The 106,852-nt window shown below is 47.0% G+C and carries 98 protein-coding genes, 1 tRNA gene and 1 pseudogene; 69 read left to right on the plus strand and 31 right to left on the minus strand.

Going from position 1 to position 106,852, the window contains the following annotated elements; all coding sequences use genetic code 11:
- The 7 genes from DFR44_RS00005 to DFR44_RS00035 form a co-directional block, all read left to right on the plus strand.
- The coding region (locus DFR44_RS00005; RefSeq protein WP_133618656.1) for a DUF2345 domain-containing protein at positions 1-539 on the plus strand (539 nt) is incomplete at its 5' end.
- The gene (locus DFR44_RS00010; RefSeq protein ID WP_133618657.1) at positions 539-1,339 is read left to right on the plus strand and encodes a hypothetical protein; all 801 of its coding nucleotides are present in this window, start codon (positions 539-541) and stop codon (positions 1,337-1,339) included. The genes DFR44_RS00005 and DFR44_RS00010, both read left to right, overlap by 1 nt.
- 49 nt (positions 1,340-1,388) lie before the next feature.
- Complete coding sequence (locus DFR44_RS00015; protein WP_133618658.1) at positions 1,389-1,844, plus strand: hypothetical protein; 456 nt, start codon at positions 1,389-1,391, stop codon at positions 1,842-1,844.
- On the plus strand, positions 1,828-2,331 hold the full coding sequence (locus DFR44_RS00020; protein WP_133618659.1) for a hypothetical protein: 504 nt from the start codon (positions 1,828-1,830) through the stop codon (positions 2,329-2,331). The genes DFR44_RS00015 and DFR44_RS00020 overlap by 17 nt, the downstream gene beginning before the upstream one ends.
- A 68-nt stretch (positions 2,332-2,399) precedes the next feature.
- Entirely contained in the window at positions 2,400-2,855 is a 456-nt protein-coding gene (locus DFR44_RS00025; RefSeq protein ID WP_133618660.1) for a hypothetical protein, read from the plus strand.
- Positions 2,856-2,988: 133 nt separating this feature from the next.
- Positions 2,989-5,076, plus strand: coding sequence for an ATP-dependent DNA helicase RecG (gene recG / locus DFR44_RS00030; protein ID WP_246011992.1), 2,088 nt, complete (start codon positions 2,989-2,991; stop codon positions 5,074-5,076).
- A 20-nt stretch (positions 5,077-5,096) separates the two neighbouring features.
- Positions 5,097-6,026 carry a hydrogen peroxide-inducible genes activator gene (locus DFR44_RS00035; protein ID WP_133618661.1) on the plus strand — a complete coding sequence of 310 codons (930 nt, stop codon included), beginning with the start codon at positions 5,097-5,099 and terminating at the stop codon, positions 6,024-6,026.
- Positions 6,027-6,188: 162 nt separating this feature from the next.
- On the opposite strand, the gene DFR44_RS00040 is transcribed toward DFR44_RS00035, so the two are convergent.
- Together DFR44_RS00040 and DFR44_RS00045 are read right to left on the minus strand one after the other, a co-directional pair.
- Positions 6,189-6,719: a YidB family protein gene (locus DFR44_RS00040; RefSeq protein WP_133618662.1), complete on the minus strand. Its 531-nt coding sequence runs from the start codon at positions 6,717-6,719 to the stop codon at positions 6,189-6,191.
- Between the two features lie 237 nt (positions 6,720-6,956).
- The gene (locus DFR44_RS00045) at positions 6,957-7,697 is read right to left on the minus strand and encodes a 16S rRNA (uracil(1498)-N(3))-methyltransferase (protein WP_133618663.1); all 741 of its coding nucleotides are present in this window, start codon (positions 7,695-7,697) and stop codon (positions 6,957-6,959) included.
- Positions 7,698-7,800: 103 nt separating this feature from the next.
- Between DFR44_RS00045 and yaaA the strand changes: the two genes are divergently transcribed.
- Positions 7,801-8,589, plus strand: a complete 789-nt coding sequence (yaaA, locus tag DFR44_RS00050) for a peroxide stress protein YaaA (protein WP_133618664.1) — start codon at positions 7,801-7,803, stop codon at positions 8,587-8,589.
- Between the two features lie 124 nt (positions 8,590-8,713).
- On the opposite strand, the gene DFR44_RS00055 is transcribed toward yaaA, so the two are convergent.
- From DFR44_RS00055 to DFR44_RS11355, 3 genes are all read right to left on the minus strand, one after another.
- Positions 8,714-10,522, minus strand: coding sequence for an autotransporter domain-containing protein (locus DFR44_RS00055; protein ID WP_133618665.1), 1,809 nt, complete (start codon positions 10,520-10,522; stop codon positions 8,714-8,716).
- A gap of 131 nt (positions 10,523-10,653) precedes the next feature.
- Entirely contained in the window at positions 10,654-11,625 is a 972-nt protein-coding gene (ylqF, locus tag DFR44_RS00060; RefSeq protein WP_133618666.1) for a ribosome biogenesis GTPase YlqF, read from the minus strand.
- Between the two features lie 228 nt (positions 11,626-11,853).
- Positions 11,854-11,994, minus strand: a complete 141-nt coding sequence (locus DFR44_RS11355; RefSeq protein WP_162845094.1) for a transposase — start codon at positions 11,992-11,994, stop codon at positions 11,854-11,856.
- A 227-nt stretch (positions 11,995-12,221) separates the two neighbouring features.
- Here DFR44_RS11355 and DFR44_RS00065 point away from each other — a divergent pair, with 227 nt between their 5' ends.
- The 12 genes from DFR44_RS00065 to DFR44_RS00120 all read left to right on the plus strand — a co-directional run bounded on the left by DFR44_RS00065 (position 12,222) and on the right by DFR44_RS00120 (position 24,290).
- The gene (locus DFR44_RS00065) at positions 12,222-12,998 is read left to right on the plus strand and encodes a hypothetical protein (protein WP_133618667.1); all 777 of its coding nucleotides are present in this window, start codon (positions 12,222-12,224) and stop codon (positions 12,996-12,998) included.
- A gap of 268 nt (positions 12,999-13,266) precedes the next feature.
- Complete coding sequence (locus DFR44_RS00070; RefSeq protein ID WP_133618668.1) at positions 13,267-13,743, plus strand: DUF421 domain-containing protein; 477 nt, start codon at positions 13,267-13,269, stop codon at positions 13,741-13,743.
- A gap of 62 nt (positions 13,744-13,805) precedes the next feature.
- The gene (gene ruvC, locus DFR44_RS00075; RefSeq protein WP_246011993.1) at positions 13,806-14,378 is read left to right on the plus strand and encodes a crossover junction endodeoxyribonuclease RuvC; all 573 of its coding nucleotides are present in this window, start codon (positions 13,806-13,808) and stop codon (positions 14,376-14,378) included.
- Between the two features lie 94 nt (positions 14,379-14,472).
- Positions 14,473-14,937, plus strand: a complete 465-nt coding sequence (locus DFR44_RS00080; protein WP_133618669.1) for a PIN domain-containing protein — start codon at positions 14,473-14,475, stop codon at positions 14,935-14,937.
- On the plus strand, positions 14,934-16,091 hold the full coding sequence (locus DFR44_RS00085) for a methionine aminotransferase (RefSeq protein ID WP_133618670.1): 1,158 nt from the start codon (positions 14,934-14,936) through the stop codon (positions 16,089-16,091). Before DFR44_RS00080 ends, DFR44_RS00085 begins: the two co-directional genes overlap by 4 nt.
- Entirely contained in the window at positions 16,088-17,845 is a 1,758-nt protein-coding gene (locus tag DFR44_RS00090) for a phospholipase D-like domain-containing protein (RefSeq protein ID WP_133618671.1), read from the plus strand. The genes DFR44_RS00085 and DFR44_RS00090 overlap by 4 nt, the downstream gene beginning before the upstream one ends.
- 248 nt (positions 17,846-18,093) lie before the next feature.
- Entirely contained in the window at positions 18,094-19,134 is a 1,041-nt protein-coding gene (locus tag DFR44_RS00095) for a rod shape-determining protein (RefSeq protein WP_133618672.1), read from the plus strand.
- 40 nt (positions 19,135-19,174) lie between these two features.
- Positions 19,175-20,122 (plus strand): rod shape-determining protein MreC, encoded by a 948-nt coding sequence (gene mreC / locus DFR44_RS00100; RefSeq protein ID WP_133618673.1) that lies wholly within the window; start codon positions 19,175-19,177, stop codon positions 20,120-20,122.
- Position 20,123: 1 nt separating this feature from the next.
- Entirely contained in the window at positions 20,124-20,624 is a 501-nt protein-coding gene (mreD, locus tag DFR44_RS00105; protein WP_162845095.1) for a rod shape-determining protein MreD, read from the plus strand.
- Between the two features lie 10 nt (positions 20,625-20,634).
- Positions 20,635-22,590, plus strand: a complete 1,956-nt coding sequence (mrdA, locus tag DFR44_RS00110; protein WP_133618675.1) for a penicillin-binding protein 2 — start codon at positions 20,635-20,637, stop codon at positions 22,588-22,590.
- A complete protein-coding gene (gene rodA / locus DFR44_RS00115) occupies positions 22,587-23,696 on the plus strand; it encodes a rod shape-determining protein RodA (protein WP_133618676.1) in 1,110 nt (369 codons plus the stop codon). Before mrdA ends, rodA begins: the two co-directional genes overlap by 4 nt.
- A 78-nt stretch (positions 23,697-23,774) precedes the next feature.
- Entirely contained in the window at positions 23,775-24,290 is a 516-nt protein-coding gene (locus DFR44_RS00120) for a septal ring lytic transglycosylase RlpA family protein (RefSeq protein WP_133618677.1), read from the plus strand.
- A 142-nt stretch (positions 24,291-24,432) separates the two neighbouring features.
- Here the strand turns inward: DFR44_RS00120 and ggt are convergent, their stop codons facing one another.
- Complete coding sequence (gene ggt / locus DFR44_RS00125) at positions 24,433-26,064, minus strand: gamma-glutamyltransferase (protein ID WP_246012007.1); 1,632 nt, start codon at positions 26,062-26,064, stop codon at positions 24,433-24,435.
- Positions 26,065-26,129: 65 nt separating this feature from the next.
- Positions 26,130-26,960, minus strand: a complete 831-nt coding sequence (locus DFR44_RS00130; protein WP_246011994.1) for a pseudouridine synthase — start codon at positions 26,958-26,960, stop codon at positions 26,130-26,132.
- A gap of 305 nt (positions 26,961-27,265) precedes the next feature.
- Here DFR44_RS00130 and DFR44_RS00135 point away from each other — a divergent pair, with 305 nt between their 5' ends.
- From DFR44_RS00135 to DFR44_RS00150, 4 genes are all read left to right on the plus strand, one after another.
- Entirely contained in the window at positions 27,266-27,682 is a 417-nt protein-coding gene (locus DFR44_RS00135) for a PTS sugar transporter subunit IIA (protein ID WP_133618680.1), read from the plus strand.
- 75 nt (positions 27,683-27,757) lie between these two features.
- Positions 27,758-28,027, plus strand: coding sequence for an HPr family phosphocarrier protein (locus tag DFR44_RS00140; RefSeq protein WP_133618681.1), 270 nt, complete (start codon positions 27,758-27,760; stop codon positions 28,025-28,027).
- A 4-nt stretch (positions 28,028-28,031) separates the two neighbouring features.
- Positions 28,032-29,780: a phosphoenolpyruvate--protein phosphotransferase gene (gene ptsP, locus DFR44_RS00145; RefSeq protein WP_133618682.1), complete on the plus strand. Its 1,749-nt coding sequence runs from the start codon at positions 28,032-28,034 to the stop codon at positions 29,778-29,780.
- Between the two features lie 5 nt (positions 29,781-29,785).
- A complete protein-coding gene (locus DFR44_RS00150; RefSeq protein WP_133618683.1) occupies positions 29,786-31,513 on the plus strand; it encodes a glutamine--tRNA ligase/YqeY domain fusion protein in 1,728 nt (575 codons plus the stop codon).
- A 672-nt stretch (positions 31,514-32,185) separates the two neighbouring features.
- Here the strand turns inward: DFR44_RS00150 and DFR44_RS00155 are convergent.
- Positions 32,186-32,830 (minus strand): LysE family translocator, encoded by a 645-nt coding sequence (locus DFR44_RS00155; RefSeq protein ID WP_211336864.1) that lies wholly within the window; start codon positions 32,828-32,830, stop codon positions 32,186-32,188.
- A 199-nt stretch (positions 32,831-33,029) separates the two neighbouring features.
- Between DFR44_RS00155 and tkt the strand changes: the two genes are divergently transcribed.
- From tkt to DFR44_RS11700, 12 genes are all read left to right on the plus strand, one after another.
- Positions 33,030-35,048: a transketolase gene (gene tkt, locus DFR44_RS00160; protein WP_133618684.1), complete on the plus strand. Its 2,019-nt coding sequence runs from the start codon at positions 33,030-33,032 to the stop codon at positions 35,046-35,048.
- A gap of 99 nt (positions 35,049-35,147) precedes the next feature.
- Positions 35,148-36,158 carry a type I glyceraldehyde-3-phosphate dehydrogenase gene (gene gap, locus DFR44_RS00165; protein ID WP_133618685.1) on the plus strand — a complete coding sequence of 337 codons (1,011 nt, stop codon included), beginning with the start codon at positions 35,148-35,150 and terminating at the stop codon, positions 36,156-36,158.
- A gap of 191 nt (positions 36,159-36,349) precedes the next feature.
- A complete protein-coding gene (glyS, locus tag DFR44_RS00170) occupies positions 36,350-38,458 on the plus strand; it encodes a glycine--tRNA ligase subunit beta (RefSeq protein WP_133618686.1) in 2,109 nt (702 codons plus the stop codon).
- 18 nt (positions 38,459-38,476) lie between these two features.
- Positions 38,477-39,025, plus strand: a complete 549-nt coding sequence (gmhB, locus tag DFR44_RS00175) for a D-glycero-beta-D-manno-heptose 1,7-bisphosphate 7-phosphatase (RefSeq protein ID WP_133618687.1) — start codon at positions 38,477-38,479, stop codon at positions 39,023-39,025.
- A gap of 182 nt (positions 39,026-39,207) precedes the next feature.
- A complete protein-coding gene (gene ybgC, locus DFR44_RS00180) occupies positions 39,208-39,627 on the plus strand; it encodes a tol-pal system-associated acyl-CoA thioesterase (protein WP_162845096.1) in 420 nt (139 codons plus the stop codon).
- Complete coding sequence (locus DFR44_RS00185) at positions 39,627-41,567, plus strand: RNB domain-containing ribonuclease (protein WP_133618689.1); 1,941 nt, start codon at positions 39,627-39,629, stop codon at positions 41,565-41,567. The genes ybgC and DFR44_RS00185 overlap by 1 nt, the downstream gene beginning before the upstream one ends.
- Positions 41,568-41,597: 30 nt before the next feature.
- Complete coding sequence (lpxK, locus tag DFR44_RS00190) at positions 41,598-42,764, plus strand: tetraacyldisaccharide 4'-kinase (RefSeq protein ID WP_133618690.1); 1,167 nt, start codon at positions 41,598-41,600, stop codon at positions 42,762-42,764.
- Between the two features lie 82 nt (positions 42,765-42,846).
- Positions 42,847-43,047 (plus strand): Trm112 family protein, encoded by a 201-nt coding sequence (locus DFR44_RS00195; protein ID WP_133618691.1) that lies wholly within the window; start codon positions 42,847-42,849, stop codon positions 43,045-43,047.
- Complete coding sequence (gene kdsB / locus DFR44_RS00200) at positions 43,044-43,841, plus strand: 3-deoxy-manno-octulosonate cytidylyltransferase (RefSeq protein WP_133618692.1); 798 nt, start codon at positions 43,044-43,046, stop codon at positions 43,839-43,841. Before DFR44_RS00195 ends, kdsB begins: the two co-directional genes overlap by 4 nt.
- Before the next feature lie 102 nt (positions 43,842-43,943).
- Positions 43,944-44,597 (plus strand): adenylate kinase, encoded by a 654-nt coding sequence (adk, locus tag DFR44_RS00205; protein WP_133618693.1) that lies wholly within the window; start codon positions 43,944-43,946, stop codon positions 44,595-44,597.
- A gap of 81 nt (positions 44,598-44,678) precedes the next feature.
- Positions 44,679-45,422 carry a tRNA (guanosine(46)-N7)-methyltransferase TrmB gene (gene trmB, locus DFR44_RS00210; protein ID WP_133618694.1) on the plus strand — a complete coding sequence of 248 codons (744 nt, stop codon included), beginning with the start codon at positions 44,679-44,681 and terminating at the stop codon, positions 45,420-45,422.
- A gap of 37 nt (positions 45,423-45,459) precedes the next feature.
- Positions 45,460-45,939, plus strand: a complete 480-nt coding sequence (locus DFR44_RS11700) for a pilin (protein WP_133618695.1) — start codon at positions 45,460-45,462, stop codon at positions 45,937-45,939.
- A 63-nt stretch (positions 45,940-46,002) separates the two neighbouring features.
- Here DFR44_RS11700 and DFR44_RS11360 read toward each other — a convergent pair whose 3' ends face one another.
- Genes DFR44_RS11360 through thiD form a run of 3 tightly spaced genes read right to left on the minus strand, consistent with a single transcriptional unit; the run spans position 46,003 to position 47,930 of the window.
- Positions 46,003-46,149: a hypothetical protein gene (locus DFR44_RS11360; protein ID WP_162845097.1), complete on the minus strand. Its 147-nt coding sequence runs from the start codon at positions 46,147-46,149 to the stop codon at positions 46,003-46,005.
- 25 nt (positions 46,150-46,174) lie between these two features.
- Positions 46,175-47,020 (minus strand): phosphoserine phosphatase SerB, encoded by an 846-nt coding sequence (gene serB / locus DFR44_RS00220; protein ID WP_133618696.1) that lies wholly within the window; start codon positions 47,018-47,020, stop codon positions 46,175-46,177.
- Positions 47,021-47,036: 16 nt separating this feature from the next.
- The gene (gene thiD, locus DFR44_RS00225) at positions 47,037-47,930 is read right to left on the minus strand and encodes a bifunctional hydroxymethylpyrimidine kinase/phosphomethylpyrimidine kinase (protein WP_133618697.1); all 894 of its coding nucleotides are present in this window, start codon (positions 47,928-47,930) and stop codon (positions 47,037-47,039) included.
- A gap of 140 nt (positions 47,931-48,070) precedes the next feature.
- Between thiD and DFR44_RS00230 the strand changes: the two genes are divergently transcribed.
- The 6 genes from DFR44_RS00230 to tadA all read left to right on the plus strand — a co-directional run bounded on the left by DFR44_RS00230 (position 48,071) and on the right by tadA (position 51,971).
- A complete protein-coding gene (locus tag DFR44_RS00230; RefSeq protein ID WP_133618698.1) occupies positions 48,071-48,235 on the plus strand; it encodes a rubredoxin in 165 nt (54 codons plus the stop codon).
- 142 nt (positions 48,236-48,377) lie between these two features.
- Entirely contained in the window at positions 48,378-48,689 is a 312-nt protein-coding gene (rplU, locus tag DFR44_RS00235; RefSeq protein ID WP_133618699.1) for a 50S ribosomal protein L21, read from the plus strand.
- A gap of 96 nt (positions 48,690-48,785) precedes the next feature.
- On the plus strand, positions 48,786-49,040 hold the full coding sequence (gene rpmA, locus DFR44_RS00240) for a 50S ribosomal protein L27 (RefSeq protein ID WP_133618700.1): 255 nt from the start codon (positions 48,786-48,788) through the stop codon (positions 49,038-49,040).
- A 110-nt stretch (positions 49,041-49,150) separates the two neighbouring features.
- The gene (gene cgtA / locus DFR44_RS00245; RefSeq protein ID WP_133618701.1) at positions 49,151-50,326 is read left to right on the plus strand and encodes an Obg family GTPase CgtA; all 1,176 of its coding nucleotides are present in this window, start codon (positions 49,151-49,153) and stop codon (positions 50,324-50,326) included.
- Between the two features lie 29 nt (positions 50,327-50,355).
- Positions 50,356-51,483 (plus strand): glutamate 5-kinase, encoded by a 1,128-nt coding sequence (gene proB, locus DFR44_RS00250; protein WP_211336871.1) that lies wholly within the window; start codon positions 50,356-50,358, stop codon positions 51,481-51,483.
- A complete protein-coding gene (gene tadA, locus DFR44_RS00255) occupies positions 51,483-51,971 on the plus strand; it encodes a tRNA adenosine(34) deaminase TadA (protein ID WP_133618702.1) in 489 nt (162 codons plus the stop codon). Before proB ends, tadA begins: the two co-directional genes overlap by 1 nt.
- 87 nt (positions 51,972-52,058) lie before the next feature.
- Here the strand turns inward: tadA and DFR44_RS00260 are convergent, their stop codons facing one another.
- Positions 52,059-54,533: a PBP1A family penicillin-binding protein gene (locus DFR44_RS00260; RefSeq protein WP_133618703.1), complete on the minus strand. Its 2,475-nt coding sequence runs from the start codon at positions 54,531-54,533 to the stop codon at positions 52,059-52,061.
- A gap of 157 nt (positions 54,534-54,690) precedes the next feature.
- Here DFR44_RS00260 and DFR44_RS00265 point away from each other — a divergent pair, with 157 nt between their 5' ends.
- From DFR44_RS00265 to DFR44_RS00325, 13 genes are all read left to right on the plus strand, one after another.
- Positions 54,691-55,638 carry a type IV pilus biogenesis protein PilM gene (locus DFR44_RS00265; protein ID WP_133618704.1) on the plus strand — a complete coding sequence of 316 codons (948 nt, stop codon included), beginning with the start codon at positions 54,691-54,693 and terminating at the stop codon, positions 55,636-55,638.
- Positions 55,635-56,195 (plus strand): hypothetical protein, encoded by a 561-nt coding sequence (locus DFR44_RS00270; RefSeq protein ID WP_133618705.1) that lies wholly within the window; start codon positions 55,635-55,637, stop codon positions 56,193-56,195. Before DFR44_RS00265 ends, DFR44_RS00270 begins: the two co-directional genes overlap by 4 nt.
- Complete coding sequence (locus DFR44_RS00275; protein ID WP_133618706.1) at positions 56,192-56,791, plus strand: hypothetical protein; 600 nt, start codon at positions 56,192-56,194, stop codon at positions 56,789-56,791. Before DFR44_RS00270 ends, DFR44_RS00275 begins: the two co-directional genes overlap by 4 nt.
- A complete protein-coding gene (locus DFR44_RS00280; RefSeq protein ID WP_246012008.1) occupies positions 56,791-57,420 on the plus strand; it encodes a pilus assembly protein PilP in 630 nt (209 codons plus the stop codon). The genes DFR44_RS00275 and DFR44_RS00280 overlap by 1 nt, the downstream gene beginning before the upstream one ends.
- The gene (locus tag DFR44_RS00285; RefSeq protein WP_162845098.1) at positions 57,407-58,939 is read left to right on the plus strand and encodes a type IV pilus secretin PilQ; all 1,533 of its coding nucleotides are present in this window, start codon (positions 57,407-57,409) and stop codon (positions 58,937-58,939) included. The genes DFR44_RS00280 and DFR44_RS00285 overlap by 14 nt, the downstream gene beginning before the upstream one ends.
- 9 nt (positions 58,940-58,948) lie before the next feature.
- Positions 58,949-59,557, plus strand: a complete 609-nt coding sequence (locus tag DFR44_RS00290; protein ID WP_133618709.1) for a shikimate kinase — start codon at positions 58,949-58,951, stop codon at positions 59,555-59,557.
- Positions 59,558-59,580: 23 nt separating this feature from the next.
- Complete coding sequence (gene aroB, locus DFR44_RS00295) at positions 59,581-60,657, plus strand: 3-dehydroquinate synthase (protein ID WP_133618710.1); 1,077 nt, start codon at positions 59,581-59,583, stop codon at positions 60,655-60,657.
- Between the two features lie 21 nt (positions 60,658-60,678).
- Positions 60,679-61,830 carry a deoxyguanosinetriphosphate triphosphohydrolase gene (locus tag DFR44_RS00300; RefSeq protein ID WP_246011995.1) on the plus strand — a complete coding sequence of 384 codons (1,152 nt, stop codon included), beginning with the start codon at positions 60,679-60,681 and terminating at the stop codon, positions 61,828-61,830.
- Between the two features lie 9 nt (positions 61,831-61,839).
- A complete protein-coding gene (locus DFR44_RS00305; protein ID WP_133618712.1) occupies positions 61,840-62,721 on the plus strand; it encodes an alpha/beta fold hydrolase in 882 nt (293 codons plus the stop codon).
- 160 nt (positions 62,722-62,881) lie between these two features.
- Entirely contained in the window at positions 62,882-66,406 is a 3,525-nt protein-coding gene (smc, locus tag DFR44_RS00310) for a chromosome segregation protein SMC (RefSeq protein ID WP_133618713.1), read from the plus strand.
- Between the two features lie 105 nt (positions 66,407-66,511).
- Complete coding sequence (locus tag DFR44_RS00315) at positions 66,512-68,116, plus strand: cell division protein ZipA C-terminal FtsZ-binding domain-containing protein (RefSeq protein WP_133618714.1); 1,605 nt, start codon at positions 66,512-66,514, stop codon at positions 68,114-68,116.
- A 16-nt stretch (positions 68,117-68,132) separates the two neighbouring features.
- Entirely contained in the window at positions 68,133-70,241 is a 2,109-nt protein-coding gene (gene ligA, locus DFR44_RS00320; protein ID WP_133618715.1) for an NAD-dependent DNA ligase LigA, read from the plus strand.
- A gap of 60 nt (positions 70,242-70,301) precedes the next feature.
- Entirely contained in the window at positions 70,302-71,054 is a 753-nt protein-coding gene (locus tag DFR44_RS00325; protein WP_133618716.1) for an S-methyl-5'-thioinosine phosphorylase, read from the plus strand.
- Positions 71,055-71,156: 102 nt separating this feature from the next.
- On the opposite strand, the gene DFR44_RS00330 is transcribed toward DFR44_RS00325, so the two are convergent.
- Entirely contained in the window at positions 71,157-72,014 is an 858-nt protein-coding gene (locus DFR44_RS00330) for a DsbC family protein (RefSeq protein WP_133618717.1), read from the minus strand.
- A gap of 13 nt (positions 72,015-72,027) precedes the next feature.
- A complete protein-coding gene (locus DFR44_RS00335; protein WP_133618718.1) occupies positions 72,028-73,233 on the minus strand; it encodes an FAD-dependent monooxygenase in 1,206 nt (401 codons plus the stop codon).
- Between the two features lie 151 nt (positions 73,234-73,384).
- On the opposite strand from DFR44_RS00335, the gene DFR44_RS00340 reads away from it, so the two are divergent.
- Both DFR44_RS00340 and DFR44_RS00345 read left to right on the plus strand, forming a co-directional pair.
- Positions 73,385-73,460 (plus strand) — tRNA-Arg (locus tag DFR44_RS00340).
- A gap of 311 nt (positions 73,461-73,771) precedes the next feature.
- Entirely contained in the window at positions 73,772-74,605 is an 834-nt protein-coding gene (locus DFR44_RS00345) for a hypothetical protein (protein WP_211336865.1), read from the plus strand.
- A 78-nt stretch (positions 74,606-74,683) separates the two neighbouring features.
- Here DFR44_RS00345 and ruvB read toward each other — a convergent pair whose 3' ends face one another.
- A complete protein-coding gene (gene ruvB, locus DFR44_RS00350) occupies positions 74,684-75,742 on the minus strand; it encodes a Holliday junction branch migration DNA helicase RuvB (RefSeq protein WP_133618719.1) in 1,059 nt (352 codons plus the stop codon).
- A gap of 159 nt (positions 75,743-75,901) precedes the next feature.
- Between ruvB and DFR44_RS00355 the strand changes: the two genes are divergently transcribed.
- The gene (locus tag DFR44_RS00355) at positions 75,902-76,675 is read left to right on the plus strand and encodes a YdcF family protein (protein WP_133618720.1); all 774 of its coding nucleotides are present in this window, start codon (positions 75,902-75,904) and stop codon (positions 76,673-76,675) included.
- Positions 76,676-76,712: 37 nt separating this feature from the next.
- On the opposite strand, the gene ruvA is transcribed toward DFR44_RS00355, so the two are convergent.
- The gene (gene ruvA, locus DFR44_RS00360; protein ID WP_133618721.1) at positions 76,713-77,297 is read right to left on the minus strand and encodes a Holliday junction branch migration protein RuvA; all 585 of its coding nucleotides are present in this window, start codon (positions 77,295-77,297) and stop codon (positions 76,713-76,715) included.
- A gap of 148 nt (positions 77,298-77,445) precedes the next feature.
- On the opposite strand from ruvA, the gene DFR44_RS00365 reads away from it, so the two are divergent.
- The 4 genes from DFR44_RS00365 to DFR44_RS00375 all read left to right on the plus strand — a co-directional run bounded on the left by DFR44_RS00365 (position 77,446) and on the right by DFR44_RS00375 (position 81,169).
- Positions 77,446-77,898, plus strand: a complete 453-nt coding sequence (locus tag DFR44_RS00365) for a hypothetical protein (RefSeq protein ID WP_133618722.1) — start codon at positions 77,446-77,448, stop codon at positions 77,896-77,898.
- A 10-nt stretch (positions 77,899-77,908) separates the two neighbouring features.
- Positions 77,909-78,085 (plus strand): NF038104 family lipoprotein, encoded by a 177-nt coding sequence (locus DFR44_RS11365; RefSeq protein ID WP_162845099.1) that lies wholly within the window; start codon positions 77,909-77,911, stop codon positions 78,083-78,085.
- Positions 78,086-78,219: 134 nt separating this feature from the next.
- Complete coding sequence (locus DFR44_RS00370; protein WP_133618723.1) at positions 78,220-79,830, plus strand: peptide chain release factor 3; 1,611 nt, start codon at positions 78,220-78,222, stop codon at positions 79,828-79,830.
- 151 nt (positions 79,831-79,981) lie between these two features.
- Positions 79,982-81,169, plus strand: coding sequence for an MFS transporter (locus tag DFR44_RS00375; RefSeq protein ID WP_133618724.1), 1,188 nt, complete (start codon positions 79,982-79,984; stop codon positions 81,167-81,169).
- Between the two features lie 52 nt (positions 81,170-81,221).
- Here DFR44_RS00375 and DFR44_RS00380 read toward each other — a convergent pair whose 3' ends face one another.
- On the minus strand, positions 81,222-81,539 hold the full coding sequence (locus DFR44_RS00380) for a c-type cytochrome (protein ID WP_133618725.1): 318 nt from the start codon (positions 81,537-81,539) through the stop codon (positions 81,222-81,224).
- Positions 81,540-81,892: 353 nt separating this feature from the next.
- On the opposite strand from DFR44_RS00380, the gene lgt reads away from it, so the two are divergent.
- The 4 genes from lgt (at position 81,893) to DFR44_RS00400 (ending at position 85,683) form a co-directional block, all read left to right on the plus strand.
- Positions 81,893-82,765, plus strand: coding sequence for a prolipoprotein diacylglyceryl transferase (gene lgt, locus DFR44_RS00385; protein WP_133618726.1), 873 nt, complete (start codon positions 81,893-81,895; stop codon positions 82,763-82,765).
- 136 nt (positions 82,766-82,901) lie between these two features.
- Entirely contained in the window at positions 82,902-83,693 is a 792-nt protein-coding gene (locus DFR44_RS00390) for an exodeoxyribonuclease III (RefSeq protein ID WP_133618727.1), read from the plus strand.
- A 14-nt stretch (positions 83,694-83,707) separates the two neighbouring features.
- Entirely contained in the window at positions 83,708-84,988 is a 1,281-nt protein-coding gene (locus DFR44_RS00395; RefSeq protein WP_133618728.1) for an AmpG family muropeptide MFS transporter, read from the plus strand.
- Between the two features lie 83 nt (positions 84,989-85,071).
- Positions 85,072-85,683, plus strand: coding sequence for a hypothetical protein (locus tag DFR44_RS00400; RefSeq protein WP_133618729.1), 612 nt, complete (start codon positions 85,072-85,074; stop codon positions 85,681-85,683).
- An 18-nt stretch (positions 85,684-85,701) separates the two neighbouring features.
- Here the strand turns inward: DFR44_RS00400 and DFR44_RS00405 are convergent, their stop codons facing one another.
- The 3 genes from DFR44_RS00405 to DFR44_RS00415 form a co-directional block, all read right to left on the minus strand.
- Positions 85,702-86,538: a hypothetical protein gene (locus DFR44_RS00405; RefSeq protein WP_133618730.1), complete on the minus strand. Its 837-nt coding sequence runs from the start codon at positions 86,536-86,538 to the stop codon at positions 85,702-85,704.
- 82 nt (positions 86,539-86,620) lie between these two features.
- Positions 86,621-87,496, minus strand: coding sequence for a cupin-like domain-containing protein (locus DFR44_RS00410; RefSeq protein WP_133618731.1), 876 nt, complete (start codon positions 87,494-87,496; stop codon positions 86,621-86,623).
- Between the two features lie 105 nt (positions 87,497-87,601).
- Entirely contained in the window at positions 87,602-88,291 is a 690-nt protein-coding gene (locus DFR44_RS00415) for a PhaM family polyhydroxyalkanoate granule multifunctional regulatory protein (RefSeq protein ID WP_133618732.1), read from the minus strand.
- Positions 88,292-88,481: 190 nt separating this feature from the next.
- On the opposite strand from DFR44_RS00415, the gene DFR44_RS00420 reads away from it, so the two are divergent.
- Positions 88,482-89,582, plus strand: coding sequence for a DUF3108 domain-containing protein (locus DFR44_RS00420; RefSeq protein WP_133618733.1), 1,101 nt, complete (start codon positions 88,482-88,484; stop codon positions 89,580-89,582).
- A gap of 105 nt (positions 89,583-89,687) precedes the next feature.
- Here the strand turns inward: DFR44_RS00420 and DFR44_RS00425 are convergent, their stop codons facing one another.
- The 5 genes from DFR44_RS00425 to petA form a co-directional block, all read right to left on the minus strand.
- On the minus strand, positions 89,688-90,119 hold the full coding sequence (locus DFR44_RS00425) for a ClpXP protease specificity-enhancing factor (RefSeq protein WP_133618734.1): 432 nt from the start codon (positions 90,117-90,119) through the stop codon (positions 89,688-89,690).
- Between the two features lie 34 nt (positions 90,120-90,153).
- Positions 90,154-90,756 (minus strand): glutathione S-transferase N-terminal domain-containing protein, encoded by a 603-nt coding sequence (locus DFR44_RS00430; protein ID WP_133618735.1) that lies wholly within the window; start codon positions 90,754-90,756, stop codon positions 90,154-90,156.
- Between the two features lie 184 nt (positions 90,757-90,940).
- Positions 90,941-91,825, minus strand: coding sequence for a cytochrome c1 (locus DFR44_RS00435; protein WP_211336866.1), 885 nt, complete (start codon positions 91,823-91,825; stop codon positions 90,941-90,943).
- 15 nt (positions 91,826-91,840) lie between these two features.
- Positions 91,841-93,247 carry a cytochrome b gene (locus DFR44_RS00440; RefSeq protein WP_133618736.1) on the minus strand — a complete coding sequence of 469 codons (1,407 nt, stop codon included), beginning with the start codon at positions 93,245-93,247 and terminating at the stop codon, positions 91,841-91,843.
- A gap of 1 nt (position 93,248) precedes the next feature.
- On the minus strand, positions 93,249-93,875 hold the full coding sequence (petA, locus tag DFR44_RS00445) for a ubiquinol-cytochrome c reductase iron-sulfur subunit (RefSeq protein WP_133618737.1): 627 nt from the start codon (positions 93,873-93,875) through the stop codon (positions 93,249-93,251).
- 646 nt (positions 93,876-94,521) lie between these two features.
- Here petA and acnB point away from each other — a divergent pair.
- Positions 94,522-97,107, plus strand: a complete 2,586-nt coding sequence (gene acnB, locus DFR44_RS00450) for a bifunctional aconitate hydratase 2/2-methylisocitrate dehydratase (protein WP_133618738.1) — start codon at positions 94,522-94,524, stop codon at positions 97,105-97,107.
- 140 nt (positions 97,108-97,247) lie between these two features.
- Here the strand turns inward: acnB and DFR44_RS00455 are convergent, their stop codons facing one another.
- The 6 genes from DFR44_RS00455 to trpE all read right to left on the minus strand — a co-directional run bounded on the left by DFR44_RS00455 (position 97,248) and on the right by trpE (position 103,619).
- Positions 97,248-98,843: a phosphoethanolamine transferase gene (locus DFR44_RS00455; protein ID WP_133618739.1), complete on the minus strand. Its 1,596-nt coding sequence runs from the start codon at positions 98,841-98,843 to the stop codon at positions 97,248-97,250.
- Between the two features lie 85 nt (positions 98,844-98,928).
- On the minus strand, positions 98,929-99,573 hold the full coding sequence (locus DFR44_RS00460) for a CYTH domain-containing protein (RefSeq protein ID WP_133618740.1): 645 nt from the start codon (positions 99,571-99,573) through the stop codon (positions 98,929-98,931).
- Between the two features lie 8 nt (positions 99,574-99,581).
- Positions 99,582-100,373, minus strand: coding sequence for an indole-3-glycerol phosphate synthase TrpC (gene trpC / locus DFR44_RS00465; RefSeq protein WP_133618741.1), 792 nt, complete (start codon positions 100,371-100,373; stop codon positions 99,582-99,584).
- A 7-nt stretch (positions 100,374-100,380) separates the two neighbouring features.
- Positions 100,381-101,427 (minus strand): anthranilate phosphoribosyltransferase, encoded by a 1,047-nt coding sequence (gene trpD, locus DFR44_RS00470; RefSeq protein ID WP_133618742.1) that lies wholly within the window; start codon positions 101,425-101,427, stop codon positions 100,381-100,383.
- Between the two features lie 103 nt (positions 101,428-101,530).
- Entirely contained in the window at positions 101,531-102,127 is a 597-nt protein-coding gene (locus DFR44_RS00475) for an anthranilate synthase component II (protein WP_246011996.1), read from the minus strand.
- Position 102,128: 1 nt separating this feature from the next.
- On the minus strand, positions 102,129-103,619 hold the full coding sequence (trpE, locus tag DFR44_RS00480) for an anthranilate synthase component I (RefSeq protein ID WP_211336873.1): 1,491 nt from the start codon (positions 103,617-103,619) through the stop codon (positions 102,129-102,131).
- Positions 103,620-104,268: 649 nt separating this feature from the next.
- Between trpE and DFR44_RS11755 the strand changes: the two are divergent.
- Positions 104,269-105,663: pseudogene (locus tag DFR44_RS11755) on the plus strand (ESPR-type extended signal peptide-containing protein); the annotation flags it as partial.
- Positions 105,664-106,852 lie beyond the last annotated feature (1,189 nt).

The raw sequence follows: 106,852 nt of genomic DNA on the forward strand, positions 1-106,852 counted from the left end.
TGGGTAAACGCTTAGCGGCTTCGGTGGCTAAAGGCATTAGTTTCTTTACACAAGGTGGGGGCATTAAATTGTTTGCTGCCAAAGGAGCGGTTGAGGTTCAGGCGCAGAGTGGCAACATTGAACTGATTGCCGAGAAGATTATTAAAATCATTTCTGAGAAGAAGCGCATTGAAATCGCGGCGAAGGATGAGATTTTAATGACGGCGGGTGGCTCGTATATCCGTATCAATAAGGCGGGGATTGAGGAAGGCACGCCTGGGAATTGGAAGGCTTGGGCGGCGGATCATGATACGCCGGGGCCGAAGAGTGTAGATTATGTATTACCATCTATTGGGAAAGAAATTTTTGATGAGCAAATTCAAATCCTTGATGTAAATGGCAAATTAACTTTTGCAAACTGTAAATATGAAATAGAAATGAAAAATGGAAACGTATTTACGGGCATCTTAACTGCAGAGAGTAAAACTGAACGGATTGTGACGATACGCCCTGAAGAAATCAGTAACATTAAAATTTATCCAAAAAATAAGGAGTCGTAATGACTGACAACTCACTAAAAACGATACCCAAAGACTGTTGCAGTTTTCGGAGGCAAGCCCCTGTCGTAATACCAATTTCAGGAGTGTCAACAAACAATAAATTGGTTGGCACTTCGGTGAGGACTGTTGAAGTAAAAGGAAAAGTACGGTTTTTAACAGAGGGAGAGAAAAAAATGGCGAAGCGCTTTTACTCCAATAATAGTGGTGGTTCGCTCATACCATATGACAAAGTAACAATTCGAGAGGGAATGTTTGCTGACTATGATGACCGTGCAGTCACAAAAAATGGCACTTCAATTCATTGGCCATCGCCTTCTTATGAAGAAGATTTCTCAAAGGCCAGCCTAGTGAAACAAAAAACATTTATTCATGAAATGGCACACATTTGGCAGTATCATTGTGGTGGTTGGGTTGCTTTAAATTCTTTATATCACCAAGGGGTCAGCGGCCAAGCAGCATATAACTATGATCTTGACCACTTGCTTGGCTATTACCCTGTAGAAGCTCAGGCTCATATGATTGAAGATTATTATGCATTGAGGTATTTCGGCGCGCCTAATTATAAAAAAACATCAGAAGATCAGTATTGGGATAAGAATCAGAAAAAATACATTTCGGGGCCGGTTTTTCTTTTCGGTGGATTTGCTGCGGATTTTATTGAGAAAAACAATTTAAATGATATATATTTGAATAAACGTTACCTTTACGAAGCCGCGTTAGAGCCTTACAAGAAAGCATTACGTTATTTTTTACAAGATCCAACCGATAAAAGAGGCTACACCGAAAAAGGAAAAGTGTAATTAAATCCCAATCTTAATAATAAGAGAAGCAATATTTTACGGAGGTTGTATGAAGAAGATGATTGTTTTATTGTTTACTTTGATTGCTACAGGATGTTGGGTAAGAGAATATGATGACCATGCTAACGTTAGGATTGATTCGGGCTTCATCTATCAAAAAGACGGGGATTATTGTTTTACAACCCAAAGCCTAATGGAGGGCAACCAATTGATTGATTTAATAACGTACTGGGCTGACATCAATGGAGGAAAGAACGATGATGACTCACCTTCTGTTTATGAGAGGCCACCAAAGCCTTATTTGTCTTCGTGCATTCCGCTGAGTCAATTGAATTCTACTTTTACCAGTGCGCTAAGCACAAAAGAAGGAAAAGTGAAATTTACGTTTCGCTTTTCTGAAAATAAGGATAGCGGTTACCGACCAGATTACTTTAACTTTACTGTCAATGTCTGTAAAAAAGGCTCCAATCTGGTTATGAGCGAAGAGAATGGGAAATGCACATAGAGGACTTTTATTTGAATTTTATAGAGCTTGTATGAGAGGGATGATAATTGTGTTGCCCGTTTTGATTGCTGCTGGATGTTGGGCAAGAGAATATAGGGATCCAGCATTAGATAGGCTTGATACAGGTTTTGTGTATCAAAGAGATGGTGACTACTGCTTTACGACCGAATACCTGTTGAAAGACGATAAACTTATTAGCTTATCAAGCTATACCGCTCGCGTTAACGGTCACGAAAGCAAATATGAACACTCCTACTTTGATGAAAATCCTCCAAAGCCTTTTTTATCGTCATGTATTCCACTGAGCAAACTAGATTACGGTTTCACAAATGCTTTGACAAAGAAGGAGGGACAGGTGAATTTTTATTTTAATCTCTCTGAAAATAAAGAAAGTAATTATCGACCATCGGCATTTAATTTTGTGGTTTATATCTGCAAGAAAAAATCGGCTTTAATTATGCGCGAAGAGAATGAGAAGTGCAAATAGAGGACTTGTATTTGATTAAGAAGTCTGGGTCAACCCATGCGCGAGAAGCAATATTTTTCAGAGGTTGTATGAAGAAGATGATTGTTTTATTGTTTGCTTTGATTGTTTCAGGATGTTGGGTAAGAGAAACCTATAACCCAGCGTACGAATGGATTGATTCAGGCTTTATCTATCAAAAAGACGGGGATTATTGTTTTACAACCCAAAGCCTAATGAAAGATAACAAATTGATAGATTTAGCATGGTATTCGGCTAGAATCAATAGCGGTGAGAGTAGTGGTGACCCTCCTTCTATTTATGAGCGGCCACCAAAGCCCTATTTGTCTTCGTGTATTCCACTGAGTCAATTGAATTCTACTTTAACTAGTGCGCTGAGCATTAAAAAAGGAAAAGTGAAATTTTCCTTTGGTCTTTCTGAAAATAAGGATAGCCATTACCGACCAGGAACTTTTAACTTTACTGTCAATGTCTGTAAAAAAGGCTCCAATCTGGTTATGAGCGAAGAGAGTGGGAAATGCACATAGAGGATGGAGTGCTACCACTTAGCCAGACAGTCAAGCCACTTTATCATTGAGGTCTTGGAAGTAAACGAATAAACTATAGCGATGATTTTGCAGTCACCTTGTTAAACCAATTTTAAATAAATAAGGACATCGTTTGATTCCACTTCCATGCTTTTCCAAAGACCTTAAAATCACGCCTGCGTTGGGTGAGAAACTCGCTAAACTGGGCTTGATGTCGGATCAGGATGTGTTGTTGCACATTCCGTTGCGTTATGAGGATGAAACCCGTATCACGCCCGTAGCCGATTTGCGGTTGGGTGTGTTTGCGCAAGTACAAGTGACGGTGGTTGAGCAATCGGTGCAGTATCGCGGCCGACGTTCTCTGCTTGTTACCACGCAGGATGTGGCTGGTGATGTATTGGTTGTGCGGTTTTTGAGTTTTTATCCCAATACATTGGCGGCTTTTCGTGAGGGGGCTTTGGTTCGCATACAGGGTGAGCCGAGGATGGGGCATTATGGTGTAGAAATGGTGCATCCGCGCTTTCAAAAGGTCAGTGACGCCACGCCGTTGTCTGAGCATTTGACGCCTGTGTATCCAACCACCGAGGGGCTGACGCAGGCCGCATGGCGTAAATTGATGGCAAGGGCCATGGATGTGGTTGATTTACCTGAAATTTTACCGACCCAAATTTTGGATGAAACGTGGCCGACGTTGAACCAAGCCGTGCGCTTGCTGCACGCGCCACCTCCAGATGTGAATCCTTCGGCGTTGACGGAGCGGGACCATCCTGCATGGGCTCGCATCAAATTTGAAGAGCTGTTGGCGCAACAAATTTCGCTGACGCAAGCCAAGCTCAAGCGGGCTTCGGAGCATGCCCCCTCTTTGCAAGCCAAGAGTGATGTGTTGAATCGATTTGTGGCTCAATTGCCATTTGCCCTGACTGGTGCGCAGCAGCGGGCATGGGCGTTGATTGCTGACGATATGCACCGCAGCCAGCCGATGCATCGTTTATTGCAAGGGGATGTGGGTTCGGGCAAAACTGTTTTGGCGGCATTGGCGTGTGCGCAATGCGTGGCAGCAGGTTGGCAAGCGGCGGTGATGGCGCCGACTGAAATTTTGGCGGAGCAGTTGTTTGAAAAATTGCGTGGTTGGTTTGAGCCTCTTGGCGTGCGAGTGGTTTGGCTGGCGTCCAGTGTGAAAAAAAAGGATAAGACTCAAGCCTATGCTGAAATCACTGCACATGAGGCTCATATTGTCGTTGGTACTCATGCGCTGATTCAAGAAGCGGTGCAATTCCATCAACTGGGCTTGGCGGTGATTGATGAACAGCATCGTTTTGGCGTGGCACAACGTTTGGCGTTGCGGCACAAGATGCAAAGTAGCGTTTTGATGGCTGGGCGCACCGATTTGGCAGATTACGCCCCGCATCAATTGATGATGAGTGCGACCCCCATTCCGCGGACGTTGGCGTTGTCTTATTTTGCTGATTTGGACGTGGCGATTATTGATGAATTGCCACCGAATCGCACCCCTGTGGTGACTAAGCTCATTGACCAACAACGACGTGGGGATGTGGTCGAAAAAGTCGCGCGTGACGTGGCGGCGGGGCGGCAGGTCTATTGGGTGTGTCCGCTCATTGAAGAGTCTGAAGCACTGGAGCTACAAACGGCGATTGACACGCATGCCACCTTAAGCGAGGCTCTGCCTGAGTTGCGCATTGGCTTGGTGCACGGGCGGCTGAATGCCGCTGATAAACGGGCGGTGATGCAAGCGTTTGTGGCGCATGAATTGGATGTGTTGGTGGCGACGACAGTGATTGAGGTCGGGGTCGATGTGGCGAATGCGTCGGTCATGGTGATTGAGCATGCGGAACGATTTGGATTGGCGCAATTACACCAACTGCGCGGGCGTGTTGGTCGTGGCGCGGCGCACAGTACTTGCATTTTATTGTACGATAAACCCTTGTCTGCCATTGCCAAGCAACGTTTAAAAACCATGTATGAAACCACAGATGGCTTTGAAGTCGCTCGGCAAGACCTTTTGTTAAGAGGTGCAGGCGAGTTTCTTGGCACTCGTCAATCAGGCTTGCCGCTGCTGCGCTTCGCTGATATTGAAATGGACGTTGAGTTGCTTGAACGCGCACGCGATGCCGCTGCATGGCTATGGCAACATAATCCGCAGGCTGCAACGGCTCACTTAAAACGTTGGTTGGCGCAACGTGAGCATTATCTGGCGGGTTAATCACGTATAGAGGAGGTGGCATGACCTTAACCGAATTGCGATACGTTGTCGCATTGGCACGAGAAAAACATTTTGGACATGCGGCTCAAGCCGCTTTTGTCAGTCAGCCCACTTTGTCCGTTGCGATTAAAAAATTAGAAGAGGAGTTGGGTGCGACTTTGTTTGAGCGCAGCATGCAAGAAGTTTATCCAACAGCCATTGGTGAGCAGGTCGTGGCGCAGGCGCAACTGATTTTAAACCAAGTCGAAGCACTTAAAGAGTTGGTCAAAAAAGGCCAAGACCCAAAGCAAGGCGCGTTGCAAGTCGGCATGATTTATAGCGTAGCCCCATATTTGTTGCCTCAGCTCATGCCGCACATGATGGCGCATCATTCGCAAATGCCCCTTATTGTCCAAGAAAACTACACCCATATTCTATTGGAGCGCGTCAAGCAAGGGACTTTAGATGCCGCATTTGTTGCCTTACCTGTGGATGACAGTGGATTATGCATCGCACCGCTGTATGACGAAGCCTTTTTTGTGGCCTTGTCCAAAAAGCATCCGCTGGCAAAAAGAAAGCACATCAGCGGTGAGGCCTTAACAGAAGAAGCCTTGTTGGTGTTGGGTGTTGGGCATTGTTTTCGTGAGCAGGTGTTGCAAGCGACCCCACGAGCCAAAAGTTTTCGAGTGGAGCAAGACGGCTTACAAAAGGCTTTTGAAGGCACTTCGTTGGAAACATTGCGACACATGGCGGCGAGCGGCTTGGGAGTGACCGTTTTGCCTGCGCTCGCCGTAGTCAAAGCCGCGCCCAACGACCCTTTGGTTTATGTTCCATTTGCTAAACCTGTGCCCACACGCCGCGTGGTGCTGGTGTGGCGTAAAAATTATTCACGCTCTGAGGCCTGCGAAACTTTGGCTCAAGCGGTGCGTGAGTGTGGTTTGATGGGCGTTAGCGTCAAACACAAGATTTAGGAATGAGGCCTTTGGCGGTTTTGGAGTATAAAAACGGGCTGCTTGTGATACCGATTTGATATCCATTGAGCAGCCCGTTTGACATGCACATGGTGCATTGTCACATTAAAATCAGTGCATATTTAAAGCGTCTTAATCCACCTGATTATCTGATTATTAAGCTTATTTACCCAAAAATTGTCCCAACACAGAACCAATGTCACTGGCATCTATTTTGCCGTTTGGGGTCAATTGGTTGATGAGGTTGGGTAGAAGCTGCGCTAAACCACCTGCGGCATCTTGTTCGGATAAGCCCGCTTGTTGCGCCAGTTGAGACAACATTCCGTTTTGACCTAATGTGTTGTGAATGTCGTCCGCTGAAATGGCTTGGTTTTCTCCTGTACCCACCCACGAGTCGACCTGTTGACCTAAGCCCAGCTGACTCAATAGCCCTGTTAGATTACCCAAACCACCTGCCACTTGGCTTTGGGCATCTTGGCCACCGCCCAATAAACCGCCCAGCATATCGCCTAAGCCGCCTTGTTGCTGATTGCCGCTTAACAGTCCGCCCAGTATGCCGCCCAAGCCACTTGATGAGCCATTGCCACCTTGTTGATTGGTCATCATGCCTATCACTGCTTGTAACAAAGCGCCTTGTACGCCGCCTTGTTGATTACCCAACGCAGCACCTAAAATTCCGTCCAACAAACCCATGATTGTATCCTTGTTAAAAATGCTTAAATAAAGGTGAAATAAATGTAAAACGTATTTTCACCAAGAGTGCAGCGGCAAATTCACGGCAAGTTTGCCGCCTACCACATCGCATTGGTAAATCTTAGCATGAAGTCGAGCGGGGTAAATGATGAACAAATGAAAATTTAAATAAAATTAACCTCAGTTCATTCATTTAATCATTTAAAGGAGGCCTTGATAACGCTCTAAGAGACCGCTCTAAAAATCTCCCCAGAGGGTTTGTAATGCGGCAATTGTTGCCAAGCCCGCTGACTCAGTACGTAAGATGCGTGGGCCGAGCAGGGTGGGTGTGAAGTGTGCGGATTGTGCGTTCATCAATTCAGACTCATCAAAACCTGCCTCAGGGCCAATCAGCACCGTGACCGACTGCTGCGGTTGGGGTTGAGGTAGGGTTTTAAAAGGTTGAGCGTTGCGAGGGTGAAGGATTAATTTGAGGTCTTCATTGTTTTTTTCAGCACCTAAAAAAGAGTTGAGGCTCATCGGCGCTGTTAATTCGGGTAGCACGTTACGCCCCGTTTGTGCACAAGCTGCGATGACGATGCGTTGCCAGTGTTCTAGTTTTTTTATGGCGCGTTCGCTAGACAATTTGATTTGGCTGCGTGCTGAAAATAGCGGAATAATGCGCGACACGCCCAATTCAACTGCTTTTTCAATGGTCCAATCCATTTTGTCGGCGGAGGACAAACATTGCGCGAGGGTGATGGTTAATGGGGACTCAACGCTGAGTGTTTGAATGTCATTCAGTTGCGCTTGAGCTGATTTTTTATCAATGCTGATTAAATGAGCCTGTGCCGTTTGCCCTGCGCCATCAAATATCACAAACGGTTCGCCCACGCGCAAGCGCAATACGGTGACCGCGTGACGAAAAATCTCATCAGGCAACTGAAAAGGGGTGTTCATCGTCGCCCACGGCTGAGGTAAATAAAAGCGAGAAATCATGGTGATGTATTCATAAATGGTAAAGATGTGATGCGAGCATTTTACGCGTGAATGTGTTTAAATGATGCCCTGTTTCTTTAAAAATAGCCGTTACGAGGTTCTCATGTTGATTGTGTTATCCCCTGCCAAAAGTTTAGATTTTGAAACGCCGCCCCATGTTCACACCGCCACGCAACCGCAGTTTGTTCGACAATCCAGTGAGTTGATGGACGTTTTGCGTACATACGATGTGCCTGCGCTGGCGCAACTCATGCATTTATCGGATAAGCTGGCGGCACTCAATGTTGCGCGCAATATTGAGTGGCAGCCTACATTTGATGAGGCCACGGCCAAACAAGCTATTTTGGCGTTTAATGGTGATGTGTATGAGGGGTTTGCTGCGGCGCACTTAAGCGAAGCTCAACTACTTGAGGCACAAAAGACCATTCGCATTTTGTCAGGTTTATACGGTCTTTTGCGGCCATTGGATTTAATGCGAGCCTATCGACTTGAAATGGGTACGGCTTTGGCAAATAAAAAAGGTGCGAATTTATATGCGTTTTGGGGCGAAACATTGGCGCAACATTTAAATGCCGAATTGTCAGAACAGCCTCTTGCGTCTCGTTATTTAATTAATCTGGCTTCGGATGAGTATTTCAAGGCTGTACCGCTCACATCATTGAATGCGCCTGTGATTCAACCCGTATTTCAAGACCGTAAAAACGGCCAATACAAAATCATCAGTTTTTTTGCCAAACGTGCGCGCGGTGTGATGGCGCGGTGGGCAGTGACGCATCAAGTGCAGTCACCTGATGACTTAAAATCTTTTAGCGAAGAAGGTTATCGTTTTGAAAGCGAAAAAACGGCTAAAAATGGCGTGACACAATTATTGTTTGTGCGGGATGAGCGTTAATTAAAAGTCGCTTTCAATACAAAAAATCAAAAAACACAAAAGCCAGTCGTTCGGACTGGCTTTTGTGTTCAACTCTTTAAATATTCATGTTAAATATTTAGGTCTCAAAATATTTGGTTGATTGTTAAAACTTTGCATCAATGCCAATATTAAACGAGGTTTCTTTGCCAGAGTCCTTAGCAAATGTGCTGCCTAACCCGATGTGTGCATTGATTGCAGGTGTGATGTCAACCGCAGTGCCCAGTTCAGCGCGGAAGCCGTCAGCTGTTTCTAAAGCAGGCGTACTAAAACTGCTGTAAGTGGATTTGACATGCGCATTCACATCCGAGCCGCGTGTGCCGTTAAGTTCATAAGCCACTTTAGCATAAGGCTTGAAGCGACCTAAATCGCCTTTGACTTGGTAGCCGAGTGACGCCAAAAAGCCGTGGCGCGATTGCGCACCGTAGCTCATCGCCGTGCTCAAATTGCTTTGTTCATCAAACGCATCCAACTTAATGTCTTCGTAGCTTAGGCTCACGGTTGGGCCATGTTTAAATGCGTTGTTGGCAAAAGACCCCACCGTCGCATCCGCCGCAATGCCAAGCGACCAGTGACTACCGCTAGTATCACCTGTTTCGGTGCGCGTATTTGAACCCAATGTGATGTTGCGTTTCAGATTAGACACGCTTAATTTACCGTAGTTTAATGAAGCCGTTATATTCGCATTGAGGCTGTTTGCTGCTAAGCCTAAGTTGTAGTAAAGACCGACTGAAGGTTCGTTAATGTCAAAGCCACCCGCACCTGAACCGAACGAGCCATCGTATTTTTGATAACCCACACTCAACCCGAGGCGACCTGAACCCAATTTGCGGTCAACGCCGACTAAGAAATTATTGGCGGTGCTTTTTGCTTCACCGAATTTCGTTGGCGTATGGTCGTAGTCCGCAAAGGTGTGCCATGTTTGATTGCCCGCATGAGGCGTATTCATCGCCAAGTTTCTTAAGCGGCTCATGCTGCCCGCCAGTGGGGCAGCGGATAACAAGCTGATTTGTGTGGGCGCATTGAGTACCGATAACATGTACTGACCTGTCAACTTATGCATGGCATCGGTTGGATGGACGCCATCGGCAAAAACGTAAGTGCTGGCGGCATTGGGCGAGACCAACGTTGAAGGCGTGCAGGCCAGAGAGCTCAATTGTCCGTTCAAGGTTGATGTGCACGCTGGACTGCTGGCGTTAGTAAAACCGTAGCTGGTCGGGTTGGAGGCCACTTCATTCACCAGTGAATACACATCAAGCACCGCCACGTTGGTGCCAAACGTTGTGAGGGCTGTTTTAACAACAGAGTTGAAACCCGAGGCTAAGGCCGAGCCTGTGCTCGACAACGCACCTGCAAAGGCAGGTGTCGCACCCAAGTTCGGTACATTAGGCACGACAATGTATTTCGCGCCTGCTAATTGTAACGCCGACACCTGTTGAGCAAAAGCCGTGCCTGCGGTGATGAGGTTTTGCTGCATGGTTGCTTGCGTGATGGCACCTGACTGGACTTGTTCAAGGTTTTGGAAGATGTCATTTGCACCCCCTTGAATCACATAAACCGTGTTGCCATTGGCCAAGTTGTTTGTTTTTGAGAAATACTCGGTTGATAATTGTGTCGCGACTGAGCGTTGTAAATTAGCAGGTTGCGTACTCGATGCCGATGCCACGCGCGCGCCCCCTTGAGCATAATTCGTGCCGCCAGTGGTTGATGGGGTGGTTGTAAAACCTAAGCCTTGGGCAAAATACTCGGCGGCTGTTAAGCCTGGATTGGTGGTGAAACGACTGCCGTAAATACCACCGTCAGACAAACTGTCACCAAAAATGACCACGTTATCATAAGCGTGGGCATTGAAGGCGATGCCCATGAGGGCACTGGATACAAAAAGGGGCAAAGTTGAGCGAATGAATGTGCGCATATTGTGGTCTCCTGAGGAACTGCTGTTTAAGTCTTTTTGTAGATTTTAGCAGGCGACAGAATAGCATTTTCACGCACGCACGTTCATTTTTTTGATGTTGCAATGCAACCTAAATAAAGCGAATGAACGGATTATTTTTCAAAAGTGGGTTGTTGGCTGTCTCGCTTACCACGATTGGCTTTTTCAGCACGTTCTTGCTCGATTTGAGCTTTATGAGCATCTTTTTCGGCTTGCTCTTTTGCAAATTGCTCAAGGCTGGTCGCACGGCTGTCAGGGGTCTCAAGGCTGATGCGACCAATGGCGCCGCTGCGATAGTCGAGCAGTAGGGCATGAGCGGCTTTATCAAAGTCCAGCGAGCCACCTTTAAGGCGATAACCACGTTTTTTAGCGATGTGTTCAATTAAGCCCACGCCATCGGCGGTCTCGATGTCTTCAGTTTTGAAACGTTTTTGAATCAAAGCAGGGTAGCGTGTGAGTAGCAAGTCCGCGAGGTAAATGGCCACTTCATCTTCAAATACCGCGTTTGTACCCACCGCATGACTGGCCGCGAGCATTAAACCGTCTGAAGGCATGGCGATTTTTGGCCACAGCATCCCTGGGGTGTCCACCAGCACCATGTCTTTGCCGAGCAACAGACGTTGTTGAGTTTTAGTCACGGCGGGTTCATCGCCGACGTTGGCCACCCGCCTTTTGAGGAGGGCGTTCATCAATGTGGATTTGCCGACATTGGGTACTCCCATAATCATCATGCGCAAAGGTTTGGTCGGATCGTTGCGATGAGGGGCGATGCCTCGGCAAATATTTGGAATTTTGTGCACTTCAGCAGGGTTTTTACAGCTCAAGGCAATTGCATGGGTGTTTTTTTGTGCGTTGAAGTGCGCCAGCCATGCTTTGGTTGCATTGGGGTCGGCAAGGTCTGATTTGTTTAAAATTTTCAAGCACGGGCGTTGACGATGAATGCGCAGCTCGTGAACAATGGGGTTGCTTGAGGCTTGCGGCAGGCGCGCATCCAGCACTTCGATAACGAGGTCGGTGGTCTCCATGGTCTCGGCCGCTTTGGTGCGTGCTGAGTTCATGTGACCTGGGAACCATTGAATGGACATAATTGCTTCTAACTAAAGGGTAATGAATGTAATGCGCCATTATACCCGTTGTGGTGTTTACCGCTGTTGTTCTGTCAGGCGTTTTATCTGCTTGTCGACGAATCTCGGGTGCAGGTGCGGAGCTTTGGATGCCGATGAGCATAGGTGCACCGTTATCCAAGGTGAAAATTGGAGAACCGCTATCGCCAGCCAATGTGCCGCATTGATGCTCGATGAGTTGTTGACGGTTTACACGCGTTCCTTTGCAGTCATGATGCAACCCACATAAAGTATGGCGTTGAGCACTTGCAGGTTACTGTGACTGACGTTAACGCGCTGCTTCGGTAACAGTGCTTCGATTCGCGTGTATTGGGATTCGCTTAGTTTCATACAAGGCTTATAACAAATCGGACGTAGTGTTAACACGCCCTAGATTGGCAAGACCGATGCCATCTTCTGCAAAAACAATGTGTGTGTTTCTATCCATTGGTTTAAAGTTTCTAATTTATCCGTAATGTTGTTTTAAAATACGCATACTGCGTTTTACATTTGGTTACTTGCTCAGGAATAGCCTCTATTAAAATAACGGCATTTTAATGCTTCAACTTGAGAGATTTATGAAAAGACACATCCTTTTTTTCAGTATAGTCACTTCTTTATGGTTCAACTCGGCTTTTGCACAAACCTTGCGCACTGAAGACCCTGTGATAACACCTGCAACGGTCTCAGCATCAGGTGGTGTGCGGCATACGCCTATGGTTCCATTCGAATCAAGTCAGCATGTTTATCAGCCTTCAAGCAAAAAAGCCAATAAAAAAAGCACACGTAAGGCCAAAAAACACGTTAAACAAAAGGTGAAGCACGGCAAAAAATCAACTCGCCAATCCCAAGCCCATCACAAAAAATCGGGTGCTAAGTCTTCACGCGCAGCGTCTAAAACATCGAAAAACAAAAAGGCATCGGCGCGCGCAGGTCAACAGCACAAACAAACGGCGCATAAAAAAGCAACGCGCTCGACCCAAAAGCATTCGAAGCCATCTCAGTCGAAACGGACATCGACGCGTAAACAAACCTCAAAACAGCAAAAGGTTGCACCTAAAAACAACTCAAAGCAGGTTAAGCGTTCAGCGCAGGTCAAACAACCCGTTAAGGCAAAATCCGTATCACCCAAAAAATCGACCAAACCTACGGTAAAATCTAAACCTAAAGCGGCGGACGTGTCGAAGCGCAAAACTCGAACAACAGCCAAAACGACAACTAAGGTCACTAAACCCACTCAAGCTAAAAATAAAAGCAGTCAAAAGGTCAAGCGCCCTGCTGACGCGAAGAAGCTTAAATCGCCTCCATCAAGTCGAGCACAAGCGCCCTCTAAACAATCGAAAAAAGTGCGTTGAGCTTGGGTTAATTAAGCTGAATGAATTAAGTTGTGTTCATTAAAAAGCCATGGTGACATGGCTTTTTTCTCTTGGTTGCACTTGGTTTGTGGTTTATTGTGAGGCGGGAAGTCAGGTTTGTTCCAATGATTCAAAGTGTTGATTCAAACTATTGATTTAGACTTTTGATTCAGACTGTTGATTGAGCTTACAGACTGAATCAGGGTTTACAATGACAGCTCATGTAATCGTTCCCTACGAATGCTTAAACAAAAAATGAAAGGTTGTTATGTGGACTCTATCGTTGCCTTATTGGGAGTTTATCGCTCGAGCAGTGTTGGTTTATGTTTTCGTTATGATGAGCTTGCGCTTGACGGGTAAACGACAAATCGGTGAACTGGCTCCTTTTGATTTTGTGTTGCTGTTATTGTTATCCAATGGTGTGCAAAATGCCATGAATGGTGGCGATAATACGGTAACGGCAGGCTTTATCATCACCATCAGTCTTTTAAGTATCAATGGTTTGGTCGCTTGGGCGACATACCGCAGTAAAACAGCGGAAAAAGTTATTGAAGGTCGCCCTGAAGTCTTGATTCACAATGGCTATCTGTATAGCGATGTCATGAAATGCAATCGAATCACTCACCATGAACTCAATAATGCGTTGCGCCAAAATGATTGTGTCAGTATTGATGTGGTTCGTTTGGCGGTTTTGGAGACCAATGGGCATATCAATGTCATTAAAAAAGACGCTGCACATGCTTAATGTCAGCCTTATTTTGCGAATGAAACCCATTGGTTTCATCATGCCATGCTAAAATTTTGCCCATGTCCAACCCCATTCAAATGACCCGTCTCCTTGGTATCGACCCAGGCCTGCGCTTTACAGGCTTCGGGGTGATTGACGTGCATAACCACACCATGCGGTATGTGTCCAGTGGCGTGATTAAAGTGACGGGAGAGGCTTTGCCTGAGCGGTTGCGCTCTTTGATTGACGGCATTCATGAGGTTATAGAGCGTTATACGCCACATGAGTCCGTGATAGAAAAGGTGTTTGTCAATGTCAACCCACAGTCGACCTTGTTGCTTGGTCAAGCCCGTGGTGCAGCGATTAGCGCGTTGGTTTTGAAAGACTTGATGGTGCATGAATACACCGCTTTGCAATTAAAAAAAGCAGTGGTCGGTCACGGTAAAGCGAATAAAGAGCAGGTGCAAGAGATGGTGGCGCGTCTCCTTGAGCTGCCGCGAAAACCGCAGGCGGATGCCGCGGATGCACTTGCAGCGGCGATTTGCCATGCGCAAAATCGTTCCCAGTTGGCGATGCTCGCCAAAAGTGATGTATTGGGTGGCTTGGGTAAAAAAGGCATGCGTATTAAAAATGGGCGATTGGTGGCGTTGTAGCGATGAGGTGCTCGTTGCTTTTTCTTTTTGTACGATGCTGAACCTATCTTTAAAATGAATTTTGATATGTTGAACATGATTGCGTGTCGGTAGAATGAGTGTGAACCGTGTTAAACCCCTGTATATTTTAGATACCAACATTTGGCTTGATTGGCTTGTGTTTAGTGATGAAGCGATTAAACCTTTGCAAGCCTTACACGCTGCGGGTCAGTTGGACATTGTTTATACGTCTGACATGCGCGTTGAGTTTTTGGATGTGATTTCGCGTGCGCACTTTAAGTTGAGTATCGAACAGCAAATCTTGGTAGACAAGAGGATGCAGCAGATTGCACGAGAAGTGCCCGCTCAGTCCGTCCAGCCGTCAATACGCTGCCAAGACCGAGATGACCAAATATTCATTGATGCCGCCTTGGCGTACGCTGTTGATTGGCTGCTGACCAAAGACCATCATTTATTGGATTTACGTAAACGAGCCGCGAAGCAGGGCGTTCGCGTTGGGACTTTGTTGGACTGGGCGCGCGCGTACCCAACCGCACACGAATTGATGGAGCGTGTATGAAACAGCTTTCAACCACTATTTTTACCACCATGAGCGCGTTGGCGCAGCAACATCAGGCGATTAACTTGGGGCAAGGTTTTCCTGATTTTGCCGCTGATTCTGCTTTGCTCGATGCCGCTTATGCGGCGATGCAAGCGGGCCATAATCAATACGCACCAATGATAGGTACTTTGCCGTTGCGCCAAACCATTTCTGCGCTGGTCAACAGGCATTATGGCTTTGTTGCGGATGTGGATAAGCACATTACCATCACAGCGGGCGCGTCTGAAGCCTTGTTCTGCGCAATTTTGGCGATAACGGAACCGCAAGATGAGTTGATTATTTTAGAACCTGCTTATGATTTATACCGTCCTGCCATCATCAATGCGGGCGGTCGACCTGTGGCGGTGAATTTACATTTAAATGATAAGCAAGAGTTTGTGGTCGATTGGGCTGCTGTAGAAGCGGCGGTGACTTCAAAAACCCGAGCCATTATCGTCAATACGCCGAACAATCCAACGGGAAACACGTTTACTGCGGATGACTTGGTGGAGTTGGAGCGGATAGCGGAGCACTATGATGTGTGGGTGATTAGCGACGAAGTGTATGAGCACATGGTGTTTGATGGCGCGCTACATCAATCCGCTTTGCGTCGTCCAGCCCTCGCGGCGCGCACCATTCACGTGGCCAGTTTTGGTAAAACATTACATGTCACAGGCTGGAAAATTGGCTACACCATTGCCCCTGAGCGTCTCACTCAAGCGATTCGGGCTGTGCATCAATTCAATACCTTTACGGTGGCAACGCCTTTGCAGTTGGGCATTGCGCAGTATTTAAATGCGCATCCGAATATCACGGATGAATTACCCGCATTTTATCAGACCAAACGAGATGCTTTTCGTCAGGGCTTGGCGATGACGGGTTTACGGCTGCTGCCGTGTCAAGGGACGTACTTTCAGTTGGTGGATTATGGTGATTTAAGCTCCTTTTCAAAGATGAGTGACGTTGAGTTTGCCGTGCATTTGACGCGAGAAGTCGGTGTGGCTGCCATTCCACTGTCGCCGTTTTATGGCGTACCTTTGCCTCAACAGACACTCGTGCGTTTTTGTTTTGCGAAAGAAGAACAAACCTTGGTGGCGGCTTTAGATAAACTGTGCAGCGGATTGAAACCATGATGTTGAAAGGGGTGGCGTTATGGGCTTGTGTGTGTGTGTTGAGCGGCTGTGCCAGTGTATTGCCTGAACCTTACACGCCTGTTTTTGAAGCCACACGAACGGTTGATGCCAATGCCCCTTTAGTGCAAATGGTTCGCCGTGTTCAGCCCAAAGCTGCGCATGTTCAGCTTGCACCTACTCAAAGTGAGTCGATGAAAAAAAAGCAACAGAGTTTGTCAATGAGGCTTGAACAAGCAGTGCCCCAAGTCGAAGCGAACGCATCGGGTATTTATCCGCTGGCGGATGGGGTGCAAGCGTTTGCGGTGCGCAATGCCTTGATTAAAAACGTCACTCATACGCTGGACTTGCAATATTACAGTTTACACACTGGTTTAAGTTCGCGCCTATTGATTCGGGAGCTGGTCAAGGCAGCTGATCGAGGGGTCAGGATTCGAATTTTGATTGACGATATGGATACGCTGGGGCGCGATAAAGAAATGACTGTTTTGGCGGCTCACGATAACATCGAAGTGCGTATTTTTAATCCAATTCGCCGCTTTCGCGGCACCGTGTTGTCGCGCAATCTGATGTTGGTCGCTAATTTGAGCACCCAACATCGACGCATGCACAATAAAGTTTGGTTGGCAGATGGTGTGCTGGGTATTACGGGGGGGCGGAATATCGGCGACCGATATTTTAATGCCAACGAAAGTGATAATTTTTCTGACTTAGATGTGTTGTTAAGCGGTGCAGTGGTGGGACAAATGCAACGAAGTTTTGATGAATTTTGGAACTCAAACAACGCCATTCCAGTCGAACTGTTTGAAAAAGCCCCGCAGGTCAGCACTAAAGAAGATATTCAGAAAATGATTTTCAAAACCAATGCGCTGACACGAAAGGAACGAGTGGCTCGTCACCCTTACTTAAGCGCATTGAACGAGGCAGAGAATCATGTGTTGCCCGATATTTTGCCTAAACTGCTGTGGGGGGGCATTGATTTTTACAGTGATGCGCCCACCAAAGTCACAACGCCTCCTGCCCAAAAAGATGTGCGCATACCGAATGAGGCCGACGTGCAGTCTTCGGGGTCGGCGATGTTTGACGCCCTTGTTTCAAAGATTCAACAAGCCAAGCGAGAAGTGATTATTGCCAGCCCCTATTTTTTACCAGGCGATGATTTTATTCAGCTCTTGCAAGGTTTGGTCAAAAAAGGGGTAGCGGTCACTCTCTTGAGTAATTCGTTAGAATCAAATGATGTTCCCTTGGTCAATGGCCCTTATTCTCGGTACCGTAAACCTCTACTCGAAGCGGGTGTAAAGATTTATGAGTTAAAGGGTTTTCCAAACGTAGGCGCAACCCCGCAATGGCGGCATCCAATATTCAGTTGGAAGGGGTCGCGCACCGCGCTCCACTCAAAAGCGGCGGTCATTGACGGAGAAGTCAGCTATGTGGGTTCAATGAATCTTGACCCGCGTTCCGTGGTCTGGAATACTGAAGCGGGCATCCTTTCACGTCAGCCTGATTTTGCTAAAAATGTGCGCAATGCTTTGCTCAATGCAATGTCTTTAGACTACAGTTATGCCGTGATTTTGAACCATAAAGGGCAACTGGAATGGCGCACGAATGAAAACAGTGGGGGGGCGCAATCGCCCGTTGAGATGATACAACCAGAACCTGCTATGAATGGGGGGAGAGTTATTTTACGAGAGCGAGGCAATTTTTGGCGACGTTTACAAAGAAATATCGGCGCTTGCTTGCCCGAAAATTTTTTGTAAAATCACCGTGATTTTTGGCAAAAATAACGTATGAAAATCAACGAGCTTGTTGAATTTGCGCTATGATTACGTGTTTTACACGGGTGTGCGAAAAGTCGCATGCGGCTGCCAAAGTACGCACCCACTGAATACTGAATTAATAAAATCGAGATGGGCGATTTTGTTGAAAATTAACTTAAATTAACGACTTTTATCTGAAGATGAGGCTTGCGAGTCGTAAAACGAAGTCAACACAAAAAAGGAAGAACATGTTTAACTTTATCCGAAAATACTTCTCAAATGATTTGGCAATTGACTTAGGTACAGCGAATACCTTAATTTTTGCTAAAAATCAGGGCATCGTTTTAGATGAACCATCAGTGGTGGCGATTCGTCATGATAGCAAGACTGGGCGTGCGCAAGTTCAGGCGGTCGGTTTGGAAGCTAAACAAATGTTGGGTAAAGTGCCTGGCAACATTGATGCGATTCGCCCAATGAAAGACGGTGTGATTGCTGATTTTAGTGTCACAGAAACCATGCTTAAACATTTTATCCGTTCAGTGCATGAGTCGAATTTATTTAAACCCAGTCCACGCATCGTGATTTGTGTTCCTTGTGGCTCGACCCAAGTTGAGCGTCGCGCCATTAGAGAGTCAGCGCAAAATGCAGGCGCATCTCAAGCATTATTGATTGAAGAGCCAATGGCGGCTGCTTTGGGCGCGGGCTTGCCCGTTTTTGAAGCCCGTGGCTCAATGGTGGTTGACATTGGTGGTGGCACAACCGAAGTCGGCGTGATTTCTTTGGGTGGAATGGTTTACAAAAACAGCGTGCGCGTCGGTGGTGATAAATTTGATGAGGCGATTGTTAACTATATTCGTCGCAACTATGGCATGTTGATTGGTGAGCCTACTGCTGAATTGATTAAAAAAGAAATTGGCACGGCTTTCCCAGGTGCCGATGTTAAAGAAATGGAAGTAAAAGGTCGCAACTTGGCTGAAGGTGTACCCCGTAGCTTTACTGTTAATTCGAACGAAATTTTGGAAGCGTTATCTGAACCTTTGAATGCCATTGTTTCAACAGTGAAAATTGCCTTGGAACAAACGCCTCCAGAGTTAAGTTCAGACATCGCTGAGCTCGGTATTGTGTTGACAGGTGGTGGCGCGTTACTGAAAGACCTCGATCGCTTGTTACAAGAAGAGACAGGATTGCCCGTGTATGTCGCTGAAGATGCGCTGACATGCGTGGTTCGCGGCTCGGGCATGTCGTTAGAGTACATTGAGAATTTCCCATCATTGTTTTCTTACGAATAATTATTGACGCATAGCGGTTAGGTTCGGAGTTCAACGCGTCATGAAAAATGATTATCAATTATTTCGTCGCACCACGCCAAAGTGGGCAAGGCTTGTTTTTGCAAGTGCGTTTGCGATTGTTCTCATGCTTGTTGATGGTAAAGCCCATCACTTGCAATGGGTGCGTGCGACCATCAGTTCAAGTTTGGGCTTGGTGCAAACGCCTTTGCATGCCGCTCGAACTTGGTTTTCTGACGCCTTTTTTCATGTTTATGATTTAGAGCGCTTGGCGTTGGACAACCAAAAATTGATAGCGATGAATCAAGAGCAAGCCGCGCGGCTTGCTCTCTTGAACCAAGTCGAGCAAGACAACAATGTGTTGCGTGAGCAACAAGGTCTAAAACTTGAGCAAAAAACCCCGTCATTAGCCGCTCAGGTTTTGTATCAAGTGGTCGACCCTTATGCCCGTAAGCTCGTGCTCAACAAAGGTAGTCAAGATGGTGTTGTGGCAGGTCAACCCGTCATCACCTCAAAAGGGTTGCTGGGGCAAATTACAGGCGTTACGCCCATCACATCTGAACTCACATTGATTTTAGATACCAAAATTAACGTGCCCGTTCAGTTGGAGCATGATCCTAAAGTGAGAGGTTTTATCTCGGGGCATACTTCAGAAGGTTTGTTGTCTTTACGGTTTTTTAGTACAGAAGTACACTTGAATGTTGATAACGTTTTTGTGACATCTGGTATAGACGGGCTGTATCCAGCGGGTTTGAAAGTTGGGCGAGTCAGTAAAATTGATACGGCGGCCGAAGGTTCGCAATCAACCATCACTGTTGTGCCCACGACCGAAGGCATGTCAACGCGCTACGTATTAATTTTGCAAGTGCCAGATGTTGCTCACATGGCAAAACGCAGCCAAGAGCAAGCCAGTCAAGTGGTTCAAGACGCAGAGCCTAATACACTGGGTGCAATTGCGCGTGCGCGAGCTAAAGAAAAGCAGGGGGATTGAAATGCGGGCAGAGCAATGGTTGGGTGCAGTTAAAGCACGTATTGTTTGGTTGACTCTTGTTGTGGCTTGGGCTTTATCTTTTTTGACGGTTCGCCAAACCGTATGGTTGGATTGGATGGGCTTTATCTTATTGTTTTGGACTTTGTACCAACCCAGCCGTATTTCGCTCGTCTTGGCGTTCATCATGGGAATTGTGATGGATGTGCAACAGGTGTCATTGCTCGGAGAGCACGCCTTAATGTATGTATGGCTGTTGTCAATTATGCGTTTTTTAACGCCACGTTTGCAATTTTCATCCGTATTTGCCCACGCGTTATATGGCACGGTTTTGATGCTTTGCGCCCAATTGTTGCGTGCTCTGGTGCATTTATTGGCTGGGCAGCCTGTTGACATATTGCAAATAGGTTGGGTGATTTTTGGCATGCTCGCTTGGATGATGCTCGCTTGGTTGTTAACGCGCAGCGCCCAATCACGAGCCATGGGGTCTTGGGTGGCCAACTGAGCTTGTTCATATGCACATTGATTATTCGAAAAGCACTTCTCAACAAGAATTATTTAAGCGCAGACTACTTGTCGCACAACTTTTAGTGCTCGTGTGTTTTGGCATATTGGTGGCTCGTTTTGTGTACTTGCAAGTAGTGCGTCACGAGGCCTTTGACCGTAAAGCCGAAAGTAACCGCACATCAATGGTGCCCGTTACCCCCGAACGCGGTTCTATTTTTGATCGTTATGGCGTGCCTTTGGCGAAAAATAGTATCGGGTTTTCTTTGGAAATCTCGCCCGATGACTTAGAGCGCGTGAGTCCAAAAGAAACCACGGATGAAGCCATTGCGCGGGTCATTGAGCGCATCAGAACGATTATAAATATCACTGACGCGGATATTAAAAAATTCAAAAAAATCAAAGAAGATGCGGCTTCGCATGATTCTATCCCCATTCGAGTCAAGCTGACCGAAGATGAGGTGGCTCGTTTTTCAGTGGAGCAATTTAGATTCAAGGGCGTAGAAATCAAAAAACAATCGTTCCGTGAGTACCCTAATGGTTCGATGGGTGTGCATGTTGTGGGCTATGTTGGGCGTTTGAACAAACAAGATAAGTTGCGTCTAGAAGAAGAACAATTGAGTGAAATTTATCGGGGTACTACGCATATTGGTCGCACAGGCATTGAGCAAAGTTACGAGTCTATTTTGCATGGCAAAACAGGTTATCAGATGCTTGAAGTGTATGCTGGCGGCCACAGTTTAAGGGAATTGGGTAGTCAGCCACCTGTCAATGGTCTGAACGTGAAATTGACGATTGACGCCTATGTTCAATCTTCAGCAGAAAAAGCGTTTGCAGGCCGTCGGGGTGCTTTGGTGGCTATTGAGCCTTCAACAGGTGAAGTGCTGGCTTTCGTGAGTTCCCCTACGTATGACCCCAATCTGTTTTTGGACGGTATTTCCATGGACGATTGGAAAGGTTTGAATGAATCAAAAAACAAACCCCTTTTAAATCGTGCCTTACGAGGAGGTTATCCTCCAGGCTCAACGTATAAGCCATTTATGGCGTTGGCGGCATTGCACTCGGGCGCACGAGACCGTGATTTGGTGATTCAAGATGGTGGTATTTATAATTTTGGCGGTCATAAATATCGTGACAGTACAGGCGGACGCGGTCACGGTGCTGTCAATATGTTCACCTCAATCGCAGTGTCATCCGATGTGTACTACTATGACTTGGCTTACAAAATGGGGGTTGATTTAATCCATCAAGAAATGACCCGTTTTGGTTTTGGGCAAAAAACTGGAATTGATTTAATTGGTGAGTCAGCTGGTTTGTTGCCCTCGAGTGAGTGGGCTTTGAAACGCGAAAATCGAGAGTGGGCACCAGGTCGTACCATTAACTTGGGCATTGGTCAGGGCGAAAACACCATGACTATTTTGCAATTGGCCACAGGTGTTGCCACCATTGCAAATGGTGGCGTGCGCATGAAACCATATTTGCTCAAAGCTAAAATTGACCCTGTGACGGGGCAGGAAACTGAAATAGCCCCAGAAGTTGCTTTAGATTTAAAAATTCCAGCCGCAGACATTGATTTGGTCCGTCGAGCTATGGTTCAGGTGAACATCTCAGGTACAGGGCGTGGGATATTTAATGGTTTACCTGGGCAAGTTGCAGGAAAAACGGGTACGGCTCAGGTGTTTACTGTTGCGCAAAATTCAACGTACAAACAAAGTGTGAGAGGTGAGTTCTCACGCGATCACTCACTGTACATCGCATTTTATCCAGCCGACCATCCTAAAATCGCTGTGGCGACCATTGTCGAGAATGCGGGCTTCGGTGCCAGTGCGGCCGCTCCCTTGGTGCGTGATGTGCTCAAAGCGTTCAATGAGTCACAGGCTGGTAAACGATTTGACACGCCCACGATTATGAATCCTCAAAGTGTTTCGTCGCAAACCAATGATACGACAAAGGCGGGTAAGCCATGAGATTAAGCCATCAATCCGAGTTAGCTGGATTGCGCAAAATTTTTGCCCCATTAGATGGAGCCATGATTTTAATTTTGGTGCTGATTGCAGCCTTAAGCATCGTGGCGATGTACAGCGCTTCGTCTGATATTCCAGAACGCTTCCCTGATCACATCCGCAACTTAGGCATAGGTTTTGTGGTCATGCTCGCCTTCGCTTATATTCCCCCACAATGGCTGATGAAGGCGGCTGTTCCTTTATATGTTATCGGTGTTGTATTGTTAATCGCTGTGGCATTGTTTGGGCAAACCAAATTGGGCGCAAAACGTTGGCTCAATGTGGGGATAGTGATTCAGCCATCTGAATTGCTTAAAATCGCTGTGCCTTTAATGTTGTCGTATTACTTTCATTTAACGGGCATCGTTTCTGGAAGACAGGCATGGTTTAGTTTTGGTTTGGCTGGCGTATTGTTGCTTATTCCCTTTTTATTGATTGCCAAGCAGCCCGACTTGGGAACAGCTCTCTTGGTGGTGTTTGCAGGCTCGTATGTGATTTTCTTTGCAGGCTTGAGTTGGAAAGTGATTTGGGGGCTTATTGGCACTGTCGTCTTTAGTTTCCCTATCATTTGGCAGTTTTTAAAACCCTACCAACGCACGCGGATTGAAGTGTTGCTCGACCCGACGTCAGATCCTCGCGGGGCTGGTTTTCATATCTTGCAGGCTGAGACGGCTATTGGTTCGGGCGGCTGGTTAGGTAAAGGTTTTGAGCAGGGTACTCAAACGCATTTGAAATTTTTGCCCGAACGCAGTACCGACTTTCTTGTGGCGGTGTTATCTGAAGAGTTTGGTCTGATTGGTGTCATTTTGCTTCTTGTGCTATACTTGATGCTGATTTTTCGTGGCTTGTCGATTGCGCATGGCGCGTCCACGAGATTCGAACGTCTGCTGGCGAGTGCCATTACTATGATTATTTTCACTTATGCGTTTGTGAACATGGGCATGGTGGCGGGTATGTTGCCAGTGGTTGGAGTGCCACTGCCGTTTATGAGTTATGGCGGAACCGCGTTGATTACCTTAGGCGTGGGTTGTGGCATGTTAATGGGTGTGCGCCACCATCGAATCAGATGATGCACACTTGTGGGTAAAAAGACCTCCTATAATAAATAATAACCAGTCTAACACCCCGTCTATAAGGAGTAGGACGGAATGATTCGTTTGAAAACACGTCGGCGTATTGTGCTGGCAATAGGGGCAACCGCTTTTGTTACTGTAGCATCAATGAGCGCGTTTACCTCTGCGAAAGAAATAGCAACTGCCAATGCGGTGGTTGCAGATTACCCTGTAAATGGGGCTACTGCGCTTGAGTCTAAAGTACCTAGTGTTAATGTGCAAAAAACCAGTTTTGCACCGACAGACACTAAATTACGTGCTTTGCAAACAGGTGTTGCCTCGTATTACGGTCCTGGGTTCCACGGCCGACGCACTGCAAATGGTGAAACATTTAATATGAATGCCATGACAGCTGCCCATCGTACCTTGCCGTTTGGGACTAAGTTAAAGGTCACGAACCTAAACAATGGTCAAAGTACTATTGTGCGAGTGAATGACCGCGGACCTTATGTGGGTGGTCGTATTATTGATTTGTCAGTTGCAGCCGCTAAACAAATTGGCTCGACAACTTCAGGCACTGCACAAGTGAAGTTGGAAGTGGTTGAGCAATAATATTTGTTTGTTGCACTCAAATCAAATACACCATCGCATTAAACGCCACCTAAAAGGTGGCGTTTTTATATACTCGTCATTCGCAATAGTGGTTGACCTTCAAGCTTGATTTTTAACCAAGACGATTTCGATTTATACGCGTTTATTTGTTGGGAACGATAAGCGATGTTCCCGTGCCGCGTGGGTCTGAGACAGGCATAGGTTGATCCTGACGTATTAAAATGGCTTGCACATCCCCCGTCCAACCTTGGTTCTCTAATTTGTAGCCACGGTCTTGCAATGCTTTGGCTAAATAGCCACGTATGGGTTTGTAAGGCTCAAAAAAGATGGTGTCTTTGGGTAACAGTTGATGATGAAAGCGCATCGCCGCAACAGCACCCCTCAAGGGCATCTTGTAATCATATATGTTGGTGATGGTTTGAAAAATAGAAGTAAAGATTCGAGAACCACCAGGTGTGCCTATGACCAAAACTGGGGTGTCTTTTTTAGTCAAAATGGTTGGACTCATCGATGAAAGGGGGCGTTTATGGGGTGCGATGGCATTGGCATCCCCGCCGACCACGCCGAATAGATTGGGTGCGCCAGGCTTGCTTGAAAAATCATCCATCTCATCATTGAGAAGAAATCCCGCACCTTCAACCACGACGCCGCTGCCGTAGTCGCCGTTTAGGGTGTAGGTGTTTGATACCGCATTCCCCCACTTGTCGACGATGGAAAAGTGTGTGGTTTGAGGTTTTTCAAGTCCAGCTTTGATGTTGGGCGTTGGAGAGATGGTTTTCGGATTGACTTCAGCGGCTCGTTGTTCGACGTACGTGTCATCCAACAAGCGAGTAACGGGCACATTGACAAAAGCGGGATCGCCCAAATATTTTGCACGATCGGCAAAGACCCGTTTTTCCATTTCCGATACCAAATGGATGTATTTAGGCGAATTGAGCGGCACTTGATTGAAATGAGGCGCCAGATTCGCTTTCATTTTGAGCAGTTGCAATAATGCAATGCCACCTGAACTTGGCGGAGGGGCTGTAATGACATTAAACCCATTCCATTCGACTTGAAGGGGCTCGCGCCAAACGGCTTGATATTGTTTCAAATCCTCTTTCGTGATGATGCCTTTTTGGTTTTTGCTCATTTGTGTCACGAGCAAGTCAGCCGTATGACCTTCATAAAATTCCGGTGCACCATTTTGAGCAATTCTGCGCAAGGTTTGTTCCAGTTCGGGCTGGACAAAACGTTGCCCTGTTTTCATGCCTTTAAAGTATTGGGCAAAATTGGTGGCACTAAAATCCTTAAGGGAGGCATTTCGGGTGTCATTTAAATACTTTGACACGGTGAAGCCTTTTTGGGCGTAACGAATCGCTGGTGCGAGCACCTGCGCCCATTTTAAACGACCAAAACGCTGATGAGCAGCCCACATTCCTTTAACCGTGCCAGGTACAGCGACCGCCAAATTGCCGATTAGGCTCAGGTTTTCAATGACATTTCCCTTGTCATCCAAATACATATTGGCGGTTGCCGCTTGAGGAGCGACCTCACGGTAATCTAAAAAATACGGCTTTCCATCCAAAAAAATAGTCATAAATCCACCTCCGCCTAAGTTGCCCGCATCTGGTTTGGTCACTGCTAATGTAAACGCCGTGGCAACTGAAGCATCAACGGCATTGCCCCCTTGGCGTAATATTTCCTTGGCGGCAATGGCCCCGTATGCGTCAGGGGCTGCGACAGCCGCTGATTTTAAATCTTTCGCATCGCAATATCGGGTCGTTACGCCCATGCTCAGAATCAAAGCTGTAAACAATAAACCTAAAAAATTCGATGTTTTCATTTTGTCTCCCACTGTTAAATTGCTGAACCATTTTGCTCAATCAAATCAAGTGTACTCTCGTATGCCAGTTGTTGTTGGGTGACTGGGTCAATAAATTCAATTTTTTTTGCCAATAGTTTCAAAGGCTTGTCGTAGTCGTCCAATTGCACCGCTTGAGCGATAGGGTAAAAGCGATCATTCAAGATGGGCATGCCCAGACTTGACATGTGAACGCGCAACTGATGTTTTTTACCCGTCAAAGGTTCCAATTGATACAGTGAATGTTCACCCAAGGTGTTGAGCAATGTGATGCGGGTTTCGGTATTGGGGAGGCCTTCAATTTCATGCATGACAAAAAATTGCGCAGCCTCCTCCAATCGAGATTGATACAGCATTGGATAAGTTAAATCCAAGCGCGTTGGCGCAATGGCGAGATACGTTTTATGCACGGCTCGCTCGGCAAATAGACGTTGATACATGCTTCGTGCAGCTTTAGTTTTGGCAAAAAGCATGATGCCCGCCGTTTCTCGATCCAGCCGATGCAGGGGCGATAGCTCGGGATTATTCAGTTGGCGGCGCAATCGGGTTAATAGTGTTTCTTGCAAATAGTGACCGCCAGGCGTAACAGGTAAAAAATGCGGCTTGTCAACGATGAGCAAATGTTCTGTTTCGTCTAACACATGGGCTTGCACGGGTATGTGGGATTCGAATGGTAACTCACGATAATAGTATAAACACATCCCAGCACGGTAGGGCGCATCAGGTTGGATGGTTAGACCATGCTCATTCACAACATCACCTTTTTTCATGCGTTCATGCCATATCTCTGCCGAAATGTGCGGAAATCGAGTAGATAAAAACGCCAAGGTTGTTGTCCATAAGCCCGTGGGCAAGTGGACAAAACTCGGGTTGACGCCATTTCGTGTTGGCAAAGGGGGTGGTGAAAAATGTCGTTTCATGGATGATAAATAAGTGGCATGCGCTCAATTTTACGCCTTAAGTATGGGTGTTTTCACAAAAATATGGCGAGCCGAATGGGCGCAAGTCTTGTTCTGTGCTCATATTGAATTGAAGCACACATTTTTGCGTCATCTCATGCACCAAATTCCGCTAAAATAGCGGCAGAACTAGGGAGTCAAAAAAAGTATTTGCTTTTTTTGTGAGAGCGAAAATGATTGGTATTTTGTTGGTGACACACACACCTTTGTCCGCCGCGTTTTTAGCGGCAGTCACTCATGTGTTTAAAGCTCCTCCTGTCAATGTGAGGGCGTTGGATGTTAAGGCGGATCAAGACCCGTATGAAGTCAATGAATTGGCGGCGCAGGCGCTCCAAGAAATTGATGATGGCGACGGTGTACTGATTCTAACGGATATTTGTGGAGCCACGCCAGCCAACTGCGCACAACGGCTGGTTACTTTGCGCGTCAATACGATGCTGCTGTATGGTGTGAATTTACCCATGCTCTTGCGTGCGCTTAACTACCGCCATCTCCCTTTGGCTCAAGTCACACAAAAAGCAATAGAAGGTGGGCGCAATGGTATTGAGGGCTACGCACAGCAGGATAATGTGCCTCACTCAGGGGCATGAGCACGATGCACTTTTAATGCGTCCTCGCCTCTCATCGATAACACACTTTAAATCATGTAAGGAAGTAAGGCATTTATGATTCAAACAGAAACCACCATTGTGAATAAACTCGGTTTGCATGCTCGCGCTTCAGGCGTACTGACGCAAGAAGCGACTAAATTTAAAAGTGAAATTTGGATTACCCGAAACGGTCGTCGTGTGAATGCCAAGTCAATCATGGGCGTCATGATGTTGGCTGCGGGCATCGGCTCAGTCATCACAGTAGAAGCGGACGGTGAAGATGAGACGGCCGCTATGGAAGCGGTTTTGGCGTTGATTGCCAATAAGTTCGGAGAAGGGGAATAAACGCGTGACATTTAGCATTCACGGCATTGGTGTTAGCGAAAAAATTGCGATAGGTAAAGCGCATTTGCTTGCGCACGTCAGCTTAGAAGCCCCGCATTACTTGGTTGCGCCAGAGCGAGTGGATGCTGAAATTGCTCGTTTTGAATTGGCGGTTCGAGATGTGCACGAAGAGTTTATGACCCTGCAAGCGGGGCTGGACGATGACGCACCGAACGAAATGAATGCCATGTTGCAAGTGCACGCCATGATTGCGCAGGACAGCATGCTGGTTGAGGTGCCTAAAGTGTTGATGCGCAATAAACGTTATAACGCGGAATGGGCTTTATCCACTCAAGTGAACGAACTGGTCGAACAGTTTGAAGCGTTTGAAGACCCTTATCTGCGTGAGCGCAAACAAGACGTGATGCAAGTGGGGACGCGTATCATGCGAGCCATTCGTGAACACAGCGGCTTATTGGCGGTGAGCAAGGAACAGCCGCAAGCATTTGACAGTGACATGATTTTGGTCGCGCACGACATCACGCCCGCAGACATGCTGCAATTTAAAGACCGAGATTTGGCAGGTTTTATCACCGATTTGGGCGGGACAACCAGTCACACCGCAATTGTTGCACGCGGTTTAGGTGTGCCTGCAGTCGTGGCGACAGGGCAGGCGCGAGATTTGATTCGTGAAAACGAATGGGTAATCGTGGATGGTGAAAGCGGCGTGGTATTGGTGAATCCAACCGAATTGTTGCTTGAACATTATCGCCAGTTGCAAGCTAAACAGCGTTTACATCAAGCCAGCTTGGGTAATTTGGTGCATCAACGCGCCAAGACCTTGGATGATTGGGAAATTAAACTGTTGGCCAATATTGAGTTGCCCAGTGATGTCGCCGCCTTGAAAGAAGTCGGTGCTGATGGTGTTGGTTTATTCCGCAGTGAGTTTCTATTTTTGAATCGCCGTCAATTGCCCGACGAAGAGGAGCAATTGACGGCGTATAAAACAGTAGCCGAGGGACTTTTAGGCAAGTCGGTCACCATTCGTACCCTTGATATTGGAGCGGATAAGGGGTTAGACACCGACGAATACGTCACTCCGCTTAATCCCGCTTTAGGGTTACGCGCGATTCGCTACAGCTTGGCGCATCCCGACATGTTTTTGACGCAGTTGCGAGCGATCTTAAGGGCATCTGCTTTTGGTTCAATTAAGCTGCTGTTGCCGATGATTAGTGGTCTCGATGAGTTACAGCAGGCATTAGAGCTTTTAGGGCAGGCACGGGCGCAACTGAAAGAGCGAAAGCAGGCTTACGACCCTGATTTACCCGTCGGGATTATGATTGAGATTCCATCGTCTGCGCTCATTCTCCCCGCGTTGTTGCCGCTGATTGATTTCGTGTCGATTGGAACGAACGACTTAACCCAATACACACTGGCGGTCGATCGGGGTGATGCCGAAGTTGGGCACTTGTACAACGAAACGCATCCCGCCGTTTTGCAATTGATTGCACACGTCATTGACACCACACATAAAGCCAAGAAAAAAGTCTCTGTGTGTGGCGAAATGGCGGGCAATGCCAAATTAACACGGTTGTTCTTGGGCATGGGCTTGCGAGAGTTTTCAATGCAAGCCTCCCAAGTGTTGTCTGTAAAGGAACGGGTCTTACTCGCCTCTATCAAAAAATCACGGAAAAAAGCGAATGAAATACTGAACCTATTCGAGCAAAGTAAAATCAACGCTAAAATTAAAGAACTAAATCAAAAAACACATTAAATCATATGACTGAACACACCATTCTCGCAGAAACGACAGAAGTTACTTCTAATTTTATTCGTCAAAAAATTGATGCCGATACCGCAGCTCACAAATACCAACGCGATGGCTTGCCCAGCGTCATCACACGCTTCCCGCCTGAACCCAACGGTTATTTGCACATTGGACATGCCAAAAGTATTTGTCTAAATTTTGGTGTGGCGCAAAGCTATGGCGGGCGTTGCCACCTGCGTTTTGACGACACCAATCCCGAAAAAGAGTCGGTCGAATACGTGAACTCGATTAAAGACACGCTCAAATGGCTCGGTTTTGATTGGGTGGATGCCGCGGGTGAAGAGCATTTGTATTACGCCTCTGACTATTTTGAGCAACTCTATGATTTTGCTGAAAAAATCATCGAAGCAGGATACGCTTACATCGACAGCCAAGATGCCGATACCATTCGCGCACAACGTGGACAACTGCATGAAGCCGGGCAAAACTCACCGTACCGCAATCGACCCGTCGCAGAAAGCCTCGACATTTTCCGCCGCATGAAAGCAGGCGAATTTAAAGAGGGCGAACACGTATTGCGCGCCAAAATAGACATGGCCTCATCGTTTATTGCCATGCGCGACCCCGTGATTTATCGTATTCGTCACGTACACCATCATCGAACAGGTGACGCATGGTGCATTTATCCGATGTACGACTTCACCCACTGCATCTCAGACGCGCTTGAAAAAATCACGCACTCACTGTGCACGCTTGAATTTGAAAACAACCGTCCGCTGTATAACTGGGTACTCGCGCGTTTGGTTGAAGTCGGTGCATTGACTCAACCTTTACCTGAACAAACCGAATTTGCACGGCTGAACCTAACCTATGCCATCACCAGCAAGCGTAAATTGTTACAACTGGTCGAAGAACGCCAAGTGGATGGCTGGGACGACCCGCGTATGATGACCTTGGTTGGCGTGCGTCGTCGAGGCTTTACACCCGAGTCCATTCGATTGTTTTGTGAACGGATAGGTGTTTCTAAAGCAGACTCGTGGATTGACATGAGCGTCCTTGAACAAGCCGTACGTGACGATTTGGATGAAAAAGCCCCTCGCGCCGTAGCCGTACTAAAGCCGCTTAAATTAATTATAGACAACTTCCCCGAAGGCCACGCCGAACCCTGTAAAGCCCCTGTGCATCCACACCATCCCGACATGGGCGAACGTCACTTTAAGTTGACCAAAGAATTGTGGATTGAACAAGACGACTTCATGGCTGAACCCGTCAAAGGTTTTTTCCGTCTGTTTGTCGGCAATAAAGTCCGCCTACGCTATGGCTTCGTGATTGAGTGCACAGGTTTTGATGTCGATGACCAAGGCAACGTCATCGCTGTTCATGCCAACTATTTTGCTGACAGCAAAAGCGGTACAGAAGGTTCAAACAACTACAAAGTCAAAGGCAATATCCATTGGTTGTCTGATGCCAGTGCCAGCCCCGCCGAAATTCGGGTTTACGACCGCTTGTTCACCGACCCACACCCTGATGCGGGCGGTAAAGATTTCATGCAGGCGCTTAATCCCGACTCCAAACACGTTTCGCAAGGCTACGTTGAAAATAGTATTGCAGATGCCGCACCTGAAACGCATTTTCAATTTGAACGTCACGGTTACTTTGTGACCGATAGGCTTGATTCAAAAACGGGTGCGTTGGTGTTTAATCGAATTGTGGGGTTGAAGGATACTTGGAAGAAGTAGTTTGGTTTTAGTGAGTGGTAAGTCTATTGTTAGTACTTTTATTTAAAGAAGAGTGATTACAGTGTGCAAATTTTTTTATGCAATGTTCACGGTATGTATCGTCGGTTGTTCGTCAATTTCGAAAAACATACTACAGGACAAGCCAATTCAAGGCTATGAGTTAATTATGGAAGTTCCTTACAATGGCTCTGGGGGAGGGGCGTTCAAATATTACATTGCTCCCGAAAGTAAGTACGAGCATAGAATCGATTCTGTTAACCCAGTTAATAGAGGCGTTGACACGGTGAAGGTAATGGTAGTTTCAATAGCAAAATCATTTCCGCATGGTGGCGTCGAGTATTTCACAAAAGCATATGCTTGTAGTCAACAACCTGGAACAACGTTTACTAAAATAAACAAGGCTAGTAATGATTGGGATCCTAGATTCCAAATTTCACCATATGGAACCGTAGATTGGCGCATATGGAATAATGTTTGCAAAATATGAGTTTTAAGTGCAACGGTTAGTTCTTAGTCACATTCATTTAGATTGGCTTTTAGCTGTTTTATCTTCATGTTTGTAAAAGAGAAATCCTTTTTTATCGCTCATAAAAAAGAATATTTGGATTGTTTGGAAATAGCGCACCGATATGTTCGAGCAAAAATAATGCCAAATTTTAATGGTGTTTAGTTTTATTTACTTTTCCCAAATAGACCCAACCCCAAGCCCGCCAAAATAAATGCCGAACCCGACACGCGGTTAAAGCAGCGCATGCGAGCGGGCGAGGCTAAAAATCTTGACAGTTGCGTGCCGCTTGTTGCGTAGATGCACATCCAAGCCGTTTCGATGATAGCAAAAGTTCCAAGTAAAATAATGGCTTGCGAGAGCAGGGGCGCATCGGTGTGGATGAATTGAGGAAAAAAGGCGAGGCCAAATAAAATCGCTTTGGGATTGGACAGGGCAACGCCCAAACCCGTGCGAAATTGGTTGGAAAATGAAGGCGCACAGCTACGGGTGTTGACCGTATCGTCAGTGAGTGGTGCGGCTTCATCGACCGTGCGCCACATTTGTATGCCCAAATAAATCAAATAAGCCGCGCCAATCCATTTCAAAATGGTAAATAAAGTCAGTGATGATTTTAAAATCGCCCCTAAGCCGCTCATGGATAAACATAAAATCAATAATACGCCGCACACCTCGCCGAGTAGCGTTGGCCAAATTGGGCGTAGGCCATAGCGTAGACCTTGCGTCATGGCAAATAACATATTGGGGCCGGGCGTGCCCGAAATGAAAAAAACTGCGGCAACGTAGGTCAGCCAAAGTGAAAGAGAAATCATGGGAATGTCTTTGTGAGTGAGGTGGGTGTTTTTTGTTTTTTATGCGGGTAAAATTTAAGAACGATTTAAGCATAGCCTAAGCATGACTTAAGTGTAACTTTTGCTGAATTTTGGCAATTCGGCGTTGCACATATTACCCCAAAGCCTACGGTGCATCTGTTAAAATGGCAAAGTTTTCTTTAATTTTATGAGAGTGCATATGTCAGCAAATGTCAAACAAATGGCGAATGCCATTCGCGCCTTGTCAATGGACGCGGTTCAAAAAGCCAATTCTGGTCACCCTGGTATGCCGATGGGCATGGCGGACATCGCGACGGCCTTGTGGAATCCTGCCAATGGTTTTCTCAAGCACAACCCGACCGATGCCAAATGGGTTGACCGTGACCGCTTTGTGTTGTCGAATGGACATGGCTCGATGTTGATTTATTCTTTGCTGCATTTGACGGGATATAACCTGTCGATGGATGATATTAAGAATTTCCGTCAACTGCACTCTAAAACAGCAGGCCATCCAGAATACGGTTACGCTGACGGCATTGAAACCACGACAGGCCCGCTCGGTCAGGGCATCACCAATGCCGTTGGCATGGCTTTATCCGAAAAGCTGCTTGCACAAGAGTTCAATAAAGATGGACACACCATTGTTGACCACAAAACTTGGGTATTCCTTGGTGATGGTTGTTTGATGGAGGGCATTAGTCACGAGGCCGCCTCATTGGCGGGTGTATGGCGTTTGTCTAAATTAATCGCCCTGTATGACGACAACAGCATTTCGATTGATGGACGCGTGACACCTTGGTTTGATGACAAGACGCCTGAGCGTATGGAAGCGTATGGCTGGAACGTGATTCGCTCGGTTGATGGCCATGACGCGGGCGCGGTGGCTAAAGCGATTGAGCAGGCGAACGCCAATGCGGCCGCTGACAAAGGCCCAACATTGATTTGTTGCAAAACTCGAATTGGTGAGGGTTCGCCGCATTTTGCCGATACAGATAAAGTCCATGGCGCACCGTTGGGGCATGATGAAATTGCCGCTACTCGCGCGCACATCGGTTGGGACTATGAGCCGTTTGTGGTGCCCCAAGACATTTACGATGCTTGGAATTCAACACAAACAGGCGCGCAGGCTCAAGCCAAATGGCAAAAAACATTCGATGCTTACTCGAAAAAATTCCCTAAAGAAGCGGCGGAGTTTACTCGTCGTATGAATGGCGAGTTGCCTGCGAATTTTGACCAAGCGGTTGAAGAGTATCTCAAAGTGTGCGCTGAAAAAGCCGAAACCATTGGCACGCGTAAAGCCAGCCAAAATGCCATTGGTGTGTATGCCAAAGTTTTGCCTGAGTTTTTAGGCGGCTCGGCCGACTTGACGGGTTCGAATTTAACCAATTGGCCCGAATGCAAGCCTGTTCGCGCCGACAGCTGGGGTAACCACATCAATTACGGTGTGCGCGAATTTGGGATGAGCGCGATGATGAACGGCATTGCTTTGCATGGCGGTTACTTGCCATTCGGCGCCACGTTCTTGACCTTTGCAGATTACAGCCGCAATGCCTTGCGCATGGCGGCTTTAATGAAAATTCGCAGCATCTTCGTCTTTACTCACGACTCGATTGGCCTGGGTGAAGATGGTCCGACTCATCAACCTGTTGAGCACGTGGCCTCATTGCGCCTGATTCCAAATTTGGACGTATGGCGTCCTTGCGACACGACAGAATCAGCTGCGGCGTGGGGTGCGGCGATTAAACGAGTGGACGGCCCAGCCGCTTTGATTTTTAGCCGTCAAAATTTACCATTCATGAAGCGCAATGCCACCCAAACCAAAAATATTTTCAAAGGTGGTTATGTATTGCGCGATGTTAAAGCTGATAATGAAAAAGCGAACATTGTGTTGATGGCGACGGGTTCTGAAGTTGACCTGATTGTTAAAGCGGCGGATGTGTTGGCGGCTAAGGGCGTTTCAACGCGAGTGGTCTCGATGCCATGTACGGATGTGTTTGCGCGTCAGTCTGATGCGTATAAAAAAAGCGTGTTGACAGAAGGCGTTGCTCGCGTGGCGGTTGAAGCGGGTGTCACCGATACATGGTGGCGTTACAACTGCAATGCAGTCATCGGCTTGGAGCGTTTTGGTGAGTCTGCGCCTGCGGGTGAGTTGTTTAAATTATTCGGCTTTACGGTCGATAATGTTGTGAACACTGCATTGTCTGTTTTGCAGAAATAAATTATGTTTAGGCGGTAGGCGGTAGGCGCGGGTGACGCTGCAAGACTCACCCAATTCATAACAAAGAGGGCTATCTTTTTTTAATTTAGGAGAAAAAGTATGACAATCAAAGTCGCAATTAACGGTTATGGTCGTATCGGTCGCAATATTTTACGTGCTCATTATGAAGGCGGCAAAAAACACGATATCGAAATCGTTGCCATCAATGACCTTGGTGATGCGGGTATTAACGCCTATTTGACACAATACGACACGGCGCACGGTAAATTTCCAGGTTCGGTTGCTGTAGATGGTGATTCGATTATCGTGAACGGCGACCGCATCAAAGTGCTCGCTGAGCGCGACCCCGCTAAATTGCCTTGGGCTGAATTGGGTGTTGATGTGGTGATGGAATGCACGGGCTTTTTCACTACCAAAGACGCGGCGAGTAAACACGTTGCAGCGGGTGCGAAAAAAGTTATCATTTCAGCCCCAGGTGGTAAAGACGTCGATGCCACGGTTGTGTATGGCGTCAACCACAACGTATTGAAATCAACAGATACCGTCATTTCAAATGCATCATGCACCACCAACTGCCTCGCGCCATTGGTTAAGCCATTGCACGATGCCATTGGTCTTGTCAGCGGTTTGATGACCACTGTTCACGCTTACACAAACGATCAACGCCTCACTGATGTTTATCATGAAGACATGCGCCGCGCACGTTCAGCGACCATGAGCATGATTCCAACGAAAACAGGTGCAGCGGCGGCGGTCGGCTTGGTGTTGCCTGAATTGAATGGCAAACTGGATGGCTATGCCGTGCGCGTACCAACGATTAACGTATCATTGGTTGACTTGTCGTTTATCGCGGCGCGTGATACCAGCGTTGAAGAAATCAATAGCATCATGAAAACCGCTTCAGAAGGCGCACTCAAAGGCATTTTGAATTATGTGACTGCACCCTTGGTATCGGTTGACTTCAACCACGACCCAGCGTCGTCGTCTTATGACGCAAGTTTGACTAAAGTATCGGGCCGCTTGGTGAAAGTGGGCAGCTGGTATGACAACGAGTGGGGCTTCTCTAACCGCATGTTGGACACCACTGTGGCATTGATGAGTGCCAAGTAATTTAAAGTAAACAGCCAAAGGGCGACACTCTTTGGCTGCTTTTTTTATGATACAAAACCAGTGGCAAGCAAGACGCAAAAAGTAAACATAATTTTTAATTCTAAAATGGCGATGTGTTCAGATACACATTCGGTCAACAACGATTCAAAAATATAACGACTTCTGTTTGACGATGAAAGAAAGCTTTAACAATGACCCAAGATTTATTGATTGAATTATTAACCGAAGAACTCCCCCCAAAAGCACTCACCAAACTATCAAGTGCTTTTGCTGACGGCGTACACACCACTTTGGTCAAGCTCGGGTTGGCAGCGTCAGACGCAGTCGTGCATCCGTATGCGACACCACGTCGATTGGCCGTATGTATCAGTGGCATCGCGACGCAAGCGCAAGATGAACAAAAACGCGAAAAAATCTTGCCTGTGAAAGTGGGCTTGGATGCAGAAGGCAAAGCGAGCGCATCGTTGATTAAAAAATTGGCGGCGATGGGCTTTGCGGATAAAACCGTATTGGATTTAGACATTGAAAGTGACGGTAAGCAAGACCTCTTTTATTTGACCTATACGGCTAAGGGTGCGGTGTTGCACGAAGTCTTGGAAAATGTATTGACCGAGGTGGCGGCGAAATTGCCGATTCCCAAGGTCATGACCTATCAAATTCACGCGGGCACAACAGCGGCTCAAGATGTGGCGTTTGTTCGACCCGTCAAGCGAGTACTGGTCTTGCATGGCGCCGATGTGTTGCCAGTGACGGTCTTTGGCGTGAAGGCGAGTAACGTCACGGACGGACATCGTTTTATGGGTGAAAAATCCATCAACATACCAAACGCCCGAGAATATGCGCATGTATTGCGCACTCAAGGCATGGTTGAGCCTGATTTGAATGTGCGCCGTGAAAGCATTTATGAACAGTTAAAAAATAAAGCGGGTGCGAATCAGGTAATTATGCCCGAGGCTTTGCTCGATGAAGTCACCGCGTTAACTGAATATCCTGTTGTTTATAAAGCATCTTTTGACGCGGGCTTTTTGTCAGTGCCCCAAGAGTGCTTGATTTTAACCATGCAAACCAACCAAAAATATTTTGCCATGACGGATGCCAACGGCGCGCTGGTGAATGAGTTTTTGGTGGTTTCAAATATTTTAACCGACAACCCTGAGCAAATCATCGAGGGCAACGCGCGCGTTGTCCGTCCGCGCTTGGCCGATGCGCAGTTTTTCTTTGAGCAAGACAAAAAGAAAACACTCGATGACATGGTGGCCAAGCTCGGTCATGTGGTTTACCACAACAAACTGGGTTCGCAAGGTGAGCGGGTGGGGCGCGTGCAGGCCATCGCCGCCTATTTGTCAGGCGTTTTGGGGGTGGAGGCCACCGATGCCAAGCGGGCTGCGTACATTGCAAAAGCTGATTTGGTCAGCGATATGGTGGGTGAATTCCCTGAGTTGCAAGGGATTATGGGGCGTTACTATGCCACTCATCATGGTGAAAAAATCGAGGTTGCGGCCGCGTGTGCCGAGCATTATCAACCGCGTTTTGCGGGCGATGAGTTACCTGCGACGGCCATTGGTCTTATCACCGCACTGGCGGATAAATTAGAAACGCTTGTTGGCATTTGGGGCATAGGCTTGCAACCGACGGGTGAAAAAGATCCGTTTGCCCTACGCCGTCACGCCTTGGGTGTGGTGCGCATGATGTTGGAAAAGAAACTGCCTTTGTCATTGACTGAGACTTTGAATGCGGTGCAAGCGCAATTTAAGGGGCATGCGCAGTTTAAACCTGCGGCGACAGAAGTTAAACTCTTTATGGTGGAGCGTTTGAAAGGCCTGCTGAAAGACCAAGGCTACGCCGCTGCGCATATTGAGGCGGTGCTGTCGAACAATCCCGACCGCCTAGATGAAGTGACCGAAAAAATTGCTGCCGTGCAAGCCTTTGCGGTGCTGCCGCAAGCGGAAAACTTGGCCGCTGCGAATAAACGATGTGTCAATATTTTGCGTAAAGCCGCGGAAAAAAATGAGGCCATCGCAGCGCAAGTGGATGAGGCTTTGTTAGCTGAATCGGCCGAAAAAGCCCTGGCTGCCGCTTTAAATGAGGTTCGTCCAAGTGTACAAAAGGCTTTGGAGGCTCGTCAGTATCAGAATGCTTTAACCGCTTTAGCCAATTTACGTGAGCCAGTGGATGCGTTTTTTGCTGATGTTATGGTTATGGCGGATGATGCGGCTGTGCGTGCGAATCGCTTGAAGTTGTTGCATGATTTAGCGCAATTGATGAACGGCGTGGCGGACATTTCGTGTTTAGCAGCATAACGAGATAGGGGCGAGGCTGTGGAACATGAACAACGGCTCATCATCTTGTCACGCGATGGGGTCATCAACGAAGACCGTGGTGTCATCGCTACTCCTGATGACTGGGTGGCTTTGCCAGATAGTCTGAAGGCCATTGCCCGCTTAAATCGAGCGCATTTTCGTGTGGTGGTCGCCACCAACCAGCCTGGCATCATGCAAGGTAAGCTCAATGTGTTCGACTTGAATGCCATTCATAAAAAAATGCATGAAGAAGTTGAAGCGGCAGGTGGTTATATCGAAGCGGTGTTTTTTTGTCCGCATACGCCTGATGCGGGTTGCAGCTGTCGTAAGCCTTCACCAACAATGTTGCAAGAAATTGCCGATCGTTTTGAAGTGCCGCTCAACGAAGTGATTTATGTGGGTGACACGATTAACGATATGAACGCCGCTCAACGCGCGGGCTGTCAGCCGTTTCTGGTCTTAACAGGGCAAGGTAATATGACGTATGCCAAAGGGGATGTGCCCGATGCGGCGCATGTGCGCGTGAATTTAGCCGCCGTGGTGAAAGAGTTGGTCGGCGTGGTATAACCTAGCTGGACGGGTATGGGCTTTTATTTCGTGATGAAAGCGATGAGTCGAAAACGCTCTCTATTTTAAAAGAGGGCGTTTTTTGTGTTTGTTTGGTTTCACGCTCTTCGGAGTCTGAGGCAAGTGGGTTATGTGGTAAAATTTGCCCCATTTGAGTATTTTACCGATTGTAAAGGATGAGCATGAGTAACCCCGTTTACCATTTGCCAATTAAGCTGTATTTTGAAGATACCGACGCATTGGGAATTGTGTATCACGCAAATTATTTAAAGTATTTTGAGCGCGCGCGGACCGAGTGGTTTCGCAGTGCAGGCATTCAACACATGGCTTTGGCGCGCGATACTGGGGTAGGATTTGTGATTCGTCAATGTGAGATGGAGTGGTTTTCGCCGCTCACTTTAGATGACGAAGTGGTGGCGACGGCTCAGGTTTATAAAATGGGACGCTCATCTGTGCATCTGGAACAAAATATATTGAAAAATGATGAAGTCGTGTGCCGCGCACGTATTTTGATGGTGTGCGTTGATTTTCAAACCAAAAAACCGAAGAGCGTGCCTGATAGTTTACGCCAAGTTTTTGAAACGCAAGTGGCTGGGGTCTAATGAATTACGTTTTTTATGAACAGTCAGGCAAAATGCTGGCCGCACAGGTCATGGAGCAAAAAGAGCATCATGTGCATGCCAAGGGAAATGGCTCGTCTTTACAAAAAATCAAATTAAAAGACGTGTTGTTACAAGGCGAAGTCAGCTTGGCGTCCAGTCAACACATTGTTGAGCAAGTCGAGCAGCTGGTTGAGCAAGCCGATTTGTCTTTTGTTTGGGAGTGCGCCCCAGAAGGCGTGTTTGAGTTTGGCGATTTGGCACGAGATTATTTTGGTAGCGGTGCAAGTTTAATTGAGCAAGCCGCAATGTGGCAGGTGCTGCATGGCGCACCGATTTATTTTGGTAAAAAAGGACGCGGCTTGTTCACGCGCCAACCTGCGGAACAAATCGAAATCGCTTTGGCGGCCGTTGCTAAAAAAGAAGAACGTTTGCGCATCCAAGCGGCATGGACTGAAGACTTGGTCGCTGGGCATTGTCCAGAGGAGATTTTACAAGTGCGTGATGCCATTTTGCAGAAAAAAAATGCCAATGATATGACGTATAAAGCGGTGGTGGCAGCCGCTGAACAATTGAAATTAACTGTACCCCAATTGTTATTGCATGCAGGCGCGTTTAAAAATGCGTTTGAGTTGCACCGAGCCACTTTTTTTGCCGAGCATTATCCACTGGGCGTGATCGCCAGTTTGCCCTTGCCAGACTTTTCTGTGGATGACTTGCCGTTAAACACTGAGTTAAAGGTGTTTTCAATCGATGACAGCATGACCACAGAAATAGACGATGCTTTTTCGGTATTGGAATTGGGCGAAGGGCGTTATCGTGTTGGCGTGCATATTGCAGCGCCCTCTTTGGCGGTGCAACGTGATGATGCGGCGGATAAACATGCCGCCAGCCGCATGTCCACCATGTATACACCTGGTGAAAAAATCACCATGTTACCCGACGCGTGGGTGGGTTGTTTTAGCTTGGATGCGGGTACCATCAAGCCCGTCGTTTCGATTTATACGACCTTGGACTTAAAGGCAGAAACTGCGCTGAGTGAAGTCGAAAGCAAAATTGAGCGGATTCATGTGGGTGCTAATTTGCGTCATGATGTGCCTGACATGCAGTTGACGGCCGATGATTTAAATGGTGAGCGCGAGGATTATCCGTATGCGTCGGCTTTGAAAGTGTTGTGGCAAGGCGCGTTGAAACTCTCTGCGCAACGTGATGCCGTTCGTGGTAAACCTGAAAATAACAACCGAGCCGATTTTTCATTTGTTCTAGAGCGTGCTGATGATGAAGGGTTAAAAGGCGATGAAGTCGTCCAAATCAGCCAACGCATGCGTGGTTCGCCCATTGATAAAATCGTGTCCGAATGGATGATTTTTGCCAATGTGAACTGGGCGCAGATGTTGGACGGTTTAAATGTCCCCGCCTTGTTTAGAACGCAAAGCAATGTTGGCGTGCGTACATCAACCCATGCCCAACCTCATTTAGCGATGGGCGTGCCCGCTTATATGTGGACGACCTCACCTTTACGCCGTTATGCGGATTGGTTTAATCAAATGCAGTTGCTCGCTGCGATTCGTCATGGCGTGACTGCGCCGATGCAGGCACCGTTTAAAGCCAAAGAGGTTGATGTGTTGCAGCGCATGAGCGCGTTTGATGAAAAATACAAAGCGTATGCAGAGCAACAGAGTAAAATGGAAAAATATTGGTGTTTGCAATGGGTGGCGCAGCGCATGCATAATGACATCTACGAGGGTGATGCCATTGTGATTAAAGAGGGTGTGTTGCGTCTGTCTGAAATACCTTTGTATATGCCGTGTCCCACATTGCCTGAAAATATACCGTTGCAATCTCGAGTGCAAGTGCGTTTGCAAAGCGTTGATTGGGTGGCTTTGACTGTTGGTGTATCGCTACTTGAAGTGCCGCAGTCAGAGCCTTTACCTGAATCTTAAAAGAATCATTTACTCCCTATATTACAAAGCATGATTCAACCGATTGAACCTTCTCGCATAGTACGTCGTCCTCCAAACTTTGAATACAAAAGAGAGGCGTACAAGCGCGCCCGACGTGAGGCGTGGTGGTTAAAAGTATGGCAAACTAAAAATTGGCGAACGATTTTGCTATGGCCTTTTTCAGTGGTGTATGAGTTTATTGTCTTGGTGCGTCGATTGTCTTTTCGACTGGGTGTGTTTGATGTTTATCGTGCACCTGTACCTGTGGTGGTCGTTGGGGGGATTTTGATTGGTGGTGTGGGTAAAACCCCTGTGGTGGGCGCGTTGACAAAAGCGTTGATTAAGGCAGGATATCGTCCAGCGATTGTCGCCCGTGGTTATGGTGGAAACTCTACACATGCAACGGTGCGTGAGGTCACACGAGACAGTTTGCCAACTGAGGTTGGCGATGAGCCGCTGTTACATTTGTTGGGCAACAATGTCCCTGTCTGGGTGGGTGCCAATCGCTCGGCTGTTGTCCAGCGTCTATGTGAAGCACATCCAGAAGTGGATGTTATTTTGTCTGATGACGGTTTGCAGCATTATAAGTTGGCGCGAGACATTGAAGTGGTGGTGATGGATAAGCGAGGCAAAGGCAATGGCTGGTGCTTACCCGCAGGGCCTTTGCGTGAACCGCCAACTCGTTTGGGTAGTGTTGACGCGGTTGTGTGGCACCATCGTTGTGAAAAGTTACCCACGCGCGAGCAACAACAATTGCAATCACAGATGCCAGACCCAGCACGTCCCAATCATTTTGCGTTTAAAAGTCATATTTCGGATGCTTATTGTTTGGCGGATACGCGCACGCGTTTACCCCTGTCTTTTTTTGGTGGTAAAGACACGCTCGCTATTGCGGGAATCGCGCAGCCTGAGCTGTTTTTTAAAATGCTTCAGGCTCACAATATTCATGGCCATACGATGGCGTTGCCTGACCATTTTATGTTTGACGAGGCTTTTGTGAAGTTGATGGATTCACGTCACGTCAAATACGTGTTGATGACTGAAAAAGACGCGGTTAAATATCAACACCTCATTAAGGATAATGCAGCCTATCACGAGCGTTTTTGGGTAGTGCCTTTGGAAATATTGGATACGCCTGAATTAAGTCGTTTAGAATCATTTATGATTGAACGGTTGGATGGAATGCGTAAAAAATAAGCAAACGACGAATAAATGATGAGCTAACACTCAACTAGAGTTCTAGAGTTAAAAATCATTAGATAACAATTGGAAATAAAATATGTCTTCAAATACATGGTTAAATGCACTGCGCTGTCCTAAATGCAAGGGCGAATTGATACAACAGAAAGCCAATCAAGATAAAGGCGCGACTGGTTTGTTGTGTGAAACGGATGGGCTATTATTCCCTATTCGCGATGGCATGCCCATACTGCTGATTGAACAAGCCATTTCAGCCAATAATATGACCGAAGCATCATGAATGCCCCGTTTAAAGTTGTCATTCCAGCGCGCATGGGCAGCTCGCGTTTTTATGGCAAACCTTTGATTGACATTGCGGGTCGAACGATGGTGCTGCGTGTTGTTGAGCAAGCGCTGGCATCGGGTGCTCAAAGTGTTGTGGTCGCGACCGACCATCCCGATATTTTCAACTGCGTGACTCAAGCGGGTTATGTGGCGCACATGACCGATGCGCAACATCCATCAGGCACGGATCGCATTGCACAAGTGGCACTTGATCTGGGCTGGGCGGATGACGCCATCGTGGTCAATGTTCAAGGTGATGAACCTGCGATTGCCCCGAATTTAATTGCTGCTGTCGCAGTAAGTCTGCATGATTCCACAGACAGCGTCATGTCTACCGCTGCGCATCCCCTTCATAGTGCCGAAGATTTTCTCAACCCCAATATTGTCAAAGTTGTTCTTGACAACGCTCAACATGCCTTGTACTTTTCTCGTGCGCCGATTCCGTATCCTAGAGATGCCATGCGCGCTGCGGGCGGCGAATTAAGTGTATTGCCCGCTCAATTACCTGTATTGCGTCACATGGGCATCTACGCTTATCGAGTTGGTTTTCTCAAACGCTACGGTCAGTTGCCTGTCAGTGTCTTAGAGCAGAATGAGTCCCTCGAACAGCTCAGGGTCTTGGCGAATGGTGAGCGCATTTGTGTGCATGTCAGTGATTCGCCCGCAGCTCCTGGGGTGGATGAGCCGACCGACGTTGCCTTGGTTGAAGCCTATTTGCGCAAGAGCGCTACTGAGTCTGGCTTGACCTAATGCTGAGACTGGAGTAAGGTTATGGCTTCGCAAAAAGAGGCTTAAAGGCCCTGTGGTGTGAAGCCAAGTGCTAGAGACGCACATATTTTTATAGAGGACATTATGCGTATTATTCTTTTAGGGCCACCGGGAGCGGGTAAAGGCACGCAGGCGACTTTCATTAAAGACAATTTTTCAATTCCACAAATTTCAACAGGCGATATGTTGCGCGCGGCAGTTAAAGCGGGTACACCATTGGGTGTTGAAGCTAAAAAAGTCATGGATGCAGGGCAATTGGTATCGGATGATTTGATTATCAATTTGGTTAAAGAGCGTTTGACTGAGGCGGATTGCAAAGAAGGTTACTTATTTGATGGTTTTCCACGTACCATACCGCAAGCCGATGCCATGAAAGACGCCCATGTTGCAATTGATTATGTGCTGGAAATAGATGTACCCGCTGAAGAAATCATCTTGCGCATGAGTGGTCGTCGCGTGCACGAGCCATCTGGACGTACCTATCACGTTGTATTTAATCCACCTAAAGTTGAAGGTAAAGACGATGTCACGGGTGAGGATTTAATAATTCGTGCGGATGATGTTGAAGAAACCGTGCGTAAGCGTTTAGACGTGTACCAACAACAAACGCGTCCACTGGTTGATTATTATGGTCAATGGGCGCAAAGTGGCGATGCCCGTGCGCCAAAATACCGAAAAGTGTCTGGACTTGGTGCGGTCGAGGAGATTCGCGCACGAATTTTAGATGCTTTGAAATAACTTGTAAAACATAAATCGAATACTCAACTGCCCCAGTCCTTCGGCTGGGGCTTGTCTTGTTAAATCGTATATTTAAAAATTATGAACCCTGAAGAAATCAAACTTGAAACTGTCATCTCGAATGATGAAGCAGAACACAACTATGGACACATCAAAAGCTTTGTCCATCGCAAAGGTCATTTTTCAGAAGCCCAGCGGCGGGCATATGAGACCCTGATGCCAAAGTATGGCTTGACCTACCAAAAAGAATTAAAAAATCTTGAAGATTGGGCGGAGGTATTTGGCAATAATAATCCAATCGTGCTCGAAATTGGTTGCGGCATGGGTGAGACAACAGCCAAGATTGCCCTGCAAAATCCACATATCAACTACGTCGGGGTTGAAGTGTTTACCTCGGGTGTGGGCGCATTGCTGAAACGAATTGACGAGCATCAACTCACTAATTTACGAGTGATACAGCATGATGCGGTTGAGATTGTCCGTGACATGGTTGCGCCTGACACGTTGTCTGGTGTTCATGTTTTTTTCCCCGATCCTTGGCATAAAGCCCGTCATCATAAGCGTCGCTTGATACAACCCCCTTTTGTTCACGAATTGGCCAAACGCTTGAGAAGCGATGGTTATATTCATTGTGCAACCGATTGGGAAAATTATGCTGAACAAATGTTGTCTGTTTTATCATCCGAATCTTTGTTGATAAATTATACCAAAGAGAATACTTTTATTCCTCGACCCGAATCTCGTCCTCTTACCAAATATGAAAATCGTGGCAATAGGTTGGGTCATGGTGTATGGGATATACTTTTCTTAAAAAATACGATATAATTTCAAGATAAAGTATTTATCTTGAAAAGGTGTCAAAATGAATAAGCACGATATGATGCGTAAAATACGTACCCAGTTTGGCTTTACTTTGCTTGAGTTGCTGGTCGTGATTGCAGTCATAGGTGTTTTGGCGAGTTTGGCCGTGCCACGTATGCAAAACCAATTGAATAAAGCGAAGTTTATCGATGTGATTAATGCAACAGGGCCATATAAAACTGCTGTCGAAATGTGTTTTTTGAAAACGAATGCCTTGACTGCGTGCGACAGCGGAAATGCGAATGGTTATGTTCCGCCAGCTTTGGGGGCAAATGGCAACGTACAAAGTGTATCTGTATCACCCAATGGTGCGATTACGGCAACAGGTGCCTCTCTTTTTGATGCCAGCGGAAAGGATGCCAATGGCGCGTCAATTTCAACGCCTCAAACCTATGTTTTGACTCCAACACAAAACAGCAATGGTTTAACATGGGGTGTTTCTGGTACTTGTGTGGCGAGCAATTTGTGCGATACGAAGTAATAATCTTTTGAAAAATATACAGAACACAAATAAAAAACCAGCTTGAAAAGCTGGTTTTTTATTTTATTTGTCGCACACATGAGCTTGATGGTTCCACGCGCCACCAGCGTCTAAACATTGGTCTATTTGGTAATTGTCATACAGCCAACGTCCAAAAACCATCATTAAAAAAATAATAAACGTGATGATAAATAAGGTTTTACGACTCATTTTCTAAGGCCTTTCACTTTTATTTTCAGTTTAAGATTTCAATTAAACCGTCTAAACCCATATGGTTAAAGCTAATCATGGCCTTCTCTTGCACGCGTGGCTTGGCGTGGTAGGCGACTGATAAACCACTGATGCTCATCATGGCCAAGTCATTTGCGCCGTCTCCCATGCAAATGGCACTACTGCACGGGGTATTTAAGGCCTCGCAATAAGCTTGTACTGTCGCTGCTTTGACATCTGCATTGACGATGGTGTTGGTGACACGTCCTGTGATTTTACCGTTGATAATCTCAAGCTCGTTTGAGCGTGCATGGGTTAAATTCAGACGTTGTTTGATTGCATCGGTAAAAAAACTAAAACCACCCGACACCAGTAAAGTTTCTAAGCCGTGAGCATGGGCTCGCTTTACCAATCGCTCCGCCCCTGGGTTGAGTTGTAAGCGCTCGTCTAATACGCGCTGCAGTACATCTGCATCAGTATCAGCTAAAATGGCCAAGCGACGACGTAGGCTCTCGTTAAAGTCTGTAATCTCTCCTCGCATAGCCGCTTCAGTGATGGCCGCAACTTCAGTTTTTTTTCCGCATAAATCAGCTATTTCATCAATGCACTCAATATTGATAACTGTTGAGTCCATATCCATGGCCAACAGTTTAAATTGTTGCCAATTGTAATCTCGCTCAAGCAAGGCAATGTCAATCCCTGCTGCTTGTGCCGTATTTTTTAATTGGATGCTGCTTTTGGGGTCGAACAACGTGTTTTCAAGTTTAAAGCACGTGGCACTGACACGACGCAACTCGCCTGGCAGCTGATGAACCAAAGAGTGGACAAGTTCATCGGTTAATTTAGAAGGGTGTTGGAAAACAATTTTCATAATAGAATGATATGAGTTATTGGAGTGTGCTGGGTGATGGTGTGGGGCGTTTTCCGATTGATTTTGTTTGTGGTTCAGCATCCTCTTCCCCTTCGCGAGTCCAATAAAAACGGTCAGGGATTTTTTTGCCCATGCCCATTTTTATGCCTTTTTTGAGAGTTTGCCAAGTAAATTCTAAGGCCTCGCCGACAGCCTGAGGGGTGGGTTGGCTGTGTGCAATTAAGGCCGTAATCGCTGCGGATAAGGTGGTATTTGCACCTAAAAAAGAGTCCGTTAGGCGTGATGTTGTGTCTGAGCGAAGTAAGCCGTCCGCATGAAACAATTGATGCACAACTTGAGGGTCGGGGGCGTAAGCATCGGTCAACAATACAAATTCGCAACCCATGCCCAGAATGGCCTGTGCGTGCGCGCGACTAACAGCGTCAGGCGCATGTTGTTTCAGGTTGGAAAAATCATGCTTGATTTCAGCCAGTTGAGCAAGCAATGGCTTTTGTGTGATTAGCAAATGAGTGTTCGGTATGATGAGCTCATGAATGGCACGTAAAATTTCATCGGCGTCGTTTTCTTCATCGTCATCGGCCACCAAAATTGAAGGAGCCAGTATCACAGGTAATTGCGGATAATCAGAGATGATTTCAGCAATCACTCGCACCATATTGATGTCGGGCAAAACGCCAATTTTAATGGCGTGAATTACTGAATCTTCAAGCAAAGTTCGAGCTTGGTCATCAATCCAATCCGCATCTAATGGACAAACCGCATCCAGTTGAGAGAAGTCGCCCGTCAGTAAAGCGGTCGGAACAGTAAACGCAGATGTTTCTAAGCTGGCGCAAGTGACTACGTCACCTGCAATGCCTGCTCCGCCAGTAGGGTCGTGTGCGTTAAAACTCAAAACGATGGGATAGCTCATGATTGATAAGTTAACTGTTAATATGGTTGAAAATTAGGTACAAAGCCTTATCTATTCAAAAGGCAGCAATATGGTAATATTGTACCTGTTTGTGGTGTGCGCATGCGCATTTGAGTTAAGTTTGAGTAAAAAGGAAAAACATGAAAACGTGGATATGTTTAATTTGTGGCTGGGTATACGATGAAGAAACAGGCTCACCTGAAGACGGTATCCCTGCGGGCACAAAATGGGAAGACGTGCCGATGAATTGGACGTGTCCAGAGTGTGGCGCACGCAAAGAAGATTTTGAAATGATGGAAATATAATTCAGGCCTTTAAAACGTGACGTGAAACAACGCTAATATGGCTAATAGATTGTTTTACTTGATTTCTTTGTTGAAATTCTTTAGAATATACCCTCTTTTCGCAATGGTGCGTTAAGAGGGTTTTAATTTTAAGGAATTATTCATGTACGCAGTCATAAAAACTGGCGGTAAGCAATATCGCGTTATCGCTGGCCAAAAATTGAAAATAGAACAGATCGCTGCTGACGTTGGACAACAAATTACCTTGAACGAAGTCTTAGCCGTGGGTACGGGTGAAGGCTTGGTTGTGGGTACGCCGTTGGTGTCAGGTGCTTCTGTCGTCGCAAAAGTATTGTCGCAAGGTCGCCACGACAAAGTACGCATTTTCAAAATGCGCCGTCGTAAACACTACCAAAAGCGCCAAGGTCACCGTCAAAACTACACTGAAATCGTTATCGAAACAGTTAATGCTTAATTGTCGATTCTAAAGATTCGTTTTTAACGGTACAAATCAAATACGCTGGTTCGCATCAGGCGGGCTGGGTTTAGAAATTATGTAAAGGATGTCATCATGGCACAAAAGAAGGGCGGCGGCTCTACGCGAAATGGTCGTGAATCAGAATCGAAACGCTTGGGCGTGAAGATGTACGGCGGCGAACACATTGTTCCAGGCAACATCATCATTCGCCAACGTGGTACAGAGTACCATGCAGGTGAAGGCGTGGGTATGGGCAAGGACCACACTTTATTCGCATTGGTTGAAGGTAAGGTTCAGTTCTCAATCAAGGGCGCGCAAAAACGCCGCACAGTCAGTATCGTGTCTTAATCGATGTGATATGTGAAAAAAAAGCCCCAAGTTTGGGGCTTTTTTTGTGGGTAAATGGTTGAGCGCGGTATAATTGGACAACACGGAAGACCGTCTATTAAGGAAAAGATATGAAATTTATTGACGAAGCAAATATTGAAGTCATCGCAGGCAACGGTGGTAAAGGCGTGGCGAGTTTTCGTCGAGAAAAAAATAAACCAGACGGAGGTCCAGATGGTGGCGATGGCGGCAATGGCGGTAGCGTGTTTGCGCAAGCGGACGACAACCTGAATACACTGATTGATTATCGTTATACCAAGAAATTTCTAGCACAACAAGGTGAAGCAGGCCGAGGTTCCGACTGTTATGGCAAGGGTGGGGACGACATCACCCTGAAACTACCTGTGGGTACAATGATTTATGATGGTGAATCGGGCGAGTTGTTGCACGATTTAGCCATTCATGGTGAGCGCGTTTTGCTCGCCAAAGGTGGTGAGGGCGGCTTGGGTAATATTCATTTTAAATCGTCGACCAACCGCACGCCTCGTCAATCTACGCCAGGAACAGCAGGCGAGCGTTTTGCTTTGCGTTTGGAACTCAAGGTCTTGGCCGATGTCGGGCTGTTGGGCATGCCGAATGCGGGTAAATCGACACTGATTACGGCGGTGTCCAATGCAAAGCCGAAAATTGCAGACTATCCTTTTACGACTTTGCATCCCAATTTGGGCGTGGTGCGCACGGGCATTGAGCGTAGCTTTGTGATTGCAGACATTCCCGGTGTGATTGAAGGCGCAGCAGACGGTGCGGGTTTGGGTCATCGGTTTTTGAAGCACTTGGCGCGTACGCGAGTTCTGCTGCATTTGGTTGATTTAGCCCCCATGCACGAAGGGATTGACCCTGTGCATGAAGCGAAGGCGATTGTTGAGGAATTACGCAAATATGACCCAAATTTGTATGAAAAACCACGTTGGTTGGTCTTGAACAAGTTGGATATGATTCCTGAAGATGAGCGTGCGGAACGTGTGGCCGAATTTGTGAAGTCATATGGCTGGGAAGGTAAAGTCTTTCAAGTCTCTGCGGCGACCCGAGAGGGCTGCGAGGAGTTGATGCGCGAGGTTCAAAATTTTGTCGACCAAGTAAAACTTGAAGAAGCACGGGCAAAAGAAGCACAGGCGTTAGCGGATAAAGCCGCACAAATTATTGCAGATCGAGAATCTCAGGCTCGGATGGAGCGCATTCGTGAGGAGAAAGCGGCAGCAGTAGCTGCGCGCTTGGATAAGCAAACCAATGATGAGATTGAGGATTAAGCATGATGGAGTGGAATCTGCCCGCTGACTTGGCGTCGGCGTCGGTTATAAAATCAGCGAAACGAGTCGTGGTTAAAGTGGGTAGCAGCTTAGTGACCAACGAGGGTCGAGGTTTGGACGAACAAGCGATTGCCAGTTGGGCGACACAAATCGCTTGCTTGCGTGCGCTGGGTAAAGAGGTGGTGTTGGTTTCCAGCGGTGCGATTGCTGAGGGCATGAAGCGTCTAGGCTGGAGTAAGCGACCGACCCATATTGATGAGTTGCAGGCAGCGGCTGCAGTAGGGCAAATGGGTCTGGCGCAGGTCTATGAAACTCAATTTGCGAAGCATCAACTGACGACCGCTCAGATTCTATTGACTCACGCCGATTTGGCGGATCGCGCACGTTATCTAAATGCCCGTTCAGCTATGTTTACGCTGCTGCGTTTGGGCGTGATACCGATTATTAATGAAAACGACACCGTGGTCACTGATGAAATTAAAGTAGGTGACAACGACACACTGGGTGCACTGGTCGCGAATTTAATTGAAGCGGATGTATTGGTGATTTTAACGGATCAAGCGGGACTGTACACCGCCGACCCACGCAAGCATTCAGATGCTCAATTGATTCAAACCGCTCCAGCTGGTTTGTTGCAGCTTGAACAGATGGCGGGAGGCGCAGGCAGCAACATTGGCACAGGCGGTATGTTGACCAAGGTTTTGGCTGCAAAACGAGCGATGAAAAGCGGTGCGCATACGGTGATTGCCAGCGGTCGCGAGCTTAATGTGTTGCCACGTTTAGCTGAAGGCGAGCGCATTGGCACGGAGCTTAAAGCGCAGGTGGCATTGCTCACTGCTCGTCAACAGTGGTTGGCTGACCATTTGCAGTTGCGCGGGCGTGTGGTGCTTGATGCAGGGGCTGTTCGCGCAGTCCAAGATGCTGGTAAAAGCGTATTGCCAATTGGAGTGTTGCGTGTAGAGGGTCTTTTCGACCGTGGCGATGTCGTGGCATGTGTGGATGAGCAGGGGCTAGAAATAGCCCGTGGTCTGGTTAATTACAGCAGCGGCGATGCGATGCGCATTGCCCGTCATGCGAGCGATACGTTTGGCGATTTATTGGGTCGTGATGCGGATGAAGCTGAGTTGATTCATCGAAATAACTTGGTGCGGGTCTAATGCATCCTTGGCACTCATCTGAAGAACGCGACGCATATTTCATGCGCTTGGCGCTGGTCGCAGCTCGACACGCCTACGACGCAGGCGAAGTCCCAGTAGGGGCGGTGGTGGTCTATCGAGATGAGGTGGTCGCAACAGGCTTTAATCAGCCTATAGCTTTGCACGATGCCAGTGCTCATGCGGAAATGCAAGCATTACGAGCCGCAGGTTTGACTTTGAAAAATTATCGACTACCTGAATGCGAGTTGTTTGTCACCTTAGAGCCTTGTTTAATGTGTGCAGGCGCAATGATGCACGCTCGTTTATCTAGGGTTGTATTCGCAACCCATGATTATAAAACTGGAGTAGCAGGTTCCGTGCTTGATGTGTTTGATAATGCACGTTTGAATCATCATGCACAGGTAACGGGCGGGGTCTTGGCACAAGAGGCGCGCGAATTGTTACAGCTTTTTTTTCGTGAGCGACGGCAATTGGCAAAAAAGCCTTGAGTGCCAAGTCATCACATTCATTTATTCAGCTTTTAGTTCACCGACTTTAAAAATAAAACAGCGAATCAAAAGATTCGCTGTTTTATTTTACGGAGCAGGTGGTTCAGAGGCTGCAGGTTTTGGTTTATCCACAGGAGGTCTGTATACAAACGGTGTCAACGGATCAGAGCCGTTTGGCTTCGGTTTGCTGACTTCTTTGACATCCGCTTCATTGACTTTTTCTGCTGCTTGGCGAGCCTCGCTATTCGCAGGAGGAATCGCGCGGCTGTCTACTTTTAACTCCTCAGGAGTTTGTTTGTCTACGCCTGTATCGGTCGTGGGGTCTGATGGTGTTGCGTTATCAGAACCATATTTTTCAAAATTATCAGAGTGAGCTTCCACTTTTTGCTTGTTGAGCGCGACTCTCATGTAGCTCATCCAGATAGGCAGTGCTAACGTACCACCAAACTCACTGGCACCCAGTGATTTTGGTTTGTCAAAGCCCATCCAAGCGATACCAACCAGTTTAGGGTGATAGCCGTTGAACCATGCGTCTACGGCGTCATTCGTCGTCCCTGTTTTACCTGCAATGTCATTGCGTCCCAAAGCCATTGCAGCACGTGCAGTCCCGCTACGTACGACACCGCGCATGAGCGAATCTGTCATGGCTGCATTTTTTTCTGTGATGACTCGGTTGGCGGGGTCGCCAGCTTTTTTCGGTTGGGCTTGCAAAATGATTGCGCCTGTGCGATCAATTACTTTACTGATGATATATGGGTTGACTTTGTATCCGCCGTTGGCAAATACGCCGTAAGCCCCCGCCATTTGCCAGCTGTTGACGCCAACCGCACCAAGCGCAACAGTTAGGTATTGGTCAATACGGTTCGCCTCAAAACCAAAGCGAGTGGCGTATTGACGGAAATAGTCATTGCCGATGCTTTGTAATAGTCGAATCGACACCATGTTGCGAGAGCCTGCCAACGCTTGACTTAGCGAAATCGGACCCAAATACCGTCCATCCGAGTTTTGCGGAGTCCAAGAGCCGATTTTAATTGGGCTGTCGTTAACAATGGAGCCGGGCGTCATGTTGTTTTTTTCCATCGCCGCTGAGTAAATAAAGGGCTTAATACCTGAACCCGGTTGACGGAAGCCTTGGGTGACATGGTTGAATTTGCTTAGATTGTAGTCAAAGCCGCCTACCAAGGCGCGAATAGCACCATCGGTGGTCGACATTGAAACAAAAGAAGCTTGTACTTCGGGCACTTGCGCAATGTGCCATGTGGCATCAGCCGCAGATTCAACGACGCGAATAACCGAGCCAGCTTTGATTGGGTTTTTGCTCGGGGCTTTCACATTCATGTTCACATTGATGTTCTCACCATCAGCTAGAACCGCTTTGACACTGCCACCACTGACACCTAAAACCACTGCAGCACGCATTTCGTCAAAATCATTATGCGAATCGAAAATTTTATCGAGGGCTTTGATTTGCTCTTCGGGTTTACTTGGTAAGGGGTAAGTGGCTTCTGGGCCACGGTAGCCTTTACGGCGATCATAGCTGACGATGGCGTTGCGCACGCCGTTGTATGCCGCAGTTTGTTCTTCGCTGTTGATGGTGGTGTAAACTTTCAAACCTTCGGTATAAGCCGCTTCTTTATAGCGGTCAAACATCAGCTGGCGCGCCATTTCCGCAACGTATTCGGCGTGTACTGCGTACTGTTGGCTGATTGAAGCTGTCTTTGTGTCAATGATGCGTACCACTTCATCTTTGGCTTTTTGGTAATCGGCTTGAGAAATTTTTCCAAGTTCAAACATCCGTTGCAAAATATACTGTTGGCGCGATTCGGCGTTGGTACGATTACGTATCGGATTGTTTGCGCTCGGAGCTTGTGGCAATGCCGCTAGCATAGCGGATTCTGCAATGGTTAGGTCTTTGATTTCTTTGCCAAAATAAATATCGGCTGCCGCAGCAAAACCATAAGCACGTTCGCCCAAATAGATGTGATTCATATACCGTTCTAAAATCTCATCTTTGGTCAAGTTTTGCTCGATTTTAACCGCCATCATGGCTTCGTATACTTTACGAGACAAGGTGCGTTCGTTGGTTAAAAAGAAGTTTTTTGCCAATTGTTGCGTGATGGTCGATGCACCTTGTGGTTCGCCAGGATGCAAAATATTGTTAATAATCGCTCGACCTAAACCGTAATAGTCCACGCCATGATGCTCATAAAACCGCGCATCTTCAATGGCTAAAATCGCATCTTTTAAGTGTTGAGGTGTGTCTTTAAATGAAGTGGGTTTGCGGCGTTCTGCACCGAATTCGCCAATCAGTTGTCCGTCTTCAGTAAATACCTGCATGGCCATGCGAGGTTTGTAATCTTTGAGCGAATCAACTGAAGGCAGGTTGGGCCAAGCCAAGGTCACAAAAATCGCGCCAACAATTGGCATAATAATGGCACTTAGCAGTCCAACGAGCATTAGACCTTTAACAATGCGTAGCCACAAAGGGCCTTTGACTTTGTTATTGGGTTGCTCGGTAGCGGGTTCGTTACTTGTTGTATTGGGTGTATTATCTAAGCTCATGTGAGTGTTTTTTTATGTGTAAAGTTAGGTCATGCAAACGTCGCTTATTGTATACTCGCAAGACTACTTTGTGTCACAAAGAAACTTAAAAAGTATAAACGTTCATGGTTTAGTTCGATGGCAAGGTTGAATTAAAATTAGAGAAGCAGAGGCATTTTTGATTAATTGGCGTGTTTTCGATAAAAAACAGACTGTTTTGGCGATGCAGCTCGTGGATGACGAGATGCGTTATGTGCTGTGTCAAGGTGAAAAGGTCTTAAAGGCAGGTGCGTTAAAGCTTTCAGCGCATGCTGTTTCTGCTGGGCGGGTTGTTTCGCCTGACGCATTGCAATCGGCACTCAACCCGATTTTGAACGGTTTTAAAGGGTGTGTTGCGGTTATGTTGCCTTCGGATTTTGTGCATACTCATCTATTGAGTTTACCTAAAGGTCTGGATGCTGAAGAGCGTGATTATCAAATGATGCGTCACATCACTCAAACGCTCGGTCTACAAATGGCGGATGTTTATTATGATTGGGTTGCTCTTGGTGAGGCCCAAGACCCGAAAGAAGAACATCTTTTGATGACTGTTGCACGACAGTCGGATGTGAGTGTGTATGGCCATGTTTTTAATGGCAATTGGCAGGTGCGCTGGGTGTGTCCTGAATGCTTTGTGTGGAGCCATGCTTTTTCGGAACAGCAAGCCAAAGTGCTGGTGGTTCGAGTCGAACGTAACCAATTGTCAGTTTGGCATGTGGATGGTTCTGGGCAGGCACATTATTTACAACGCCAGTTTAGTGCTCAAATGATGACACAAGCGGGATTTGTATATCAAGCGGTGCTTGATGATGGGCAGTCTGATGTGCTTTTACCCACAGGCTTCGTGGTGGAGGAGATTGTTCAGACGGTTACTCAGTGGCTCGGCGGCGAGCAAATGCGGGACATTCGGGCTTTATTTGGATTGGGTTCAGGAGTGGATTGGAATTTGGCAAAATTTGCGTTGCAACAAAAATTAGGCGTGCCTGTAAAAGGTGTCTTAACTGAACGCATTGATAGTTTATCTGATAGAGCCGATGTGCATAAACTGGGTGGTTTATGGCATCTTGCGACACAGGTGCAAGGATGAAGCATACAAAACTGTTGAATCTTTGGCCTACGCCTGAATCGGTACGGCTTAACTTGCAAAAACGCTTGTGGGCAGAGTGGTGCTTGACCGTGGCTGTAGTGGCTTTGTGTGTGTGCAGTGCTTGGCTTTATGTTCATTGGCGCATCTCACAAACAACATTGGTCAACGACATGTTGACTCAAGAAATTGCTCAGATGCAAGCCCAAGCAGGTGCTTCAACCAGTAACGAGGCTCAACAATGGTCGGACTGGCGTTATCGTCATGCAGGGCAGTTGGATTGGATGGTGCGCTTGGCTGAAGCCTCTAGTGCTGAAGTGAGTTTTTTAAATGCAAAACAGACAGATGATAAATTGACGTTGGTGGGGCAGACTACGAACCCTACATTTGCTAAAAACGCATTGAATCTATTTGCCGAACACACCAAGCGTTATCCGCAATTAAAGTTAACTCAATTTGAACAAAAGACAGAAAAGGGGCAAACACGTTGGTTGTTCAGTGCCGAGTTAGAAACAGTCAAAGAAGACACGCCGAACCGCACTAAGGTGGTGATGCAATGACCACTCAATTGTTATCTTCACAAGTTAAAAAATGGCGTGACTTAGATGTGGCGCAGATGGCTTTTTGGCCGAATACACCACGTCGGTTGTTTGAATTGTTTGGCGGATTGATGCTGGTGGCGGTGTTAAGTTATTTGTGTGTCTGGCCTAAATATCGAGAGTGGCAAGCTGCACAGCAGCAGACCGCTCTTTTACAAGAAAAATACGTGCAAGCGGTTCAGTTGTCTGACCTTCCCTCACGTTCGATGGTTCCAGTGGTTAAAACAATACCGAAAACAGAACGGGCCAATTGGTTGAGCGATTTTGCTTTGATGAGCCAATCGGCTGGCTTTCGGACATTAAAAGTCACACCTATTTACGTATCAAATGAGCAGCCCCCTATTCAGAAGCCAAGTGGTGCCGACTTTGTCAATAGCTCGCGTGTTGGGCAGGTTAATGTCAGTGGCGAGGGTGAGTATGCCGCCTTGTTAAAATGGGTGGCTGCGCTGTCCGCTCGTGATGATATTTTGAGTGTAGATGAAATGACTGTACAAGGCATCGCTTCTGGAGTTGTGCAGTGGCAGGCGCGAATTGTCTTTGCAGCGGAGCCGATGTGATGAAAAAGCATGTGACTGCCCTGTTGTTAATCGGTTTGGCTGGGTGTGTTGAACAACATCCAATACAGTCAAAAAATACAGCGTTACCTGAATTAAACCATCCTTCACAAGCCATCATATGGATGGCGAAAGTGAGTTCACCGCCTCCTGTTCAAGTTGAAATTGAACGAGGTAACAATCGACTGTTAACCCTTGGTTTGCCTGACGATATAACCCCCGTGTTTGATGGGAGCAGTAATGAAACCAATACTGTGGCCGCTCAAGACAGTTTCGCTCATTCGAGTGCTCAGGGCAAAACGGGGTCTCGTTCATCTGTTGAGGAAACATCACGTCTGAATGAGCTTGCCTTTGATGATTTAATGACTTCTTCAACGGTGTTGATTCAGCCCGCTCCAGTGAAGCAGACACAGACGCTGGATTTGAATCAAATTGGCTTAAATGACTTCAAATATGTAGGCATACTCAATTACGATGGTGAAGTTCAGGGCTACATCAAAGTGGGTGAGCGCTTGCATAAAGTGCGAGAAGGACAAATCATCGGGGCGGGTCAATGGCGTGTTAAAGCCATTGAACCACAAAAAATACAGTTGTTGGTTGACGGGAGGCTCATGGTTTATGGGCGAAATTAAAAGACATTACTCAAAACATTCGTTGCCGTTATATAAGCAAGAACTGGTCAGCCATGTACATGGCTTGAGCTTTGGCTTGTTGATGATACTTTGCGCGCCTTTTTCGGCGTTGGCTCAGACGGTTGAACAAAGCCTGTCCACTTTTTCTCAAAGTGCCTCTTCTAATGAAACCACTAAACGGATGGCCTTCGCATTTCAAGACGTGCCAGTGCGTGCATTGCTGCAAGTGCTAGGGGAAACTGCAGGCGTGAACATTGTTGCAGACGATTCGATAACGGGAACGGTTTCGTTGAACTTGAAAGAGGCAACGTGGAAGCAAGCACTGGATGTGATTGCGCGTGCTAAGCGTTTGCGAGTTGAGCAAAATGACAATACATATTTTGTGAGCGCGGATGACTTGTCTTTGTCGTCCAGTGATGATGGAAGTGGCAGCGTGACTTATGGGAGTCACGGCCAATCCGATGTCATTCAACTGCAATATCAAAAAGCTGAAGATGTCCGTCGCATGATTGGTAGCGACGGTCAAAGGCTCTTGTCAAAACAAGGCGCGGTGACCGCCGATGCTTTAACCAACCAACTGGTTGTGCAAGATTCGCCCAGCCGTGTGGCGCAAATACGGCAGCTCATGAATAAGATAGATGTGCCTGCAAGGCAGGTCTTGATTGAAGCGCGTATTGTTGAAGCCGATGACAGCTTTTCTCGTAGTCTAGGCGTCAAGTTGGGTTTTAATGATGCCAGTCATTCAGGTTTTACTCAAGTCTCCGACCCGCTCGATTCAAGCAAAAATATTTCAGTGCCTGTTCGCTCAGGCGTGACGTTTGGTAATAACATGCTCAACGTATTAGGGGCAACGGGGCAAGTCAATACCACCACGGTCGGTAATATGATTAACTTCCCCGCCTCGTCCAACAGCATGGGCACGCCCGCAGCGAGTTTGGCTTTGAGTTTATACAGCTCAGGTTTAAGTCGTTTTGTGAACCTAGAAGTCAGCGCGTTGGAAACCGACGGCAAGGGCAAGGTGATTTCCAGTCCGCGTGTGGTCACGAGCAATAATGTCACGGCCGTGATAGAACAAGGTACAGAAATTCCATATCAACAGCAAGCCAACAGCTCGGGAGCGACATCCGTATCTTTTCGTAAAGCCAGCCTAAGGCTAGAAGTGACGCCACAAATCACGCCTAAAGGCGATGTGGTGATGGATGTCGATGTCTCGAAAGACTCGGTGGGTACATTGACCAGCGCAGGTTATACCATCAACACCAAGCATGTGAAAACACAAGTTAAAATTGAAAATGGTGGAACGGTGGTCATTGGCGGGATTTACCAAGAAGCCAGTGATAAACGGGTTGAAAAAGTCCCCTTGCTGGGAGACCTTCCACTGTTAGGTCATTTATTTAAAAACACCAACAAAAGCACTTCAAAAACGGAGTTGCTAATTTTCCTCACACCGCATGTACTGGATGAGCAAGGGCATTCGCTGCCCGTTAGCGGCTCCAAGGTCGCGCGGTTTGAGCCATGAGTTCATATAATGAGTAAAAAACGTATTCCACACAGCATCCCCATCAGTCCAACACAGCAAGCATTGTTGTCGCAACTGCCCAATATCAGTCTTGTTGGCTTGATGGGCTCGGGTAAATCAACAGTAGGCCGTCTATTGGCCGCCACGTTGAACCGTCCTTTTTTTGACTCGGATGAAGAAATTATTCATCGTACAGGCGCCTCCATTCCGACGATTTTTGAATTTGAAGGCGAAGCGGGTTTTCGCGAGCGCGAAGCGAAAATGATTCAAGAGTTAAGCGAAAAAAAACAAGTCATTATTGCTACAGGCGGCGGCGCGGTCTTACGTGAAGACAATCGAACTGCGTTGAAAAAAAACAGCTGGGTGATTTATTTATCGACCACGCCCGAAAAGCTACTCGTGCGCACCCGATTCGACCGCAATCGCCCTTTGTTGCAAAACCCAGACCCGCTCGGCACATTGAAAAAAATGCACGAAATACGTCACCCACTGTATTCTCAAGTGGCCGACATCATCGTCACCACAGGCTCAGGTCAAGTGGTGCAAGTCGCAACCCACATTTTAGAGGCTTTAACGCAAAAAATAGCTCAAGCGCAGGGTCAACCCGATACACATTAACGAATTGAAACGAGGTTTTAATCATGAAAACAATCCATGTTGAACTGGGCGACCGAGCCTATCCGATAGTGATTGGCGAACACGCCATGCACGACACAGCGCACTTAAAACGCGCGATTCAAGGCAGTACCGTATTAATCGTCACCAATGACATGGTGGGGCCTTTATATGCTCAACAATTGGTCGAAACGCTTAAAGCCATCGGTAAAACCGTACATGTACACATGTTGCCGACGGGAGAGCAGTATAAAAATTTAGAGACGCTCAATACGATTTTTGACGTATTGCTCCAACAACAGTGCGACCGCCGCACAACCCTGATCGCTTTGGGCGGTGGTGTCGTCGGCGATATGGCGGGTTTTGCCGCTGCTGCGTATATGCGTGGCGTGCCTTTCATTCAAGTTCCCACCACTTTGCTCTCACAAGTCGATTCATCGGTCGGTGGTAAAACGGGCATTAACCATCCTCTAGGCAAAAACATGATTGGTGCGTTTTATCAACCGCAACTCGTGTTGACTGATTTAAATGTATTTGCCACCCTACCGCAACGTGAATTATCAGCGGGTATGGCCGAAGTGATTAAGCATGGCGCGATTTATGACGCGGCTTATTTTGAATGGCTTGAAGCCAACACACCCAAGCTCATGCGTAAAGATAGCGAAAGCCTAGTTCATGCCATTGTTCGCTCATGCGAAATTAAATCAGAAGTTGTGGCGCAAGACGAACGCGAAGGCGGGTTGCGCGCGATATTAAATTTTGGTCATACGTTTGGTCATGCGATTGAAGCGGGCATGGGCTATGGCGAATGGTTGCATGGCGAAGCGGTTGGCGCAGGCATGATTTTGGCCGCGGACTTGTCACAACGCTTGGGCATGTTGACTGCGAACGAAGTCGAGCGCATTCGCCGCGTTGTTCAAGCCGCAGGCTTGCCCGTCGAGCCACCGCAACTTGGCATCGACAATATGATTAACATGATGAAACTCGACAAAAAATCCGATGCGGGGTACATTAAATTTGTACTGCTGGACGGCATCGGCCGAGCGGTCATCCGTGATGTCCCTGAAGACGTATTGCGCGCAACACTACACGTTTGCGCTTAAAAAAATCATACTGGACTAATGATGAACAGCCCCGCCGCTTTTTTTTATGAATCCCAATTGGCCCCTTACGCCGCACGTGCCGAAACCTCGCGTGGTCGGTTACACCCCGAGGCCGCCAGCCCCGAACGCAGCCCTTACGCACGCGACCGCGACCGCATCGTTCACGCAACCGCATTTCGTCGCTTGGAGTACAAAACTCAAGTGTTTGTGAACCATGAGGGCGATTTGTTTCGCACACGCTTGACCCACAGCATGGAAGTGGCACAAATTTCACGCGCATTGGCACGCAACTTGCGTTTGAATGAAGATTTGATTGAAGCCATAGCCCTGTCTCATGACTTGGGTCACACGCCATTTGGACACGCTGGGCAAGATGCCTTGCATGCGTGCATGCGCGATTTTGGCGGCTTTGAACACAACTTACAAAGCCTGCGCATCGTTGATGTTTTGGAAGAACGCTACGGTGCGTTTGACGGTTTAAACTTAACTTTCGAAACCCGCGAAGGCATATTAAAGCACTGCGCACGCAGCAAGGCGGAGCAGCTCGGCGAAGTTGGGCAACGGTTCTTGGATGGAACACAGCCCACCCTTGAAGCGCAGTTGACCAATATCGCCGATGCCATAGCGTATAGCAATCATGACATTGATGATGGCTTGCGCTCAGGCATTTTAACCATCGAAGGCATGCGCGACATCCAACTATTTGCCCAGTACCATGATGAAGTGAGGCAGCGTTACCCCAATCTAACAGGGCGACGAGAGGTGCTGGAAACGGTACGGCGCATGATTAACGCGATGGTTGTCGACTTAACCACCACCACTGCGGCACAGATTCAATCGCATCAGATTCAAACGGTTGACGATGTGCGCTCCGCCCCGCGATTGGCTCAATTTTCAGAGCACATGCACCTTGAAATGCAGCGGTTGAAAAAATACCTCATGGATCATTTGTATCGACACTATCAAGTCATGCGCAGCAGTATTAAAGCACAGCGCATCCTTGATGATTTATTCAAAGCCTTTATCAGCGACCCGCGTTTATTACCTCCCGACTATCAAGTCAAAGACGACCAACAACGACAAGCATTGAGAATCGCCGATTATATTGCAGGGATGACCGACCGTTACGCCATCAAAGAACATACACGGCTGTTTACGGTGACGGATAATTAAGGGGCACGGATGCACATTCAAACACTTACCATTGACGACCAAGATGCACCGCTAAGTGTTTGGCTTGCGCAAGAAGATTCGGGCTTAACGCCGATTCATTTTGCCCATGCCAATGGATTTCCAGCGGGGAGTTATCAGCGTCTTTTGAGTGAGTTGGCTCAAAACCGAACGGTTTATGCACTCGACCATCGAGCGACGTGGGACGGCAGCCCGTATCAAGCCTCTAAACATTTTTCATGGAAAGACGGGGCGGATGATTTGATTAAGGCCATTGAACAATTCGCGCCGCAAGGCGTTATTGGTGTTGGACATTCTTTAGGCGCGGTTATCACCTTATTGGCCGCAGATAAACGCCCTGATTTGTTTAAACAAATCTTGCTCATAGAACCCGTTGTGTTTCCCGCACGTTTTTTTCTCGCCTTTGCTTGGTTGCCGCAAGTGGCACGTATGAAGCTATTTAAAATCGTTCAGCGCACATTGCAACGTCGGGAGCAGTGGCGCTCGCGTGAAGAGTTTGTTGATACTTTAAGTAAGAAGTCTTTATTTAAAGGTATCTCGCGCGAGGTGTTGAATGACTACGCGCAGCACGGTCTACGAGAAGTGACAACCGACAGCCATCCATATTTTACGTTGCGTTTTCGCAAGACTTGGGAAGCGAAGGTTTTTATGACTGCGCCTTATTTGTGGTCAACACTTAAACGCTTAAGCATCCCTTGCGTTGTTTGGCGTGCAGAACAAGGCGATGTCGTTCCTCTGAAGTCGTGGCAAAGATGGGAAAAATCGCACCCTCATCATTCTATGCACGTTTTGCCCTCACTTGGTCACATGGCGCCTTTACAAAATCCGCAATTGATGGCGCGAGAAATACAAAATAATTTTCTATCCATTTGATTTTAAATAAAATTGAATGGGCTCATGCGACTGAATACCGCGTGTTTTTGCCAGCTCAAAGCTTAAAAATGGTATCATGGCGCCTCGATTTTAGTGACTGAAGCGGTGTTTGTGCCGCTTTTTCGCTGCTTAAAATAAGCCAAATGTCTAAAGGTGTTGTGTGCGACTGACTCAAATCAAACTAGCTGGTTTTAAATCCTTTGTCGACCCCGTGAGTTTTCACGTGCCGGGTCAACTGGTTGCTGTGGTCGGGCCAAACGGTTGTGGTAAATCAAATATCATGGATGCCACGCGTTGGGTGCTGGGCGAGTCGCGTGCGTCTGAGTTACGTGGCGAGTCCATGAGCGATGTGATTTTCAATGGTTCAAGTCACCGAAAGCCTGCGGCGCGTGCATCGGTCGAGCTGGTGTTTGAAAACCATGAAGGTCGAGCAGCGGGACAATGGAGTCAATACGCCGAAATTTCTGTACGCCGCGTCCTTACGCGTGAGGGCGGGTCGAGCTATTACATCAATAATCAACAAGTTCGCCGCCGCGACGTGCAAGACATTTTTATGGGCACGGGGCTTGGGCCGCGCGCCTATGCCATTATTGGTCAGGGCATGATTTCACGAATCATCGAGGCAAAGCCAGAAGAACTGCGCGTGTTCCTAGAAGAAGCCGCAGGCGTGTCCAAGTACAAAGAGCGTCGTCGTGAAACCGAAAATCGTTTGCATGACACGCGTGAAAACTTAACCCGTGTTGAAGATATTTTGCGCGAGTTAAATAATCAAGTCGAAAAACTGGAGGCGCAAGCGCAAGTGGCGCAGCAGTATCGTGCCTTGCAAGACGCGGCTCAAGATAAATTACATTTTTTGTGGTTGTTGCGCCTTGATGAAGCCTTGAGCGAACAAAACAAAATCACCGCCAAAATTCAACTCGCACAAAATGAATTAGAAGAATCCATCGCGAAACTGCGTCATGCTGAAAGCGAACTGGAAACCAAACGCGCTGCGCATTATGATTTATCCGATGCCATGCACGCCGCACAAGCGGCGTTGTACGAAGCGAACGCCGAGGTGTCGCGTTTTGAGGCGGAGATTAAGTACATCATGGAAGGTCGCTCGCGAGTTCAAGCACAAATTGAGCAGACCAAAAGTCAATTGGCGCAATGGCAAGAGCGCAAAATTCAACTCGCCGACGACGCTTTAGCAATGGAAACTGAGCGCGAAGCGGCGCAGGAAGAGCATGCCGCCCGTCAAGAACAGCTGCTTGAAGCCTCTGAAGACTTGCCCCAACTTGAGTCACGTCATCGTGAAGCGTTGCACAATATGCAGAACATGCATGCCGCTTATGTGCAAGTCGAGCAAAAAGTCGCTCGCGCCGCCGATGAACAGCGCAATGCCGACCGTCAAATCGCCGCCTTGATGGTGCGCCGTGAACGCTTAAATCAAGAAAAAATTGCCCCTGGTCAAGCCGATGCAAAAGAATTGAATCAACTTGAGCATCAGCTCAACGATGAAAAGTCACGGCAAGAGACAGCGCAAGCCGCTCTGTTTGACATTGAAGAAAATTTGCCACAGGCGCAAGAAGCATACAAAATCGCCCGTGAAAAATCGCAAAATGAGCAAGCACGGATTGCACAACTCAATGCACGCCATGACGCGCTGATTCAACTGCAAGAAAAAGTACAAAGCCAAGGTCAACTAACCCCTTGGCTAGAAAAACACAGTTTGGCATCGCGCCAACGCCTTTGGCAAAAAATTCATATCGAAGCGGGCTGGGAAAATGCCTTAGAAGCGATTTTGGCGGAACGCATGGGCGGTTTAGAATTATCGCGCATGGATTGGGTGAAAAACTTTTTCAATGACACGCCACCATCGAAATTGAGTTTTTATGCGAACGATGCCACGCCAACGACTGCCGAATTAGCGCAAGGCCTCATCCCATTGATGCGGATGGTCAAAGTCAGTGATGTGACTTTACAGAATCTTTTGCCCAAATGGTTGAGCCATGTTTTTGTGGCAAAGACGCTGGATGAAGCATACGGCTTACGCGAGCAATTGCCCGAGCATGGCGTTTTGGTCACGCCAGAGGGACACCAATTGGGGCGTAACTCGATGCGCTTTTATGTGGCCGACAGTGAGCAGGCGGGCATGCTCGCGCGCGCTCAAGAAATCGAAAATATCCAAGTGCAATTGCGTGCGCAAGACATGCTGGCGGATGAAGCCGAGGATGAACTGCGCCGTTTGCAGCACCAAGTAGACGCTTATACGCAGCAACAAGCAGCGGCGCGCGCTCAAGTTCAATCAACGACTGCGCGTGTGCATGAGTTGCAAATGCAAGTGCAAAAAGTCAGTTTGGCCAGTCAACAAATGATGGCGCGTCATGCACAAATTGACGATGAATTGGCTGAAATTGTCATTCAAGAAGAAGAATTGTTGGCGCAAAAACTCGAAGCGCAAGCGTTGTTTGATGAAGGCGATGCAAACTTGATGGAGGCGCAGGCCAAGTGGCACGACGCCCAAGCCAGCTATGACGATTTGGAGCAACAGGTGTCTGCCATGCGCGGTCGCTTGCGCGACATCGAAAATCAGGTGCGTGATGCGCAATACCGAGTGCAAAATTTGACTCAGCGCATCAGCGATGTCGAATATAACCAAAACGCCAGTGAACAACAGTTGGAGTTTTTGCAGAACAGTTTAGAAGAATTGCACACGCAGCTTGAAGAGTTTGAAGATGTGTCGAGCAATGAAGGTCTGCAAGAGGCCTTGGGCATCCGTGTTGAGCGTGAGGAGGCTTTGGCCTTGGCACGAGCGAATGCCGATGCGTTGACGCATGAATTGCGAATGGCGGACGAAACCCGCTTGAAAATGGAACGCGACATTGAGCCGCGTCGTGATGCCATTATGCAATTGCAACTGGCGGAGCAGGCGGCTCGATTGAACCAAGAACAATTCGCCGAACAGCTGCGCGATGCACAAGTTGACGTGGTGGCCCTGCGCGCTAAACTCGCTGAAAGCATGCACGACACGACGAAAGCCTCGGCGTTGCAGGGTGAGATTACGCGTTTAAATAATCAAATTAATGCCTTGGGGGCAGTCAATTTGGCCGCGCTCGACGAGTTGACGGTTGCGCAAGAGCGGCAAGGTTTCTTAAACGCTCAAATGGCGGATTTGCTGGAAGCGATTAACACGCTAGAAGACGCGATTGCGAAAATTGATAAAGAATCCCGTGACCTGCTGCAAGGTACGTTTGATGCTGTGAATAAAAATTTTGGTGAATTGTTCCCAGAATTGTTCGGTGGTGGTGAAGCGCGTTTGATTATGACGGGCGATGAAATTTTAGACGCGGGCGTTCAGGTCATGGCGCAACCACCAGGTAAACGCAACTCGACCATTCATCTGTTGTCGGGTGGTGAAAAAGCGTTGACGGCGACAGCATTGGTCTTCGCATTGTTCCGCCTCAATCCTGCACCATTTTGCTTATTGGATGAAGTGGATGCGCCGTTGGATGATGCCAATACGGAACGCTTCTCGCAGCTGGTTAAAAAAATGTCAACGCAAACACAGTTTTTATTTATTTCGCACAACAAAATCACCATGGAAATTGCCAATCAATTGGTCGGTGTCACCATGCAAGAGCAAGGCGTGTCGCGTGTGGTGGCGGTTGATATGGAGTCTGCTTTAGAATTGGCGGGTGTTTAAAACCTGCTTTTTTGTAACGAATTAAAATTTGACGAGTAGGCTTGCTCTAAGGGATTAGGGTGGCGCAAGCCTTGTACACACATGCCGTAGATAGAAAGTTAAAACATGAGTGAGTTTGAACTCTCCACATTGATAATGGTTGTGATGTTGCTGGCTGCTTTAGGCGGCTACAGTTATTGGCAAATCATGCGAGCTCAACGCTCACAACGTCCAGCCCGTAAAGCTAAAACCAAGGGGCAAGCTGGTTTTTACGATAAAGGGCATGAAGAGACGCTGATCGGTGAATTTGAGAGCGACATCGCCCCGCACTCCAGTTCTTCAGTCGCTGCTAAGATGGCGCAAGCGCCTGTTGCATCGGATATTTACGTGCGTTCACAGATGCCACCTGTCGTCATGCCCCGTGACGTGGCGTCCATCAAGTCCATCCATACGACTGAGCCTGCATTTTCCAAAACGGAGAAAATAGAAAAGACAGAAGACTTGTCCGATGTGGCGAGCCACTCTTCTGAGCCAATTACGCAAGAGACTGAGGCAGCGTCTGTTGTTGAACTCGAATCGAATGTCATTGATGGGGCTGTTGATGAGTCGACTGAACTGAGCGAGCTGAACCAGCCTGTTGCGCCTACAGATTCAATTGCCTCTATTGATGATGTTGAATCCAGTGAGCCTATTTCAACAGAACCAACAGAATCAACAGAAGCGATGTTAAATGAAGAAGAGAAGATTGCCGAAGACCCGCAATTTTTTAGTCAACAAGATTTAACCGAACAAGCAACTTTAAGCGTGTTTGAACCGTTAATCCGTTTCTCGTCGTGGGTGGACAGCACCCATCCAGAGCCGATTTATGCGATTGACGGCGTGCTCGATTTGATGGTCAGTCAGCCCAAAAATGCGCAAGACATCGAGCGTGCTTTGTACGATTTACGTTTGGATACCGATTTGCCTTTGAAATTGTTTGGCTTGCGTGCAGGACAAGTTGCAGCGATGCACAGCGACAATCCAAATGCGGCACGCCAATGGCTGCCGTTGGAAATGGGGGCTTTGTACAGCGGTTTGCGTTTGACGTTACAACTTGCCAATGCGGCGGAATATGCCGATAGCCAATTGATTCACGATTGGTTTGAACTGGCGCAACGTTTGGCGAAACGCTTGGCGGCTCATGTGAGCGCATGGCCTGACCCTGCGGCATTGGCGAATTATGCTTTGTATTTGCATGATTTATCCAAGCGTCTCGGCGCACCTATGGTCGTTCAACTGTGCAAGCCACAAGGTTTGTGGCCCGCGTATGAGGTGCATCAACAAATGACGCAATGGGGCTTACAACTTGATGAAAACGGTCAATATGTGGCGCGTCATGCCAACGGTCGTATTTTGTATCGTGTGCTCAATGATGTGAACAATCCGCGAGCGCAAGAATTTTTCCGCGATACTTTGGCGACCATGCATGTTCATACGTTGTCTTTTTGTTTGGATGTGTCGCGTGTCGAAGTCTCGTATCAAGCAGAGCAGCGTTTGTGGCATGACATGAACCAACTGGCCTATGCGCTACAAGCCAATTGGTGCAACAGCGTAGGCCATGACATTTCGTCAGATGCGCTGTTTACGCATGCGGCTGAACACATCCCCGCATACATTCAGCAATTGGCGACATTGGGCGTACCCGCAGGCTCCATCACGATGAAACGCCTGTTGCAAGGCAGTACAGTTTAAAAGCTAGATTTATACAATGAATACTACCGACAATTTAGATTTATTCGCCGAAGACGGCGCACCCAAAAAACCAGCAGATGAGGTACGCTTTCGTTTGCAAAACCTGCGTGAAGAGATTGCTCGCCATAACCAAGCCTATTATGTGAACGATGCGCCTGTCATCAGTGACGCGCAGTACGATGCCTTGTTTAATGAATTGTTGGCGCTTGAACACACATATCCGAACCTCATCACCGCTGATTCGCCGAGCCAACGTGTGGGTGCGGCGCCATTGGATGCTTTTAAAAAGGTGCAACATGCGATGCCGATGTTGTCATTGGCGAACGCCTTTAGTCGTGACGATGTCGAGGCGTTTGATACGCGCATGCGTGATGAACTACATGAGGCCGATTTACTGGGCGAAGATGAACAGGTGATGTATGCCGTTGAAGTTAAATTTGACGGTTTGGCCATTAATTTGCGTTACGAAAAAGGCATTTTGGTTCAGGCGGCGACGCGCGGCGATGGGCAAACGGGCGAAGATGTGACTGAAAATGTGCGCACGATTCGTTCGATTCCTTTGCGTTTATTGACCCAGACTCCGCCTGATGTGTTGGAAGTACGTGGCGAAGTGTTGATGCAGCGCAAAGATTTTGAAGCCCTTAATGTGGCCCAGTCGCTGAAAGGCGAAAAGTTATTTGCCAATCCACGCAATGCCGCTGCGGGCGGTTTACGCCAATTGGATTCCAGCATCACTGCACAACGTAAATTGTCTTTTTTTGCTTATGGCGTTGGTCAGACCGAAGACGGCTCAACCACTTCAACTTGGACGCCTAAAAATTTTCACGACGTCGTGACCCAACTCGCGGCGTTTGGATTACCCGTATACAGCCTCGATTGTGTTGTCAAAGGGGCGCACGGTTTACTCAGTTTTTACGAAAGCATTCAAACACAACGCGACACCTTGCCTTTTGACATTGACGGGGTGGTGTATAAAGTGAACGACATCACTCAACAAAAAGCCTTGGGTTTTGTCTCCCGTTCACCACGCTGGGCCATCGCTCATAAGTTTCCTGCGCAGGAGATGACGACAACTGTGCTGGAAATTGATGTGCAAGTCGGACGCACAGGCGCCATTACGCCCGTGGCACGGCTCGCGCCTGTTGAGGTCGGTGGTGTGGTGGTCAGCAATGCAACCTTGCACAATATTGATGAGTTGATGCGTAAAGATGTAAGGATTGGCGACACGGTTGTGGTTAGACGGGCAGGCGACGTGATTCCAGAAGTGGTGATGAGCGTGCTTGAGCTGCGTCCCAATGATGCACGGGTTTTTGTGATGCCGACGACTTGTCCAGAGTGCCATTCACCCATTTTACGAGAAGAAGGTGAAGCCGTCTCTCGTTGCACAGGCGGTTTGATTTGTCCCGCGCAGGTTAAGCAAAGTTTGATTCATTTCGCTCAACGTCGAGCGATTAATGTCGATGGTTTAGGAGACAAACTGATTGAACAATTGGTTGATGTGGGTTTGGTTAAAACGCCCGATGATTTGTACACATTGAATGTAGAGCAACTGGCTCAATTGGAGCGAATGGCTCAAAAGTCAGCGCAAAATGTATACGATGCCCTACAGGCGTCTAAACGCACAACATTGGCACGATTCATTTATGCCTTGGGCATCAGGCATGTGGGCGAAGCCACCGCCAAAGCACTCGCACAGCATTTTGGTCGACTCGACCTCATCGAACAAGCGAGCTTTGAGGCTTTGTGTGAAGTGCCTGATGTTGGCCCTGTTGTGGCGCAAGCAATAGTGACTTTTTTTGCAGACGAGCGTCATCAAACGGTCATCAAGGCTTTGATACAATGCGGTCTACATTGGGACGACGTGACGCCGCAAGTTAAGACGGATGCTGAACAAGGGGCGTTTTTTGGCAAAACCGTCGTGCTCACGGGGACGTTGCCGACCTTGGGTCGCGACGAGGCAAAAGCCTTGCTTGAAGCCGCGGGCGCAAAGGTCACAGGTAGTGTTTCGAGTAAAACCGATTTTGTTGTTGCAGGAGCAGAAGCAGGTTCTAAACTAGAAAAAGCTCAAGCCTTAGGGCTGGCGATTTTGGATGAAACTGCGATGCTGAACATGCTCGAACAATAGTTGGATAATTGGTCAATAAGTGCGTATAACAATTTTTATAACAAAAGAAGAGGAAAAACTATGTTAGGTGTGATTGCAGGCAGTGGTTTACAACGGCTCACTCATTTTGAGAATGTACGACGCGAAATCGTTCGTACGCCGTTTGGTGAGCCATCATGTGCTTTGACCATTGGCGAGCTGGCTGGGGTCGAAGTGATATTTTTAAATCGACATGGTTATGGCCACACACTCGCACCGCATCAAATTAATTATCGCGCCAACTTATGGGCTTTGCAAAAAATGGGTGTGGACACAATTTGCGCAATTGGCAGTGCAGGCAGTATGGTTGACTCCATTCAGCCAGGTCAATTGGTGATGCCTGATGATGCGATTGATTACACGCATGGGCGGATTGGCACGTATTTTGAAGGCCCAGATCACCCGATTGTTTACACGGACCTATCCGAGCCTTTCGACCGCGCGGCCCGAGGCGTGCTTATGCATGCAGCTAAAAAAGCGGGCGAAAATGTAGTGACGCAAGCCACTTATGCTTGCACCAATGGCCCCCGTCTCGAAACCCGTGCAGAAGTCAAACGCATGACCCGTGACGGTGCGCATGTGGTGGGCATGACCTTGATGCCCGAGGCGGCTTTGGCTAAAGAGTTGGGTTTGACTTATGCCGCGATTACCGTATGTACCAATTATGCTTCAGGCGTAGGCGAAAGTTTGGCGCATGATTTAAATCAATGGCGAGCTTTGCGTGAGCAAAGTTTAGTGAAAGTGGAAAATGTGCTGTTGCAGTGGGTGGCGCAGGATGTGACTGAAAGTCAATAATCTGATTATCCTTTGGAAAATATTGATGCATATTGATTAAACTTGAGAGTGACACCGTAAAAAAAACCGTCAAGCAAATGACGGTTTTTTTACGTGGGTATTTTATTTTGAACTGTTTGCTAAACGCTGCTGAAAATCCTCAGGTGGAATTGCACCAGGGGCGCGAGTACCGTTGACGAAGAAAATCGTCGGTGTACCCGTTACACCTAAAGAAGCGGCGAGTTGACGATTTTTTTCTAAAATGCTGGTGTCGCATTGTGAGGATTGTGCGGGCATTTCATTGTGTAACATCCAATTGTCCCAAGCATGCACGGGGTCTTTGGCGCATAGTAATTGCTTGGCTTTGGCAGTTGAGTCTGGGCCTAAAATATCAATGACGAACGTATACACCTTGATGTTGTCTGTTTTTTCCAGTGTTTTACGGAATAGTTTGCAATAGCCGCAGTTCGGATCTTCAAAAATGGCAATTTGACGACTGCCATCACCCTTAGTCAATACAAAACTTTGCGCCAAAGGCAGTGATTTAAAATCAATTTTAGCCAGCTCTTCTGCGCGTTCTTGAGTCAGGTTGCGCATGTCTTGTGTGTTAATCAAATGACCCACCATCACAAAATCCGTTGTCGCATTGGTGTACACCAGCTCATTTTGGTTCAATTGCAACTCATAAATGTCTTTAAAAGGTGTTTTGCGAATGTTTTTGACTTTTGATTGTTCAAACTTGAGTTCAAAAGCATTTTTAATCGCAGCCAAGTCAGCAGGCAGCGCGGTTGTATCGGCATTGTTGCTTTTCACTAAAGCAGATTGTGTTTTGGCTTGTGCCAAAACAGACAGACCTGTTGCTGCACTCATAAAGACTAAAACAATAAAAGCGAAAACGCGAAGCCAAGGTTTTTTTAACATATTTTGCTCGTTGATTTGTGCGTCAGTCGTGTCCGATGACGGGTTGTTTGAAAAAATCATGATTGTACCTACTTTATGAAGATGTCGTGTTTGATTGCCCCATGGCGGATTGAATTAAGCGGCGTTTGACTGGTGGCAACTTGTCTAATAGATTCATGCCGATGTTGCGTGCGTGGCGCACCAAAGGGTGAGGATGTTGAAATACGCGGTTGAGCGCATGGGTCACATGCTGCATTTCAGCAATGGGTGCGAGCCGAGCGCGCGCATATCGGCGCAATAAAACAGGGTCGTTCACAGCGCGATGCGATTCTTTGTGCTTCAAAATATCAAGCCATGCAGCAAGGTCTTGTAAACCCAAATTTAAACCTTGACCAGCCAAAGGGTGAACCGTATGGGCCGCATCGCCGAGCAATAACGTATGAGGTGCAATGAAACTATCGGCACGACGACGTTTTAAGGGAAATGCTTGTGCAGGCGTGAGTAATTTCAATTGACCTAATGTGTCATGTGATAACGCCGAGATGTGTGCTGATAGTTCGTCGCTGTCTAAAGCCATTACATCTTTGACCATGTGCGTGGCACAAGAGTACACAATAGAAACACGTTGTTGAGGCAAGGGCAACAACGCGAGAACGTCTCCATTGTCAAAAAACCATTGGTATGCACATTGTTGATGCGGTTTTTCGCAATCAAAATTGGCCACGATACCACTTTGGTCATAATCAAAACTAGAAAGCCGAATGTGATGAGCTTGGCGAACCCAAGAATGAGCGCCGTCAGCCGCCATCAATAAAGTACCTGTGATGACTTGTCCCGTCTCAGTTGTGATTTGAACGCCATTGTCCAAAATGTTCAACGTGGTCGCCGTCGCTTTAATGGAGGTTAAATTTGGCACGAAGCGCAATGCAGATTGCAAGGCAAACTGCATATTGTTTTGTTCGATAATCCACGCCAATTCAGCTATGTTGGCATCGTCAGCTTTTAAATTCAGCACCCCGCGAGTGCTTGACAGATGCTGCCCAGCGTCGCCTTGGATGCACATATCTGTGACCGCACATATGCGAGAGGCATCCAATGCATCCCATACGCGCAACCGTTTAAACAACGCCACGTTGTCATGCGATAAAGCATAAATCCGTGAGTCTAAATGTTCGCCTTGCATCACAGGCGCGTCTTGTGAAACATGCGCCATACGCAAACCTGTTTGCGCCAAGCCCAAAGCACTGGCATTGCCGATAACTCCGCCACCAACCACAATGACGTCAAATTGATTTTGCATCAAAATGTATCCATTCTATTCAAGAAAACCAAGCGCATTATAAAAGACAAGTCGCCTCAACGCTCGTATTTATGCCCTTTACATGGACGCGGCCGACAAATACATGTATCATGCGCACTTGCATCATAACAATAAAAATATCGCACAGCATGCGCCCGTAGCTCAGTGGATAGAGTATTGGCCTCCGAAGCCAAGGGTCACTGGTTCGATTCCAGTCGGGCGCGCCACCTCAAGTTCTTTGTATTTTTAGTCTTAAGCAAATTGTTGTTTTCAAACGTAGCGCGAGCAGAATTGAGTGTGGTTTTTTTATCAAAAAAGCTTAAGCTATTGACAGCATTATGAAAAAGCCAATAATTAAATTTGCAATACCACATATTTAAGGTATGATGCAAATAATTTAAGAAAAAACAAAAATGTGTCGCATTTTTTCACTGGTCTATCTCTTAGGTTGTTAGGTCTTAGTGTGTAAGTACAGTTTTTTCTTAATGAGTGCTTTCTATGAACGTGTAACATTTCTCTGAACAAAAAGGAGTGGTCAATGGCCGTAGCGAAAAAAGCAGCACCTGAAAAGAAAAAAGAGGTGGTTAAGCCATCTACTAAACCGATTGTGAAAGCTGCCGCCAAACCCGCAGCCAAGAAAGTAGCGGCGAAGCCAGCGGCTAAAGCAGCGGCCAAACCCGCAGCGAAAAAAGTAGCAGCGAAGCCAGCGGCTAAAGCGACAGCCAAGCCCGTAGCGAAAAAAGTAGCGGCGAAGCCAGCAACTAAAGCAGCCGCCAAACCCGCAGCCAAGAAAGTAGCGGCGAAGCCAGCGGCTAAAGCAGCGGCCAAACCCGCAGCGAAAAAAGTAGCAGCGAAGCCAGCGGCTAAAGCGACAGCCAAGCCCGTAGCGAAAAAAGTAGCGGCGAAGCCAGCAACTAAAGCAGCGGCCAAACCCGCAGTGAAAAAAGTAGCAGCGAAGCCAGCAGCTAAAGCAGCAGCCAAACCCGCCGCGAAAAAAGTAGCGGCGAAGCCAGCGGCTAAAGGAGCAGCCAAACCCGCCGCGAAAAAAGTAGCGGCGAAGCCAGCGGCTAAAGCAGCGGTCAAGCCCGCCGCGAAAAAAGTAGCAGCGAAGCCAGCAGCTAAAGCAGCGGCCAAACCCGCAGCGAAAAAAGTAGTAGCGAAGCCAGCGGCTAAAGCGACAGCCAAGCCCGCAGCGAAAAAAGTAGCAGCGAAGCCAGCAGCTAAAGCAGCGGTCAAACCCGCAGCGAAAAAAGTAGCGGCGAAGCCAGCGGCTAAAACGGCAGCCAAACCCGCCACCGTGAAGCCTGTTGTGGAACCACCCGCAGCGAAACCCGCAGCAATTTGGCCATTCCCAATTACACCGCGCCCGTGATTGAGCGGTTGAAATTGATTGACCTAATAAAAAAACCTTCCGTTGATGGAAGGTTTTTTATTTATGGCGAATGAGCCGTTAAAAAGTCAAATTGAGTCCATCATTGGGCATTTCAACGCCAAAATGTGCAAAAGTCATTGGACTGGCGATGCGGCCACGGGGGGTGCGTTGTAAATAACCTTGTTGCATTAAATAGGGTTCAATAATGTCTTCGATGGTGTCTTTGGCCTCGCCGATGGAAGCTGCTAAATTGTCCAAACCAACAGGGCCACCATTGAAACGATATAAAATCGCTTCCAATAGTTTTCTATCCATCATGTCCAGACCAACTGGATCAACATCCAACATTTTTAAAGCCGCATCCGCAACAGTTTTACTGATGATGCCGTTGGCTTTCACCTGAGCATAGTCGCGCACGCGGCGCAATAAGCGATTGGCAATTCGAGGTGTGCCTCGCGAGCGACGTGCGATTTCAATGGCCCCTTCTTCATCCACTTCGCAATTTAATAAACGTGCTGAACGCTTAACGATGTGCGTCAGCTCGGCGACGTTGTAAAACTCTAAACGTCCGACAATACCAAAGCGATCTCGCAAAGGATTGGTTAGCATTCCCGCGCGTGTCGTTGCGCCCACCAAAGTAAAGGGTTGCAAGTCAAGTTTAACGCTACGTGCGGCAGGGCCTTCACCAATCATAATGTCGATTTGATAATCTTCCAGCGCGGGGTATAAAATTTCCTCAACCACGGGAGATAAGCGGTGGATTTCGTCGATGAACAAGACATCGTTCGCTTCAAGATTGGTCAATAACGCCGCTAAATCGCCCGCGCGCTCAAGCACGGGGCCAGAGGTTTGCTTTAAATTGACACCCATTTCACGAGCGATGATGTGTGCCAATGTGGTTTTACCTAAGCCTGGCGGTCCAAATAATAAGGTGTGGTCAAGCGCTTCCTTGCGAGATTTTGCCGCACCAATAAAGATATCCAATTGATCGCGGATTTTTTGTTGCCCAACGTAATCGTCTAATAATTTAGGGCGTAAAGCACGCTCGATTTGCTCCTCCTCGCGCGGTGGTTTCACATCAACGATGCGGTTAGGGAAGTCTTCGGGGGAAAAATCATCGGTGACGATTGTGCTCATAGCGGGCTCTTAAAAATGTGTTTAACGTAAAACGAGCGATGGAGTGCTATTGTACAACGAACGCTGTATCGAAAATAAAGACTCATTGAAAGTAAAGGCGGTTTAACTGTTTTCGTCGTTTTATGTTCTAATTGCGCTTTATTAAAATTTTAAATACATATGAAAACGATATTCTTGCGACTCGCACTTTTGTTTGTTGGCTTGTTTTTGGCTCTGGACAGCATTTATTTGATGTCAATGCACTTGTTGAACTTGGGTATCATTGTTCCGCTCTTTTTAGGATTGTTATGTGTATTTACAGCATGGCGTTTCAATCGGCTTGTGATGCTCATGCGTCAACGTCCTAACGTATTAAAATGGCTCAAATGGTCAGGTGTTGGGCTATTGCTTTGGATAGTAAGTTTATGTTTTTTCTTCTCGCGCATCGCTCATGTGCCGCATTCAACAGACATCAAAACAAATATCCATACGTTGATTGTATTGGGCTCGGGTACGCCCAATTGTCAGGTATCGCCTTTGTTGGCTGCGCGTTTAGAGGCAACAGCTGAAGCGGCGCAGATATGGCCCGAGTCGCAAATCATTGTCAGCGGCGGGCAGGATACCCGATTGTATTGTGCAGAGGCGCAAGTGATGGGGGATGCGTTGCGGAGAAATAATATAGCCGCAGAACGGATTCACCAAGAGGAGAGAAGCACCAGTACGGATGAAAACTTACGATTTTCGCGTCAACTGATGCTGGATGAGGGTTTATCTGAGCCTGTTGCGATTGTGACCAGTGATTTTCATACGTTGCGAGCATTGCGCATCGCGCAAAAGCTTGGTTACCAAAATGTTCAAGTGATTTCTGCGCCTACGCCACTCTATTTGCGTTACAACGCTTGGTTGCGTGAGTATTTTGCTTCGATTAGCAGTTGGCTGTTGAACGAGATTTAATTGGTGAGACGATTTAATGTCTAATCATGTGGGTGCATCAAGACGATAAATATTGCAATGCTTGACGTATGCCCGCGCTCACGCCCATATCGGCGGGGACGTGTTTAAGTGCATTGTTGATTTCTTTATCGGCGTAACCCAGTGCTGTGAGGGCGGCGGCGATGTCGTCGCGCTCGTCATGCGGTTTGCTGGCGGTTTCGGTGAAGTTGAAATTCGCGCCTTTGAGTTTGTCTTTCAATTCAAGGACGAGCCGTTCGGCGGTTTTTTTGCCGATGCCTGGAATGCTGGTTAGGCGCGAGATGTCTTGCGCGAGCACAGCTTGTTGCAAGTCGTCAGACGACAAGCCAGACAAAATCCCCAATGCGGTGCGTGCACCGATGCCTGAAATTTTAATCAGCATACGAAAACTACTGCGTTCAGCGGCGGTGGCAAAACCGAACAGTTGTTGCGCATCTTCCCGAATAGCAAGGTGCAAAAATAATGTGGTGGGTTCGCCTGTGTTGGGTAAGACGTAGAATGTGCTCATGGGCACGTCAATTTCATAGGCGAGGCCTTGTGCAGTGTCAATGACGACTTGTGGTGGTTTTTTTTCGAGAAGAGTGCCAGTGATTTTTGCAAGCATGGGGTGTCCTTTGTTGAGTTGCGCTATTATCGCATAAGCTTATTTAGGTCATTTATAAAAGAGTTTTTGGTTTGAGATGTCCGAAAAAAATGTATAAAAGAAAGTTCCCTGTTTTGATGAATGTTGGTTTGTTGACTGATGAGTGGCGATGTTAAAGGTTGTTAAGTTTTTATGGGCCTTGCCCGTTACAATGGTCGGTTTGTTGGTGTTGCTTTTGGCTGCGCCCAGCCGCCCACGTGTCGGCTGGTTGCGCATGGGTTCGACAGGGGCTTTGTGTGCATGGGGTGGTTGGTTGGATGTGTGGTTGCAAAGACACCCTTTGGGGGCGATGTATGCGGCGACATTGGGGCATGTGGTCATTGCGCGTGATATGAAGAAGCTGTGTTATTGCGCGGCGCATGAGTTTGAACATGTGCGCCAAACTGAACGTTGGGGTGTGTTTTTGCCTTTTCTTTATGTGATTAATGGGCTGTGGCAGGTGCTGCACAAGCGGCGATTTTATCGGGATAATTGGTTTGAGCGGGCGGCCTATCGGTATGACTGGCAGCGATTTTCAGAGCGTGGATGTCAAAAATACCGAAAACATCAACACAATTGTTAGGACAATGGATATGAAGCGGTTGTTGAGAGTGGTCATTTTAGTGGCAACGTGTGTCACGTTTATGGGGTGTGCTGTGGTGAGTGTTGCGGGGGCGGCCGTTTCTGTGGCTGCGACTGCAGTTAAAACCACAGTTAAAGCAGGCGCGGCAGTGGTGGACTTGGCCATTCCTGATGGTGAGGCCAAGTAAAAATTGCTTAAACGCCAATCGTTGCTATGCGGTTTGCGGTGTGCTGAACAACGGTAGAAGCCGCAAATGTTCTGTTATCCGCTGCTTGAATTTCACGTAAAATAGCGGTTTCGTCTATTTTTTGATTGATTCACATGTCCGCAGATTTAAACCGCATTCGCCACGAAGTCGAGCATCGCCGTACTTTCGCCATCATTTCTCACCCCGACGCGGGTAAAACCACATTGACTGAAAAATTATTGCTGTTTTCAGGCGCAATTCAACAGGCAGGCACAGTCAAAGGTAAAAAAACAGGTAAATTCGCGACTTCTGACTGGATGGACATTGAGAAGCAGCGTGGCATTTCGGTCGCTTCATCGGTCATGCAGTTTGAATACAAAGACCACACCGTCAATTTGTTGGATACCCCTGGTCACCAAGACTTCTCGGAAGACACTTATCGCGTCCTCACCGCAGTTGACTCAGGCTTGATGGTGATTGATGCCGCCAAAGGTGTGGAGGCGCAAACGATTAAATTGCTCGATGTGTGTCGCTTGCGTGACACCCCGATTGTGACCTTCATGAATAAATGCGACCGCGAGGTGCGCGATTCGTTGGATTTGCTCGATGAAGTTGAAAGTGTTTTGAACATCAATTGCGCACCGATTACGTGGCCAATTGGCATGGGGCGCAGTTTTAAAGGTGTGTATCACCTGCTGCGTGATGAGGTGTTGTTGTTCGAGGCGGGTGGCGAAAAAATCAACTTGGATGTGGAAATCATTAAAGGCTTGGACAATCCACGTTTGGATGAGTTGTTCAAGGACGAAGCTGAACAATTGCGCATGGATATTGAGCTGGTCAAAGGCGCGTCGCATGAGTTTGATTTGGAACAGTTTTTAGCGGGCAAATTAACCCCTGTATTTTTCGGTTCAGCGATTAATAATTTTGGCGTGCGAGAAATTTTAGACGCTTTGATTGATTGGGCGCCTGCGCCTGCGTCGCGCAATGCGACGGTGCGTGAGGTTCAGCCGACAGAAGGCAAGTTTTCAGGTTTTGTCTTTAAAATTCAAGCAAATATGGATCCGAAACATCGCGACCGCATCGCATTTTTGCGCGTGTGTTCAGGACAGTTTGAACGTGGTATGAAAATGAAGCACCTGCGTTTGAACCGCGACATGGCCGCTAACTCTGTGGTGACATTCATGTCGCATGACCGCGAAATTATTGAAGAAGCTTTTGCGGGCGACATCATCGGTATTCCCAATCATGGCAATATTCAAATTGGCGACAGCTTTTCTGAGGGTGAAATGCTCGCTTTTACAGGCATCCCGTTTTTTGCCCCCGAATTGTTTCGCATCGTTCGCATTAAAAACCCATTGAAAATCAAACAATTACAAAAAGGTTTGCAGCAGCTCGGTGAAGAGGGCGCGGTACAGGTGTTCAAGCCGCTCAATGGCTCAGACATGGTGCTTGGTGCGGTCGGCGTGTTGCAGTTTGAAGTGGTTGCCCATCGTCTGTTAAGTGAATATGGTGTGGAGGCTGTGTTTGAAACGCCTTCGACTAACATTGCGCGCTGGGTGAGTTGTGACAATAAAACCAAATTGGCGGAGTTTGAAAAAACTCAAATGAATAATCTCGCCGAGGATGCGGGTGGTAATTTGACCTATTTGGCCAATCACCGTGTGAATTTAGATTTGATGAAAGAGCGTCATCCCGACATCGTGTTTCATAAAACACGCGAACACGCGATTAATCTGAGCGCATGATTTAGGTTGAGTATTTTTGTGTAGGACAGGCTGCACAAAAATACACCCATACCAATTTTTTAAACACGCTGAAAGACCGAGAGTGAAAACTCACATTGCAGCACCTACTCGGTGTTGCCATAGGGCTGTTTACATTTCATAAAGGGAGCTTATGCCTCATCACGTTCCAACCCAGACGCACTGGGCACGCATATTTTTATTGTGGTGCTGCGGTTTGACTGCATCGATGCAATTTGCCAAGGTGGCCGTTGTGTTCAAAGATTTTTTGACCGCTTATGCGGTTACGCCTGCAGAATTGGGTTGGTGTCTGTCGATTGTTGGGATGGTGGGGCTGATTTTTGGCGTCGCCGCTGGCTTGTTTGCACATGCTTTGGGCTTTAGGCGTTTGTTGCTGGTTGGGTTAGGTTTAGGTGCGGTGTTGTCTATTTTGCAGACATTCATGTTGCCCTATCCTTTGTTTTTTATGACGCGGATGCTTGAGGGCTTGTCGCATCTGATTATTATTGTGATTGCGCCCATCTTGATTACGGCTTGTAGTGCACCTCAGCACCGCTCGATTACGATGGGCTTATGGAGTACTTTTTTTGGGGCGGGCTTTGTCGTTGCCTCCATCTTCGCGCCCGTATTGGTTCATCAGTTTGGCGTGCATGGTGTATTGGTGGTGCATGCCTGTTTGATAAGCGCAATGTGGTTGGCAGTGTTTGTGACTTTACATGCGGATGAAACTGAGGAAGCGGCTGCGCACTTGCCAAAATTGTCCGTATTGTTGCGTCAGCATAAGGAGGTGTATAGTCATTTGAACACCATGATGCCTGGTTTATGCTTTATGTGTTACACCGCAACATCGGTATCGTTGATGACGTTTATCCCTCAGTTTGCTGGTGAAGATAGTCTATGGCTCGCGCCTTTGTTGCCTTTAATGAGCATGTTGGGGACTTTTTCTGCGGGTTGGCTGGCTCAGTCGTGGTTTACACCGATTCGTTTATCGACTTGGGCATTTACTTTGGTGGCATTGACGGGGGCTGTGTTTTGGTTGTGTTTGGTTTTAGGTGTTCGGGTCGCGCCTGCCGCTTTAGTTTTAATGTTTCTTGGCGGTGTTTCAGGTGGTTCGGCGTTTGCTTTAATTCCGTACTTAAGCCACGCGCGTCAGTTTCAAGTGCGTGCCAATGGCGCTTTGGCGCAGTTGGCCAATATGGGTTCAACTATTGGCCCACCGATTTTTGCCTCTGTCATTACCGCTTTGAATATTCATGGGCTGATGTTGCCTTTGATTGTTTTTGCGCTTATCGGAATTTTCATCTCGATATCAGCGGGGCGAACTTTGCATCATCATGTTTGATGTGCCATAAAAAACCTCGTTATTTGACGAGGTTTTTTATTCTATTGTGGTTTTATTGTGACAACACCCAATTGACCACCGCTTTTAAGTCCGCGTCCGATAAGTCGGGGTAGGCGGGCATGGGCGTGCTTCCCCAAACACCAACCGCACCTTTACGCATGCGATCCATCAGTTTAACGTCAGCTCCAGGCTGATTGCTGTATTTTTTTGAAATGTCTTGGAATGAAGGGCCTATGATTTTTTTGTCCAAAGTGTGGCAAGTGAAACATTTATTTGCTTTGGCAATGTCAGTTGGCCCCGCATGTGCAATGGATGAGGCGGCAAATGCGCTGGCAACGAGCATGCGATAAGTGATGTTTTTGAGTTTCATGATGGTATCCTGCTGAGTTGACACTGAAGCTGTAAGGTTTATAGTCTCTCTTTGGTTGACGCGTGTGTTGCTTGGCATCATTAAAGAATGTCCGCTGATGACCTTGGGCCGTGGGCGAATGATGCAGGGGCGTATTAGAACATAAAGTCTGGTTTTGGATTAAAACTTGCTCTGCTTTTTTGTTACTCAGTGTTTTATTAAGTTTTATTAAGGCTGAAAAATACGCGTGACCTCGGTACAATACTGAGAATAGTTTTTAAAGCTTGCAGAAAAACGAATATTTGACTGTCTTTCTCTGAAGTTGATGACCCAATGAATGTCGCCATGGCGCATTTACTTTGTATAGGAATATTATGCCACTCATGCACCCTCAGTTCAGTCCCATTGCCTTTGAAATTTTTGGTTGGCCTGTTCATTGGTATGGTTTGACCTATCTGGCCGCATTTATGTGCTTCTTGTTGCTGGGCAAATACCGCGCACGCAAAATGCCTTTGCTTGGGTTTAAGCCCTTGGAATTGGATGACATTTTATTTTATGGCGTTTTGGGCGTTGTTCTGGGCGGGCGTTTGGGTTATGTGTTGTTTTATAAACCTGAATATTATCTCGCACATCCTCAAGACATCATTAAAGTATGGCAAGGCGGCATGTCTTTTCATGGTGGCTTTTTAGGTGTCGTTGCTGCAATGTGGCTATATGCACGCAATACTCGTCGTAGTTTTTGGCAAGTGACTGATTTTATTGCGCCTCTGGTTCCGCTCGGATTGGCGTCGGGTCGTTTGGGCAATTTTATTAACGGTGAGCTTTGGGGGCGTGTGTCCGACAAGGCTTATTCTTGGCTAATGTTGTTTCCCCAAGCGCAAGGCGCAGATCAAGATTATCTCGCTCGAAACCCGCAGGCTTTGGATAGCTCAGTATTATCTCAGGTGTTTGAGCAATACGGTTTATTGCCACGTCACCCATCGCAAATTTATCAGCTCATCGGTGAAGGTGTGCTTTTGTTTGTAATGTTGTGGTTATATGCTCGCAAAATCAGACCTACTATGGCGGTATCCGCTGCGTTTTTGATGGGGTATGGAGTATTCAGGTTTTTGGCTGAGTTTGCACGTGAGCCAGATGATTACTTGGGTTTGTTGACGTTTAATTTATCGATGGGGCAGTTGTTGTCCTTGCCGATGATTATCGTGGGGGCGCTCTTGATGGGCATGGCATATAAGCGAGCCAAATAAGCCAGTTTACCAACGTGTGTTGCGTATGACTTAACAAAGTGAGCGGGGCAAATACGAGCGATGTATTTTGCCCCCTCTGCGCATTTGCCTGATGGTTTCAGTTAGAATACAGCCTCTTTTTAATTGAGCACTCATCATGGTTTCTACCCGTATCATTTGCGCCAATCTCAATGGCATTCGTTCCGCTGCGTCCAAAGGTTTTTTTGACTGGCTGGGTTCACAAAACCCAGACTTTGTATGCGTCCAAGAATTGAAAGCACAGCAGGACAATATGCAGCCCGAGTTCATCACGCCACACGGAATGACAGGGTATTTTCACTATGCCCAAAAAAAAGGCTACAGCGGTGTGGGTTTGTACTCACGCGTCACGCCTGATGATGTCATTATCGGTTTTGACCAAGGCGAGTTTGATAACGAAGGGCGTTATGTCGAAGCCCGTTTTGGCAAATTGTCGGTGATTTCGGTGTACTTTCCATCGGGTTCATCCGCTCCCGAGCGTCAAGAAGCGAAGTATCGCTTTTTAGATTTGTTTTTGCCTCATATCGCTAACTTGCGTGCACAGGGTCGTGAATTGGTCATTTGTGGGGATGTCAACATTGCTCATCACGAAATTGATTTGAAAAACTGGAAGGGCAACTTAAAAAACTCAGGTTTTTTACCCGAAGAGCGGGCATGGCTCACTCAATTTTTACAAGCCGTTGAATTAAAAGATGTGTTCCGTGTGCTTGAGCCCAATACCCATCAATACACGTGGTGGAGCAACCGCGGTCAAGCCCGTGCCAACAACGTAGGCTGGCGCATTGATTATCAGTTTGCAACACCGCTGGTGTTGCAACATGCTTCAACCACCTCGGTGTACACCGAGACCAAGTTTTCAGACCACGCGCCCATCATCATGGATTATGCCGCGGACCTCACCCAAATTTAATTTTTGAGCACAACATGACTGAATTTTCACAGAAACCGTGGTATCAACACATCCTGACACGCAAGATGCTGATTTGTATCTTTACGGGGTTTGCTTCAGGTTTGCCTTTGTATTTTTTGATTAATTTACTGCCCGCTTGGTTGCGTAGTGAGGGACTCAACCTTAAAACCATTGCCGCGTTTGCGTTGATTCAATTGCCATTTACATGGAAATTTTTATGGTCGCCATTAATGGATCGTTATAGCCTGATTCCAAAAATGGGGCGGCGGCGCAGTTGGATGCTGCTCACGCAGGTGGCATTGCTGGCCTCCATGTGGGCTTACAGCTTGTTTAATCCAACTCAAGACATTAAAACCATTGCGGTTATATCGACTCTCGTTGCGTTTTTTTCAGCCAGTCAGGACATCGTATTGGATGCCTACCGCCGTGAAATTCTAAGCGATGCTGAACTCGGATTGGGCAACAGTGTGCATGTCAATGCGTATCGGCTCGCCAGCCTTGTGCCAGGTTCGCTGTCCTTGATTCTAGCCGATCACCTGCCTTGGTCAACTGTATTTATGGTGACATCTTTATTTATGTTGCCTGCCATCGGTATGGTGTTGCTGGTTAAGGAGCCGCAACTTGTGGCGCAAACCCCACGCACATTGGCACAATCGGTCGTTGAGCCTTTTAAAGAATTTATTGGTCGTCGTGGCTGGATGAGTGCTCTGTTTGTTTTGGCTTTTATTTTGCTCTACAAATTGGGCGACAGCATGGCGACTGCGTTGGCAACACCTTTTTACTTGGACATGCATTTCAGTAAAACAGACATTGGCTCGGTTGTTAAAGGCAGTGGCTTAACCATGCAAATTTTAGGTGCATTTGTCGGCGGTATTTGGATGCTTAAATTAGGCATCAACCGCGCTTTGTGGCTTTTTGGTGTGGTACAAGTGGTGTCAATTTTAGGGTTTGCATGGCTGGCGCATTCTGGACCTTTTGTTGAAATCGGTGTGACGGAGCGTGGTATGTTGGCTTTTGTGATTGGCTTTGAAGCCCTAGGGGTGGGCTTGGGCACGGCGGCCTTTGTGGCATACATGGCGCGTGAAACGCATCCAGCTTATACGGCGACCCAATTGGCTTTATTTACAAGCCTCTCTGCGGTGCCTCGTTCGGTGATTAACGCATTGACGGGTGAGTTGGTTGAGAATATGGGCTGGGAAAATTTCTTTTACTTGTGTACAGCGTTGGCCATCCCTGGCATGCTGATGCTATTTAAGGTTGCCCCTTGGTCAAAAACGCCAAAGCCGTTAGAATAAGATATAAATAATTGCAATTTAGTGTGTTAAAAATGTTAAAGGGTATAGCGCGTTTAACAAAAAACATATAAGATATACGGATTGTGAAATATTTTATTTTTTCTTTTCTCCTCCTGTTGAATATTCTGCTTGGACTGTATAGTACGAAGCAGCTCGATGGTGTATTGCCAGAACCTTATCAGCGCACGACCTATTTAAATGCAGGGGCTGCGGCGAAACAGGTGGAGGAAGCTTTGGTTGATAAGCCCGCGCCTGTTGAGCCAGCAGGGGCTGATGCAACACATTCATCATCAGAACCCCCTACTGTTGTCGAGCAGCCAAGTGCGCCCGTCAGCTCGTTCAATGATTTAAATGCACAACCAAACGCTATGATGGTCTCCTCAACCCCAAATCAAGACGCCCCGTCGGAGAGTCAAAGTCAAGCGACTTCGCTTGTTGCACGCTCCAAGCCTAAGTCAATTGGTTCATCAGCTCAATTCAAAGCAGAGGCCAAATCAAATAGAACGGTTACGCCTGTACCTGTTCCAGTTCCATCAGTCACCACGTTTGTTCATACAGCACCAGCGCCGATTGTGCGTGCACCAGAGCCCGTATCCGTTCCGACCGAATCAAATTCAGCCGCACGCCATGCGCCTAATAAAAACATAGCGGGATTGTGCCAGAACTCAACAGGTGCTTGGCTTCCTTGCCGTTAATGCCAATACTGCCCTCTTTTATCTCACATTTTTCAAAAAATCAGGCGTGATACGCTGCTGTTCCAAAGCAAAAGCCCCTTCAAAAGTTCGGTTGCCCGTGCGTAAAAACGCTTGTTTATAGGCATCGCAAGCCAATAAGGTTAAACAGTAAGGGTTGTTTTCCATAGCCAAAGATGCGGGTAACGAAAAAGTATCATACGCCACGGTTTGAAAATCTTCAGTAGCCAATATGAAAGTTGCCAAGCGTTCTTGTACAAACGTCTTCATGGGGTAAACGCCTTTTTTTCGGTAGAAAGTTGCACCGCTTAGTTGTTGGGAAAAATCGTCTTTTCCTGTTTCAACCATTTCAAATAGCTGTTCCGCTAACCACAGCCACCGTCTCCAAAATCGAGGTTTGGCAATGATGTAATTGCAGTAAGCGGTATTTTGGCTATGGGTGATGAGTTGAGACAGGTTGGTTTGGATGCCAACGCGTTGAAAAAACTGGCTAGACAAGTCCATTAATCCCTGATGCCAAAACTCACCTTGCTCAAAAACATTTCGAAAAAAGGCAATTTGGTCCCAAAACGGGGATAACACGTAAGCATCTACATCGGGCTGAAAGCGCTGATGAATAAAATGAATCACGTCAGTTGAACTGAGTCCCATTTTTTGAGTGAAATTGGGCGACAAAAAACCATAATAATCTTGCTCGTCCATTGTGTTTAAATGCGCGCGAAGATATTGATATATCGGCCAAAACTCATACCAGTCGGGGCGTTCGTTACGCAGATTATTTAGTGGAATAAAACCAGGGTCTAGATGTTGGCGTGTGGTTTCATTGTAAAAAATTTGATGAATAAATAGACGATTCATGCGCCGACTTTCTGTACGATGCCCTTGTGCCCGCTCAACCGTTTTTTCTTGATAGCTGGAGTGAATGGATAAGAGCGAAACATTATGAATTCATTGCGTTTAGATGTTGGTGGGTCTCGCTAATGGCACGTTGATTTTTTTCAGCCAACCACGCCGCGCCTTTACGCTGGCGCATCCAGTTGTCATAATAGCGTGCAATGAAAATATTATAGAACGCGCGAGCCAAATGTTTGGGTTTAGTCGCCAACGCACGCAAACTCATTGAGAAACCAGGTGTTAAGTATTTCATGTAGTGCCAATAACCTTCAGGCATGTACAACATTTCACCATGTTTTAAGTCTGCGACATATGGGGTGATGTGGCGTAAGGCTGGCCATTTGTCAAAATCAGGGTTGTCAAAATCAATGTCTTCCCGACAAATCACAGCGTACGGTATCTTGTACATGAATTTACTTTGTTGTGGGGGCACAAGGACGCAACGCTTTTCGCCTGCGAAATGGAAATGCAAAATATTGGCGTAATCAATGTCAAAATGCATGAATACATTCACGCCCTTACCGCCAAAGAATAGCATAGGCAGGCCCTTAAGTAGCTTAAGTTTCAAATCAGGAAACTTAAAATCGTTTTGCAAGGCAGGCACATGCTTCATGATGTTGTATAAAAATATTCGCAAATTGGTGCGACCACTGACCAATTGGTCGATGTATTGCCCCATCGGCATGCTGGCATCTGGCTCATTCACTTTTTTATTGTAATCGACAGGGTCGTTATTATACAAAGGCACAATTTGTTCGCCTGCAACTTGTTTGATGTATTCAAAATGCCATTTTTCGTAAGCAGGCCAATCGGCGGTGAGTCGTTCAATAACCACAGGTTTTTGTGGTTTTACATAGTGTGTATAAAAATCTTGAGGGCTGATGGTCGAGACGCGTTCGACCGTAAGGTAATTAAACCCCATGTCCAACTCCATTGTTTAGTGTGAATGAAATGACGGTTTAGAAAAGCGAATTGTTTTTTCTGAGCGGTCATATTATAGCGTTATCGGCTTTTATTTATCTGTGGCCTATTTGCTTTTTATGACTTTTGGACGCGCTGATTTTTTGGGGACAGCGGTCGTTTTTCCAGCTGTTTTTGCAGCCGTAGGGGCGGGTTCATTTGCATTGTCATTGGCACTTTTAACCGCCTGCATCATTGGTTGAGCCAATTGAGCGAACTGACTTTGCAAACCATTCCACCACGTATGGGCTATTTGCTCAAATGCAGCGGGAGTCTCCACGGGGGGGGCGGACTCCGTTTGGGCGCTTGTTTGTTGAGTGGCTGATTCGTCTGTTGCATGGCTTGTGCGACTGCTTTTATTGGTTTTGCTTGGTTTTCTAGTTCGTGTTGTTGTGTTGGGCTGCGTGTTGGATTCTGCTTTGATTGGGGTTTCTTGTATCTGTGCGGCTGCAAACGGGTTGATTTTGGCCAGTTCACCCAAAGCATCTTTTGACAACGCTTGCCATTGCGCTAAGGCTTGTAGGGTTTGTTTTTGTACTTGTAATTGTTGTACGGTACCATTGACCATTTGTAAATTCATATTCAGCCATTGCGCGACAGATTCAAGTTGTTGAATGCGCTCATCAAGGCTTTCAATATTGGTTTGTGCATCGTTAAGCAAGGGGTTCACCAAAGGCATGCCAGAAAAACTGGGGGCGTTATCACCCGTGGTATTATTGTTGGGCATAGAAAAAAAAGCTGGAATTTTTGAAAACATAGTGCCTCCTGATTTTTTGAGCTAAGGATGGTATTACCTTCGTTGACACGACATATTAATGTTGCATTAGACACCGATTTTTACGTGTCGACAAGTTTTTTGCTACACTCAAACCGCATGATATTAAATAGCGGTCAACCGATTATCTGAACGACGCCTTAGATGTTACTCAAATTAATAAACTTATTTTATGCCTCTCATTATTCCTTTAAAACGCAGTGCTAAAAATGTATTGTTCAGCGGGGCCGTACACGGTGCGTTGTTGCTGTCACTGTGGTTTGCCACTAGCGATTTGCGCACGCCAGATGTTAAGCCTCCAGATGTTATTGATGCCACTATTTTACCTGCGCCAGCGACTGAAAAAACGCCGATTGAACATACCGCTGAAGTGACGAGGCTTAACACTTCTGCTCAAGTGCAAGCTAAAAATAGCGCATCGCATGATAATAAAACAACGTCCAGTGGCACTGAAAATAAACAGCCAACTCCTCCAAATGGTTCAAACATCACCGCTGCTAATGGCACAGCCGCATCAGCAGATCAAATCCAGGCGGCTTCCAGCGATGAAGGCAATACAGCGGGCGGAAATGGTGGAGGCAATAAGCCTTTAACCAATGGCACTCCAGTGGCTGTTAAGCCCATCGGTGGCTTTCAAATTCAATATGATGCGCATGTTAACAAAGGCAATATCGAAGCCGATGGTGGCGCTACTTTGACCTTTAATCGGAATAAGGGCAATTACACTGCTGAGTTAGTCGCACACGCTTCGTTCGGTAAATTCAGTGCCCATTCTGAAGGTGAGTTGCGTGAGAATACTTTGGCGACAACGTCCTTTAAAGATGGTCGTGCGATAAAGTTTTTAGGTATGGGCAGTGAACATACGGGCAGTAACTTTAAAGTTGACTATGCCGCTAAAGAAATTAATTTTACAGGTTCGGGCGGAACCCAACCCTTGACGTACACCGCGGTTTATGATTATTTATCCGCCATCGCATATTTACAAGCCTTGCTGCAACAACACCCAGAGCAAGCACGAGCGGGCAATAGTTTGCAGTTACCCATTGGTAAACGTACTGTAATTGAAATGGCAACCGTGACTTTTAAACCTGTTGATAGACTTTCGACGCAGGAGGGCGCTTTTGAAGCCACTCCCGCCAGCATTAAAATTCCGAGTGGCAGTATTCAAAGCATTGATGTATGGTTTGTGCCTGACAAAAACTATCGGCCATTACAAATTGAGTTGGGTTTTGTTTCGGGTAAGGTCAAACTTGTCAGTCGAAAATCCAGTTGATAAAGCGCTGTTCGCATCACTTGATTTAAAAAACCCGTGAGATCACTCACGGGTTTCTATTGATTCAAATTGAGGGTTTTGCCACACATGGTTCCCCTTGCAACTTCATTTGACGAGTTTTAAAGGACTGCCTTTGCCTGTAGGAGGCGTAGTCGGGCTGGGTGGCTCATCTTCTGATTCGTTCTGAGTATCAATCGGGGATTGAGCAGCCTCATCCTGCGTCACGTCTTCAAACTCAAAAGACATTCCTTGCCCAGATTCAGCCGAAAAAATTGCAATGATGTTGCGATAGGGCACATGGATGTGATGCGCCACACCGCCAAAACGCGCTTGAAAGTCAATCGCATCTCCCGCCAAGTTCAAATCACTCGTCGCCTCCATGCTCACATCCAAAACGATTCGACCATCCTTAACGTAGGCCATTGGTACGCGTGCGTGCTCGGTAACTTGCACAAGAATGTGTGGCGTTTGACCTAAGTCATTGCACCAGTCCCACAGTGCGCGAACAATATACGGTTTTTGAGTGGCATCGAGCATGGTTATCCTTTATCAGATGGGCAAAATAGACATATTAACGGCGCATAACTTTTTCAGAGGGCGTCAATGCTTCAATGTATTTCGGACGCGAAAAAATGCGTTCGGCGTATTTTGACAAAGGCGCGGCTGACTTGGGTAGGCTGATGCCATAATGTTCTAAACGCCATAATAAAGGGGCTAAAGCAATGTCAGGCATGGTGAAGTCATCACCCAACATATATTTGTTATGGGCGAAAATGGGCGACAACTGAGTCAATTGGTCGGTGATTTGCTTAGCTGCTGCCTCGTGCTCAGATTGACGAGCTGGATTTTCAAGTGTTTGGACATGAACAAACAATTCACGCTCGAACGTCAGCAACATCAAGCGCACTCGTGCACGCATGACAGGGTCAGCAGGCATGAGTTGAGGGTGTGGAAAACGCTCATCAATGTATTCGTTGATGATGTTTGATTCATATAAAATTAAATCGCGGTCAACCAAAATTGGCAATTGTCCGTAAGGATTCATCATCATGATGTCATCTGGTTTTTGAAATAAGTCAACATCGCGAATTTCAAAATCCATGCCTTTTTCAAATAAAACGAAACGGCAGCGTTGTGAAAATGGGCAAGTCATGCCCGAGTATAAAACCATCATGTTAAAGTCCTTAATGAAATACGTAAAAAATTAAACGTAAATTTTGTGATTAAAAAATGTTTACCTAGCCAAAGCTGATGAACATTTTGAAATCAAAATCATACCGATTCATACCGATGTGACAGTGTGCGCAATTCAAACAAAAAAGGCAAGCTATGCTTGCCTTTTTGTTAGTTATTACTGATTAATGTATGTCTTTCCAGTAATTTTTACTAAGTTTGTTCGCAACAAAGGCGAGTAACAACAAGAACGCCAAAATTGCAAAGCCAATGTTCTTACGTTGAGTTTGGTCTGGTTCGGCTGCCCAAACCAAGAAGTTGGTCAAATCGCGAGCAGTTTTGTCGTAGGCCTCAGCATCTTGTTTGCCAGGTTGAATCATTTCAAAACCTTCAAACTCTTTTACCTTTGTACCATGCTGTTCGACTTCAACAAACTTCGCAGTCTTAATACCTTCTTCTTGCCACAAAACATGAGGCATCGCCACATTGGCCAAATACAGGTTGTTCCAGCCAGTTTCACGCGTATCGTCTTTATAAAAACCAGTCAAATACGAGTAAATATAGTCAGCACCTTTTGCATTCGCCATCAAAGATAAATCAGGAGGCGCAACACCCAACCAACGTTTTGCGTCAGCAGGATTCATGGCCACTTGCATGGTGTCACCAATCTTATCAGTGGTGGTCATCATTTTTGCTTTGATGTCGTCTTCAGAAATGCCCAATTTAGTCAACTGGTTGTAACGTACCAGTGACAAACCATGACAGCTCAAGCAGTAGTCACGAAAAACCGCCGCACCGTGTTGCAAAGAAGCGCGGTCAGTGACATCAATCTTGGCTGACTTAGTCGGTACGCCAGTATGACCGCCACTAAAGACGATAATGCCAACGCCAACGACCAATGAGGCGATTAAGGCTTTGAACAAAAATATTAACTTACGATGGGCCGCCGTAATTGGTCCGCCCGTATATTTTTCTTTGTTAATAAACGTCATCCATGCTGCTAAACCCGCAATTGCAAGTACCAACGCAAAGATCACATAGACAAAATTGTTAGTGAGAAAGTACAGCATTTCGTTGTCCTTTAATTAGTGGGGTTTAAAATTAACACGTTCAGGCGGAGTTTTGAACTCGCCTACTGACGACCACCAAGGCATCAAGAATAAATAGCCAAAGTAAAACAATGTGCCAACTTGTGAGATTTGACCGCCTAAGGTTGAAGTGGGTGCTACGCCCAAGTACCCTAAAATCGCGAAGTTCACAACGAAACACATCAGTAAAGCAAAGTGCCATTTGGGGCGGTAACGCATCGACTTAACAGGTGAGCGGTCTAGCCAAGGCAAGAAGAACAATGTGATGATGGCTGCACCCATGACCACGACACCCCAGAATTTAGCCTCAGTGAAGAACATAAAAATACTGAGCACTACCGAACCAATCACTAAACCAAGTTTGGTATTTTCTGCCATGCGGCCACGGAAATATGTCATTGCGCCTGCTAACAAAATCAGACCAATAAACACAAACTTCATTTGATCAGTCACTGCACGTAACATCGAATAAAACGGAGTGAAGTACCAAACAGGTGCAATGTGCGGCGGCGTTTGGAATGCATTTGCTTGTAGATAGTTGTTGTCTTCTAAGAAGTAGCCCCACATGTTCGGTTTAAAGAACACGATGGCAAAGAAGAAAATCATGAACACACAAATACCAAAGAAGTCGTGTACTGAGTAGTACGGATGGAATGGAATACCATCCAGTGGAAGGCCCTTGTCGTTTTTCAATTTCTTGATTTCAACGCCGTCAGGGTTGTTTGAACCCACTTCGTGTAATGCAATGATGTGCGCAACGACTAAACCAAGCAAAACCAAAGGAACTGCAATGACGTGTAAGGCAAAGAAACGATTCAAAGTTGCGTCGCCAACCACGTAATCACCGCGGATGAAAATCGATAAATCTTGACCAATCACTGGGATTGCAGAGAACAAGTTCACAATCACTTGAGCGCCCCAGAATGACATTTGCCCCCATGGCAATAAATAGCCCATGAATGCTTCGGCCATCAATGCTAAGAAAATCAAACAGCCGAAAATCCATACCAGTTCACGTGGTTTGCGATATGAACCGTAGAGCAAGCCACGGAACATGTGTAAATAGACTACCACAAAGAACATGGATGCACCTGTAGAGTGCATCAGGCGGATGTATTTACCACCAGGCACTTCGCGCATAATGTATTCAACGCTGGCAAATGCAACGGGTACGCCTGCTGCATTTAACGATGCGTCAGGTTTGTAGTTCATCACCAAAAAAATACCTGTGACGATTTGAATCACCAAAACGACCATCGACAATACGCCGAAGATGTACCAAAAATTAAAATTTTTCGGCGCATAGTATTCGCTCATGTGCTCTTTGTACATTTTAGAGAGCGGGAAGCGAGCGTCAATCCAGCCTAAAACGCCTTTTTCTTCTGGCTTGTTGTAATCAAACATTTTACGCCTCACCTTTCTCGTCTTTGCCAATCACGATTTTCGTGTCGGTCACAAACATATAACGGGGTACGTCCAAGTTGGTTGGTGCAGGAACGTTCTTAAACACACGACCAGCTAAGTCAAAGCGAGAGCCGTGGCATGGGCACAAATAACCACCTGGCCAGTTGTCAGGTAAACCCGCTTGCGCACCTGTTTTGAATTTTTCAGAAGGTGAGCAGCCTAAGTGTGAGCAAACGCCGACCAATACTTGAATGTTTTTATGTTCTGCACGAGCGCGAAAAGCGTTGTTGCAGTATTCAGGTAAAGGCATGGTGAACGGCTTTTCAGAATTTGGATCTGCCAATTCATTGTCATTTTTAGGCAAAGCAGCGGTCATTTCGTCGGAACGGCGGATAATCCAAACGGGCTTGCCGCGCCATTCAGCTACTTTTTGCTCGCCGACTTTCAAGTCGCCGATATCGACTTCAACAGGCGCACCTGCAGCTTTCGCCTTTTCTGAAGGCGCAAAGCTTGCCACTAAAGGCGTTGCAAATGCGGCTGCACCCAATGCACCTAGACCACCTGTGGCACGTAGCAAATTGCGCCGCTCTTTATCCATCGGAGGATTTTTCGATTGTTGATCGCTCATGGACGACCCCTATGGTTGAGTTGATTAAATCGGTAAGGTGAAAATGTGGAGAAGAGGTATGCCTTGTAAATACTTTCAGCAAATTTTTCTCTATTTTTTCTACCCAATAATAACCCTACTATTGTATCGTAAACTCACATTCCTTTAAAGCGATTTGCGTCATGAGTTGAGATAAAGTTTGAATTTGTACAACAACCGAAGACAAATGATTGGTTCGCTCCTCTCGATAGCGTGACTAACTCATGTTTTATTTGTTTATGAGAAAGCAAAAGTCAATGTTGTTTATGATTCGACACTCTAAGTGATGTCTGTTGTGAGGCTGTGATTAAAACATTATTGATTCAAACGAAAATGATTTGTTTTGAAGCAAGTACGTGTTGGTTATAGTTGGTTATAGTTGGTTATACATTGATGGCGCTCCAATTTATGTTTTTGTGGTGAAAAAGACATCAACGGTCAAGGATGCTTTGTAAGGCTAGAAACATTTGATGGTTTGTTATTTTGTGCGGATTCAAGATAAAGTTTTTTGCAAAGGGCAGTAAAGTAATTTGACTCATATATAAGACACAAGAATCCAAATTTGTTTTAAAATCGGGCATTGCTATTTACCTAAGTTATCCATCATTTCACCTAAAGAGGACTCATCATGTTACAAGCTTACCGTGAACACGTTGCTGAGCGCGCTGCGCTGGGCATTCCGCCATTGCCATTGTCTGCTGCGCAAACAGGCGAGCTCATTGAATTGTTAAAAAACCCACCCGCAGGTGAAGAAACTTTCTTAGTAGACTTGATTACACACCGCGTTCCTGCTGGCGTGGATGCGGCTGCAAAAGTAAAAGCCAGTTATTTGGCTGCTGTGGCTCATGGCACTGAAAAAAGTCCTTTAATTAGCCGCGAAAAAGCGACCGAGTTACTTGGTACGATGTTGGGTGGTTACAATATCAGCCCGATGGTCGATTTATTAGATGATGCCTTGGTCGGTGGCATCGCTGCCGCAGGTTTGAAAAATACTTTGCTGATGTTTGACCAATTTCATGATGTGAAAGAGAAAGCGGATGCGGGCAATGCCAATGCCAAGGCTGTTATTCAAAGCTGGGCGGATGCTGAATGGTTTACATCACGTCCTGAAGTGCCCGAGTCGATTACCGTTAGTATTTTTAAAGTTACGGGCGAGACGAATACCGATGACTTGTCGCCTGCGCCTGATGCGTGGAGTCGTCCCGACATTCCATTGCACGCCTTGGCGATGCTGAAAAATAAACGCGATGGCATCACGCCTGAAGAAGATGGCAAACGCGGGCCTGTTAAGTTCATCGAAGATTTACGCGCCAAAGGTCACCTCGTCGCCTACGTTGGCGATGTGGTGGGCACGGGTTCTTCGCGAAAATCTGCAACCAATTCAGTGTTGTGGTTCACGGGTGAAGACATTCCTTTTGTCCCGAACAAACGTTTTGGCGGTGTGTGCTTGGGTTCAAAAATTGCGCCGATTTTCTACAACACGATGGAAGATGCGGGAGCGTTGCCAATTGAGTTGGATGTGTCCAATATGAATATGGGGGACGTGGTCGAATTGCGTCCTTACGAAGGCAAGGCCTTGAAAAATGGCGAAGTGATTGCCGAGTTTAAAGTTAAGTCTGAAGTTTTGTTTGATGAAGTCCGCGCTGGTGGACGTATTCCTTTAATTATTGGCCGTGGTTTGACCGCTAAAGCCCGCGAATCGTTGGGCTTGCCTGCGTCGACCTTGTTCCGCTTGCCTGTCAACCCAGCTGACTCAGGCAAGGGCTACTCTTTGGCACAAAAAATGGTCGGTCGTGCCTGTGGCTTGCCCGAAGACAAGGGCGTTCGTCCAAATACTTACTGCGAACCCCGCATGACTTCTGTCGGTTCACAAGACACCACAGGCCCAATGACCCGCGATGAGTTGAAAGACTTGGCGTGCTTGGGCTTCTCGGCCGATTTGGTTATGCAATCGTTCTGCCATACCGCAGCGTATCCTAAACCTGTTGACGTCAAAATGCATCATGAGTTGCCCGATTTTATCAGCACGCGGGGCGGCATTGCGTTGCGCCCTGGTGATGGTGTGATTCACTCTTGGTTGAACCGCTTGTTGTTGCCCGATACTGTAGGCACTGGCGGTGACTCACACACCCGTTTCCCGATTGGTATTTCGTTCCCCGCTGGGTCTGGGTTGGTCGCGTTCGCAGCGGCCACGGGTGTGATGCCTTTGGATATGCCCGAATCTGTATTGGTTCGCTTTAAAGGCAATATGCAACCAGGCGTTACTTTACGCGACTTGGTCAATGCCATTCCGTTATATGCGATTAAACAAGGTTTGTTGACCGTTGCGAAGCAAGGCAAGAAAAACATTTTCTCTGGTCGCATCCTTGAAATTGAAGGTTTGCCTGATTTGAAAGTGGAGCAAGCGTTTGAACTGTCTGATGCTTCAGCAGAACGCTCCGCAGCAGGTTGTACCGTGCATTTGAACAAAGAACCTATTATCGAGTACATGAACTCAAACGTGACTTTGATGAAGTGGATGATTGCCAATGGTTATGAGGATGCGCGCACCTTGGCGCGTCGTATCAAGGCGATGGAAGCATGGCTTGCCAAACCAGAACTGCTCAAAGCCGATGATGATGCAGAATACGCAGCGGTTATCGAAATTGACTTAGCCGATATCCATGAGCCGATTGTGGCGTGCCCGAATGACCCAGACGATGTGAAGTCTCTGTCGGAAGTAGCGGGTGCAACAATTGATGAAGTGTTTATCGGCTCTTGCATGACCAATATTGGTCACTTCCGTGCCGCCTCAAAGTTGCTTGAAGGCAAACGCGACATTCCTGTACGTCTGTGGGTGGCTCCGCCCACAAAAATGGATGCGAAACAATTGACAGAAGAAGGTCATTATGGCGTTTTGGGCAATGCGGGCGCGCGTATGGAAATGCCAGGTTGTTCGTTGTGTATGGGTAACCAAGCTCAAGTAAAAGAGGGGGCAACCGTGTTCTCGACGTCCACGCGTAATTTCCCGAATCGCTTGGGTAAAAATTCAAACGTGTACTTGGGTTCTGCTGAGTTGGCGGCGGTGTGCTCTAAGTTGGGTAAAATCCCAAGCAAAGCAGAGTATATGGCTGACATTGGCGTGATTGATGCCAACAGTGCCAATATCTACCGCTACATGAACTTCGACCAAATCGAAGATTTTAGTAAAGTGGCCGATGGTGTAAAAGCTTAATCAGTATACTTAAAAATGTAAAAAGCCCCTTTAAGGGGCTTTTTACACAAGATGTTTTAATAATGTTTAAGACGTTCAGTGAAAGAACATCAAAAAAACCTCGCAGTTTTTGCGAGGTTTTTTGCTTTACGGTTTTAAATCTACGGTCTCAAAAAATCCATTTTAGGGTCATAAATTTTGGTTTCAATTTTGTTCAATCCGAGTATGGTGCTGAACAAATAATCATGCGATAAAGGCTCATCGGCTTTTTGTTTAAGTGCCTCAAAGCTCAAACCTTTAAACCCATCTCCAAGCCAAATGATGCTGGCGGGATGCTTTTGCGCGACGGGTGCGATGCTATAAGGCATGCCGTGTAAATACACGCCATTTTCGCCCAAAGACTCGCCGTGATCCGCCATGTAAATCATGGCGGTTTGGAAATGACTTGCATTGGGTTTGAGTAATACGATGACTTTAGATAAAAAATAGTCCGTGTACAAGATTGTGTTGTCAAAAGCATTGGCAATTTCTTCTACACTGCATTTCTCTAATAAGTTGGTTTGGCAAGCAGGTGTGAATTTTTCGAAGGCTTTTGGATAGCGATTGTAATATGCGGGTCCATGACTGCCCATTGGGTGTAGAACAATCGTGATATCACGGTTTTTATTTTGGTCAATGAATTCCTGTAATCCAACCAACATGCCTTCATCTCGGCACTCTACGTCACAAATGGTATTGATTTTTGGGTCTTTGTAGTCCTGATAAAACGCCCCTAAGCGTGTCATCACGCCTTTAGAATCAGAATTGTTGTCGCGCCAAAGAACCTGAACTCCTGCACGGTTAAGCACGTCGAGTAGGTTTTCAGAAGCGTTGAATTTTTTTTCACTGTAGTTTTCACGTCCTAGACCTGAAAACATGCATGGCACAGAAACGGCCGTGCTCGTTCCACAAGAGCTGAGGTTTTTTAAACTAACGACTTGTTCTTTTTCGAGCAGTGGATTGGTTGGTTTGGAGTAGCCGTTGAGTGAAAAATGGTCTGCGCGTGCTGTTTCGCCAACGACGAGTATGGTTAAGTGACGGTCTGTGTCGGAGGCTGATTTTTTTGCATCTTCGCCCAGTGGCGTGATTTCTTGTGGCGAGCCATCGGTGTGACTTTGGATGCCGAATTGAATTGCTGAATAAACGGGGGTAATTGGATTGGCATAAAAACGCACGATTTTGTGCTCGCGGAAGAATGAGCTGTAGTTTTTGCTAAACGTCGCAGCCTGGCTGACGATGATGAGTAAAAGCAAAAGAATGATTTTGATTTTGTTACCCAGTGCCGCTTTGAAAGTGCTTTTCGGTAGATTGACCCGACTGATGATGAATGCGGGTAGTGCGCCCAAAACTAAAAAGTAGCCGACCATTTTCCAAGTGAACAAATCTGTCGCTTCTTTGACATTGGTTTGGACAATGTTTTGAATCATTGTTTTATCAACAATGATGTCGTACGTGTTCATGTAGTAGGCTGTGAAAGCGGCGATGATGAACAGGAGAATCAACACGGGCTTGGTGGTTTTGCGGTAGCAGAGCAGGCTTAAAGCCAACGCGGTGACCGCAAAAAGGACGATGCCAATTGAGATGAAAAAGGATAAGTTAAACGAGGTGTATATTTGATTGAAGTGATTGAAAAAAGCCCCGTTGTACAGCACAGTGAATGCCAAAGCGGACAGTAAAATGACAGCGTTTGTTTTTAAAAAATTAAGTAAGTACTTCATACAAGTCCTAAAAGTGCACGCCAAGTTGCCGTATTGATGATGGCCGTATTTTAAACCATCTTTACAATGTGGGTATGCTTGATGCTTAAGGCTGCGACATCAGCATATATCCACGAGCTGCTTTGCTGATATGTTGTGGGGTGGCTTTGAGTTGATTTTGCATATCGTTGGCCAGTTGACGCATGTGGTCGATGTGACCAGCTTTGTATTCAATTTCAAGCTCATTGATGAGGCTGACCGCCGTGCTGTGCAGATTGTCCTCTGCCAGTCGTACTTGACCATAATCAAAGGCGATTTCAAACACGTCGTCACCTTGCCTGTATTGATAAATTTCACGTTTAAAGTCGGTATGAAATACGGGGCGCAAAACGGTCATAAGTGGGCTTAACAAAATACGGGCTTCAGCGGGAAGTTGCGTCAAGTCAATGTCTGGAATCACGTCAGCCTTGGCGGTGGCATGAGGTAAAGTGCTTTCCCATTCATTTCTGCTGTGAACGCCGTTAACGAGTTGCCCTGCGGTTTTTAATGTTTGAATCCAACATAAACGTTCTGTATCAAAACGCAGGCGAAATGCGGCTTTTTGTTGTTTGAGGTCGTGCGTTGGCGTGTCTAAATAGACATTGAGCAGTTGCGTGCATCGCTCAAATTGAATCTGCGGGTGGCGCAACAGTATATGGTGTAAAGCGTCATGCGCGTCTTTGGGTAAAGCCAGGGCAATTTCGTGTTCCATGCCTGTACTTAAATGCAAAATAGTTGTGACAAGGCTTCGCCTGCATGAGGCGCACGCATAAATGCTTCGCCCACAAGAAATGCGTGAATATGATGTTGTTGCATCAATTGCACGTCTTCAGGCTTGAGGATGCCTGATTCAGTGACGATGATTTTGTCGCTGGGGATGTGTTTCATTAAATCAAGCGTGGTTTGTAACGACACGTCAAAAGTTCGTAAGTTACGGTTGTTAATGCCGATTAAGGGGGTTTTTAATTGCAAGGCCGCGAGCAACTCTTGTTCATCATGCACCTCCACCAAAACAGCCATGCCGAGTGACGCGGCGTGTGCTTCAAATTGTTGAATTTGTGCCAGTGACAGTGAAGCCGCGATGAGTAAAATGGCATCCGCTCCCCAAGCTCGAGCTTGGTCGATTTGATAAGCGTCAACAATGAAGTCTTTACGTAAAACAGGCAAGCCAGAGGCGGCACGAGCCGCTTTCAGATAGTCGCTGTGCCCTTGAAAATACTGCTCATCGGTTAAAACCGATAGGCAGGCCGCTCCAGCGGCTTCGTACTGACGAGCGATTTCTGCTGGAGCAAAATGCTCTCGCAGCACGCCTTTACTGGGCGAAGCCTTTTTAATTTCGGCAATGACCGCAGGTCGCTGTTCGGTGACACGTTGGCGAATGGCGCCGATAAAGTCACGCGTCGCATCGGCTTTTAACGCCAGCTCATGCATCTGTTTTGGGGTAATCAGTGCTTGTGCTGCGGCGACTTCGATGTGCTTGGTGGCATTGATTGTATTTAATATGTCAGACATGTTTTATTTAGTGTGCTTTTTTAGAGGGGATAACGAATTGTTGAGTGAATTGAGCGAATTCATTGACTTTGCTCAAGGCTGCGCCTGAAGCAATGACGTCTTTGGCTAATTCAATGCCTTGTTTAATTGAATCAACGTGTTGGGCCGTGTACAACGCCAGACCTGCATTTAAAATTGTCACATCACGCGCTGCGCAGTTGTCGTTATTGAGCGCGGACAGCAACATAGCTTTTGATTCTTCTGGATTGTTGACCTTGAGTTCAGATAATGGGGCGCGATTGAGGCCAAATTGCTCGGGGGTGAGGGTGTATTCGCTGAGTTGCCCATTTTTTAACTCACACACGTCGGTTGGCGCAGATAAAGACATTTCATCCATTCCATCTTGAGAATGCACGACCAAAACATGTTGTGCGCCAAGCTCTTGCATCGCTTGCGCCATCATCGTCGTTAATTCTTTAGAAAAAACGCCCATCAGGGTGTTGGGGGTGTTGGCTGGATTGGTCAAAGGCCCAAGAATATTGAAAACGGTACGAATACCCAACTCACGGCGAATTGGTGCTACATGGCGCATGGCTGGGTGATGATTGGGCGCAAACATGAAGCCGATGCCCGTGTGTTCAATACATTGTCCAACTTGCTCGGGTGTGAGAATCAGATTGACACCAAGGGCTTCGAGCGCATCGGCTGAACCTGATTTGCTGGAAACGCTTCGATTGCCATGTTTGGCCACTTTTGCGCCTGCTGCTGCGACGACGAATAAACACGTCGTTGAAATATTAAATGTGTGCACGCCGTCCCCGCCTGTGCCAACAATGTCGACAAACTGGCTATTGTCTTTGACGACAACTCGGTTGGAAAAATCACGCATGACGCGGGCTGCGGCGACGATTTCTTCTAGCGTTTCGCCTTTGGCACGCAGTGCGGTGAGGAGTGCAGCGGCGGCGGGCGCAGTGAGCTGACCGCTCATTAATTGGGTCATGAATGCACTCATGCTGTCTGCGGATAGGTTCTCGCGGGCGATGAGCTGATTGAGGATTTGAGCAACATTGAGCATAAGCAGTCTTTCAAAGTTCACATGATGTGTGGTTGTTCAATCATGTGCGATTGGACAGCCGTTGTCGCCAGTTGGCGCGATAACGGCTGGGTGCTTGTGATGATTAAGGTTGGGTTTGATTCAAAAAAGCCTTGAGCATGGCGTGACCGTGTTCACTCAAAATAGACTCAGGGTGGAATTGTACCCCTTCAATATTGAAAATAGTGTGACGCACGCCCATGATTTCGCCTGTGTCTGGCGATGCACCTGTCCAAGCGGTGATTTTTAATTCGGGGGGTAAGGTTTCACGTTCAATAATCAGGGAGTGATAACGCGTCACGTTAAAGGTTGTGGGTAAGCCTTTAAACACGCCGTCATTATGGTGGTGCAGTGCATCAACTTTACCGTGCATGGGTGCTTTAGCACGTACGATGTGCCCGCCAAAGACTTGACCAATGGCCTGATGACCGAGACAAACGCCTAAAATGGGTAATTTACCTTTGAAGTGGTCTAAAGCCTCTAAACAAATTCCCGCTTCGTTGGGCGTGCAGGGGCCGGGCGACAGGCACAAGTGTGTTGGCGCAGCGGCCTCAATGTCAGCAATGGTGATTTCATCGTTGCGTTTGACAGTGACTTGTGCGCCTAGCTCGCCGAAATACTGTACGAGGTTGTAAGTGAATGAATCGTAGTTGTCAATCATGAATACATGAGGCATTTTCATATCACACTCCTTCTTTCGGCAAAATGGTGTCTAAACCATCGCAGGCCAAATCCGCCGCGCTTAAAACAGCCCGCATTTTCGCGCGAGTTTCATTCCATTCAGCATCCACGTCAGAATCGGCAACAATGCCCGCGCCCGCTTGTACATAAAGGGTGTTGTTTTTGATGACAGCGGTGCGAATGGCAATGGCCAAATCCATGTCATTAAAAAACCCCATATGACCGACCGCACCACCGTATACACCGCGTTTGGTGGGCTCCAATTCATCCAAAATTTCCATTGCACGTACTTTAGGTGCGCCTGACAATGTTCCCGCTGGGAAAGTAGCCTTGAGCACGTCAATCGCATCCATGTCATTTTGGACTTGACCTTGAACATTTGAGACCATGTGCAACACATGCGAATATTTTTCAATCGTCATTTGTTCGGTGACTTTAACTGTGCCGACTTGCGCGATGCGACCGATATCATTGCGTCCTAAGTCGATGAGCATTAAATGTTCAGCACATTCTTTTGCATCAGCTAGTAAATCGGCTGATAAACGGTCATCTTCTGCATCATTCATGCCGCGTGGACGTGTGCCCGCAATCGGGCGCACCGTAGCGATGCCAGCTTCATCAAGTTTGACCAAAATTTCTGGTGACGCGCCCACCACATGCATGTCGCCATAATTCATAAAATACATGTAAGGCGATGGATTGAGTGCGCGTAAGGCGCGGTATAGATTAATCGGTTCTGCAGCAAAAGGGCGTTGCGTGCGTTGTGACAATACAATCTGCATGCAATCCCCCGCATTGATATAGTCTTTACATTTCAACACGTCGCGTTTAAAAGCCGCTTCGCCATAATCAGAACGCGCCTGTGCGTTATCAACGCGAGGGCTCGCGGGGATTGTCGCGGGCGCGCGCAATTGATTCAACATGCTTTTTAATCGCAGTGCTGCCCGCTCATATGCGCCCGATTCTTGAGGGTTGGCATAAACCGTCAGATACACCTTGCCCAACACATTGTCGACGACCGCTAACTCTTCCGACAGCAATAAATGTAAGTCTGGCAGATGCACATCGTCTGTTGGTGTGGTTTTTTTCAGTCGCGGTTCAATTTCTCTTACTGTGTCATAAGCAAAATATCCAACTAAACCACCACTGTATCGGGCGTGTCCGTCCAATTGAGGCACTTTAAAACGTTTTAGAAAATTGCGGGTATACGCAAATAGATCCGACTGCTGCACTGTTTCAGTACACTCGCCATCGACAAACAGTTCAATGGTTTGATTGGTTTGGACGATGCGTGTACGGCAGGGTAAGCCAATGATGGAATAACGCCCCGAACGCTCGCCACCAACGACCGACTCAAGTAGATAGCTGTAAGGCGCGTGGGCAAGTTTAAGATAAATGGATAAAGGGGTATCGAGATCAGCGAACGTCTCGAGAGACAGCGGTACATGGTTGTAACCTTGTGCCGCCAAGGCGTAAAAAGCATCTTGAGTCAGCATATTTTTCCTTCAAAGAATGTTGTTTTTAGGTTGAATTGATAAACAACCTAAAACAAGATCAATAAATCAATTTTATTCACGCTACCAAATGTAGTTTCACAACAACAGTTAGGTTGTGAGCAATTTGAGATGTCTGCGTTGTTCGGACGGCTAAAAAATAATTATCGCCAGAAACCGATAGACCAATGCAAGCGCCGCCAACGCACTAAATGCGCGTGTTGACATGCCATAGGGAAGGAAAAATTTAGAAAAATCATAGCCGTGATTGTATCCGAAATTTTCTATTGCGAATCAAAAAGTTTTTGGTGCTTATAAATGCTTATATATTTAAACCTTAAGGGTTTGTTTTGCAAAATAAGAAAGCATTGTTCGTTTTTCACCCACTTTTTAATATTTTTGTAGCTAAAAAAGCCAGTATTTAGAGTTTGGTGTGCAAATTGTGAACAAGAAAATTGGTTTTATATTATTATTTTATAGTTATGCATAAGAATCTTAAAGTCATATTGCTTTAACTATATAAGTATATTTTTATAATTATAATTCATTTTATACATGTTTAAATAATTATTTTTCAAATTTTACTATTTTAAATTTTTTTTGATTTTCAAGGGGTTCCGCTTCTTGATTGATTAAATTGGGAGATATTGTGAATAAAAATTATCGGGTTATATTCAATGAGCACACTCAGACCTGCGTGGTCGTTTCTGAGGTCGCGAAAGTTTCAGGGAAAAAAAGTAAAGTATCTGTCATTGGTGCGGGTTTAGTCATTGCTGCTGTACTGGGTGGTTTTAGTTCTCAAACACAGGCGCAATTGATTATTGGTTCCGATGAGTCGTCGTTAGATGATGGTACCTCGTTCGCATCAGGCGCTGGTTCCGTTGCGCTGGGCGAAGGGACAAATGCTTCGGCCGATTATGCCATTGCTATGGGAGCGAACAACTCAGCTTCAGCCGATTACGCCATCGCTTTGGGAGCGAATAACTCAGCTGTAGGACTGAGTTCAATTGTGATTGGTCATGGTTCAGAAGCGCAAGCTGAAGGTTCTATTTCTTTGGGTAAGCAGGTGTTTGCATCAGGCATAAACGCTATTGCCATCGGCACATCTTCAACCACATCGGCAATGGGAGATGTGGCGCTGGGTTCATCTGCATTTGCCCATTCACTTGCCCTTGGCGGGGGGCAGAATAGACAGTCGGCGTTGGCGGTTGGTGAAAGCGCAACTGCCTTAGGAGGTCAGGCGGTGGCGTTGGGTGCGACTGCTGGTGCGAATGGATTCCGTGCCGTGGCTTTGGGTAGCGGTTCTACGGCAATTTCTAACGATGCAACAGCTTTAGGTGCTTTCTCAACTGCGTTTAGTGCTGCAGCTAGCGCGTTTGGTTCCAGTGCATCGGCTTCTGCTTTGAATGCACTGGCTTTAGGAGCGAGTGCTAAAGCTTCTGGCAACTCTGCCGTAGCAATTGGCTATCAAGCAAGTGCTCCAGCTTCATATAGTTTTGCCGCGTCACGTGCTGCTTTAGCCTCAGGGAATTGGTCGATCTCGATTGGTTTGTCTTCGACGGCATCTGGTTCCAGTTCTCTTGCTATCGGTGTGGGAAATAAAGCATCGGCTGCTAACTCTATAGCGGTTGGCGTTGGGAATTCAGTTATGGGGGCTGGTTCGGGTGCTTTTGGTGACCCTAACGTGATTTCTGGTGTCTCTTCTTATGCGGTAGGTAACAACAACACGATTACATCCGACAATGCTTTTGCTTTTGGTAACAATATTACTATCACCCATGCCAGCAATGTGGTGCTAGGTTATGCTTCAGGGGATAAACCCGCCGTCCAAGTGTCATCGGGTACAGTGAATAATCTTATCTACGGCTCTTTTGCAGGTGCAGCGGTTGGGGTTGTTTCAGTGGGAGCAGAGGGCGCAGAGCGCCAAATTGTCAATGTGGCTCCAGGTGAGATAAGCGAGACCTCAACAGATGCCATTAATGGTTCACAGCTTTATTCGGCGATGAATGTGACTCAAAGCTCAATTGCCTCGCTATCAACTGGATTGAGTGCCTCAAATAGTGCGATTGCTTCATTGTCAACCATGACTAAAAGTACAATTGCTTCCTTGTCGACATTAACCGGGAGCACTGTTGCTTCATTATCAACTATAACCAAAAGCACAATTGCTTCATTATCGACTCAAACTTCAACGGGTTTTATCAGCACGAATAGTTCAATAGCATCCCTGTCCACGCAAACGTTAACTGCATTGAGCACAACAAATAGCGCGGTGGCCTCCTTGTCGACATCTGTGTCTTCAGTCTTGTCCACAATGAGTTCGTCTGGAGTAAGCGTGACCAACAGTGCGGTGGCGTCTTTATCGACACAAACCTCAACAGCCCTGAGCATGACAGATAGCGCTGTTGCATCCTTGTCGTCGTCGGTGTCCTCAACCGCATCGACCGTGTTGAGCACAGCGAGCAGCTCAATTGCCTCATTGTCGACACAAACCTCAACTGCCTTGAGCACGACCGACAGTTCGATTGAATCATTGTCTACATCAAGCTCAACGGGATTGAGTACGACCAACAGTGCGGTGGCATCTTTGTCAACACAAACCTCAACTGCATTGAGTACAACAGACAGTGCGGTTGCATCCTTGTCGTCATCGGTGTCCTCAACCGCCTCAACCGTGTTGAGCACAGCGAGCAGCTCAATTGCCTCGTTGTCAACGCAGACATCGGCTGCCTTGAGCACAACAGACAGTTCGATTGAATCACTGTCTACATCAAGTTCAACGGGATTGAGTGCGACCAACAGTGCAGTGGCGTCTTTATCGACTCTAACCTCAACAGCCCTGAGCACGACAGACAGTGCCGTTGCCTCATTGTCGTCGTCCGTATCCTCAACCGCCTCGACCGTGTTGAGCACAGCAGGTAGTTCAATTGCCTCGTTGTCAACTCTAACCTCAACGGCCTTGAGCACAACAGACAGTTCGATTGAATCACTGTCTACATCAAGTTCAACGGGATTGAGTGCGACCAACAGTGCAGTGGCGTCTTTATCGACACAAACCTCAACGGCATTGAGTACAACAGACAGTGCGGTTGCATCCTTGTCGTCATCGGTGTCCTCAACCGCCTCGACCGTGTTGAGCACAGCGAGCAGCTCAATTGCCTCGTTATCAACGCAGACATCGACTGCCTTGAGCACGACCGACAGTTCGATTGAATCATTGTCTACATCAAGCT

This window comes from Hydromonas duriensis, from assembly GCF_004363775.1.
GTDB lineage: Bacteria > Pseudomonadota > Gammaproteobacteria > Burkholderiales > Burkholderiaceae > Hydromonas > Hydromonas duriensis.

Excerpts from the sequence above, each read along its gene's own strand:
- DFR44_RS00010 (WP_133618657.1), top strand. The coding sequence starts at position 539 with ATGACTGACAACTCACTAAAAACGATACCCAAAGACTGTTGCAGTTTT.
- DFR44_RS00015 (WP_133618658.1), top strand. The coding sequence starts at position 1,389 with ATGAAGAAGATGATTGTTTTATTGTTTACTTTGATTGCTACAGGATGT.
- DFR44_RS00020 (WP_133618659.1), top strand. The coding sequence starts at position 1,828 with ATGGGAAATGCACATAGAGGACTTTTATTTGAATTTTATAGAGCTTGT.
- DFR44_RS00025 (WP_133618660.1), top strand. The coding sequence starts at position 2,400 with ATGAAGAAGATGATTGTTTTATTGTTTGCTTTGATTGTTTCAGGATGT.
- DFR44_RS00035 (WP_133618661.1), top strand. The coding sequence starts at position 5,097 with ATGACCTTAACCGAATTGCGATACGTTGTCGCATTGGCACGAGAAAAA.
- DFR44_RS00040 (WP_133618662.1), bottom strand. The coding sequence starts at position 6,719 with ATGGGTTTGTTGGACGGAATTTTAGGTGCTGCGTTGGGTAATCAACAA.
- DFR44_RS00045 (WP_133618663.1), bottom strand. The coding sequence starts at position 7,697 with ATGATTTCTCGCTTTTATTTACCTCAGCCGTGGGCGACGATGAACACC.
- yaaA (WP_133618664.1), top strand. The coding sequence starts at position 7,801 with ATGTTGATTGTGTTATCCCCTGCCAAAAGTTTAGATTTTGAAACGCCG.
- DFR44_RS00055 (WP_133618665.1), bottom strand. The coding sequence starts at position 10,522 with ATGCGCACATTCATTCGCTCAACTTTGCCCCTTTTTGTATCCAGTGCC.
- ylqF (WP_133618666.1), bottom strand. The coding sequence starts at position 11,625 with ATGTCCATTCAATGGTTCCCAGGTCACATGAACTCAGCACGCACCAAA.
- DFR44_RS11355 (WP_162845094.1), bottom strand. The coding sequence starts at position 11,994 with ATGAAACTAAGCGAATCCCAATACACGCGAATCGAAGCACTGTTACCG.
- DFR44_RS00065 (WP_133618667.1), top strand. The coding sequence starts at position 12,222 with ATGAAAAGACACATCCTTTTTTTCAGTATAGTCACTTCTTTATGGTTC.
- DFR44_RS00070 (WP_133618668.1), top strand. The coding sequence starts at position 13,267 with ATGTGGACTCTATCGTTGCCTTATTGGGAGTTTATCGCTCGAGCAGTG.
- ruvC (WP_246011993.1), top strand. The coding sequence starts at position 13,806 with ATGTCCAACCCCATTCAAATGACCCGTCTCCTTGGTATCGACCCAGGC.
- DFR44_RS00080 (WP_133618669.1), top strand. The coding sequence starts at position 14,473 with ATGAGTGTGAACCGTGTTAAACCCCTGTATATTTTAGATACCAACATT.
- DFR44_RS00085 (WP_133618670.1), top strand. The coding sequence starts at position 14,934 with ATGAAACAGCTTTCAACCACTATTTTTACCACCATGAGCGCGTTGGCG.
- DFR44_RS00090 (WP_133618671.1), top strand. The coding sequence starts at position 16,088 with ATGATGTTGAAAGGGGTGGCGTTATGGGCTTGTGTGTGTGTGTTGAGC.
- DFR44_RS00095 (WP_133618672.1), top strand. The coding sequence starts at position 18,094 with ATGTTTAACTTTATCCGAAAATACTTCTCAAATGATTTGGCAATTGAC.
- mreC (WP_133618673.1), top strand. The coding sequence starts at position 19,175 with ATGAAAAATGATTATCAATTATTTCGTCGCACCACGCCAAAGTGGGCA.
- mreD (WP_162845095.1), top strand. The coding sequence starts at position 20,124 with ATGCGGGCAGAGCAATGGTTGGGTGCAGTTAAAGCACGTATTGTTTGG.
- mrdA (WP_133618675.1), top strand. The coding sequence starts at position 20,635 with ATGCACATTGATTATTCGAAAAGCACTTCTCAACAAGAATTATTTAAG.
- rodA (WP_133618676.1), top strand. The coding sequence starts at position 22,587 with ATGAGATTAAGCCATCAATCCGAGTTAGCTGGATTGCGCAAAATTTTT.
- DFR44_RS00120 (WP_133618677.1), top strand. The coding sequence starts at position 23,775 with ATGATTCGTTTGAAAACACGTCGGCGTATTGTGCTGGCAATAGGGGCA.
- ggt (WP_246012007.1), bottom strand. The coding sequence starts at position 26,064 with ATGGGCGTAACGACCCGATATTGCGATGCGAAAGATTTAAAATCAGCG.
- DFR44_RS00135 (WP_133618680.1), top strand. The coding sequence starts at position 27,266 with ATGATTGGTATTTTGTTGGTGACACACACACCTTTGTCCGCCGCGTTT.
- DFR44_RS00140 (WP_133618681.1), top strand. The coding sequence starts at position 27,758 with ATGATTCAAACAGAAACCACCATTGTGAATAAACTCGGTTTGCATGCT.
- DFR44_RS00150 (WP_133618683.1), top strand. The coding sequence starts at position 29,786 with ATGACTGAACACACCATTCTCGCAGAAACGACAGAAGTTACTTCTAAT.
- DFR44_RS00155 (WP_211336864.1), bottom strand. The coding sequence starts at position 32,830 with ATGATTTCTCTTTCACTTTGGCTGACCTACGTTGCCGCAGTTTTTTTC.
- tkt (WP_133618684.1), top strand. The coding sequence starts at position 33,030 with ATGTCAGCAAATGTCAAACAAATGGCGAATGCCATTCGCGCCTTGTCA.
- gap (WP_133618685.1), top strand. The coding sequence starts at position 35,148 with ATGACAATCAAAGTCGCAATTAACGGTTATGGTCGTATCGGTCGCAAT.
- glyS (WP_133618686.1), top strand. The coding sequence starts at position 36,350 with ATGACCCAAGATTTATTGATTGAATTATTAACCGAAGAACTCCCCCCA.
- ybgC (WP_162845096.1), top strand. The coding sequence starts at position 39,208 with ATGAGTAACCCCGTTTACCATTTGCCAATTAAGCTGTATTTTGAAGAT.
- DFR44_RS00185 (WP_133618689.1), top strand. The coding sequence starts at position 39,627 with ATGAATTACGTTTTTTATGAACAGTCAGGCAAAATGCTGGCCGCACAG.
- lpxK (WP_133618690.1), top strand. The coding sequence starts at position 41,598 with ATGATTCAACCGATTGAACCTTCTCGCATAGTACGTCGTCCTCCAAAC.
- DFR44_RS00195 (WP_133618691.1), top strand. The coding sequence starts at position 42,847 with ATGTCTTCAAATACATGGTTAAATGCACTGCGCTGTCCTAAATGCAAG.
- kdsB (WP_133618692.1), top strand. The coding sequence starts at position 43,044 with ATGAATGCCCCGTTTAAAGTTGTCATTCCAGCGCGCATGGGCAGCTCG.
- adk (WP_133618693.1), top strand. The coding sequence starts at position 43,944 with ATGCGTATTATTCTTTTAGGGCCACCGGGAGCGGGTAAAGGCACGCAG.
- trmB (WP_133618694.1), top strand. The coding sequence starts at position 44,679 with ATGAACCCTGAAGAAATCAAACTTGAAACTGTCATCTCGAATGATGAA.
- DFR44_RS11700 (WP_133618695.1), top strand. The coding sequence starts at position 45,460 with ATGAATAAGCACGATATGATGCGTAAAATACGTACCCAGTTTGGCTTT.
- DFR44_RS11360 (WP_162845097.1), bottom strand. The coding sequence starts at position 46,149 with ATGAGTCGTAAAACCTTATTTATCATCACGTTTATTATTTTTTTAATG.
- serB (WP_133618696.1), bottom strand. The coding sequence starts at position 47,020 with ATGAAAATTGTTTTCCAACACCCTTCTAAATTAACCGATGAACTTGTC.
- thiD (WP_133618697.1), bottom strand. The coding sequence starts at position 47,930 with ATGAGCTATCCCATCGTTTTGAGTTTTAACGCACACGACCCTACTGGC.
- DFR44_RS00230 (WP_133618698.1), top strand. The coding sequence starts at position 48,071 with ATGAAAACGTGGATATGTTTAATTTGTGGCTGGGTATACGATGAAGAA.
- rplU (WP_133618699.1), top strand. The coding sequence starts at position 48,378 with ATGTACGCAGTCATAAAAACTGGCGGTAAGCAATATCGCGTTATCGCT.
- rpmA (WP_133618700.1), top strand. The coding sequence starts at position 48,786 with ATGGCACAAAAGAAGGGCGGCGGCTCTACGCGAAATGGTCGTGAATCA.
- cgtA (WP_133618701.1), top strand. The coding sequence starts at position 49,151 with ATGAAATTTATTGACGAAGCAAATATTGAAGTCATCGCAGGCAACGGT.
- tadA (WP_133618702.1), top strand. The coding sequence starts at position 51,483 with ATGCATCCTTGGCACTCATCTGAAGAACGCGACGCATATTTCATGCGC.
- DFR44_RS00260 (WP_133618703.1), bottom strand. The coding sequence starts at position 54,533 with ATGAGCTTAGATAATACACCCAATACAACAAGTAACGAACCCGCTACC.
- DFR44_RS00270 (WP_133618705.1), top strand. The coding sequence starts at position 55,635 with ATGAAGCATACAAAACTGTTGAATCTTTGGCCTACGCCTGAATCGGTA.
- DFR44_RS00275 (WP_133618706.1), top strand. The coding sequence starts at position 56,192 with ATGACCACTCAATTGTTATCTTCACAAGTTAAAAAATGGCGTGACTTA.
- DFR44_RS00280 (WP_246012008.1), top strand. The coding sequence starts at position 56,791 with ATGAAAAAGCATGTGACTGCCCTGTTGTTAATCGGTTTGGCTGGGTGT.
- DFR44_RS00285 (WP_162845098.1), top strand. The coding sequence starts at position 57,407 with ATGGGCGAAATTAAAAGACATTACTCAAAACATTCGTTGCCGTTATAT.
- DFR44_RS00290 (WP_133618709.1), top strand. The coding sequence starts at position 58,949 with ATGAGTAAAAAACGTATTCCACACAGCATCCCCATCAGTCCAACACAG.
- aroB (WP_133618710.1), top strand. The coding sequence starts at position 59,581 with ATGAAAACAATCCATGTTGAACTGGGCGACCGAGCCTATCCGATAGTG.
- DFR44_RS00300 (WP_246011995.1), top strand. The coding sequence starts at position 60,679 with ATGAACAGCCCCGCCGCTTTTTTTTATGAATCCCAATTGGCCCCTTAC.
- DFR44_RS00305 (WP_133618712.1), top strand. The coding sequence starts at position 61,840 with ATGCACATTCAAACACTTACCATTGACGACCAAGATGCACCGCTAAGT.
- DFR44_RS00315 (WP_133618714.1), top strand. The coding sequence starts at position 66,512 with ATGAGTGAGTTTGAACTCTCCACATTGATAATGGTTGTGATGTTGCTG.
- ligA (WP_133618715.1), top strand. The coding sequence starts at position 68,133 with ATGAATACTACCGACAATTTAGATTTATTCGCCGAAGACGGCGCACCC.
- DFR44_RS00325 (WP_133618716.1), top strand. The coding sequence starts at position 70,302 with ATGTTAGGTGTGATTGCAGGCAGTGGTTTACAACGGCTCACTCATTTT.
- DFR44_RS00330 (WP_133618717.1), bottom strand. The coding sequence starts at position 72,014 with ATGATTTTTTCAAACAACCCGTCATCGGACACGACTGACGCACAAATC.
- DFR44_RS00335 (WP_133618718.1), bottom strand. The coding sequence starts at position 73,233 with ATGCAAAATCAATTTGACGTCATTGTGGTTGGTGGCGGAGTTATCGGC.
- DFR44_RS00345 (WP_211336865.1), top strand. The coding sequence starts at position 73,772 with ATGGCCGTAGCGAAAAAAGCAGCACCTGAAAAGAAAAAAGAGGTGGTT.
- ruvB (WP_133618719.1), bottom strand. The coding sequence starts at position 75,742 with ATGAGCACAATCGTCACCGATGATTTTTCCCCCGAAGACTTCCCTAAC.
- DFR44_RS00355 (WP_133618720.1), top strand. The coding sequence starts at position 75,902 with ATGAAAACGATATTCTTGCGACTCGCACTTTTGTTTGTTGGCTTGTTT.
- ruvA (WP_133618721.1), bottom strand. The coding sequence starts at position 77,297 with ATGCTTGCAAAAATCACTGGCACTCTTCTCGAAAAAAAACCACCACAA.
- DFR44_RS00365 (WP_133618722.1), top strand. The coding sequence starts at position 77,446 with ATGTTAAAGGTTGTTAAGTTTTTATGGGCCTTGCCCGTTACAATGGTC.
- DFR44_RS11365 (WP_162845099.1), top strand. The coding sequence starts at position 77,909 with ATGAAGCGGTTGTTGAGAGTGGTCATTTTAGTGGCAACGTGTGTCACG.
- DFR44_RS00370 (WP_133618723.1), top strand. The coding sequence starts at position 78,220 with ATGTCCGCAGATTTAAACCGCATTCGCCACGAAGTCGAGCATCGCCGT.
- DFR44_RS00375 (WP_133618724.1), top strand. The coding sequence starts at position 79,982 with ATGCCTCATCACGTTCCAACCCAGACGCACTGGGCACGCATATTTTTA.
- DFR44_RS00380 (WP_133618725.1), bottom strand. The coding sequence starts at position 81,539 with ATGAAACTCAAAAACATCACTTATCGCATGCTCGTTGCCAGCGCATTT.
- lgt (WP_133618726.1), top strand. The coding sequence starts at position 81,893 with ATGCCACTCATGCACCCTCAGTTCAGTCCCATTGCCTTTGAAATTTTT.
- DFR44_RS00390 (WP_133618727.1), top strand. The coding sequence starts at position 82,902 with ATGGTTTCTACCCGTATCATTTGCGCCAATCTCAATGGCATTCGTTCC.
- DFR44_RS00395 (WP_133618728.1), top strand. The coding sequence starts at position 83,708 with ATGACTGAATTTTCACAGAAACCGTGGTATCAACACATCCTGACACGC.
- DFR44_RS00405 (WP_133618730.1), bottom strand. The coding sequence starts at position 86,538 with ATGAATCGTCTATTTATTCATCAAATTTTTTACAATGAAACCACACGC.
- DFR44_RS00410 (WP_133618731.1), bottom strand. The coding sequence starts at position 87,496 with ATGGGGTTTAATTACCTTACGGTCGAACGCGTCTCGACCATCAGCCCT.
- DFR44_RS00415 (WP_133618732.1), bottom strand. The coding sequence starts at position 88,291 with ATGTTTTCAAAAATTCCAGCTTTTTTTTCTATGCCCAACAATAATACC.
- DFR44_RS00420 (WP_133618733.1), top strand. The coding sequence starts at position 88,482 with ATGCCTCTCATTATTCCTTTAAAACGCAGTGCTAAAAATGTATTGTTC.
- DFR44_RS00425 (WP_133618734.1), bottom strand. The coding sequence starts at position 90,119 with ATGCTCGATGCCACTCAAAAACCGTATATTGTTCGCGCACTGTGGGAC.
- DFR44_RS00430 (WP_133618735.1), bottom strand. The coding sequence starts at position 90,756 with ATGATGGTTTTATACTCGGGCATGACTTGCCCATTTTCACAACGCTGC.
- DFR44_RS00435 (WP_211336866.1), bottom strand. The coding sequence starts at position 91,825 with ATGCTGTACTTTCTCACTAACAATTTTGTCTATGTGATCTTTGCGTTG.
- DFR44_RS00440 (WP_133618736.1), bottom strand. The coding sequence starts at position 93,247 with ATGTTTGATTACAACAAGCCAGAAGAAAAAGGCGTTTTAGGCTGGATT.
- petA (WP_133618737.1), bottom strand. The coding sequence starts at position 93,875 with ATGAGCGATCAACAATCGAAAAATCCTCCGATGGATAAAGAGCGGCGC.
- acnB (WP_133618738.1), top strand. The coding sequence starts at position 94,522 with ATGTTACAAGCTTACCGTGAACACGTTGCTGAGCGCGCTGCGCTGGGC.
- DFR44_RS00455 (WP_133618739.1), bottom strand. The coding sequence starts at position 98,843 with ATGAAGTACTTACTTAATTTTTTAAAAACAAACGCTGTCATTTTACTG.
- DFR44_RS00460 (WP_133618740.1), bottom strand. The coding sequence starts at position 99,573 with ATGGAACACGAAATTGCCCTGGCTTTACCCAAAGACGCGCATGACGCT.
- trpC (WP_133618741.1), bottom strand. The coding sequence starts at position 100,373 with ATGTCTGACATATTAAATACAATCAATGCCACCAAGCACATCGAAGTC.
- trpD (WP_133618742.1), bottom strand. The coding sequence starts at position 101,427 with ATGCTCAATGTTGCTCAAATCCTCAATCAGCTCATCGCCCGCGAGAAC.
- DFR44_RS00475 (WP_246011996.1), bottom strand. The coding sequence starts at position 102,127 with ATGAAAATGCCTCATGTATTCATGATTGACAACTACGATTCATTCACT.